Origin of the sequence: Colwellia sp. MB3u-45, from assembly GCF_014077005.1 — a bacterium.
Classification (GTDB): domain Bacteria; phylum Pseudomonadota; class Gammaproteobacteria; order Enterobacterales; family Alteromonadaceae; genus Cognaticolwellia.
Genome location: NZ_JACGVC010000038.1, coordinates 1 through 115,343, shown reverse-complemented (window position 1 = coordinate 115,343; position 115,343 = coordinate 1). Strand labels below are relative to the sequence as shown.

99 protein-coding genes and 1 pseudogene (1 of these 100 running past the window's edge) are annotated in these 115,343 nt (G+C 39.4%); 58 read left to right on the top strand and 42 right to left on the bottom strand.

The annotated features are described in order from the left end of the window. From H4J41_RS03090 to H4J41_RS03075, 4 genes are all read left to right on the top strand, one after another. A protein-coding gene (locus H4J41_RS03090) for a chemotaxis protein CheW (protein ID WP_259364500.1) crosses the window boundary here: on the top strand, positions 1-204 show its 3' end. 645 nt of this gene lie to the left of the window's left edge; only the last 204 of its 849 coding nucleotides appear in the window; its start codon lies beyond the left edge, outside the window; its stop codon occupies positions 202-204. 86 nt (positions 205-290) lie between these two features. After that, positions 291-785 carry a chemotaxis protein CheW gene (locus H4J41_RS03085; RefSeq protein WP_182134844.1) on the top strand — a complete coding sequence of 165 codons (495 nt, stop codon included), beginning with the start codon at positions 291-293 and terminating at the stop codon, positions 783-785. A gap of 58 nt (positions 786-843) precedes the next feature. Next, complete coding sequence (locus H4J41_RS03080; protein WP_182134846.1) at positions 844-1,311, top strand: DUF2802 domain-containing protein; 468 nt, start codon at positions 844-846, stop codon at positions 1,309-1,311. Between the two features lie 147 nt (positions 1,312-1,458). Continuing rightward, positions 1,459-2,265 (top strand): VacJ family lipoprotein, encoded by an 807-nt coding sequence (locus H4J41_RS03075; protein WP_310649777.1) that lies wholly within the window; start codon positions 1,459-1,461, stop codon positions 2,263-2,265. Between the two features lie 54 nt (positions 2,266-2,319). Here the strand turns inward: H4J41_RS03075 and H4J41_RS03070 are convergent, their stop codons facing one another. Further along, positions 2,320-2,628 carry a DUF6170 family protein gene (locus H4J41_RS03070; protein ID WP_182134848.1) on the bottom strand — a complete coding sequence of 103 codons (309 nt, stop codon included), beginning with the start codon at positions 2,626-2,628 and terminating at the stop codon, positions 2,320-2,322. Positions 2,629-3,170: 542 nt separating this feature from the next. Here H4J41_RS03070 and ribE point away from each other — a divergent pair. From ribE to H4J41_RS03050, 4 genes are read left to right on the top strand one after another with little or no spacing between them, the layout of a single operon-like run. Then, entirely contained in the window at positions 3,171-3,635 is a 465-nt protein-coding gene (gene ribE, locus H4J41_RS03065; RefSeq protein WP_182134850.1) for a 6,7-dimethyl-8-ribityllumazine synthase, read from the top strand. Between the two features lie 12 nt (positions 3,636-3,647). Continuing rightward, on the top strand, positions 3,648-4,064 hold the full coding sequence (gene nusB / locus H4J41_RS03060) for a transcription antitermination factor NusB (protein WP_182134852.1): 417 nt from the start codon (positions 3,648-3,650) through the stop codon (positions 4,062-4,064). A gap of 18 nt (positions 4,065-4,082) precedes the next feature. Next, on the top strand, positions 4,083-5,054 hold the full coding sequence (thiL, locus tag H4J41_RS03055) for a thiamine-phosphate kinase (protein ID WP_182134854.1): 972 nt from the start codon (positions 4,083-4,085) through the stop codon (positions 5,052-5,054). Between the two features lie 2 nt (positions 5,055-5,056). Then, complete coding sequence (locus H4J41_RS03050; RefSeq protein WP_182134856.1) at positions 5,057-5,527, top strand: phosphatidylglycerophosphatase A; 471 nt, start codon at positions 5,057-5,059, stop codon at positions 5,525-5,527. A 26-nt stretch (positions 5,528-5,553) separates the two neighbouring features. On the opposite strand, the gene H4J41_RS03045 is transcribed toward H4J41_RS03050, so the two are convergent. Further along, complete coding sequence (locus tag H4J41_RS03045; RefSeq protein WP_182134858.1) at positions 5,554-5,775, bottom strand: hypothetical protein; 222 nt, start codon at positions 5,773-5,775, stop codon at positions 5,554-5,556. Between the two features lie 82 nt (positions 5,776-5,857). Here H4J41_RS03045 and ung point away from each other — a divergent pair, with 82 nt between their 5' ends. Both ung and H4J41_RS03035 read left to right on the top strand, forming a co-directional pair. Continuing rightward, positions 5,858-6,550: a uracil-DNA glycosylase gene (gene ung, locus H4J41_RS03040; RefSeq protein ID WP_182134860.1), complete on the top strand. Its 693-nt coding sequence runs from the start codon at positions 5,858-5,860 to the stop codon at positions 6,548-6,550. Between the two features lie 227 nt (positions 6,551-6,777). Further along, entirely contained in the window at positions 6,778-8,310 is a 1,533-nt protein-coding gene (locus H4J41_RS03035) for an aminotransferase class V-fold PLP-dependent enzyme (protein WP_182134862.1), read from the top strand. Between the two features lie 66 nt (positions 8,311-8,376). Here H4J41_RS03035 and H4J41_RS03030 read toward each other — a convergent pair whose 3' ends face one another. Beyond that, entirely contained in the window at positions 8,377-8,946 is a 570-nt protein-coding gene (locus H4J41_RS03030) for a GNAT family N-acetyltransferase (RefSeq protein WP_182134864.1), read from the bottom strand. Positions 8,947-9,072: 126 nt separating this feature from the next. Here H4J41_RS03030 and H4J41_RS03025 point away from each other — a divergent pair, with 126 nt between their 5' ends. After that, positions 9,073-10,410 (top strand): FAD-binding oxidoreductase, encoded by a 1,338-nt coding sequence (locus H4J41_RS03025; protein ID WP_182134866.1) that lies wholly within the window; start codon positions 9,073-9,075, stop codon positions 10,408-10,410. A 72-nt stretch (positions 10,411-10,482) separates the two neighbouring features. Here the strand turns inward: H4J41_RS03025 and H4J41_RS03020 are convergent, their stop codons facing one another. The 3 genes from H4J41_RS03020 to H4J41_RS03010 form a co-directional block, all read right to left on the bottom strand. Beyond that, entirely contained in the window at positions 10,483-11,436 is a 954-nt protein-coding gene (locus H4J41_RS03020; protein WP_182134868.1) for a D-2-hydroxyacid dehydrogenase, read from the bottom strand. 166 nt (positions 11,437-11,602) lie between these two features. After that, positions 11,603-12,838, bottom strand: coding sequence for an NnrS family protein (locus H4J41_RS03015; protein ID WP_182134870.1), 1,236 nt, complete (start codon positions 12,836-12,838; stop codon positions 11,603-11,605). Between the two features lie 106 nt (positions 12,839-12,944). Continuing rightward, positions 12,945-13,211 (bottom strand): DUF2164 domain-containing protein, encoded by a 267-nt coding sequence (locus tag H4J41_RS03010; RefSeq protein WP_259364499.1) that lies wholly within the window; start codon positions 13,209-13,211, stop codon positions 12,945-12,947. A gap of 525 nt (positions 13,212-13,736) precedes the next feature. On the opposite strand from H4J41_RS03010, the gene iscX reads away from it, so the two are divergent. The 12 genes from iscX (at position 13,737) to H4J41_RS02950 (ending at position 27,452) form a co-directional block, all read left to right on the top strand. Next, positions 13,737-13,937, top strand: coding sequence for a Fe-S cluster assembly protein IscX (gene iscX / locus H4J41_RS03005; protein ID WP_146879432.1), 201 nt, complete (start codon positions 13,737-13,739; stop codon positions 13,935-13,937). Between the two features lie 194 nt (positions 13,938-14,131). Next, a complete protein-coding gene (locus H4J41_RS03000) occupies positions 14,132-15,838 on the top strand; it encodes an NAD-dependent malic enzyme (protein ID WP_182134872.1) in 1,707 nt (568 codons plus the stop codon). Positions 15,839-16,272: 434 nt separating this feature from the next. Beyond that, positions 16,273-16,704, top strand: a complete 432-nt coding sequence (ndk, locus tag H4J41_RS02995) for a nucleoside-diphosphate kinase (RefSeq protein ID WP_182134874.1) — start codon at positions 16,273-16,275, stop codon at positions 16,702-16,704. Positions 16,705-16,982: 278 nt separating this feature from the next. Further along, a complete protein-coding gene (locus H4J41_RS02990; RefSeq protein WP_182134877.1) occupies positions 16,983-18,128 on the top strand; it encodes a bifunctional tRNA (adenosine(37)-C2)-methyltransferase TrmG/ribosomal RNA large subunit methyltransferase RlmN in 1,146 nt (381 codons plus the stop codon). Between the two features lie 39 nt (positions 18,129-18,167). After that, entirely contained in the window at positions 18,168-19,511 is a 1,344-nt protein-coding gene (pilW, locus tag H4J41_RS02985) for a type IV pilus biogenesis/stability protein PilW (RefSeq protein ID WP_182134879.1), read from the top strand. A gap of 12 nt (positions 19,512-19,523) precedes the next feature. After that, positions 19,524-20,519, top strand: coding sequence for a RodZ domain-containing protein (locus H4J41_RS02980; protein ID WP_182134881.1), 996 nt, complete (start codon positions 19,524-19,526; stop codon positions 20,517-20,519). A 45-nt stretch (positions 20,520-20,564) separates the two neighbouring features. Further along, the gene (gene ispG / locus H4J41_RS02975; protein WP_182134883.1) at positions 20,565-21,683 is read left to right on the top strand and encodes a flavodoxin-dependent (E)-4-hydroxy-3-methylbut-2-enyl-diphosphate synthase; all 1,119 of its coding nucleotides are present in this window, start codon (positions 20,565-20,567) and stop codon (positions 21,681-21,683) included. Between the two features lie 136 nt (positions 21,684-21,819). Beyond that, a complete protein-coding gene (gene hisS, locus H4J41_RS02970; protein WP_182134885.1) occupies positions 21,820-23,094 on the top strand; it encodes a histidine--tRNA ligase in 1,275 nt (424 codons plus the stop codon). 9 nt (positions 23,095-23,103) lie between these two features. Beyond that, positions 23,104-23,742 (top strand): tetratricopeptide repeat protein, encoded by a 639-nt coding sequence (locus H4J41_RS02965; RefSeq protein WP_182134887.1) that lies wholly within the window; start codon positions 23,104-23,106, stop codon positions 23,740-23,742. Between the two features lie 14 nt (positions 23,743-23,756). Next, entirely contained in the window at positions 23,757-24,965 is a 1,209-nt protein-coding gene (gene bamB, locus H4J41_RS02960; protein ID WP_182134889.1) for an outer membrane protein assembly factor BamB, read from the top strand. A 152-nt stretch (positions 24,966-25,117) separates the two neighbouring features. Next, positions 25,118-26,593, top strand: a complete 1,476-nt coding sequence (gene der, locus H4J41_RS02955; protein WP_182134891.1) for a ribosome biogenesis GTPase Der — start codon at positions 25,118-25,120, stop codon at positions 26,591-26,593. Between the two features lie 175 nt (positions 26,594-26,768). Continuing rightward, the gene (locus H4J41_RS02950) at positions 26,769-27,452 is read left to right on the top strand and encodes a PilZ domain-containing protein (RefSeq protein ID WP_182134893.1); all 684 of its coding nucleotides are present in this window, start codon (positions 26,769-26,771) and stop codon (positions 27,450-27,452) included. Positions 27,453-27,461: 9 nt separating this feature from the next. On the opposite strand, the gene xseA is transcribed toward H4J41_RS02950, so the two are convergent. Further along, a complete protein-coding gene (xseA, locus tag H4J41_RS02945) occupies positions 27,462-28,799 on the bottom strand; it encodes an exodeoxyribonuclease VII large subunit (protein ID WP_182134895.1) in 1,338 nt (445 codons plus the stop codon). A gap of 190 nt (positions 28,800-28,989) precedes the next feature. Here xseA and guaB point away from each other — a divergent pair, with 190 nt between their 5' ends. The 4 genes from guaB (at position 28,990) to H4J41_RS02925 (ending at position 34,863) form a co-directional block, all read left to right on the top strand. Beyond that, entirely contained in the window at positions 28,990-30,462 is a 1,473-nt protein-coding gene (guaB, locus tag H4J41_RS02940) for an IMP dehydrogenase (protein ID WP_182134897.1), read from the top strand. Between the two features lie 242 nt (positions 30,463-30,704). After that, positions 30,705-32,282, top strand: a complete 1,578-nt coding sequence (gene guaA, locus H4J41_RS02935; protein WP_182134899.1) for a glutamine-hydrolyzing GMP synthase — start codon at positions 30,705-30,707, stop codon at positions 32,280-32,282. Between the two features lie 246 nt (positions 32,283-32,528). Continuing rightward, positions 32,529-32,879 (top strand): RidA family protein, encoded by a 351-nt coding sequence (locus tag H4J41_RS02930; RefSeq protein ID WP_182134901.1) that lies wholly within the window; start codon positions 32,529-32,531, stop codon positions 32,877-32,879. Between the two features lie 37 nt (positions 32,880-32,916). Next, positions 32,917-34,863 carry an ATP-dependent DNA helicase RecQ gene (locus H4J41_RS02925; RefSeq protein WP_182134903.1) on the top strand — a complete coding sequence of 649 codons (1,947 nt, stop codon included), beginning with the start codon at positions 32,917-32,919 and terminating at the stop codon, positions 34,861-34,863. Positions 34,864-35,127: 264 nt separating this feature from the next. Here the strand turns inward: H4J41_RS02925 and H4J41_RS02920 are convergent, their stop codons facing one another. Continuing rightward, positions 35,128-35,622 carry a peptidylprolyl isomerase gene (locus tag H4J41_RS02920; protein ID WP_182134905.1) on the bottom strand — a complete coding sequence of 165 codons (495 nt, stop codon included), beginning with the start codon at positions 35,620-35,622 and terminating at the stop codon, positions 35,128-35,130. Between the two features lie 8 nt (positions 35,623-35,630). Further along, positions 35,631-36,596, bottom strand: a complete 966-nt coding sequence (gene ygfZ / locus H4J41_RS02915) for a tRNA-modifying protein YgfZ (RefSeq protein ID WP_259363322.1) — start codon at positions 36,594-36,596, stop codon at positions 35,631-35,633. 197 nt (positions 36,597-36,793) lie between these two features. On the opposite strand from ygfZ, the gene H4J41_RS02910 reads away from it, so the two are divergent. Beyond that, a complete protein-coding gene (locus tag H4J41_RS02910; protein ID WP_182134909.1) occupies positions 36,794-37,045 on the top strand; it encodes a succinate dehydrogenase assembly factor 2 in 252 nt (83 codons plus the stop codon). After that, positions 36,987-37,484 carry a protein YgfX gene (locus tag H4J41_RS02905; protein ID WP_310649778.1) on the top strand — a complete coding sequence of 166 codons (498 nt, stop codon included), beginning with the start codon at positions 36,987-36,989 and terminating at the stop codon, positions 37,482-37,484. Before H4J41_RS02910 ends, H4J41_RS02905 begins: the two co-directional genes overlap by 59 nt. Positions 37,485-37,522: 38 nt before the next feature. Here the strand turns inward: H4J41_RS02905 and nadB are convergent, their stop codons facing one another. Continuing rightward, positions 37,523-39,124 (bottom strand): L-aspartate oxidase, encoded by a 1,602-nt coding sequence (gene nadB / locus H4J41_RS02900; RefSeq protein ID WP_182134913.1) that lies wholly within the window; start codon positions 39,122-39,124, stop codon positions 37,523-37,525. A gap of 238 nt (positions 39,125-39,362) precedes the next feature. Here nadB and rpoE point away from each other — a divergent pair, with 238 nt between their 5' ends. The 12 genes from rpoE to H4J41_RS02840 all read left to right on the top strand — a co-directional run bounded on the left by rpoE (position 39,363) and on the right by H4J41_RS02840 (position 49,211). Next, on the top strand, positions 39,363-39,941 hold the full coding sequence (gene rpoE / locus H4J41_RS02895; protein WP_182134915.1) for an RNA polymerase sigma factor RpoE: 579 nt from the start codon (positions 39,363-39,365) through the stop codon (positions 39,939-39,941). A gap of 151 nt (positions 39,942-40,092) precedes the next feature. Next, positions 40,093-40,686 carry a sigma-E factor negative regulatory protein gene (locus H4J41_RS02890; protein ID WP_182134917.1) on the top strand — a complete coding sequence of 198 codons (594 nt, stop codon included), beginning with the start codon at positions 40,093-40,095 and terminating at the stop codon, positions 40,684-40,686. Further along, positions 40,683-41,705: a MucB/RseB C-terminal domain-containing protein gene (locus H4J41_RS02885; protein ID WP_182134919.1), complete on the top strand. Its 1,023-nt coding sequence runs from the start codon at positions 40,683-40,685 to the stop codon at positions 41,703-41,705. Before H4J41_RS02890 ends, H4J41_RS02885 begins: the two co-directional genes overlap by 4 nt. Continuing rightward, complete coding sequence (locus H4J41_RS02880; RefSeq protein ID WP_182134921.1) at positions 41,702-42,178, top strand: SoxR reducing system RseC family protein; 477 nt, start codon at positions 41,702-41,704, stop codon at positions 42,176-42,178. The genes H4J41_RS02885 and H4J41_RS02880 overlap by 4 nt, the downstream gene beginning before the upstream one ends. 88 nt (positions 42,179-42,266) lie before the next feature. After that, positions 42,267-44,057 carry a translation elongation factor 4 gene (gene lepA / locus H4J41_RS02875; RefSeq protein ID WP_182134923.1) on the top strand — a complete coding sequence of 597 codons (1,791 nt, stop codon included), beginning with the start codon at positions 42,267-42,269 and terminating at the stop codon, positions 44,055-44,057. Between the two features lie 95 nt (positions 44,058-44,152). Next, positions 44,153-45,073 carry a signal peptidase I gene (lepB, locus tag H4J41_RS02870; protein WP_182134925.1) on the top strand — a complete coding sequence of 307 codons (921 nt, stop codon included), beginning with the start codon at positions 44,153-44,155 and terminating at the stop codon, positions 45,071-45,073. A gap of 2 nt (positions 45,074-45,075) precedes the next feature. After that, the gene (gene rnc, locus H4J41_RS02865) at positions 45,076-45,762 is read left to right on the top strand and encodes a ribonuclease III (protein WP_310649779.1); all 687 of its coding nucleotides are present in this window, start codon (positions 45,076-45,078) and stop codon (positions 45,760-45,762) included. Between the two features lie 34 nt (positions 45,763-45,796). Next, positions 45,797-46,708, top strand: a complete 912-nt coding sequence (gene era, locus H4J41_RS02860) for a GTPase Era (protein WP_182134927.1) — start codon at positions 45,797-45,799, stop codon at positions 46,706-46,708. 169 nt (positions 46,709-46,877) lie between these two features. Next, complete coding sequence (recO, locus tag H4J41_RS02855; protein WP_182134929.1) at positions 46,878-47,564, top strand: DNA repair protein RecO; 687 nt, start codon at positions 46,878-46,880, stop codon at positions 47,562-47,564. 122 nt (positions 47,565-47,686) lie between these two features. Continuing rightward, positions 47,687-48,424, top strand: coding sequence for a pyridoxine 5'-phosphate synthase (pdxJ, locus tag H4J41_RS02850; protein WP_182134931.1), 738 nt, complete (start codon positions 47,687-47,689; stop codon positions 48,422-48,424). Between the two features lie 24 nt (positions 48,425-48,448). Then, on the top strand, positions 48,449-48,829 hold the full coding sequence (gene acpS / locus H4J41_RS02845) for a holo-ACP synthase (RefSeq protein WP_182134933.1): 381 nt from the start codon (positions 48,449-48,451) through the stop codon (positions 48,827-48,829). Positions 48,830-48,965: 136 nt separating this feature from the next. Next, the gene (locus H4J41_RS02840; protein WP_182134935.1) at positions 48,966-49,211 is read left to right on the top strand and encodes a hypothetical protein; all 246 of its coding nucleotides are present in this window, start codon (positions 48,966-48,968) and stop codon (positions 49,209-49,211) included. Positions 49,212-49,251: 40 nt separating this feature from the next. On the opposite strand, the gene barA is transcribed toward H4J41_RS02840, so the two are convergent. Beyond that, positions 49,252-52,038 (bottom strand): two-component sensor histidine kinase BarA, encoded by a 2,787-nt coding sequence (gene barA, locus H4J41_RS02835; protein ID WP_182134937.1) that lies wholly within the window; start codon positions 52,036-52,038, stop codon positions 49,252-49,254. A gap of 140 nt (positions 52,039-52,178) precedes the next feature. On the opposite strand from barA, the gene rlmD reads away from it, so the two are divergent. Together rlmD and relA are read left to right on the top strand one after the other, a co-directional pair. Then, a complete protein-coding gene (gene rlmD / locus H4J41_RS02830; RefSeq protein WP_182134939.1) occupies positions 52,179-53,495 on the top strand; it encodes a 23S rRNA (uracil(1939)-C(5))-methyltransferase RlmD in 1,317 nt (438 codons plus the stop codon). Positions 53,496-53,531: 36 nt separating this feature from the next. Continuing rightward, the gene (gene relA / locus H4J41_RS02825; RefSeq protein ID WP_182134941.1) at positions 53,532-55,733 is read left to right on the top strand and encodes a GTP diphosphokinase; all 2,202 of its coding nucleotides are present in this window, start codon (positions 53,532-53,534) and stop codon (positions 55,731-55,733) included. A gap of 168 nt (positions 55,734-55,901) precedes the next feature. On the opposite strand, the gene H4J41_RS02820 is transcribed toward relA, so the two are convergent. Next, positions 55,902-56,342 carry a hypothetical protein gene (locus H4J41_RS02820; protein ID WP_182134943.1) on the bottom strand — a complete coding sequence of 147 codons (441 nt, stop codon included), beginning with the start codon at positions 56,340-56,342 and terminating at the stop codon, positions 55,902-55,904. Between the two features lie 210 nt (positions 56,343-56,552). Here H4J41_RS02820 and mazG point away from each other — a divergent pair, with 210 nt between their 5' ends. Together mazG and H4J41_RS02810 are read left to right on the top strand one after the other, a co-directional pair. Beyond that, positions 56,553-57,353 (top strand): nucleoside triphosphate pyrophosphohydrolase, encoded by an 801-nt coding sequence (gene mazG, locus H4J41_RS02815; RefSeq protein ID WP_182134945.1) that lies wholly within the window; start codon positions 56,553-56,555, stop codon positions 57,351-57,353. A 68-nt stretch (positions 57,354-57,421) separates the two neighbouring features. Continuing rightward, positions 57,422-58,222, top strand: a complete 801-nt coding sequence (locus tag H4J41_RS02810) for an enoyl-CoA hydratase-related protein (protein ID WP_182134947.1) — start codon at positions 57,422-57,424, stop codon at positions 58,220-58,222. Positions 58,223-58,363: 141 nt separating this feature from the next. Here the strand turns inward: H4J41_RS02810 and ltaE are convergent, their stop codons facing one another. Together ltaE and H4J41_RS02800 are read right to left on the bottom strand one after the other, a co-directional pair. Then, the gene (gene ltaE / locus H4J41_RS02805; RefSeq protein WP_182134949.1) at positions 58,364-59,401 is read right to left on the bottom strand and encodes a low-specificity L-threonine aldolase; all 1,038 of its coding nucleotides are present in this window, start codon (positions 59,399-59,401) and stop codon (positions 58,364-58,366) included. Between the two features lie 111 nt (positions 59,402-59,512). Then, on the bottom strand, positions 59,513-60,241 hold the full coding sequence (locus H4J41_RS02800) for a YebC/PmpR family DNA-binding transcriptional regulator (protein WP_182134951.1): 729 nt from the start codon (positions 60,239-60,241) through the stop codon (positions 59,513-59,515). Positions 60,242-60,449: 208 nt separating this feature from the next. Between H4J41_RS02800 and H4J41_RS02795 the strand changes: the two genes are divergently transcribed. Further along, a complete protein-coding gene (locus tag H4J41_RS02795) occupies positions 60,450-61,091 on the top strand; it encodes a hypothetical protein (RefSeq protein WP_182134953.1) in 642 nt (213 codons plus the stop codon). A 9-nt stretch (positions 61,092-61,100) separates the two neighbouring features. On the opposite strand, the gene glsB is transcribed toward H4J41_RS02795, so the two are convergent. The 8 genes from glsB to H4J41_RS02755 form a co-directional block, all read right to left on the bottom strand. Beyond that, complete coding sequence (gene glsB / locus H4J41_RS02790) at positions 61,101-62,033, bottom strand: glutaminase B (protein ID WP_182134955.1); 933 nt, start codon at positions 62,031-62,033, stop codon at positions 61,101-61,103. Between the two features lie 433 nt (positions 62,034-62,466). Continuing rightward, positions 62,467-62,976 carry a tetratricopeptide repeat protein gene (locus H4J41_RS02785; protein ID WP_182134957.1) on the bottom strand — a complete coding sequence of 170 codons (510 nt, stop codon included), beginning with the start codon at positions 62,974-62,976 and terminating at the stop codon, positions 62,467-62,469. A gap of 197 nt (positions 62,977-63,173) precedes the next feature. Next, positions 63,174-64,046 carry a LysR family transcriptional regulator gene (locus H4J41_RS02780; RefSeq protein WP_182135037.1) on the bottom strand — a complete coding sequence of 291 codons (873 nt, stop codon included), beginning with the start codon at positions 64,044-64,046 and terminating at the stop codon, positions 63,174-63,176. A 367-nt stretch (positions 64,047-64,413) separates the two neighbouring features. Continuing rightward, on the bottom strand, positions 64,414-66,048 hold the full coding sequence (locus tag H4J41_RS02775; protein WP_182134959.1) for an AMP-binding protein: 1,635 nt from the start codon (positions 66,046-66,048) through the stop codon (positions 64,414-64,416). A 300-nt stretch (positions 66,049-66,348) separates the two neighbouring features. Beyond that, a complete protein-coding gene (locus tag H4J41_RS02770; protein WP_182134961.1) occupies positions 66,349-67,764 on the bottom strand; it encodes a coniferyl aldehyde dehydrogenase in 1,416 nt (471 codons plus the stop codon). Beyond that, positions 67,764-70,112: an RND family transporter gene (locus H4J41_RS02765; RefSeq protein WP_182134963.1), complete on the bottom strand. Its 2,349-nt coding sequence runs from the start codon at positions 70,110-70,112 to the stop codon at positions 67,764-67,766. The genes H4J41_RS02770 and H4J41_RS02765 overlap by 1 nt, the downstream gene beginning before the upstream one ends. Positions 70,113-70,122: 10 nt before the next feature. Next, positions 70,123-71,256, bottom strand: a complete 1,134-nt coding sequence (locus H4J41_RS02760; RefSeq protein ID WP_182134965.1) for a YCF48-related protein — start codon at positions 71,254-71,256, stop codon at positions 70,123-70,125. A 263-nt stretch (positions 71,257-71,519) separates the two neighbouring features. Beyond that, positions 71,520-72,545 carry an AraC family transcriptional regulator gene (locus H4J41_RS02755; RefSeq protein ID WP_182134967.1) on the bottom strand — a complete coding sequence of 342 codons (1,026 nt, stop codon included), beginning with the start codon at positions 72,543-72,545 and terminating at the stop codon, positions 71,520-71,522. Between the two features lie 207 nt (positions 72,546-72,752). Between H4J41_RS02755 and H4J41_RS02750 the strand changes: the two genes are divergently transcribed. The 5 genes from H4J41_RS02750 (at position 72,753) to H4J41_RS02730 (ending at position 80,038) form a co-directional block, all read left to right on the top strand. Then, positions 72,753-74,594 (top strand): DUF1302 domain-containing protein, encoded by a 1,842-nt coding sequence (locus tag H4J41_RS02750; RefSeq protein ID WP_182134969.1) that lies wholly within the window; start codon positions 72,753-72,755, stop codon positions 74,592-74,594. A gap of 30 nt (positions 74,595-74,624) precedes the next feature. After that, positions 74,625-75,986: a DUF1329 domain-containing protein gene (locus H4J41_RS02745; RefSeq protein ID WP_182135039.1), complete on the top strand. Its 1,362-nt coding sequence runs from the start codon at positions 74,625-74,627 to the stop codon at positions 75,984-75,986. A 99-nt stretch (positions 75,987-76,085) separates the two neighbouring features. Continuing rightward, entirely contained in the window at positions 76,086-78,050 is a 1,965-nt protein-coding gene (locus H4J41_RS02740; protein WP_182134971.1) for an alkyl/aryl-sulfatase, read from the top strand. 74 nt (positions 78,051-78,124) lie between these two features. Beyond that, positions 78,125-79,750: a GMC family oxidoreductase gene (locus H4J41_RS02735; RefSeq protein ID WP_182134973.1), complete on the top strand. Its 1,626-nt coding sequence runs from the start codon at positions 78,125-78,127 to the stop codon at positions 79,748-79,750. 15 nt (positions 79,751-79,765) lie between these two features. Continuing rightward, on the top strand, positions 79,766-80,038 hold the full coding sequence (locus H4J41_RS02730; RefSeq protein ID WP_182134975.1) for a DUF1145 domain-containing protein: 273 nt from the start codon (positions 79,766-79,768) through the stop codon (positions 80,036-80,038). 264 nt (positions 80,039-80,302) lie between these two features. On the opposite strand, the gene H4J41_RS02725 is transcribed toward H4J41_RS02730, so the two are convergent. The 4 genes and pseudogenes from H4J41_RS02725 to H4J41_RS02710 form a co-directional block, all read right to left on the bottom strand. Further along, a complete protein-coding gene (locus tag H4J41_RS02725; RefSeq protein WP_182134977.1) occupies positions 80,303-81,004 on the bottom strand; it encodes a VC0807 family protein in 702 nt (233 codons plus the stop codon). A 336-nt stretch (positions 81,005-81,340) separates the two neighbouring features. Next, positions 81,341-84,040: a nitrate reductase gene (locus tag H4J41_RS02720; RefSeq protein ID WP_182134979.1), complete on the bottom strand. Its 2,700-nt coding sequence runs from the start codon at positions 84,038-84,040 to the stop codon at positions 81,341-81,343. Between the two features lie 105 nt (positions 84,041-84,145). Beyond that, positions 84,146-85,600, bottom strand: a pseudogene (gene nirB, locus H4J41_RS02715) (nitrite reductase large subunit NirB); the annotation flags it as partial. A 116-nt stretch (positions 85,601-85,716) separates the two neighbouring features. Next, on the bottom strand, positions 85,717-86,919 hold the full coding sequence (locus tag H4J41_RS02710) for an alginate export family protein (RefSeq protein WP_182134981.1): 1,203 nt from the start codon (positions 86,917-86,919) through the stop codon (positions 85,717-85,719). A gap of 296 nt (positions 86,920-87,215) precedes the next feature. On the opposite strand from H4J41_RS02710, the gene H4J41_RS02705 reads away from it, so the two are divergent. Continuing rightward, the gene (locus H4J41_RS02705; protein ID WP_182134983.1) at positions 87,216-87,368 is read left to right on the top strand and encodes a hypothetical protein; all 153 of its coding nucleotides are present in this window, start codon (positions 87,216-87,218) and stop codon (positions 87,366-87,368) included. A gap of 91 nt (positions 87,369-87,459) precedes the next feature. Here the strand turns inward: H4J41_RS02705 and nirD are convergent, their stop codons facing one another. The 4 genes from nirD to H4J41_RS02685 form a co-directional block, all read right to left on the bottom strand. After that, complete coding sequence (gene nirD / locus H4J41_RS02700; protein WP_182134985.1) at positions 87,460-87,795, bottom strand: nitrite reductase small subunit NirD; 336 nt, start codon at positions 87,793-87,795, stop codon at positions 87,460-87,462. Between the two features lie 29 nt (positions 87,796-87,824). Beyond that, positions 87,825-90,368, bottom strand: coding sequence for a nitrite reductase large subunit NirB (gene nirB, locus H4J41_RS02695; protein WP_182134987.1), 2,544 nt, complete (start codon positions 90,366-90,368; stop codon positions 87,825-87,827). A 437-nt stretch (positions 90,369-90,805) separates the two neighbouring features. Beyond that, complete coding sequence (locus tag H4J41_RS02690) at positions 90,806-92,578, bottom strand: bifunctional protein-serine/threonine kinase/phosphatase (protein ID WP_182134989.1); 1,773 nt, start codon at positions 92,576-92,578, stop codon at positions 90,806-90,808. Between the two features lie 6 nt (positions 92,579-92,584). After that, complete coding sequence (locus H4J41_RS02685) at positions 92,585-94,057, bottom strand: NarK family nitrate/nitrite MFS transporter (RefSeq protein WP_182134991.1); 1,473 nt, start codon at positions 94,055-94,057, stop codon at positions 92,585-92,587. An 823-nt stretch (positions 94,058-94,880) separates the two neighbouring features. Between H4J41_RS02685 and H4J41_RS02680 the strand changes: the two genes are divergently transcribed. Then, positions 94,881-95,396, top strand: coding sequence for a hypothetical protein (locus H4J41_RS02680; RefSeq protein ID WP_182134993.1), 516 nt, complete (start codon positions 94,881-94,883; stop codon positions 95,394-95,396). Positions 95,397-95,681: 285 nt separating this feature from the next. Here the strand turns inward: H4J41_RS02680 and H4J41_RS02675 are convergent, their stop codons facing one another. The 3 genes from H4J41_RS02675 to H4J41_RS17790 all read right to left on the bottom strand — a co-directional run bounded on the left by H4J41_RS02675 (position 95,682) and on the right by H4J41_RS17790 (position 97,635). Then, positions 95,682-96,818 carry a flavohemoglobin expression-modulating QEGLA motif protein gene (locus H4J41_RS02675; protein ID WP_182134995.1) on the bottom strand — a complete coding sequence of 379 codons (1,137 nt, stop codon included), beginning with the start codon at positions 96,816-96,818 and terminating at the stop codon, positions 95,682-95,684. 266 nt (positions 96,819-97,084) lie between these two features. Then, a complete protein-coding gene (locus H4J41_RS02670; protein WP_182134997.1) occupies positions 97,085-97,297 on the bottom strand; it encodes a hypothetical protein in 213 nt (70 codons plus the stop codon). Between the two features lie 134 nt (positions 97,298-97,431). Further along, positions 97,432-97,635 carry a peptidase C39 family protein gene (locus H4J41_RS17790; protein WP_182135043.1) on the bottom strand — a complete coding sequence of 68 codons (204 nt, stop codon included), beginning with the start codon at positions 97,633-97,635 and terminating at the stop codon, positions 97,432-97,434. Between the two features lie 614 nt (positions 97,636-98,249). Here H4J41_RS17790 and H4J41_RS02660 point away from each other — a divergent pair. Continuing rightward, complete coding sequence (locus H4J41_RS02660) at positions 98,250-98,708, top strand: nuclear transport factor 2 family protein (protein ID WP_182134999.1); 459 nt, start codon at positions 98,250-98,252, stop codon at positions 98,706-98,708. A gap of 97 nt (positions 98,709-98,805) precedes the next feature. Here the strand turns inward: H4J41_RS02660 and H4J41_RS02655 are convergent, their stop codons facing one another. The 4 genes from H4J41_RS02655 to speA form a co-directional block, all read right to left on the bottom strand. After that, a complete protein-coding gene (locus H4J41_RS02655) occupies positions 98,806-99,099 on the bottom strand; it encodes a type II toxin-antitoxin system RelE/ParE family toxin (protein ID WP_182135001.1) in 294 nt (97 codons plus the stop codon). Beyond that, positions 99,099-99,338 (bottom strand): type II toxin-antitoxin system ParD family antitoxin, encoded by a 240-nt coding sequence (locus H4J41_RS02650; RefSeq protein WP_182135003.1) that lies wholly within the window; start codon positions 99,336-99,338, stop codon positions 99,099-99,101. Before H4J41_RS02650 ends, H4J41_RS02655 begins: the two co-directional genes overlap by 1 nt. A gap of 142 nt (positions 99,339-99,480) precedes the next feature. Further along, positions 99,481-100,407 (bottom strand): agmatinase, encoded by a 927-nt coding sequence (gene speB, locus H4J41_RS02645; RefSeq protein ID WP_182135005.1) that lies wholly within the window; start codon positions 100,405-100,407, stop codon positions 99,481-99,483. 12 nt (positions 100,408-100,419) lie between these two features. Beyond that, positions 100,420-102,330 carry a biosynthetic arginine decarboxylase gene (gene speA / locus H4J41_RS02640; RefSeq protein ID WP_182135007.1) on the bottom strand — a complete coding sequence of 637 codons (1,911 nt, stop codon included), beginning with the start codon at positions 102,328-102,330 and terminating at the stop codon, positions 100,420-100,422. A 373-nt stretch (positions 102,331-102,703) separates the two neighbouring features. On the opposite strand from speA, the gene H4J41_RS02635 reads away from it, so the two are divergent. Together H4J41_RS02635 and astB are read left to right on the top strand one after the other, a co-directional pair. Next, positions 102,704-103,216: a fasciclin domain-containing protein gene (locus tag H4J41_RS02635; RefSeq protein WP_182135009.1), complete on the top strand. Its 513-nt coding sequence runs from the start codon at positions 102,704-102,706 to the stop codon at positions 103,214-103,216. A gap of 473 nt (positions 103,217-103,689) precedes the next feature. Beyond that, positions 103,690-105,027, top strand: a complete 1,338-nt coding sequence (gene astB / locus H4J41_RS02630) for an N-succinylarginine dihydrolase (protein ID WP_182135011.1) — start codon at positions 103,690-103,692, stop codon at positions 105,025-105,027. A gap of 432 nt (positions 105,028-105,459) precedes the next feature. On the opposite strand, the gene H4J41_RS02625 is transcribed toward astB, so the two are convergent. The 4 genes from H4J41_RS02625 to H4J41_RS02610 form a co-directional block, all read right to left on the bottom strand. Further along, positions 105,460-105,756 (bottom strand): hypothetical protein, encoded by a 297-nt coding sequence (locus H4J41_RS02625; RefSeq protein ID WP_182135013.1) that lies wholly within the window; start codon positions 105,754-105,756, stop codon positions 105,460-105,462. Between the two features lie 49 nt (positions 105,757-105,805). After that, positions 105,806-106,531 (bottom strand): hypothetical protein, encoded by a 726-nt coding sequence (locus H4J41_RS02620; RefSeq protein ID WP_182135015.1) that lies wholly within the window; start codon positions 106,529-106,531, stop codon positions 105,806-105,808. A gap of 1,387 nt (positions 106,532-107,918) precedes the next feature. After that, positions 107,919-108,374 (bottom strand): hypothetical protein, encoded by a 456-nt coding sequence (locus tag H4J41_RS02615; RefSeq protein ID WP_182135017.1) that lies wholly within the window; start codon positions 108,372-108,374, stop codon positions 107,919-107,921. Positions 108,375-109,122: 748 nt separating this feature from the next. Further along, the gene (locus tag H4J41_RS02610) at positions 109,123-109,632 is read right to left on the bottom strand and encodes a peptide-methionine (S)-S-oxide reductase (protein ID WP_182135045.1); all 510 of its coding nucleotides are present in this window, start codon (positions 109,630-109,632) and stop codon (positions 109,123-109,125) included. Positions 109,633-110,037: 405 nt separating this feature from the next. Between H4J41_RS02610 and H4J41_RS02605 the strand changes: the two genes are divergently transcribed. Further along, a complete protein-coding gene (locus H4J41_RS02605) occupies positions 110,038-111,945 on the top strand; it encodes a TonB-dependent siderophore receptor (RefSeq protein WP_182135019.1) in 1,908 nt (635 codons plus the stop codon). 129 nt (positions 111,946-112,074) lie between these two features. After that, positions 112,075-112,935, top strand: coding sequence for an EamA family transporter (locus tag H4J41_RS02600; RefSeq protein ID WP_182135021.1), 861 nt, complete (start codon positions 112,075-112,077; stop codon positions 112,933-112,935). 375 nt (positions 112,936-113,310) lie between these two features. On the opposite strand, the gene H4J41_RS02595 is transcribed toward H4J41_RS02600, so the two are convergent. Further along, the gene (locus H4J41_RS02595) at positions 113,311-114,837 is read right to left on the bottom strand and encodes a carbon-nitrogen hydrolase family protein (protein ID WP_182135023.1); all 1,527 of its coding nucleotides are present in this window, start codon (positions 114,835-114,837) and stop codon (positions 113,311-113,313) included. Positions 114,838-115,343: the final 506 nt, after the last annotated feature.

Here is a 115,343-nt window from a genome sequence, read left to right as displayed (position 1 = left end):
ATGTTAAATGATTCATCTTGGGGCTTGTCGGCTGAGAAGTTGGTTGATACGGTAACGCTCAAGCAAGAAGATGTTAAATGGTTAGATACCCAAAACAAGCGTCCTTGGCTAGCAGGGTTAGTAAAAAACCGGATGTGCGTACTGTTAGACGTTGAATCTTTAATTAAGTTATTGGAAAAAGGTGTAAATATAAGCCAAGAATAATTGATGAATGTAAACTTGCCAGTATACTGAGAGCCTAAGTGTTCTGGTCATTAGAATAACAACTAAAATTTAAAGAGGTCAGCAGTATGTCTGATGAAAGACGCAATGCAAGTGAACGTGTAAACATCAATGATGAAATACTACAATGGGTAACGTTTAAGCTAGATCGAGAAACCTACGGTGTCAACGTTATGCAAGTGCAAGAAGTGTTACGTTACACTGAAGTAGCACCTGTACCGGGTTCGCCAATGTATGTTATGGGTATCATTAATCTGCGTGGTAATGTTGTTACCGTTATTGATACTCGTATAAGGTTTGGGCTTGAGTCTGCTGAAATAAACGACAATGCTCGCATCGTGATCATTGAAGCTGAAACACAAGTTATTGGCATTTTAGTTGATAGCGTTGCGGAAGTTGTTTATTTAAAATCATCAGAGATTGATGTAGCACCCAATGTAGGCAATGACGAAAGCGCCAAGTTTATTCAAGGCGTGTCTAACCGAGATGGTGAATTACTGATTTTGGTTGATCTCAATCAATTACTCTCTGACGAAGAGTGGGATGAACTAAAGGAATTCTAATTTTAGCTAATAAGCCTGCTTAAGTAGACTTTTATTGCCAGCGAAGCCAATTAAACTTATGGAAAATATATCTGCTAACCTGATCAGCTTAATTGGCTTCGTCATTGTGATACTCGTTGTGCTGTTATTAGTGGTGCGAAAAAATCGTTTTGCCCAACAAATAGATGAATTACAACAACAAGTAAATAGCCAAGAAATACAACTGTTAGAATTACAAGATTTACTTGCCAGACAGCAATCGCAGTTAGAAATCAATCAACAACACTGCACTGAGTCGCAAATAGAAAACGAACAAGTTAGCAAGCAATTAGAACACCGCATTAAAGTGACTCAGGAACAGTTCAATAACCAATTTCAAAGTATCGAACAACTGTTACATCAGCCACCTGAAGATAAGTTATACACTCGAGCCCAAAAATTGGTTGAGCTAGGTGCAGGCCTTGCTGAAATAATGCGAGAGTGTGATATTCCTAGAGCTGAGGCTGAAATGTTGCTTTCTATTCATCAAAGAAAAGCTGTAAAGTAGTACCATTACTATAAAATACCGTATTTAAACGTTACATTTTTACGTAAAATCTTAAACGCTCTCGTGATAAACTGCACAGTAGAGAAATTTTATTTTTAGCTTTATAACCTATATATTACTTAATGGTTATAAGACAAGGATCCTGTAGTGAATAGAATAAAAAAAGTTGCCTTGAAAACCCGGTCAATACTGAGCTTAAAACTCTTGCTAACCCTAATGTTTTCGTTTTTTTTAACGGCTTGTTCGACAACGCCTTCGTCAGAGCAAACGCTATCTGATCCAAAAGATCCGCTAGAAGTGATTAACCGACCTTTTTGGACTTTTACCTGGGATTATGCAGACAAATACGTCTTCAAACCGGCATCGCAAGGCTATGTTGAATATATGCCGACAGACTTGCGCAAAGGTGTTCATAATATGGCACTGAATCTTAATGAACCTTCAACAATCATTAATGATTTATTACAAGCAAAGTTTACTGATGCAGCAAAGTCCACCGGACGCTTTGTTTTGAATTCGACCATCGGCTTATTAGGCTTTTTTGACCCAGCCAGTGATTTTGGTTGGAACCGAAAACAAGAAGAATTTGGCGAGGTACTTGGCAGTTATGGTGTGGGTGACGGCCCTTACTTGGTTGTTCCCGCGCTTGGCCCTTCATCGGTACGTGAAGAGGTAGGTGATTTTGTTGATAGCTATTACTGGCCACTTGCCGTTATCGATTTTTGGCCTAATATATTACGAGCTGGCGTTTTAGGCTTGGAAGCCCGCGCGTCGCTTGCTGATCAAGAAGCTATTTTAAATGATGCCATCGACCCTTATGAGTTTGTTAAAAATGCCTACTTTCAAAATATGCAGTTTAAAGTTTATGATGGCAACCCACCCATTGAAGTTAACCAAGCAGAAGAGGCCAATATTGACGCTTATCTAGAAGAGCTTGAAAATATGCAGCCTTAATATTTTTAATCAAGACTGATGCTAGGAATCAACTGAAAAATAATAAAAAGCGAACTAAAGTTCGCTTTTTTGGTATTGAGCAACGGCGTTATCTAGGTGCTTTTGTGTAAAAAATAACATAATAGGTCTTAACAGCAAAAAATAGGCAATCAGCACCATCACAACGGATGCTGCCAAGGCAAACCCTTGCAGATTTGCGATAAAGAAAAATGGTGGTATCAGCAATGATAACTTAATCATATTCAAAATAAACTTTTCAGGCGGAGACAGTTTTGCTTGCGCTAAGGCTAGAATAGCTTGTCGTTGATGTAAGCTAAATACCTGCAAGGCTGGTATTTTATTGGAAGAAAAATAAATAGTCATAAAATTTCAAGTAAATATGTGCTCAAACTATAGGTAGCGCTATCATACAAAAATGATACTAAATGTGCCATGGGCAAATACGAAAGCGAGTGATTTATTAACATAGTTGCTGTTTATTGTAATCCAAAGTTAACAGTACAAAGCTAACGGTACAAAGATAGCGGTAAGTTTTAATTTAGACGCGAGCAGTACAAAATAGCGCTGAGCTATCAATAAAGAACACGAAACATGGTTACAACAGAACCCGTCATTATGAGCACTAAAATTTGACTAAAACCTGAGCGCTAATCCCTTAAAACTTCCCTCGACACTATTTGTAAACCAAGATTTATGTCATTAAGTGAGCGGATAAATTAGCCGACAAGTGCCTTTAGAAATACTAAATAAAAATGATGGTCTTGAGCCTAAGCTACATCCGTGGTTAAGAAAGGTAAAATATCGACTTTAGATGCAAAGTTTCTGATAAATTTGTCAAAACGAGTTCCTCAGTCGCGTGCAATTTGCTAGAATTGCGACAATTTTTATCAGTAGGTGATTTTTAAATGAATATCATAGAAGCTAACTTTGATGCAACCGGTAAGAAATTCGCGATTGTCGTCTCTCGTTTTAATAGTTTTGTTGTTGAAAACTTACTTGAAGGCGCCGTAGATACACTTAAACGCCATGGTAATGTTGCTGATAGCGACATTACCATCATCCGTGTTCCTGGTGCCTATGAGTTGCCAGTAGCGGCTAAAAAAGTTGCTGCGAAAGGTGGATACGATGGCATTATTGCTATTGGTGCCGTTATTCGTGGCGGTACGCCGCATTTTGATTTTGTTGCTGGCGAATGTAATAAAGGCCTAGCACAAGTGGCTATGGAATATACTCTGCCAGTGGCATTTGGTGTTATTACCACCGATTCTATTGAACAAGCTATTGACCGTGCCGGCCTTAAAGTAGGCAATAAAGGCGCTGAAGCAGCATTAAGTGCTTTAGAAATGGTTAACGTGCTCGATAAGTTATAACAGGATATTTTTGTGAAACCATCACCTAGAAGAAAAGCCAGAGAATTGGCAGTACAAGCCGTGTATTCTTGGCAACTAAGTAACAACAACGTTGCTGAAATTGAATTGAATTTTTTGACTGAAAATAGTGCTCGTCGTTTTGACATTCCTTATTTTCAACAATTGTTCCGCGGAATTTCAGCACAAATTAGCAGCATTGATGAAAAAATATCTCCTCATGTTGACCGTCCACTAAAGGATGTTGACCCGGTTGAAAAAGCGATCTTACGCGTCGCGGTGTTTGAATTATCTGAATGTCTAGATGTGCCTTATCGTGTCATCATCAATGAAGCCATTGAGTTAGCAAAATCATTTGGTGCAGATGATAGTCATAAGTTTGTCAACGGCGTTTTAGACAAAGTTGTTAAGCTTGTTCGTCCGAACGAATAGTCATAATTTGGTTGTAATATGAAAGAGTTTGAATTGATCAAGCACTTCTTTAGTGAGCAAGTGATCAAACGCAAGGATGTGGTACTCGGTATCGGTGATGACTGCGCTATAGTCAGCCCTGCTGAGCGTCAAAATATTGCAATAACCACAGATACCTTAGTCGCTGGAGTTCATTTTCCTCATGAAACCAGCGCTCGCGCTATTGGTCATAAATCAATAGCCGTGAATCTATCAGACCTAGCGGCAATGGGCGCTGAACCTAGTTGGATTTCTTTGGCGATCACCATGCCAGAAGTCGATCTAAAATGGATTGAAGAGTTCTGTCTTGGTGTCTTTGAACTGTGCGAATATTATAATGTGCAACTCATTGGTGGCGATACTACGCAAGGGCCTTTGAGTATTACTGTTACCGCGCAAGGTTTAGTACCAATAAATAAGCATTTGACTCGTTCAGGCGCCAAAGCCGGTGATTGGATTTATGTTACTGGTGAAGTTGGTGATGCGGCATTAGCCCTAAAGCATATTTTACATGAGGTAAATGTTGCACCTGAATATCGAGAAAGTGTGCAGCACAGTTTAGATTTTCCAACACCGAGGATTTTGGCTGGACAGGCACTTCGTGGTTATGCCAGTGCGGCGATAGATTTATCTGATGGTATTATTTCAGACTTAGGTCATCTTTGTACCGCTTCTAAGGTAGGTGCTAATATTGTATTAGATCACTTGCCAATTTCTCAGGCATTACAAGCTACGGTTGGTATGGAAAAAGCCTTTGAAATGGCACTTACGGGTGGTGATGATTATGAATTGTTATTTACGGTATCTGAAGACAACAAAGTGGGTATTGAAACTGCTTTAGCAAATACCAGTAATACGATAACCTGCATTGGTCAGATTAATCGTAGTGAAAAAATAACCACAACTTTAAACCGTAAAGCTGTCGCTATTAAGACTAAAAGCTTCGAGCACTTTTCTAGCAGTAAAGAGTGATGATGAAAAATTCTACGGCAAACTTTAAACTATCAAATCCAATCCATTTTTTGGCTCTAGGTTTTGGTAGTGGTTTAGCACCTAAAGCACCGGGTACTTTTGGTACCTTAGCCGCAATTCCACTATTTTTGCTGTTTGCACCGCTTAACAATACGCTTTATTTAACCTTGTTAGTGGTGATGAGTGTTGCAGGTATTTATATTTGTGGCAAAGCGGCAACTGATGCAGGAGTTCCTGATCATGGCGCGATAGTGTGGGATGAATTTGTTGGATTTTTGATCACCATGTTCTTGATGCCATTAACCTGGCAGACAATACTGGTGGGTTTTATCTTATTTCGCTTTTTCGATATTCTCAAGCCTTGGCCGATTTCCTATATTGACAAAAATTGCCATGGTGGATTAGGTATTATGCTTGACGATATAGTCGCGGGTATTGCGGCTTGGGCTTGTATGATGCTAATTTTTTATTAAGCTAATAACCAGTCAATAACCTATCACTAGAAAAGCCAAAGAATACATTCTTTGGCTTTTTCATTTTGTAGACAAACAGGCTTTAGTGCCCAAAGGCAGCTAAGCAAAATAAAGCCAATTGATGTTAAGGTAGCTGATTGTAGCTCGCTATCTATGCCGGTAGTTATGCAGGTAACCATGCCGGTAGTGATGTCGTTAGTGATGCAGCTAGTCATACCGCTCAATAGGCTATAAAACAATGATTGCATTATTCACTGCCATACGCGGCGTTACGATATGAGTGCTTGTTTGCAGGTCATTTAAAAGATTCGCTACTTAAAGAGTAATAATATGACTCAGTTAAAACCGCAATGGCAAAAAATAATAGCTCATGAGCAACAACAAGCTTATTTTCAACAATTATCGCAAGAAATTGCTCAGCAAAGAGCGAACGGTGAGGTAGTACTGCCAGCTGAAGAGGATGTTTTTAATGCTTTTTCTACCCTTGATTTAGCCAATGTGAAAGTGGTTATTCTAGGCCAAGACCCTTATCATGGCATAGGTAAAAGTGGTGAGTCACAAGCACATGGTTTAGCTTTTTCGGTGCGCAAAGGCATTAAAGTGCCACCTTCTTTAGTTAATATTTACAAGGAGCTTAAGCAAGATATTACTGACTTTAGCACACCTCATCATGGTTATTTGAATGAGTGGGCACAACAAGGTGTTTTACTGCTCAACACTGTGCTGACCGTTAAGCAGGGACAAGCACACTCTCACGCTAAATTGGGTTGGGAAGAGTTTACCAATAAAATTATTGCTGAAATTAATCAGCATAATGCCGGCTGTGTATTTTTACTCTGGGGCAGTCATGCGCAGAAAAAAGGTAAAAATATTGATCAGCAAAAACATTTAGTATTAAACGGGCCGCACCCATCGCCACTTTCGGCTTATCGAGGCTTCTTCGGTTGCCAACATTTTTCTAAAGCTAACTTATGGTTAAAAGCACACAATAAAACCGCCATCAATTGGCAAATTAGCGATTAAAAAGTCGTTATTATTGCTCGCTTTTAAGAAAATAATTTCACTTTATAGCGATTACTAACATTTATTTTCAGCTGAGGCTTAAAATCAATCATTAAAAGTAAATTTTTTCATTAATATGTTTATTTGTAAATTTAATTTGCTATTAACCTTATTTTATTGGTTTTTTGTTTTACAAAGTAGCAATAATGCTAGTATGTTTTCATTATAGAAAGTGAAGAGCATACAGCATGTCATTTGAAAATTATTTTTTACCCTTTCGCCAGCATATTATCGGGCAAGATTTACAACATCAAATTAATGGTCAACAGCTTGATATTATTTATGCCGATTGGACGGCAAGTGGTAGGTTATACCAACCCATTGAAGACTATTTGACCCAAGAGTTAGGCCCTTATGTCGCTAATACGCATACTGAGACTAATCTAACTGGCAGTGCCATGACCCATGCTTATCATGACGCCCAACATATTATTAAACGCCATGTAAATGCTTGCGACAATGATGTGTTGATCACAGCTGGCGCGGGTATGACGGCTGTTATTAATAAATTTCAACGGATTTTAGGTTTACGAATTCCTGAGCGTATGCAAACGCAAGTGGCGTTTGCAGAAAATGACAGACCTGTGGTGTTTATTACCCATATGGAGCATCATTCTAATCAAACCTCTTGGTATGAATGCGATGTCACCTTGGAAATTGTTGAGCCTGATAGTCAGGGGCTACCTTCTTTAACGCACCTAGAGTTATTGTTAGAAAAATACCAAAACCGTAAGGTGAAAATAGGCTCTTTTTCTGCTTGTTCAAATGTTACCGGTATTAAAACCCCGTATTATCAGCTTGCAGAAATTATGCATCAACATGGCGGTTTGTGTTTTGTTGATTTTGCCGCTTCTGCACCCTATGTAGATATTGATATGCATCCGAGTAATCCTAAGCAAGCGTTAGATGCGATTTACTTTTCGCCACATAAATTTTTAGGTGGCCCTGGCAGCTCTGGGGTGTTGGTTTTTAACAAAGTACTTTATAAAAACAAAGTGCCAGATCACCCAGGTGGCGGCACAGTAACTTGGACAAATCCTTGGGGAAAACACAGTTTCTTTAATAATATAGAGCTGCGGGAAGATGGCGGCACCCCCGGCTTTTTACAATGCATTAAAACCGCGCTAGCGATCAAATTAAAAGATGCCATGGGCGTTGAAAACATTCAGCAACGTGAAGCTCAAATCAGCCAATATGTTATGGATAACTTAGCTAAGAATGAACATGTGGTGATGCTCGAGCCTAATATACGTCAGCGTTTAGCGATTATTTCGTTTTATGTGCCGGGCGCTCATTATAATTTAGTCGTGCGGTTACTCAATGATAAATTTGGTGTACAAACACGTGGCGGCTGTTCATGCGCTGGTACTTATGGTCATATTTTATTAAAGGTGGACCAAGATACCTCCTCAAAAATAACCCAGCAAATAGACTCAGGTGACTTTGCCGAAAAGCCCGGTTGGATCCGAGCTTCATTTCATCCTACTACCTCAGATAAAGAAGTTGCCTTTGTGGTTGAAGCTATCAATCAGGTGACTGAACATATAGCGCTATGGAGCAAAGAGTACCGTTTTAATCCAGCGTCTGGCGACTACGAACATGGTAAACCAGAGGTTGATTTTCCGAGTTTATCTGACTTTAATGCCTTACCAAAAACTGGCTCAGAAGTTAGCAATAAAGTGCGAGAATCACCATCCATATTACGGAAAATATTTGGCTAGAGGATTAAAGGTTGCTGGGTGATTAATAAAAATAATCACCCAGCAGAAAGTTTTTTGGGCATAGTATTATTGATCAAAAACAACCATCATTTCAGCGGCTTCGCAATGACAGTCATGATGACATATCGTACATTCATAGCCGGCTAAGCTTAATTCATGCCAACGGTCTGGGTGGTCTTTAATTAATATACCACCCGATTTAGTAAAATATTTTACCGCACTATTGCCTGGGCTTTGTTTCCATAAGTGGCTAACACCGGCAATGGCACCTTGTTGCTTAACGGCTGCAATTGAGCGCTTTAATAGCTCACCACCAATACCATGGCCACGGTAATGCTCATCAACCGTATTGCACTTAAAATAGCAAACTTGTTCGGCAGGCACTGGCCAGAGTTCAGTAGAACACCATTTGTCTATCTGCCATTGCTGTGAGGCATAAGTAATTCTAAAGCCAACCAATTTTTTATCATGATAAACTACAAAACCCGCGTTAATACCATTTTTAAGTCCTTTATCGTACCAAACTTGCATGCTAGTTTGATCAAGATAACCGGCACCGTGAACCTCGGTAGCTAATTGAATAACTTTATCAAAGTCAGCAGGGGTTAATGCTTGATAGTTGAGGGTGATGGTCATAAAATTATTTTTATTGAGTGAGTTATTACAGCATTGTACTGTTTTTTTTGAGATACTTTAAGCGCACTAGTGTTTAAAACACTATAAAAAATTAATATAAAAATCTATCAGATTTTGGAAGTGAAAATGTACGATCCTTTACACGATTTATCACCCGGCTGTAATCAAGCCTACCCCGAGAGTTATTGGGCTAATGTCTCAGGCATAGCACCGGAACACGATGGCGCTGTTATCGCTGATCTTGATGTCGACGTGGCTATTATTGGTGCAGGATATACCGGTTTATCTTGCGCGCTACATTTGGCTCGTGAGCATGGTATTAAAGCTCATGTGTTAGAAGCTAACCAAACCGCTTGGGGTTGCAGCGGTCGTAATGCCGGTTTTATTTTGAAATCTTCAGGTCGCAAGTCTTATGGTCAAATGGCTAAGCAATGGGGCGAAGAGGTTATGCGCGGCATTTATCAAGAAATGGCCGCGGGTGTTGAAACAGTCAATTCACTGATTAATGAAGGCATTGACTGCGATAAGCAAAGTGCGGGTTATATTAAAGTTGCTCATAAACCTAATAAACTCAAAGAATTAGTTGAGCTAGCAAAACTTCAGCAGAAAATGTTTGGTTATGATGTTGAAATTCTGTCGCAAAATGAAGTGCGTCAGCAATACATGGACGATCGTAATGCTTACGGGGCTATTCGTTATCAAGACGGTTTTGGTTTAAATCCGTTAAAACTTGCTTGGGGCTACCAAAAATTGGCGCGACAAGCAGGCGCTAAAGTGCATTGTGCGACACCGGTTAACCACTGGCAATCACAAGGCAATAAACAACAACTTCATACCCCTAATGGTATTGTTAGTGCGCAAAAAGTGGTGATAGCCACCAATGGTTATACTCCAAAAAACTTTCATCCCTTAACAACCGATAGAACATTGCCGGTACTTTCACAAATTATCGTTACCGAGCCGTTGAGTGCAGCGCAAATAGCCGCGTGTAATTTCTTAACCTCGAATGTGGTGATGGACACGCGAGCATTAAAATATTATTACCGTAAGTTACCTGACAATAGAATATTATTTGGTGGCCGCGGCGCTATAACCGGTAAAGGGGCCGACGACCCTTATTATGCACAACGTTTACTGGCGGTATTAAAAACCAGTTTTCCAGCGCTAGCCAATATCACTTATAGTTACGCTTGGTCGGGCTGGATTTGTATGGCGTTGGACGATTTGCCACACATTCATCAAAATGATCAACAATCAGTATTTTATAGCATGGGTTATTGTGGCAGTGGCGTGTCGTTCTCGGTACAAGCAGGCAAACGTTTAGCTGAAAAAGTGGCTGAAAAGCCAGTGCCTAATTTACCTTTGTATAATAAAGCACTGCCTAAATTTCCATTTGCTCCATTACGACGAGCAGGGCAATGGGGCTATTTTCATTACGGTAAAATAAAAGATCAGTGGTTTTAGGTGCTCATTGAGCGGGAATCAAAGACCCTTGGTTTTAGCGTGGTAACTGTAAAGTAAATTTTTACCTCAGGTTTAATCGATGCGGTTAGTGCGCTCGTCTTGTTTAAATGCCGTTATATTCGCGGCGACTAAATTAAGTAAGGCTTGCTGTGCTTGTTGGCTTGCCCAAGCGATGTGCGCGGTTATTTTCAATTTAGTTGACTGTGCCGCTAATAGCATATGATCTTTTGGTGGCGGCTCTTGCTCTAATACATCTAAAATTGCACCAGCCAATTGGTTATTATTTAATGCCGCTAATAAGTCATGATTATTAATTAAAGCGCCTCTGGCGGTGTTAATCAGTATGGCGCTATCTTTCATGCTGTTGAATATTTTTTTATCAAACAAGCCTTCAGTTTCAGCTGTTTGTGGACAATGTAAACTAATGATGTCAGCCTGAGAAATTACCTGTTCAAAGGCCACTCGGTCGATACGTATTGCTAATGCCTTAGGTCTTTCAGCAATGAGTACACGCATATCAAAGGCGCGAGCGATTGTCGCTACTTTGCTACCTAATGCGCCGTAGCCAATAATTCCCATGGTTTTACCCGCTAATTCATCACTGCCTTTGCCGTGCATGCAAAATGTATCACTAGCCTGCCATTGGCCAGCACGGGTATTGTTATTGTGATCTTCTATTTGGCTGTAATAGGCCAGTAGTTGAGCAAATACATATTGAGCGACTGAGTTTTTTGCATAACCACTGACATTAGTTACCGCAATGCCAAGCTCGCGCGCGGCATCAATATCAACATTATTAATGCCTGTGGCTGTGATACAAATAAGTTTTAAATGGGGTAACTGGCTTAATATTGCACGGTTAAGTATGACTTTATTACTTAAAATAATTTCAGCGTCGATGCTACGTAGCAACACCTGTGCTGGTGTTGTGACTGGGTATAAATCTAACTTACTCACCGTCTGGCGAAGCACAGATAAGTCAAGTGAAGGGCTAAAGGCTTGATAGTCTAAAAATACCGCGCGCATGTTATTTACTCAAGATGAAAATTTAGCTCAGTTTATATCACTTCTAATGAGCGACTCAATCAATGCTTATTTTATTGCATTAAAGCTTAACGCCTGACTATCAATAGAAAGTTATGAAAACAGCAAGTTAAGGCGTTTAATCCCATCGAACAACCGCTTACAACCGCTAACCAGGGCGGCCATCAGCGCGTGCTTTTAGTAGCATAGGTCCATAACATATAACAAACAGCATAAAACTGACCATCCAAAGTAAGCCGCTGATATCAATAAATATCATGGTTTTTTCTGGCAATATCCAAGGGCCAAAACTTCGTACTAAGCTTGCTAATATTAGCGCTGCAAAAGCCAACGACATCAGCTTAGGCGCTTGTAATTTTCTGCCGGTATGTCCCAAAGATACCCGTGAAATCATAGCAAGAATAACACCACCGAGCCCGCCCACGGTGATTAAATGCCAAATATGGCTACTGGGAATTTCAGGGATTAAATAACTCAGGCCAAGCAATATCAAACCAAAGGCCAAGGCTTTGATTGCCAAGTGTAATGACCAAAGTAATGGCACGCCTAAGGTGATCCAAGGGCGCCATCTAAACCATCGCACGGCTTGAAAAATGCCAGCAAAAACTAATAGGCCACCGAGATAAAAATGGTTTAAGCCAATAGCTGGCTGCAGTAGCAGCAGTATAGTGATCAGGGCGAGTGAGCCATTAGTGAGTTTATCAAGCCAAGGTAGCGCGGTTGCTTTGGGTGTTTGAGTACCATTTGCGGTAAACATGGGCACTACGCGACCGGCCATCACTGAAATCAGTAAAGTCATTAACATCACACCGGCATAACCTGCGTATTGAATAGAGACCGATTTTGGGTAGTATAGGCTGGCGTGCATTTGGACATTAGCGATAGTGAAAATGGTTAATAAAGGCACGAAGAATAAGTTGCGATACTGTTTAACCGCCAATATCGGCTTGGCTAAAACAAAAGCGATACAAGGCAAAAAGGCCAAATCTACTATTGTGGTTAATCTTGTACCCAGTAAATCAGGAAAAATTAAGCAAACTCGGCCGAGTAACCACAAAGAAAATAAAGCGGCGAGCATTTTGCCTTGCACACCGGGCAACCCAGTCCAATTTTGTACTGCGGTTAATAGAAAACCGGCAATGATGGCACAGCCAAAACCAAAAATCATTTCGTGAATATGCCACCAGTAACCACCACCGAAAGGCTGAAAATTTAGCTCAGCTCGGTAGAGCATTAGCCACAAGAGCATGGCGATAATACTAAATATCGTGCCAGCGAAAAAGAAAGGACGAAAGCCGAGCCTAAATAAGGGGATTATTTGCTGTTCTTTTGCTAAATCAGTTTTTTTGTCTAAATCAGCTTTTTCTAAATCAGAACGTTGCATTACAGGTGCAATCCTAAATTTTTACTTTGTGATTATCATAAAGCAATTAATCAGCATTACTTTGGGGCAAATCAAGTAATGGGTGGTTATTTAAAATTTTTAACGGTTATTTGGATACGGGTAATTCTAATTCAACAATTTGCTCGGCAATTAATTCCAGTTTTTCTGCCATCAATGCTTGGGCATCATACAAACCGCGATTGTAATATACCGCCCCTAATTCTTCAGTAAAAAAGTCGAGTAAAAAATCAGCATCAAACTGCTCTAAATCTTGCTCTAATTCCTTAGTAAAGTAGCCTTGTAGCTTGTCGATTAATAGCGACTTTTCGGTGCGAGTAAATTTTATTGGCGACATAAATACGTTTTCCTGCATGACAAATAACCTAATGAATTGGCATTATACTCAAGTCACTTCAAGATGCATGTTTATGGCTTTTATAAGGACCTAACTTTAATAACTTCAAGGACTAGCGTTGTAGAAATGTTTATTCTCGCTAACTGCTCTTGCGTTACTCCACTTCACTACGTCGATGTTGATTTTTTGATTAGAGAATGACAATCCCGCAAAAAAATGCCTGGTTTAAATCGTGTTTAACTACCACTGAAGTGAATATATTGCCGTGATTTGGGTATATACTCACCAGATGAAAACTAATTTAAGTATGACATGGTGAATAAATCGTCGTTTAAGCAATGGTGGCAAACAGACTGTCAGTTTTGCCGTAAATCAAGAATGATTATTTTATGGTTGGCGTTGATGTTAATTGCTGATAGTTTGTGGTTTGGTTTAATACCCATTTGACTCATCAAGTGATCTGCTCATTTTAACCATCTAAAATGAGCAGTTAATCAATCAACTTGGTTTAATTATTCACTAACAAAATAAAGAGGTAATACTATGACTTATCGTTGGACCGACTCACTTGAGATAGCACTTGATTTGATCGAAGCACATCCTGATGTAGACCCAATGAAATTACATTTCCCCGAATTAATGCAATGGGTGTTAGCGTTAGAAAATTTTGAGGATGACCCTAAACATTGCGGCGAACGCATACTTGAAGCTATTCAGTTAGCCTGGATTTCAGAAGCTGATTAACTACAGGTTTAACTACAGGTTTAACTACAGGTTTAAATATAGGCTTAACTATTTAGCAGCCATAATAGGTAATTAAAACTGAATGATTAAGCTTTATCACTATTCAAGAGGTGATATTTGGCTATAATGTGCCCATCATTATTCTTATGATGAATCTTCGTCATTCACTCAGTATATAAAGAAAGCATGCAACTATGACATCTGAAAAGACATCTGAAAAAAATAAACGGCCATTATATATCCCCTACGCAGGTTCTAGTTTACTAGAAACACCTTTACTGAATAAAGGTAGCGCATTTAGCGAAGAAGAGCGTTCACACTTTAACTTAACTGGGTTATTACCCCCACGTTTTGAAACTATCGATGAGCAAGTTGAACGTGCCTACATGCAATATCGTAGTTTTGAAACTAACTTAAATAAACATATTTACCTACGCGCCATTCATGACAACAATGAAACCCTGTTTTTTAAGTTAGTGCAAGCGAATTTGGCTGAGATGATGCCAATTATTTATACCCCAACTGTGGGTGATGCTTGTGAGCAGTTTTCAGATATTTATCGCAGTTCTCGGGGCTTGTTTGTTTCATATGACCAACGTCATCAGCTTGACGATATCTTGCGTAATGCGACAAAAAACAAAGTTAAAGTTATTGTGGTAACTGACGGCGAACGTATTTTGGGTTTAGGTGACCAAGGTATTGGTGGCATGGGTATACCCATAGGTAAACTGTCGCTTTACACGGCTTGTGGTGGTATTAGCCCAGCTTATACCTTGCCTGTGATGCTTGATGTTGGTACCAATAATGAAAAGTTATTAACTGATCCTATGTATATGGGCTGGCGTCATCGTCGTATTGAACAAGATAAATACGACGAATTTTTAGCTATGTTTATTGATGCGGTTAAACGTCGTTGGCCAGATGTTTTATTACAGTTTGAAGATTTTGCTCAACCCAATGCCACTCCCTTGTTAAAGCGTTATCGCGATGAACTTTGTTGTTTCAACGATGATATTCAAGGTACAGCGTCGGTGACTGTCGGTACCTTATTAGCGGCTTGTCGTACCAAAAAATCAGCCTTATCAGAGCAACGTGTAGTTTTTGTTGGTGCCGGCTCTGCGGGTTGTGGTATTGCGGAGCAAATTATCTCACAAATGGTCAGTGAAGGGATTGGTGAGCAACAAGCGCGTAGCCAAATATTTATGGTCGACCGTTTCGGTTTATTAACTGAAGGTATGCTGGGTTTACGTGACTTTCAAGAAAAACTGGTCCAGCAACAATCAGCAATAGCACCATGGAATGTCCAAGGTGACTACGCTTCTTTACTGGACGTTATGCATGGCGCTGAACCAACGATTTTAATTGGCGTTTCTGGTGTGCCGGGTTTGTTCACTGAAGCCGTGATTAAAGCCATGAAAGCACATTGTAATATGCCAATCATCTTCCCACTGAGTAACCCAAGTCGTCAGGTAGAAGCTACACCTGAACAAGTGATCAACTGGACCGAAGGTGAAGTGATTATTGCCACAGGTAGCCCGTTTGAGCCCGTTGAATATAAAGGTCAGATGTTTCCTATCGCCCAATGTAACAACAGTTACGTCTTTCCAGGTATAGGTTTAGGTGTGGTGTCAGCAAAGATCAATCGCATTAGCGATGAAATGTTAATGGCAGCAAGCGCCATGTTAGCGCAAGCCTCGCCGTTAGCTAATACTGGTACGGGTGAGTTGTTACCCCCTTTAGTAGAAATTGCGGCGTTAAGTAAAAAAATAGCCTTTGCTGTTGGTAAAGTCGCTTTTGAGCAAAATCTAGCCTTGCCACTATCGGATGAACAACTGATGGAAAATATTGAGCGTAATTTTTGGACACCTCAATATCGTCAATATCGTCGAGTCAGTATTTAAACCGCGATAAAGTTTGATTTAAACACATTATATTGAATAAAAAAATAATGAATAAAAAACGCTCACATAGATGAGCGTTTTTCTGTTTAATTCCAGTGGTAATTTTTTTAGTATAAATAAAAATAACTACCAAGCTCCATCTAGGCACAAGTTATAAACTTTAGCTCTAAGCCCAGTAGTCGCCTGCCGATAAAAATCTACCTCAAGGCGAACAAGCAGGCTTGCAGTGGTTTAACTTCTCTGCAAAAGCGCTACCTTGCAGGTTAGGCGTGCAGGTGTATGTCATTTCACTGATTTATACCTGCTTATAGTAAAAAAATTAGCGTAGTTTACGCCAGCTAAAAGTGATAACCCTAGGCATTTGCTTTTAATTCGTCTATAATCGCGCCAAAATTTATACCGTATTTTAATTCTAATTTATTGAGAGGGCTATCATGGCTATCGAACGTACTTTTTCTATCGTAAAACCTGATGCAGTTGCTAAAAACTTTATTGGTCAAATCTACAACCGTTTTGAAACTGCTGGTTTAAAAATCGTTGCGGCTAAAATGATTCATTTATCAAAAGAAAAAGCAGAAGGCTTTTACGCTGAGCACAGCGAACGTCCTTTCTTTGGTGCTTTAGTTGAATTCATGACTTCTGGCCCAGTAATGGTACAAGTTTTAGAAGGCGAAAACGCTGTTCTTAAAAACCGTGAAATCATGGGTGCTACTAACCCAGCTGAAGCGCTTGCTGGTACTATTCGTGCTGATCTTGCTGATTCAATCGATGAAAATGCAGCTCACGGTAGCGATGCATTAGAATCTGCTGCTCGTGAAATTGCTTACTTCTTCGCTGATGAAGAAATTTGCCCACGTACGCGTTAATTTAAAATATTACATAATAAGCTAGCGCTTTAGTCGTTAGCTTAATGTAGTTTAAAAATTAATTTGAAGGATTTTACTGATTAATCGGTAAAATCCTTTTGTCTATTTTAAGACCGTATAAAATTGAGTGTTTTTGCCAGTAAGCATGCTACTGAGAACATTGACTTTTATTGATATAGTGCGAATAAATATCTAATATCGATCCACTAAATTGTTTGTTTTGTCCAGAAAGCGTACAATTTATTCTGTAATTTTTGTAGTATTGAGAAGTTTTTATTATGAGTGATGTAACCGAAGTAGTAACCCCAGTGAAGAAAAAAATTAACTTACTAAACCTTGACCATCAAGGGATGCGAGAATATTTTTCTTCAATCGGCGAGAAGCCATTTCGTGCTGACCAAATTATGAAATGGATCTACCATTTTGGTTATGATGATTTTGAGTTGATGACCAATATAAATAAAAAATTACGTGAAAAATTACAACGTGATACTGAAATTAAAGCGCCCGAGATATCTGAAAAATTGGTATCAAACGACGGCACAATTAAGTACGCGTTAAGTCTTGAAGGCGGTCAAGAAATTGAGACGGTTTGGATCCCTGAAAATGGCCGAGCAACACTTTGTGTTTCATCACAAGTGGGTTGTGCTTTGGAATGTACCTTTTGCGCGACCGCGCAGCAAGGTTTCAACCGTAATCTCACTATGGCTGAAATTATCGGTCAAGTTTGGCGAGTAGCAAATGATATTGGCGCAACGCGCATTGCTGGCACACGCCCGATTACCAACATTGTTATGATGGGCATGGGTGAGCCATTGCTTAACATGAAAAACTTGATCCCGGCATTAGACACCATGTTAAATGATTTAGGCTATGGCTTATCGAAACGTCGTGTCACTGTCAGTACATCAGGCGTGGTACCTGCCTTAGATATGTTAAAAGAGAAAATAGATTGCGCATTGGCGATATCTATTCATGCGGGTAACAATGCCTTACGTGACGTACTAGTACCGATTAACAAAAAGTATCCACTAGAAGAGTTTTTAGCGGCAGCGGGTCGTTATATCGACGGCTCAAAAGCCAATAAGCAGGCGACCATAGAATACGTGATGCTTGATCATGTTAACGACAGCACGGAACAAGCACATGAATTAGCGCTTGCTTTGAAAGATTTACCCAGTAAAATCAATCTTATTCCATTTAATCCTTACCCAGGTTCACCCTATAAACGCTCGAGTAATTCTCGTATTGATCGCTTCGATAAAGTACTACAAAGCTATGGCTTAACCGTGATCACGCGTCGAACTCGTGGAGACGATATTGACGCAGCATGTGGTCAATTAGCCGGTGAAGTATTAGATAGAACTAAGCGGACAGGAAAAAATGAGGTGAAAGCTGATTCAATTTCAGTAAAGATGGTCTAATTGCTCTTAAACTGATATTTACTAAGTGACTGTGCCTTTATGATGAAAAAATTATTACCATTGTTTATTGCGTTACTAACGACAAGTACATTAACGGCTTGTGTGACGCAAAATTATGGCAATGATAAAAATACGCCGATAATTGAAAATGAAGCCAGTAATAATGAAATAGCCATGACCCGTATATCACTCGGGTTAGGTTATTTAAAAATGGGCAATACCCAACAAGCTAAGCTTAATCTAGAAAAAGCCAAACGTTTTTCACCTAATTTAGTGCAAGTATACACAGCTTTTGCCCATTATTATGACACGGTAGATGAAGCTGAATTAGCGACCCAAGCTTATGAACATGCGCTAAGCATTGATAATCAAGATGCTGATACGCTTAATAATTATGGCGTTTTTTTGTGTCGACACAAAAAGTACGCCGCCGCTGAAAAAATGATGCTAAAAGCGATAGCCATTCCTAGCTATATTTTAGTGGCGCAAAGCTACGAAAACTTAGCCTTATGCCAACTCAAAGCAAAGCAGTTCGATAAAGCCCAAACATACCTTGAAAAAGCGATTGCTCACAGCCCCAATAGAGCGAGTTCTCTGCTGCAAATGATGCGCTTGCAATATGCAAAAAGTGATTACAAGTCAGCGCAAACTTACCTTTACCGCTATGAAAAATCAACGCGTCGTTTTAATGCTGAGGCATTAGCTTTAGCCTTTAAAATATTTGCCAAGCAAGGCAATAAAGCTATTGCTAAAAATTATGGCAATATGCTGGTTAAAATGTTTCCCCGTTCTTTTGAAGCTAAACAATATATTTTAAATGAACTTTATCAGATTGATGCAGACCAACTAGCTGAAGACTACCGATTTTTTTTGTCGGGAGGTAACAGTAAAAAAACTAAAAAGCGTGTGGTGATATTGTCGCCACAAACGACAGCAAGTGTTACAAACTCTAGCTTAAGTCGTGATGGTTTAAAGCCTATTATGGCCAATTCAGTTATGCCAACGATAGAGCAAGCAACTGAGTTAAAAGCAAAGTCAGCGGACAAAAATCTTGAAAGTAATACGCGTTTACAAAATATTCAGCCAGTTAAGATGAAAGAAGCGCCGTCAAAAAAACAGACGAGTCAAAAACAAAGTAATGAAAAAAGACCACTTGAAATAATGGCTGGCGAAGCACAAATTAAACAAGAAAAAAACAGTACACTTATGGTGTCTTTACCGATTCATGTTGTTATACAAAGTGATAGTTTGTTTACTATTTCTAAGCACTACAATATTGTGATGGAAAGTTTAGCGCGTTGGAATAAATTACGCCGCCCTTATCTTTTAAAAATTGGTGATGTTCTCTATCTCTCGGATCCAAAATCAGCGATTAAACGCTAAGAGAAATACTTGATGAATCAAGAGCTTGAAGTATTGAAGAATGAAAATGATGATCTGGCAGAAACCACTGACGATATCGAGGTAGTGGGTCCTGGTTCTATGCTCAAAGCAGCACGAGAAATGCGAGGATTAAGCCAACAGCAAGTGGCTAATAAACTCAACTTTAGAATTCACTTAGTAGAAAATATCGAAGTAGATAAATTTGACTGTAGCTTACCTGAGGCTTTTAATCGTGGTTATCTTAAAAATTATGCTCAGTTGGTTAATATTGCTCAGGAAGACGTGTTAAAAAGCTATGAAAAATTAGCAATAACACAAAACCATTGTACAGGCATGCAAAGCTTTTCTAAAGGCACAGAGAAACAAGCAGAACACAATATGTTGATGTGGATCACTTATCTCATTTTAGCCATATTAGTGACAGCAACTGTAGTTTGGTGGTTTCAAGCGCCTTCTGAACAACCTGCGCCGATAGCGGTAAGTACGGTTGAAACCTTAGTTGGAGACAATACGGCGACTAAGCAAGCCAGTCTATCGAACGAAAATAACGAAAAAAACTCAAACCGTATGCTAAATGACGAGTCAGTCGTTAGTGTAACTAACGTGGTTAACACTGAGGCGAATGTTAATAGCGCTGCAGAAAACCTTGATATAGCTGCGCCGCTTGATGTTGAACCAGTGTTATCAACGCCAGATTTAACCGAGGCTCAAGTCGATTTAAATAATAACAAAGCGGTTGGTGAAAATGCATTATCTGCCATAATCAACCAGGTTGTTTTCACTTTCGCGGGTGACTGTTGGGTTAATATATTTGATGCTACTGGCGAGCGAATTGCTTGGGGTGTGAAAAAATCAGGTTATATCATGCAAATTTCTGGTCAAGCACCTTTTTCTATCACCTTAGGTAAACCTGAATTGGTACAAATAGATTACAATGACGTTCCGGTTGATATGGCTGTATTTAATGCCGGTAATATTGCCAAATTTTCATTACCGCTAGCGCCTTAATACGGTAATTTTTTTTACTTAACGCAACACTATTGAAGTTTTATTATGTTTAAAGAATCTCCTATTATTCGTCGAAAGTCCCGCCAGATAATGGTTGGCAATGTTCCTGTTGGCGGCGATGCCCCGATTACAGTGCAGTCAATGACCAATACTCTGACCACTGATGTCGCGGCAACGGTGGCACAAATTAATGCACTTGAGGCCGTTGGAGCCGACATTGTTCGCGTGAGTGTGCCAACGATGGACGCGGCGGAAGCATTTCGTGAAATAAAGCGGCAAACTAATATTCCATTAGTGGCTGATATTCATTTTGATTATCGTATTGCGTTAAAAGTAGCGGAATACGGCGTTGATTGCCTGCGCATTAACCCAGGTAATATCGGTCGAGAAGACCGGGTGCGCTCTGTCGTTGAGTGTGCTCGGGATAATAATATTCCTATTAGAATTGGCGTCAACGGTGGTTCGTTAGAGAAAGATATTCAAGAAAAGTATAGAGAACCAACGGCTGAAGCTTTGTTAGAATCAGCCATGCGTCACGTTGATATTCTTGATCGCTTAAATTTCAATCAATTTAAAGTCAGCGTCAAAGCCTCGGATGTTTTTCTTGCCGTGGGGGCTTATCGCTTGTTAGCGAAACAAATTGATAACCCTTTGCATTTAGGGATTACCGAAGCTGGCGGTTTACGCTCAGGCTCTGTTAAATCATCAGTAGGATTAGGGCTATTGCTTGCTGAAGGTATTGGCGATACGTTAAGAGTTTCATTAGCAGCTGATCCTATCGAAGAAATTAAAGTTGGCTTTGATATTTTAAAATCACTGAAGCTTCGTAGCCGCGGCATCAACTTCATTGCTTGCCCAAGTTGTTCGCGCCAAGAGTTCGATGTTATTTCAACGGTCAATGCTTTAGAGCAACGTGTTGAAGATATAACCACGCCAATGGATGTGTCAATTATTGGCTGTATCGTTAACGGACCCGGTGAAGCCTTAATTTCTGACTTAGGCTTAACAGGCAGCAGTAAAAAAAGTGGTTACTATCTTGATGGTGTTCGTCAAAAAGAGCGCTTTGATAATAACAATCTTGTTGACCAACTAGAGCAACGAATCCGCGCGAAGGCTAAAATGCTTGATGCGAGTTATAAAATAGCCATACAAGAAATCGATTAATAATGGCTAATTATTGCCACAATTGCGCTGTTATTTACGTTTGATAGTAAACTGCCTATAATGCCCGCGATAAAAAATATTCTTTGTATAAGCAAACGAATAATTAAACAGACAAACACTAGCGAGAAAATAATACGTGAGTAAAGCACTTCAAGCAATTAGAGGTATGAACGACTGTTTGCCTGCACAAACCGGCATTTGGCAAATGGTAGAAACAGTACTGCGCCGCGTTGCCAGTAATTATGGTTTTGCTGAAATACGTATGCCGATTGTCGAGTCAACGGCGCTATTTAAACGCTCTATTGGTGAAGTAACCGATATTGTTGAAAAGGAAATGTATACCTTTGAGGATCGTAATGGCGATAGCTTAACATTACGCCCAGAAGGCACAGCAAGTTGTGTTCGTGCTGGTAATCAACACGGATTACTGTATAACCAAGAGCAGCGCTTGTGGTATATGGGCCCCATGTTTCGTCATGAACGTCCACAAAAGGGTCGTTATCGTCAATTTCACCAATTCGGCTTAGAAGCCTTTGGTATAGCAACACCTGATATTGACGCTGAAATTATTATGCTAACGGCTCGACTTTGGCGGGAACTTGGCATCAACGAATTTGTCACACTAGAGCTAAACTCATTGGGTTCGAACGAAGAGCGCGGCAATTATCGTGACGCGTTAGTGGTGTTTTTAACTGAAAAAGAACATCTTTTAGATGAAGATAGCAAGCGCCGCATGCACACTAATCCATTGCGCGTACTGGACAGTAAAAATCCAGAGGTACAAGCTGCATTGGTTGGCGCACCTAAACTAGCTGATTATTTTGCTGAAGAGTCAAGCGCACACTTTGCATCGGTTTGTCAGCGCTTAGACGCTGCGGGTATCAAGTATGTGATTAATGAGCGTTTAGTACGTGGTTTAGATTATTATAACCGTACCGTTTTTGAATGGGTTACCTCGAGCTTAGGTGCTCAAGGCACTATTTGTGCTGGCGGGCGCTATGATGGTTTAGTAGAGCAACTGGGTGGTAAATCAACACCAGGGTTTGGTTTTGCCTTAGGCATTGAACGTTTAGTGTTGATGATGACCAGCTTAGAAAAAGCCAATAACATTAGAGCGCAAGTCGATGCTTACGTTATTATGTTAGGCGATGACGTTGAAATAACCGCTAACGGCTTAGCGGAGCAATGGCGTGATCAAGTGCCAGATATTCGCTTACAATGTCACTGTGGTGGTGGCAATATGAAAAAACAAATGAAGCGTGCAGATAAATCAGGTGCCCAAATAGCATTGATTCTTGGTGAAGATGAAATAGCTCAACAGACGGTAACCGTAAAATATTTGCGCGGACAACAAGAACAACAAAGTTTGCCACTTGAGCAAGTGCCAAGTCTTTTAACAAATTTACTTTAAGGGTCAGTTTTGGATATAAATCAAACAGAAGAACAACAAGTCGAATCAATCAAAAAGTTTTGGAGTGATAATGGTAATGCGATTATTGCTGGTTTAGCTATTGGTTTTGCAGGGTTTATTGGTCTTAACTATTATAATGATCATAAATTGCAACAAGAGCTAAATACCTCAGAAGCTTATCAAACGATGATCGAGGAGGCGGCTGAAGATAGCACTACTTTTGAAGCTGCGGGCAACGCCTTTATTGCTGAAAATAGTGCCTCTAGTTATACCATGTTAACCGCTATTGCTTTAGCTAAAGAAGCGGCTGAAAAGCAAGACTGGGTAAAAGCTGAAACATATTTAAACACGGCAATTGAAAAGTCAGTGGATGATGGTATTAAAGCGATTGCTACTGAGCGCTTAGCGCGAGTGCAATTACAATTAGAGAAATATGAACAAGCTCTAGTGACATTAACAGCAAAATTACCCGCTTCATTTGACGCTAGCGTTGAAGAAATTAAAGGTGATATTTACTTTAAACAAGGTAAAAAATCACTAGCTCGTAATGCTTATCAAGCCGCAATTGATTTTGCAACTGAAGGCACTAACCCAGCATTGCAAATGAAATTAGATGATTTAGCGCAAGTCATTAACTTAAGCAAATAGAGAGTGATATAAGCATGTTTATCAGTAAACGCTTTAACAAAAGCCTCCTTGCTATCTGTTTGCTAGCGGTAGGGATTTCTGCATGTTCATCAACCGATGATGAAGATGATGAACTAAAAGTCGCGCCATTAAGCGAAATAAAAGCATTATTTGAACCTGTTGTAAAATGGGATGCCACTGTTGGTGACGGCGTTGGAGATTACTTTTCCCGCATTCAGCCAGTGGTTGCCTACGGCAAAGTATTTAGTGCTAGTCGAGACGGAGATGCCTACGCATTTGATGAGAATAGCGGTGAACAAGTTTGGCATGCTAATTTAAGTGACATCGATAATAAGCGCGGTTTTTTTGATAAGAAAGAACCCGCCTTAATTAGTGGTGGCGCTGTCGTTGGCATCAATAAAGTATTTTTCGGTAGCGAGAATGGCGATGTTATTGCCCTTGATGCAGAAAGTGGCGCGTTATCATGGCAAGGAAAAGTTAAAGGTGAAGTTATTGCTGCACCGGCATTCGATTCCGGAAAACTTGTGGTCAATACTGCATCTGGCGTTATGAAAGCGTTTAATGCTTCAAATGGCCAAGACGACTGGCAAATCGAACAAGACGTTCCGCCGCTTACTTTGCGTGGTATTAGTGCGCCTGTCATTGCCGGTGGTGGTGTTATTGTTGGCTCAGCTGACGGTTCTTTATCAGTTTATTTACTAGAACAAGGTCGTCAAGGCTGGACTGTAGATATTGGTGAAGCGGCAGGTTCAACAGAACTAGAACGCGTGATTGATGTTGACTCAACGCCATTGATCTTCGGCGACAATATTTATACTGTATCTTCGCGTGGTAATTTAAGTGCGGTTGAACTACGTTCGGGCCGTGTCTTGTGGCAGCGCCAATACTCGTCTTACCGTGAATTAACCATTAGTGGTAATAGCTTGTTTTTAACTGATGTTAAAGGCCACGTATATGCCATTGATCGTAATAATGGCTTAGAGCTTTGGAGCCAATTATCACTGACTAACCGTGGCTTAACCGGACCAGCTCCTATCGGTAGCTATGTTGTGGTTGGCGATTTTGAAGGCTATCTGCATTGGTTAGATCAGGCAACAGGTGAAATTGTAGCTCGTCATCACCTTGATAGCAGTGGTATTCATGCTACACCAACGGTTGAAAATGGCGTTTTGTATAGTCAAGCCCGCAACGGCGACTTAGAAGCGATCACCATTGCTAAATAAGTTATTCAACTAATTAATAGTTATTAACTAGTTGAATAAAAAACTAAAATTATAAACGGCTCCAATGCAAACAGCACTGGAGCCGTTGTTTATTAATAATACTGATATAATGATTGAGTTATATTGAGTTTAAAGAGAGATTTGAGGTGAACATGCTTCCTGTAGTAGCACTTGTTGGCCGACCTAATGTCGGTAAATCAACATTATTTAATAGATTAACGCGCAGTCGAGACGCTTTAGTTGCCGACTATCCAGGGTTAACCCGTGATCGTCAATACGGAAAAGCGGAAGTTGAAGAGCACCCTTTTATTGTTATTGATACCGGTGGTATTGAAGGTAACGAAAAAGGTATTGATGCCTTAATGGCCGAGCAGTCGCTGATTGCCATTGACGAAGCAGATGCCGTGCTATTTATGGTTGATGCAAGAGTAGGTTTAACGTCTGCTGATCAAGGCATTGCTAGCCATTTACGTAAGCAAGATAAAAAAGTATTTTTAGTTGCCAACAAAGTTGATGGTATAGATGCCGACTCTGCTGTGGCCGACTTTTATTCTCTTGGCTTGGGTGGTGTAGTACATCAAATTGCCGCCGCACATGGTCGTGGTGTGACGCAACTATTAACCTTAGCGCTAACGCCTCATATTGCCGAACTTGGTAAACCCAAAGTACTAGAAAATGATGAATTTGACGGTGACTTTGATGAAAACATAGATCATGAAGCGCTAGATAAAAAAAATATTGACGAAGCACCAGAAGAAACTGACACCATCAAGTTAGCGATTATTGGTAAGCCTAACGTCGGTAAATCGACGTTAACGAACCGCATTTTAGGTGAAGACAGGGTGGTGGTATTTGATATGCCAGGTACCACACGTGATAGCGTTTATATTCCAATGGAACATAATGGTCGCCCTTACACCTTAATCGATACGGCAGGTATTCGTCGCCGTAAAAATGTTACTGATATCGTAGAGAAGTTTTCTGTGATTAAAACTCTGCGTGCAATAGAAGATGCTAACGTATGTTTATTAATCATTGATGCTCAAGAAGGCATCAGCGATCAAGATTTAAGCTTACTGGGCTTTATTTTAGAAGCGGGTCGCTCTTTAGTCTTAGCGGTAAATAAATGGGATGGTTTAGATGATCATGTTAAAGATCGTATTAAATCTGAATTAGATCGTCGTTTAGGTTTTATCGATTTCGCTCGTATTCATTTTATATCAGCCTTGCACGGCACAGGTGTGGGTCATTTATACGAGTCGGTAGAAGAAGCTTTTGTTTCAGCGACTAAGCGTATTTCTACTTCTATGGTCACCAAAATTTTAGACATGGCGGTGTTTGATCATCAGCCACCTATGCATCAAGGTCGTCGTATAAAACTAAAATATGCTCATGCCGGTGGTTACAATCCACCTATTATCGTTATTCATGGCAATCTAGCGAAAAATCTACCACTTTCTTACAAGCGTTATTTAATGAATTATTACCGTAAATCATTAAAAATTATGGGTACGCCAATAAGAATTGAGTTTAGAGAAACCTCTAACCCGTTTGCTGGTAAGAAAAAGCTCAACTACACCGAGCAAAAGAAAATGGCACGTCTAACTCAAGGTTATAAGAAAGACTAAGTGGCTATTTTGATAAAAAAGCTGATGATAACATCAGCTTTTTTATGACAAAATATAGTTAAAATAGCTAAAAACCATATTGATTTCATGATGATATTCCGCTACTGTGAAATTGTCGACTAACTTGTTTTATTATTTTTTTTGTCTCATTTAAATTAAATGTTGTTGGAAATTTATGCCTGATAATCCTATAAAAGTACCAGTGATTGGGCGATTAAGTCGCAATTTAGCCTTGTTAAATCCAGGCGCGATTGTCACATTAGATATGACAACTCCATCCGGTCAACGTGGTAAGTTTCGTTCAGTTTTTATTGGCTACATGCCAAAAAAATACGTTTTAGTACAATACCCTGACAGTTCAAAGTTGGGCAGTTTTGCACAATACGTAACCCAAGGTATAGGCGTAACCGTGCGCGGGTTAATTGAAGGTCATGAAGGTGCTGTAGTTGCCTTTATTTCTAATATTAGGCAAACGATTCAAATTCCATCACGTATTATTGTGCTTGATTTTCCACGTGAAGTCCTCTTACAAAACCTACGCTCATCAATGCGTATTGAGACTTATATCAAAGCGAAAGTTAAGGTGAAAGGTGACTATTGGGCCTCAGTAATATCTGATATTTCAGTGTCTGGCTGTCAGATTATGATTACTAATGGCGAGAAACTTATCTTAACTGAAGATAAACCCGTGGAAATCATTATTGAAGCTTTCCAAGACTTAAAAAACTTGAAACTAAATGCTGAGATTTGTAACACCAAAACCCAAGTTGATGGTGTCATGCTTGGGGTTAAATTTGATGATTCAAGTAAAGTTGAAGTGAACAAACTGCTACAACAGGCAGTTATTTTACCGCATTAATTTACTGTATTAATTGACTTGCACCGCTATCACCTTAGCGTCTATTACACCATCTGAAATTTCTACTTTAATGGTATCAGCGATATTTATATCTTTGGTACTCTTAATCATTTGTCCCTGTTCATCACGAGTTATACTGTAACCACGAGCAATTGTTGCTAATGGACTTACCATATGAAGTTGTTCGCATTGATGGGCAAAACTTGCTCGCTTGGCTATTAATAAGCGCTGCTGTGCGCCAATAAGTTTTGTGTTGAGTTGAGCCGCCTGTTGCCGATTTTGTTTTATGTGGGTTAATGGTGAGGCATTGAGTAGTCGTTGTTCAAGGTATTGAGGCTTATGCTTAAGTTGGTTTATTGCTCGGGTAATTAGCCCTTGCAAACGCATACTCAGTTCATCTGACTTTTGCTGTTTATTTTGTAGTTGTTGCTCGGGATGCACTTGGGCTAACCTATGATTTAAATTGGTTAGCGAATGACTTGAGCGTTTGAGTTGTTGCTTAAGCGCTAGCTGTGCACGACTGAGTAATTCAGCCACTTTATTAATACGCTCGTCAACATCAGCAGACACTATTTCCGCTGCTGCAGACGGTGTTGGGGCTCTTAGGTCGGCAACATAGTCAGCTAAGCTTGTATCAATTTCATGTCCAACAGCACTGATGGTTGGCAAGCTTGACTGGAAAATGGCGCGAGCGACTATTTCTTCATTAAAGGCCCATAAATCTTCCAGCGAACCACCGCCACGACCAATTAATAAAACGTCAACTTCATTACGCTCGTTAGCCAAGTTAATCGCTTGGGCAATCTCATATTTAGCCTGCTGACCTTGTACTAACACTGGGTAAATAATCACCTTTATTAATGGATTTCTGCGCTTTAATACTGTGATGATATCTTTGACCGCAGCACCTGTAGGAGAGGTGACAATACCAACCGTTTGAATTGACTTAGGGATGGCTTGTTTGTGGTGCAGTTCGAATAAACCTTCACCGTGCAGTTTGTCTTTTAATAATTGATATTGCTGTCTTAACAGTCCATCACCCGCTGACTCCATTTGTTCAATAATCAACTGGAAATCGCCTCGTGGTTCATACAAGGAAACTTTAGCGCGTACTAATACTTGTTGACCATTTTGTGGCTGTATTCTCACCCGACGATTATTGCCTTTGAACATGGCACAGCGAACTTGCGATTTTTGATCTTTTAAGGATAAATACCAATGGCCAGAGCTTGCGGCAATAAAATTCGATATTTCGCCACATAACCAGACGGTATTTAACTCACTTTCTAAGATAAAACGTACTTTTTTGGTGAGTTCACTTACTTGTAGAATGTGCTGTTGAGCCATAAATACTTTACTTTTTCTGTTGTTAAGAGGTAATAATTGGGTAATTGCCCAGTATTATATATTTGTTTAGACCAGCATCGGCAGTTTATTTTCGATTAATTGCAATTTTAAGTTTACCTTAGTAGGGAAAGCGGTTAAAATTCTGCCGCAATATTTCCTCCCTAACCACTCACTTTAGAGAGATGTTGCGATGCTAAGAATTGCTCAAGAAGCGTTAACCTTTGACGATGTTTTACTGGTACCTGCCCATTCTACGGTACTGCCCCATACTGCCGATTTAAAAACTAAATTAACTCGAAAGATAAATTTAAATGTACCTATGATCTCTGCGTCGATGGACACAGTGACCGAAGCGCGTTTAGCCATTACCTTAGCACAAGAAGGTGGCATCGGGTTTATCCATAAAAATATGACCATAGCTGAACAGGCCAAAAATGTTTCTCAAGTTAAGAAATATGAAAGTGGTATTGTTTCAGATCCCGTCACAGTCAACCCAAGTGCAAGTATCGAAGACACTATGCGCCTAGCTGATGAACTTGGTTTTTCTGGTTTTCCTGTTGTTGATGAAAAAAATAAGTTGATTGGTATTATTACCGGTCGCGACTTACGTTTTGAAACAGACTTAACAAAACCGGTTTCAGCATTGATGACTAAAAAAGACAAATTAGTGACCGTCAAAGAAGGTGCGTCACGTGAAGTCATTTTAAGTTTAATGCACGAACATCGCATCGAAAAAATCCTTATGGTTGATGACGCCTTCACACTAAAAGGTTTGATCACAGTTAAAGATTACCAAAAAGCTGAAAATAAGCCTAACGCTTGTAAAGATGAATTAGGCCGCTTACGCGTTGGTGCTGCTGTTGGTGTTGGTGCGGGTACCGATGAGCGTATAGATGCGCTTGTTGCTGCTGGAGTCGATGTATTATTGATTGATACCTCTCACGGTCACTCACAAGGTGTGCTTGACCGTGTTGCTGAAACACGTGGCAGATATCCTGATTTACAAATTATTGCCGGAAATGTTGCTACTGGCGCTGGCGCTAGAGCATTAGCTGATGTTGGAGTGGATGCGGTAAAAGTTGGCATAGGCCCAGGTTCTATTTGTACTACCCGTATCGTTACCGGTGTTGGTGTACCACAATTGACCGCTATTTCTAATGCGGTTGAAGCCTTAAAAGGTACGGGTATTCCCGTTATCGCCGATGGGGGAATTCGTTTTTCTGGTGATATTGCTAAGGCACTAGTGGCCGGCGCGCATTGTGTGATGGTCGGCAGCATGTTGGCAGGCACAGAAGAAGCGCCAGGTGAAGTAGAGCTTTATCAAGGACGTTACTACAAGTCATATCGCGGCATGGGCTCTTTAGGCGCCATGAGCCAAAAAGAAGGCTCAAGTGACCGTTATTTCCAAAAATCTGACGGTGAAGCCGACAAACTCGTACCAGAAGGAATTGAAGGCCGTGTTGCTTATAAAGGTCCTGTTGCCGCTATTATTCACCAACAAATGGGCGGTTTACGTTCATCAATGGGCTTAACTGGCTCAGCGACAATTGAAATAATGCGCACTAAGCCTGAATTTATGAAGATTACTTCTGCTGGTATGGGCGAGTCGCATGTGCATGATGTAGCTATCACGAAAGAAGCACCAAACTACCGTATGGGTTAGCGCTATTGAATTATTGTCGGCCAACCTCGGCGTTGTAAGTGCTCACTTAGGAAACTAGGCTCCGCGCTAGCACCTTGAACTGGACGGCAATTTTATCAATTGAATAGCGATAGAAAGTAGAAAAACTGATGCAGGCGAATACCTCATCGACAACAATTCAAATAGGCTGAGCAGTAACTCAAATAGAGCGAACGCTCAGCCTGTTCATTTTATACATTTAAAAATAAAAGTAGGAAAACAACATGAGTAAAGACATTCATGATCACCGCATACTCATATTAGACTTCGGTTCACAGTACACCCAACTCATCGCTCGTCGTGTGCGTGAAATTGGGGTTTATTGTGAATTATGGGCTTGGGATGTTACAGAAGAACAACTTAAAGCTTTTAATCCAACCGGTATTATTTTAGCTGGTGGACCTGAGTCAGTCACTGAGCATAATTCACCACGTGCGCCAGAGTATGTGTTTAATGCCGGTGTACCTGTTTTAGGTATTTGCTATGGTATGCAAACCATGGCTGAGCAATTAGGCGGCAGCGTTGAAAGCTCTGAGCAGAAAGAATTCGGTTATGCCGCGGTTGAAGTTATTACTAAATCTGCACTCTTTAATGCCATTGAAGACCATGTCAGTGAAAACGGTAATGCCTTGTTAGATGTCTGGATGAGCCATGGTGATAAAGTATCAGCTATTCCTGCCGGCTTCGTTACGGTTGCACAAACCCCTAGCTGTAAATATGCAGGTATGGTCAATGAAGAGAAGCAATTTTACGGGGTGCAATTTCACCCTGAAGTGACTCATACCAAGCAAGGTTTACGTATTCTTGAGCATTTCGTTGTTGATATTTGTCAATGTGAAAAGCTTTGGACATCAGCGTCAATTATTGAAGACGCGATTGCCAAAATGAAAGCGCAAGTCGGTGATGATGAAGTCGTACTTGGCTTATCGGGTGGTGTTGACTCATCAGTTGTTGCCATGCTGTTACATCAGGCAATTGGCGATAAGTTAACTTGTGTTTTTGTTGATAACGGTTTACTGCGTTTAAACGAAGGCCAACAAGTCATGGATATGTTCGGCGACCATTTTGGTTTGAATATCATTCATGTTAATGCCGAAAACCGCTTCTTAGACCGTTTGGCTGACGAGAGTGATCCTGAGAAAAAACGTAAAATTATTGGTAATGTTTTTGTTGAAATTTTTGATGAAGAAGCCAATAAACTCAGTAATGCTAAATGGTTAGCACAAGGTACTATCTACCCTGATGTTATTGAGTCAGCCGCGTCAGCAACCGGTAAAGCACATGTGATTAAGTCGCACCATAATGTGGGTGGCTTACCTGAACATATGAAACTTGGCTTAGTTGAGCCATTACGTGAATTATTCAAAGATGAAGTGCGTAAAATAGGCCTTGAGCTAGGACTACCTTACGACATGCTTTATCGTCATCCATTTCCTGGACCTGGTTTAGGTGTGCGAATTTTAGGTGAAGTGAAAAAAGAATATGCTGACTTATTACGTCGTGCTGATCACATTTTCATTGAAGAATTACACAAGCATGACTTGTATAAAAAAGTCAGCCAAGCTTTCACGGTATTTTTACCGGTACGTTCAGTTGGCGTGATGGGCGATGCACGTAAATATGATTGGGTAGTTAGCCTACGTTGTGTAGAAACTATCGATTTTATGACCGCACGTTGGTCACATCTACCCTACGAGTTCTTAGGCCTAGTGTCTAACCGTATTATCAACGAAGTGGATGGTATTTCTCGCGTAGTTTACGATATATCGGGTAAACCACCCGCGACTATTGAATGGGAGTAACTGAGCCTTAAGCGGGTGAGAACATTCAACTCTGCGTTAGCAGTACTCAGCGATTAAACTAGGCTTGGTGCTTTCGCCTTGAATTTGAATCTTCTTCCTGTGTTGATGACCTCAGTTATTTTTTCATTAATATTATAAAACCCTAAGGTGTAAACCTTGGGGTTTTTTATGTACTAGATGTTAGGGTATGCTGCGATTACATGGATATGAAGGCGCAGCGATTTTAACTATATCAAGGCGAGAATAATGACAATTGAAAGACTAGAGACTAAAGCGCGCATGAGCCGCATAGTGAAACACAATGGCACAGTTTATTTATGTGGTCAGGTTTGCGCTGACGCTACGCAAAGTATAACCGAGCAAACACAAACTATGCTAGATAAGGTTGAGACTTTATTAGTAGAAGCAGGGAGTTCAAAGCAGCATATGTTATCAGCCACAATATACCTAAAAACGATGACTGATTTTGCTGCTATGAACACAGTATGGGATGCTTGGGTGCCAGTAGGTTTTGCACCCGCTCGTGCTTGCGTGCAAGCGGCGATGGCAAGAGATGTGCTTTTGGTCGAAATAAGTGTTGTTGCTGCTTTAATATAATAGACTAGACAATAGATATTTAAGCAGTAGGGAAATTATGTTACAGCAATCATTAAAAACTACCTTTGGGTTTGATGAGTTTAGAACCGGGCAAGAGCAAACGATAACGCAGTTACTTAATGGTGACTCTTCCTTAGCCATTTTCCCTACCGGTGCTGGTAAGAGTTTATGCTATCAATTAGCGGCAATAAATTTACCGCATTTAACCTTGGTGGTATCGCCCTTATTGGCCTTGATGAAAGACCAACTCGCATTTTTGCATACAAAAGGTATTGCCGCGGCCAGTATCGATTCAACATTATCATTTGAAGAGAGTCAGCAAATTACCCGTGACGTTCGCTCGGGTAAAATAAAAATTTTGATGGTATCAGTTGAGCGTTTTAAAAATGAGCGCTTTCGTCAGTTTATTGAAGCTATTGCTATTTCTATGTTGGTGGTAGACGAAGCACATTGTATTTCAGAATGGGGTCATAATTTTCGACCTGATTATTTAAAATTGCCACGTTATCGACAAGAGCTCAATATTCCCCTAGTGCTTTTACTTACGGCCACAGCCACTAAACAAGTTAAGCAGGATATGGCTAATAAATTTGCTATTACTGATGAGCATATAGTGCAAACAGGTTTTTATCGCAGCAACTTAGATCTATCTGTTTTACCGGTCGCAGAAAGAGAGAAAAACCAAACACTGGTTGATTTAATTCGCCAGCACCAAGGCTGCGGTATTATTTATGTTACTTTGCAACATAGTGCTGAAAAAGTGGCTGACTTTCTGCAACAACAAGGTATAGCGGCAAAGGCTTACCATGCCGGTTTTAAAGATGATGTGCGCAAGCAAATTCAGCAAGACTTTATGCAAGGAAAAACCCCGATTATCGTCGCAACTATCGCCTTTGGTATGGGGATAGATAAAGCCAATATCCGTTTTGTTATTCATTATGATTTACCCAAATCTATTGAAAACTATAGTCAAGAAATTGGCCGGGCAGGTCGAGACAAAGCGAATGCCGCCTGTTTTACTCTGGCCAATCTTGATGGTATTCATACCGTAGAAAACTTTGTTTATGCTGACACGCCTGAGCGCTCAAGCATCGACTATGTGTTGCAAAACATACGTAACGAAATGCAAGATGGCCAATGGGAACTGCAAGTGCTGAGCTTGTCAAATGCCAGTAATATTAAACAGCTGCCATTAAAAACCTTATTGGTTCAGTTAGAATTACTTGGGGTTATTGACGCTAAATTTAGCTATTTTGCTGATTTTAAATTTAAATTTGTTACGCCAAAAACGCAAATCATCAGCGCATTTAATGCCGAGCGTAACGAATTTTTAGCACAAGTTTTTAATTGCGCAAAAATGAAGAAAATTTGGGGTGAGCCCGACTTTGATCTTATGTATGCGCGTCATCAAGCGCCGAGAAAACGTATTGTTGCAGCGCTTGAGTATTTAGCAGAGCAGCAACATATTGTGTTGGAAACGAAAAAGGCAACAGAAGTTTTTAGTGTCAACATGGCGGCGTTAGAAAATAATGCTTTGGTCGATACGCTTTTTCATTACTTTTCTGACAAAGAGCAAGCCGAAATCGAGCGTATCACTAAGCTGGTCGCGTTTTTTCAAAGTGAACATTGTTTAACTCAACAGCTCTCGCAATACTTTGATGATCAACGTGCACCAAAAAACTGTGGGCATTGTTCCGTTTGTCGTGGGCAGGTGGCAATATTACCTTATTCAAGCAATCATCAAACAGTGAGTGTTGACACTATTGCTCTCGGTATTAAGCAGTTGCAACAGCATTTTTCAACGTTAAAGTCTCCTGTCGGTGAATCAGCGAATATCTTGTCTACTGATACTATTTGTCGATTTTTGTCTGGCATGAGTGTGCCGTTATTTACCCGCGCTAAAGTGCGGCAATTAAGTTACTTTGGCGTTTGTCAGTATATGCGCTACAGCGAAATTAAAGCACAAGTCATACCTTTGGTATAATACCATATCACTAATTATCTGATCATTTTTACTGGTTAAAACAATCAACTACTGCGTTATTTATTTAATTATTAGAACAACTAGTTATTAAAATAAATGCCTTATATTTGGCCATTTTTCCTGCGTATAAAGTAGACCACCTAATTAATGAAATTGGTATAACTTGTGGTAGCGAGATATCAGACCGATCAAAAAAGGCACTTTATCAGTGCCTTTTTTAATATCAGCTTAGGCTAATCTAGCCTTGGCTTGGATTCATAAATGTTAGTGATCGTGGCCACAACCTTCTTCACCTTCAACATGAACATGGCCATGCGCTAACTCTTCTTCAGTAGCATCACGTACTTCTATAATTTCAACATCAAACTTTAAGTCCATGCCGGCCAACGGATGATTACCATCAACGGTAATCTCGTTTTCTTGTGCGTCAATGACGATAACGGTTTGTTCGCCTTCATCAGTCGTGGCGCGCAGCTGACTACCTACGTCTAAATCTTCAATGCCAGCAAACATTTCTTTTGGTACGGTTTGTACAAAGCCGTCTTCACGTTGTCCATAAGCATCGTCTGCACTGACTTCAACTTCAAATTTATCACCGGCTTTGTGATCAACTAAGGCTGCTTCCAAGCCAGGGATCAGATAGTTAGAACCTTGAATTACCGCTAGTGGGCTGTGATCATAAGAACTATCAATTAAGGTGTCTTCGTTATCAGATACTGCGTAATGCAGTACAACAACTTTGTTGTCGGTAATTTTCATATTATGTCCTATTCAGTGGTTGTGCTTAATTTGTAAGGTAAGGGTATTATGGTTAGGGCTGAGTCTTGGGTTTTAATTCTTAGCGCTGTGCTATTATCAACATCGTTAGCTAAAACGCCTTGTATGTAGGTCTGCATATTACTGGCTTGATAAACCGCTAATACATCACCGGCTTTACGCCAATTTTCACCAAGCTTTTTCTCGATGATATCACCGACGTTAGCCTCCATATCTTTGCCTGTTAGGGCAAAAAGCGCGCGTTTGTTTTTACCTAAATATTGCATACGAGCAACAGTTTCTTGGCCTAAATAACAACCTTTAGTAAAGCTAATGCCATTGATTGCTTGCAGGTTTAGCATTTGCGGTACATATTCTGCGACATACTGTTGAGAGAGCATGGGAAACCCAGCGGAAATCTCGAGTAAGTTCCAAAGCGCACCGTCATAGACTGGAAAATCAAAGGTTGCAGAAATATCAGCTAATTTATCAACGTTATCAATAATGATATAGCGGCTAATGTTGCCAGCAAGGTAAACCAAGGTGGTATTATTTTCGTGCACTACGGGTGTAAGTGTGTCAGGCACTTGTTGAAATAATGTCGCCATTTTAGCTGATGCTTGCTCGCCTGCAATGGCTAGATAAGCCAGTTCAGTGTCTTGGCTTATCTCAACTTTAGCAAAGACGGCAAATTTCTTTAGTTCTGCTAAAGACTGTTCAATCGAACTTGTTGGTTGGAGTAGGAAAAATTTTTCTTCACGCTCCAGTAAACGAAAAGCAGAAAATACTTTACCTTTGGCGTTACAGTGCGCGCCAATAAGGAGCTTTTCCTGCGCCAAGGTGTCAACGTCACAGGTAACTTGCCCTTGTAGGTATTTGATTTGTTCTTGACCCGTTAAGGTAATGGCGCCAATACTATCAAGGTTGATTGCAAATACTTCTGGTAATTCGTTATAACTAGGTAAGTTATTATTCATTATGTTCATCATCCGGCGATATTGCTAAAAAAAGGCTATTAACATCATAGGTGAGGACATTTATTCAGATTACAAGCATATAGCCGATTTTTCTGCTATTTTACTATTAAAAGTTTACTAATTTAATGATCAATTCGTGGCTATTTTAACTTTGGATTTGTTAGAATGTGGCGAGATTTTACTAATTAGAGTGATGTATGACATTAAAAGATAATAAACCTCGACTTCGCTGGGCTTGTCGACGCGGTATGCTAGAGTTAGATATACTTTTTATGCCATTTGTTGAAGAGGCTTACGATGAGTTATCTACTGAACATAAAGCTACTTTTGAGCGTCTATTAGAGTGTCAAGATCCTGAGCTATTCGCATGGTTTATGGGGCACGAAACTTGTGAAGACAAAGAGCTTAACGCCATGGTGCAGATTATATTACAGCGAGTTAAACTATAATATTAAGGTATCGCCTTCTAGGCATAGGGCGATATTTAACTTATTATTTTATTTCGGTTTTACTTATCTTACCTTAACCGTTCTTTTCGGCATTAGCTTTTGGCTGGGATTTTTTATGGCTGCTTTATTGGGCTTTATAATTTTTCTGTATCGCCAAGCCCCTGCGCCGCTAGCAAGTCAGTGGCTGATGTTATTTACCTCAAGCAAAGATAAAACTAAAGCGAATTTTGTTTTATCAGATACGGGTGAATGCCAATTTAACCATCAAAAAGCTTTGCAAATATCGGCTAACTCACAAATTAATTTGTGGGGCTATTGGTTGGTTTTTAGCAGCAGAGACGCCGTAACTACTCAACACTTTATTTTCAAAGATAGCTTATCTAGCAAAGATCAGGCGCGTTTGGCTCGCACTATCTTGCGGGTAAAAAGTTACGGATGAAAAGCGGTGACTGAAAAGTTACGGGTAAAAATACCTTATTACTCCACTGGTTTAAGTATAGTAATTTTTGCTTCTGTCAATAAATCAGGGAAGTCCAAGGTATAATGCAAACCTCGACTTTCTTTACGATCTAATGCTGATCTAATAATTAATTCGGCCACTTGGACTAAGTTTCGTAACTCCAATAAATTATTACTGACTCTGAAATGTCGGTAGTATTCTTCGATTTCACTTTGTAAAAGTTCGACTCGGTGCAATGCCCGCTCTAAGCGTTTTGTTGTGCGTACAATACCGACATAGTCCCACATAAATAACCGCAGTTCGTGCCAGTTATGTTGAATAACAACTTCTTCATCTGAGTCGGTAACTCGGCTTTCATCCCAGGCAGGTAGTGTTATGCAAGGTTTTGATATATCGATTTTTTGTTCAATATCAATGGCGGCGGCTCGCGCAAATACTAGGCACTCTAGTAGCGAGTTACTTGCCATACGATTAGCGCCATGTAGTCCGGTATAAGCGACTTCGCCTATCGCATATAGATTTTCAATATCGGTTTGGCCCTGTTGATTAATCATAACACCACCACAGGTGTAATGAGCAGCAGGTACCACTGGCATAGGTTGTTTTGTTATGTCGATGCCAAGGGCCAGTGTGCGTTCGTAAATGGTTGGGAAATGCTGCTTAATAAAATCACTGGATTTGTGGCTAATATCTAAATACATGCAATCGGCGCCAAGTCGTTTCATTTCAAAATCGATCGCGCGGGCCACAATGTCACGTGGCGCTAATTCAGCTCGTTCATCAAAGCTAGGCATAAATCGGCTACCATCAGGGCGAAGTAGCAGTGCGCCTTCGCCTCTTAGTGCTTCAGTCAATAAAAAGGTACCTGCCTCAGGATGGAATAAACAAGTAGGATGAAATTGATTAAACTCCATATTTGCAACGCGACAACCAGCGCGCCATGCCATAGCTATACCATCGCCACTGGCAACATCAGGATTTGAGGTATATTGATAAACTTTACTCGCGCCACCCGTGGCTAAAATAGTTTTATGGGCAAAAATGCGCTCAACGTGTTCATCATTTCGATTCCATACATAGGCACCAATACATTCACGTTCAGCATTGACTTTATTTTTTTGATAAACCAGATCAATAGCGTTATAGCGTTCAAAAATACGAATGCGAGGGTGATTTTTTACCTGTGATGCCAAGGTTGTTTGAATGGCTTGACCTGTGGCATCAGCTGAATGCAGAATTCTTCGGTGACTATGTCCGCCTTCTCGCGTTAAATGATAGCGAATATCTCCATTAGCAGCCGGTACATCTTGATCAAAATCAACGCCTTTATCAATCAACCATTCTAAGCAGTTTTTGGCATTTTCAGCGGTATGTTGCACTATGGCTTCGTCGCATAATCCGGCTCCAGCGATTAAGGTATCAGCGACATGTGAGGCAATACTGTCATTTTCATCGAAGACTGCTGCAATACCCCCTTGGGCATAAAATGTTGAGCCTTCGTTAATTTGGTCTTTGCTTAAAATAAGCACGTCGGCATTTTTGGCTAGGTGCAGAGCAAGCGATAATCCTGCTGCGCCACTGCCGATAATTAAAACGTCACAGTTGTGTTGTTGATTCATATATTCTTAAAATTAAGGTACAATAATCTATGACCCAATATAGCTTTTATTGCTGTTACAGAACAGCAGAAAACTATTTTTATAAACAAAATTTAATTTTTTTCAATATTTATCGAACTTTTTAACATAAGGCTAGTCCTACTTGTTGCGTTTGCCATGAGTTGTTGCGTTTGCTATGAGCCAGATGTAAACCAGATGTAGATAAGTGAAATAATGGCGAGTAGGAGATGGAGCTCAAATGAGCGAACAGAACGTTGACCAAAAGTTGGTTGAGCGGGTGCAACGTGGTGATAAAAACGCATTTAACCTGCTAGTAATTAAATATCAACATAAAGTAGCAAACTTGGTTTCACGCTATGTTAAAAATCATAGTGATGTGCCTGATATAGTACAAGAAGCATTTATTAAAGCTTATCGAGCTTTACCTAATTTTCGAGGTGATAGTGCTTTTTATACTTGGTTGTATCGCATCGCTGTTAATTGTGCGAAAAACCACTTAGTTGCCGGAGGACGTAAACCCCCTGGCTCAGATATTGAAATTGAAGATGCAGAAATGTATGACTCGGGTGAAGCGTTACGAGAAAATGCCTCACCAGAAAAACTATTACTGACCAATGAAATTAAAAGTGTCATATTTAAGACTATAGAACAATTGCCGGAAGATTTGCGCACTGCGATCAACCTCAGAGAGTTAGAAGGCTTAAGTTACGAAGAAATTGCAACGGTTATGGATTGTCCTGTTGGCACAGTACGTTCAAGAATATTTAGAGCGCGTGATGCAGTCGATAAAAAAATCAGACCATTGTTACAGCAATAGTGTTACAGCAATAGAGAATGCAGTAACATTAAATGCAAAAATAACAAGCTCAACAGCAGTACACGCAAGCATAATAAATATAGTATTAGCTGATAAAAGTGTAGTCTTTTGTTAACTAATGAATGAAGAGTTATTTTTTTAAGGTGTCTTTATGAGTGAAAATAAGTTTGAGGCAGTATCGTCGATTGTAGATAATGATCAACAAAACGATGAACTATTTGATGAAATCCTCAATGACTCACACTTGTCAGCAACCTGGCAACGTTACCATTTAATGGGTGATGTAATGCGCGGTGAAACTTCTGATGTTATTAATTTTGATCTGTCATCACAAATAGCGTCAGCGATTGCTGATGAGCCAACGATTTTAGCGCCTCATACTAGCAATAATCTTGTTGGAAAATTAAAAGCGAAAGTGGTGCAGTTTGCTAAACCCTTTGGTCAAATGGCCATTGCAGCATCTGCAGCCGGTCTTATGGTCATGGGCGTACAACAAAATAGCGCTGATACCGATGCTTTATTGCCGGCTAGTCAAGTGGTTAAAACTATGCCATTTGGTGGTGTTGCAGAACCCGTAAGCTTAAATTTTCAACAAACTAGTCGCAGCAGTGAGAAACAAGCTTTTATTGAACAACAAAGACGTTTCCAAGCGCTATTGTCAGATCATCAACAACAAATTAAATTAAGTTCAGTTGATGTCAATCATACATCACCACAAGATAAGGCTGAAGAATCAGCTAAATGAAACTAATATCAAGTCTGCTGCTATTGATTACCATTAGCACATCAGTAGCAGCCAATGAAAACATTAGCACACCAGTGGAGGCTAATGAAGACATTAGCACACCCATAGCGGCCAATGAAAACGAACAAGCCGAACCTTGGCTTGAGCGCCTAGCAACCTCTTTACAAACGCTTAACTTTAGTACCTCTTTTGTTGTGGTTAAAAACAATCAGGCAGAACCTTATCACTGGTTTCATGGTGTAGATGAAAGTGGTAATGAGCTAGAAATTCTCTCTTTGTTAAACGGCCCGCGCAGGGATGTTTTACGAAAGGACAATATTGTTAGTTATATCGAGCCAGAATTACCTCCATACTCAGTAACATCTCAACAAATAACCGGTCCTATACCTGCTGTTTTGCGCGAAGGTGTCACTGCACTTGGTCAAACCTATGATTTTATCTCTGTTGGGCGAAGTCGAGTGCTAGGGCGACCTGCGCAATTAATTCGTATTGTTTCTAAAGATGTCTATCGTTACGGACACTGGCTATGGTTAGACCAAGAATCTGGTATGCTATTAAAACTCGCTTTGGCAAATCGTACTGGTCAATTATTAGAACAAATACAGTTTACCCATTTAGATATCACTGATGCTTTAGGTGAGAGTTTATTGCAATTACAGCAAACAAGCTTGCCAAAAGTTATTGAAATTCCAGCCGGATATCAAGAGCAAGTACTGCAATGGCAAGTTAAATGGTTACCTGATGGCTTTAAACGATTAAATGCCAATCGTCATCGAATTTCTACCACTAAAAAACCGGTTGAATTTATGCTTTTTAATGATGGTTTAGTCGATGTTTCTGTTTACGTAAATCCCAGTGAAGACAACCAACGTGCGACTGATTATGTTATGGATGGCGCAACCGTGGTATTGAATCAAGTAGTTAACGGCTTTGAAGTCAGTGTTGTGGGTAAAATTCCAGCAAAAACGGCAAAGGCCATTGCTGATTCTGTTGTTTTAAATACTAATTCCACACCATGATAGAAGAACAAGCCACCGTCGTCGCTATTGACCATGACAATGTCACCGTTACCAGTTTGATAAAATCGGCTTGTGGTGGCTGTCAGCAAGTTGACAATTGTGGCAGCGGTCAGGTGGCAAAAGCTTTTCCACAGAAAAAACTTTCGTTGACCTTAACATCTTCACTAGCCTTAGAACTTGGCGATAACGTTGTGTTAGGCTTAAATGAAAGTGCGCTCTTGCAATCGGCTTGGCAAGTTTATTTATGGCCGGTATTAGGCTTGTTATTGGCTTCTTGGTTTGGCCAGTGGTTAGTGATTAACACCATACTGCCTCATGAAATTTTTGCCATTTTATTGGGTGTTATCGGTGGTTTTTGTGGCTTTATGCTAGCTAAAAGGCAACAAATAAAAAGCGCAACCTGTGCAAAACTGGCGCCAAAAATTATCCGTCGAGAAAATCAAAACATCATGATTACAGAAATCACTGATTGAATCGCAACAAAAGATAGCCCCAGCGCGCTAAATTCGCTAAAATCTCACCATTATTGAATTAACTATAAACTTATTTGACTTCCCATTTATGAAACATATTCGAAATTTTTCTATTATCGCCCATATTGATCACGGTAAATCAACGCTTTCAGATCGCCTAATTCAACATTGTGGTGGTCTACAAGAACGTGAAATGGAAGCCCAAGTACTTGATTCTATGGATATTGAGCGCGAACGTGGTATCACCATAAAAGCGCAAAGTGTTACGTTAGACTACAAAGCAAAAAATGGTGAAGTGTACCAACTCAACTTTATCGACACGCCAGGTCACGTCGACTTTTCTTATGAAGTTTCTCGTTCATTAGCGTCATGTGAAGGTGCTTTACTGGTGGTTGACGCTGGTCAAGGTGTTGAAGCTCAAACTGTAGCTAACTGCTACACCGCGCTTGAAATGGAACTGGAAGTCATCCCTATTCTAAATAAAATTGATTTGCCACAAGCCGATCCTGAGCGTGTCAGTGAAGAAATTGAAAATATTATTGGTATTGACGCTACGGGTGCTGTGACCTGTTCGGCTAAAACCGGTTTAGGTATTGAAGACGTACTAGAAACTATTGTTGAGAATATTCCTCCTCCAGAGGGTGATCCTGATGCACCGCTGCAAGCACTTATTATTGATTCGTGGTTTGATAACTACCAAGGCGTAGTATCCTTAGTTCGAATTATGAATGGCCAAATCAAAAAAGGCGATAAAATGGTGGTGATGTCGACAGGACAACACCATATTGTCGACAAGGTGGGTATTTTTACACCAAAACAAAAACCGACCGGTATATTAAAAGCGGGTGAAGTTGGCTTTATCGTTGCGGGTATTAAAGAAATTCACGGTGCACCAGTAGGTGACACAATAACTATCTTTAAAAAAGAAGCGCAAAAGGCCTTACCGGGCTTTAAGAAAGTTCAGCCACAAGTTTACGCCGGTATATTTCCGATCAGTTCAGAAGATTATGAAAACTTCCGTGATGCTTTAAATAAACTCAGCTTGAATGACGCGTCTTTGTTTTTTGAACCTGAAAACTCATCAGCACTAGGTTTTGGTTTCCGTATTGGTTTCTTGGGCATGTTGCACATGGAAATTGTGCAAGAGCGTCTTGCTCGCGAATATGATCTTGATCTGATCACAACAGCGCCAACAGTAAATTATGAAATAGCTTGTACCAATGGTGACGTTATCTCTATTGATAATCCAAGCGATTTACCGGCAACAAATAATATTGAAGAAATTCGTGAGCCAATAGTGCAAGCGAATATTTTGGTACCTCAAGAGCATCTAGGTAATGTTATTACTTTATGTATTGACAAACGTGGTGTGCAAAAAGATATTATTTATCACGGTAATCAAGTTGCGGTAACTTATGAATTACCGATGGCAGAAGTGGTGATGGACTTTTTTGATAAGTTAAAATCCACCAGTCGTGGTTATGCCTCATTAGATTATCATTTCATTCGTTTTGAGCCGGCTGACATGGTTCGTGTTGATGTGATGATTAATAGTGACCGAGTTGATGCGTTAGCTATGATCACTCATCGCGCTAATTCTGTTGCCCGTGGTCGTATGCTAGTTGAAAAGTTAAAAGAGTTAATTCATCGACAAATGTTTGATATCGCTATTCAAGCGGCCATTGGTAACAATGTTATCGCTCGAACTACGGTCAAACAGCTGCGTAAAAACGTTACCGCAAAATGTTATGGTGGTGACATCTCTCGTAAGAAAAAATTATTGCAGAAGCAAAAAGATGGTAAGAAACGTATGAAGCAAGTGGGTAATGTAGAAGTACCACAAGAAGCGTTTTTAGCTGTGCTTAAATTAGATAAATAAGAATACCAAGTTGATTAATGAACTGTTCAATGAAAGAGTAGAACACTTAATTAGTCAACTTTGTATTAGTTTAATTATTAAAAGATAGGAATAATATGGCAGTTTACTTTTCAATATTTTTAGTCATAGTTACCGTAATTACCGGCATTGTTTGGTTAGCTGATAAGTTTTATTTAGCACCACAACGTCAGCTTAAGTTAGCCGATGCGCAAGCTCAATGTGCATCACCTTTAAGCGAAAACATTGTGACTAAATTAATTGAGCCATCAGCATTAGTTGATACCTCAGTACAAATTTTTCCGGTTATTGCTTTTGTGTTGATACTGCGCTCGTTTATCTATGAGCCGTTTCAAATACCTTCTGGTTCTATGATGCCAACGTTACTTGATGGCGATTTTATCTTAGTGAATAAGTTTAACTATGGTTTGCGCGATCCCGTAGTACGTAATAAATTTTTTCAAGTTGGCTTGCCAGATCGTGGTGATGTTGTGGTCTTTAAATACCCACGAGATCCACAAATTGATTACATCAAACGTGTGATAGGTTTACCGGGCGATAGAGTAATATATAAAAATAAAATTTTATATATCAAATCAGCCTGTTTGCCTTCTGATGCAAAATGTCCTGATTTTGAGCAAGTAAAACAAACCTTTAAAAATAAAACCGATTATAACGACGATGGTATGCCATTAACGCGTTACAGCTCAACGATGGCGGATAAAACACATGACTTCTTAGTTAATGAGCAAATTTTACCGCGCACACAGCATTACTTTCAGCAAAGTGGTACACAAGCGAATGAGTTTTTTGTGCCTAAAGGTCATTACTTTGTTATGGGCGATAATCGGGATAATAGCTTAGATGGACGTTTTTGGGGCTTTGTGCCAGAAGAGAATTTAGTCGGCGAAGCGGTTGCTATTTGGATGAGTTTTGATTTTGATCGAACACCAGACAGCTTTTTACCACATTGGATACCAACTAACGTGCGTTTTTCTCGAATCGGTGGAATTGAATAACTGTGTTACATACTCCTGCCGCGATTGCGCGGCTTTATAAAAAAATTGGCTATAGTTTTAAAGAGCCAAAACTATTATTGCAAGCGTTAACACATAGAAGCGCTAAAGGTGCTCATAATGAGCGACTAGAGTTTTTAGGTGATTCGATTTTAGGTTTTGTGATTGCAGAGTCTTTATATCAAAAATTTCCCAAGCAGGCCGAAGGCGATTTAACGCGTATGCGTTCAAGTTTGGTTAAAGGTGTTACTTTAGCTGAGGTGGGTCGAGACTTTGACTTAGGTCAATATTTAATTTTAGGACCTGGCGAATTAAAAAGTGGTGGTCATCGCAGAGATTCGATCCTTGAAGATGCCATTGAAGCCATCATAGGCGCTGTCTATTTAGATGCCGACTTACCCACATGTCAGGCATTAATTCTCAGCTGGTTTGAACAGCGCTTAAGCGATATCAAGCCAGGCAATGAACAAAAAGACCCAAAAACACGTTTACAAGAGTATTTGCAGGGACGAAAAATTCCTTTGCCACAATATGATGTAATTAATACCACGGGGCAATCACACAATCAGCAGTTCACAGTGCGTTGTACAACAAGCGTAGTTGTGAAGGAAGTGATTACTAAGGGCAGTAGCCGACGTAAAGCTGAGCAATCAGCCGCTTTGCAGGTTTTAGAATTAATAGAACAAGCTTAATCGCTTGTTTGACATTTAAGTTGATAACTAGATTATGACAACAGAACAAACCTATTGCGGTCTTATTGCCATTGTTGGCCGTCCAAATGTTGGTAAATCAACATTATTAAACACCTTGCTTGGCCAAAAGGTCAGTATTACCTCACGTAAACCACAAACCACACGTCATCGAATATTAGGTATTTTAACTGAAGGTAATCATCAAGCCGTTTTAGTTGACACCCCTGGCCTGCATTCAGAAGAAAAACGGGCCATTAATCGTTTAATGAACCGTGCGGCTAGCAGTACCTTGGCAGAAGTTGGCACTGTAGTATTTTTAGTTGAAGGTACACATTGGACAAGCGACGATGAAATGGTACTGACCAAAATTAAAAACAGCGGTGCTCCTTGTGTATTAGTGGTTAATAAAATTGATAATATACCCGACAGAGACACCTTGTTACCGCATTTACAGAAGTTAGGTGCTATGCATGATTTTGCTGATATTGTACCGATTTCAGCCAGTAAAGGTGATAACGTTGAGGCGATTAAAAAAATCTGCCTTAACACCTTACCCGAAGCAGAGTTTTGGTTTCCTGAAGATTATATTACCGATCGTTCAAGTCGATTTATGGCCTCTGAAATTGTGCGTGAAAAGCTAATTCGTTTTACTGGCGATGAATTACCTTACTCAACAACGGTTGAAATTGAACAATTTAAGATTGATGAAAAAGGCATCTTGCATATTAACGCGCTGATCTTAGTCGAAAGAACGACCCAAAAGCGTATGGTTATTGGCAATAAGGGTGAAAAGCTGAAAGTTATTGGCCAAGAAGCAAGACGTGATATGGAAAATCTATTTGAACGTAAAGTATTTTTAGAGACTTGGGTGAAAGTTAAATCAGGCTGGGCAGATGACGAACGCGCCTTAAGAAGCTTAGGCTATGGCGACGATTACTCAGGTTAGTTTGATATATTCGGGTTTAATTTACTATTCACAAAGTAGTTGATTAAGCCTCGCCTACATAGCGTTAGGTACTTAGGTTTAGTTTGTAATTGTTACCTGAGCCAATAAAAATTTTATTTTTCGCTTTCTGAACAGTGCTTAAATGCCACTGGGCTAACTTGGAATTTAGATGCTAGAAACTACGCAGTCAGCTTTTGTGCTCCATAGTCGACCTTATCGAGAGAATCAGCTGCTAATTGATTTGTTAACTGAGCATGACGGCAAACTGGCGGCGTTAAGTTATGTCGGTCATTCAACAAAGTCGAGTCGTAAAGCACTACTACAACCTTTTCTACCGATTAAAGTCACCTTGAAAGGGCAATACAACTTAAAGAGCTTAATTCGAGTTGAGCCGATTGGCAAATCTTTCCTTTTAAAGAAAAACGCCTTGTTCAGTGCTTTTTATATTAATGAATTATTGGTTAGGCTGCTTGGCGACAATATTGCTTGCGAGGCGCTTTTTCAGCAATATAAAATGAGTTTAGAAGCTTTAGCACAAGCGAGCAATATTGAGATTTGTTTGCGAGAATTTGAATTGATGCTGATGGATGAACTGGGCCTTTCTTTTGATTTTTCATTAGTATTTGAGCATAGTGCAGAGGGCTTCTATTACTTACCAGACGAAGGCTTTATCCCAGCTTATACAAAATTAAAGCAGCCTTGTTATAATCGTTGGCATTTACAAGCGATTGCCGAACGCGATTTATCGACACCAGAAGTACTCAATACCTTTAAAGCTTTGATGAGACAAGTGATTAATCATTTACTTGATGGTGTACCGTTAAATAGCCGAAAACTCTTTAGTAAGAAAGCCTAGCAAAGTCATGATTAAATTTCTAAGTTAAAGCGTTAAACTTAGCTATGTAAGGTGTTAAAATTAATCCAGTAAACATTTAATCCAGTAAACATTTAATCCAGTAAACATAATAGAGATTGTATATGAAAGATATTTTATTAGGTGTAAACGTAGACCATATTGCGACATTAAGACAAGCACGTGGCACTAATTATCCTGACCCTGTCTATGCGGCTTCTGTAGCCGAGCATGCTGGTGCTGATGGTATCACAGTGCATTTACGTGAAGACCGTCGCCATATCCAAGATAGAGATATTTATGTACTAAAACAAACCTTACATACGCGGATGAATTTTGAAATGGCTGTTACCGACGAAATGTTGGATATTGCCTGTGAAGTTAAGCCCGTATTTTGTTGTTTAGTGCCGGAAAAACGTGAAGAGTTAACCACGGAAGGTGGATTAGATGTTGCTGGGCAACAAGATAAAATTAACGCCGCTGTAGCTCGATTGGCTAATTCGGGTGTACAAACCAGTTTATTTATTGATGCTGATAAAAAACAAATTGATGCAGCCCTACTCAGTAAAGCGACTTATATCGAAATTCATACCGGCCAATATGCTGATGCAGCAAGCGAAGAAGAGCAACAACAAGAGCTTGCGCGCTTGGTTGAAGGCATTGAGTACGCTGATAGCTTAGGCTTAAAAGTGAACGCAGGTCACGGGCTTAATTACTTCAATGTTAAGCCAATTGCGGCGATACCTGAAATAATTGAACTCAATATTGGCCACGCTATTATCGCCCGTGCGGTGATTGACGGTTTAGACAAAGCGGTTCGAGATATGAAGCGTATAATGCTAGAAGCACGTACTTTAGGATAACTTAGTACTTCGGAGGGTTAAAGTTTGTCAGTTGTTGGTATTGGTACTGATATAGTTGATATTCGGCGCATTGCAAAAATGTCTGAAAATGCGCAGCAACGCTTAGCCAAGCGAATTTTAACGTCTGGTGAATATCAGCACTATCTTACGTTAAAACAACCCGAGCGTTTTTTGGCTAAACGCTGGGCTGGCAAAGAAGCAGCAGCTAAAGCGCTTGGCACCGGTATTGCTAACGGAGTCTCGTTTCAACATTTTGATATTGTGTCATTAGCTTCGGGTCAACCCACACTTGAGCTTAGTTTGCAGGCGTTAATGCTAGCTGAAAATCTAGGTGCTACTACATGGCATATATCACTTTCTGATGAAGTGAAATATGCCACAGCTTTTGTTGTATTATCAACCTAGTTAATGACAGCAAGTTGAGTATGTAACGGCATGTGACAAAGCTACGAATAAACTATGACTTGGCCATTATATATACCCTATACTTTTACTTAAGTGAATGAATTCTTTATCAGTAGATGTGGATTGGGGAGTTGATATGCCGTCGCAAAAAAATCCTATTCTTGATAGGCGAAAACAAGTACCTGAGCAATCAACATGGTGGTTTAAACTCTCACTGGCACAAAAGTTTTCTGCTAGTAGTTTAGGGAAGTTTGGTTATGAACTCAGTTTTATTCGCAATGATGAAGGACATAGCTTAGCCGTATTAAGGTGTGATTCAGGCATTGCGGTGGTTACTGAAGATGGCGACATTAACACCTCACCAAATATAAAAATGCGTTAACTATTTACCCTGTTTTCTTTAGTCCAATCTAGTTATATTTTCAATGCTTGCTTTCAATATTGTTGATAAAAGCTTCCGCTTCTTCTAATACCAAATCTATTTGTTCAAAAAATTCGAAAAATTCTGGTTGTAAATCATCTAGGCCAATATCTCGTTTTAATTCTGTTTCAAGTTCATGAGTCACCTTGCCTAAACTGGGTACACCAGAGTAACAACAAGCGCCATTAAGCTTGTGTATTAACACTTTTAACTGCTCAATATCTTGAGAGATAAGCGCTTCAGAAATGTTGGCTTTGCTTTCTGGCAAACTGTTGACCAAGCCAATAAACATATCTTTGGCTAACATTTTTTTTTGTCCTGCTCTTTGTAATGCCAGCTTCCAATCAATAATCTTTGGCCTAGAATCGTTAATAGGTCTAGGTGTTGGAGCAACAAGCTTAGGGTGATAAGCGAGTAATGTTGAATCACAATACTCATAAATACTATGATGCAGCATGGCTTCATCAATAGGCTTTGTAATAAAGGAGTTAAAGCCATTGTCGAGTAATTTATCTTTCTCTTCGCCAAAGACATGTGCGGTCACCGCGATTATTGGGGTATGCTCATTAAGTGTTTGTTGACGAATAATTGCCAAAGCAGAAATGCCATCGAGTACAGGCATTTGTATATCCATAAATATTAAAGCAAACTTCTCGTGTCGGCATAAGGCTACGGCTTGAGCGCCGTCGGTAGCTGTGATGACATCTGTGACTTGTTCAAGCAACAGCGCATTGATCAATTTTAAATTGGCTTCATTATCATCAACTGCCAGTACTTTAATCGGCACTTTTTTTTCTGACACTGAAATTAAGCTATTGATTTCTCGAATGGTTGTTGGAGAAAGTGTTTTACTCAAGCGCTGCACCGTTATGGGTTTACTGAGACAAGTTTTAGCACCACTTGAAATTAACGCCTCATGTAAACTAGGTGAATTACTATTAATGGCTAAATGTATGGACGGAATAATATCTTTCAGGATAAAGATAAACTTTTTCACGTCATTAAGCGCTGATGGCGTAACGTCATGGCCGATTAAAGCAAAGTCGAATGACGAGAGCAATTTTTTATTGGCCAGTATTTCGTCCATATCACTGCGTTGGCTAATACAAGTTGTTTTCATTTGCCAACTTGCCAATATTTCACTGGTTGCTAAACGACTTGCGGCATGACGCTCATAATACAATATTGCCTTACCAATCAGACCTTCTGGGGCAGATAACTGCAAAGTGGGTATGGTGTTTATTTCACACTGGAAGGTAAACCAAAAAGTTGAACCTTCATTTTCTATACTGTCGAAACCAATGCTACCGTGCATTTCTGAGACTAAACGTTGAGAGATAACCAGTCCTAAACCAGTGCCGCCATAAATCCGAGTCACACTTTTATCACCCTGGCCAAAGGCTTGGAAAATTGAATTTTTTTGCTGATTTGATATGCCAATACCCGTGTCTTGAACTGTTACCCTAATTTTATAGCGATTTTTGCCAATAACATGGCCTTCAAGCTTGATATCCACCGAGCCTTTATCAGTAAATTTAATCGCATTACTGGCTAAGTTAACCATCACTTGTTTGATACGCATTGCGTCACCAATCAGTGAGTCAGGTAATTGAGGGCTAACGCGTAATGATAATTCAATATTCTTTTTATGGGCACTGGGTGCCAGTAATGTCAGGGTTTCTTCAATGGATTCACGAATGGAAAACGGAATGTTTTCAATGATCATTTTACCCGCGTCAAGTTTAGAGAAGTCTAAAATATCATTAATAATCGATAGCAGGCTGGCCGCTGAGCGTTCGATAGTTTGTAAGTGATCGCGCTGAGTATCGCTTAAGGGCGTTTTTAACACTTGCCGGGTAAAACCGATAACACCATTAAGAGGCGTACGTAACTCATGGCTCATATTGGCCAAAAACTCAGACTTTACCTTGTTAGCATCTTGCGCTTTACGTTTTGCAATATCTAACTCGACGTTTTGAATTTCAAATTGCTCTAAACTTTCACGTAAATCTATCGTGGCTTGATCAATACTACGTTGCATTTCATCTTGATAAGTGCCTAAAGATTGCGCCATGGTATTGATGCCATTTTTTAAAAAGTTTAGCTCACCAACAAGCTGTCCACTGATACGACTATCAATTTTTCCTTCTCTAATACGGTCTATTGCTAATACCATTGATGATATCGGGCGGGTAACGCTATTAATGAGTTTATAGGCAAACAATGCACTGATGATAAAGCCAGCGAGTAAGATGAAAAATACTGTGATCAACAACTGTTGTTGAGCATATCTAATCGTACTCTTGTCAATGTGTATGGCGATATAGCCAATAATACTACTGCCTAAAGTGCCGTCACTGGTTTGTGTGGTAAATTCGTCAATAATGGGCGCGCGATAAATGAGGTAATCACCGAAGTCTTCATACTGAATGCGTTTAGGCAAACTTTCTCCGGTTTTAAGGCGCATGGCAAGGGTGTCACCGTGATAAGCACTGGTGACGAACACTTGGTTGTTGACAGTGAATATGGCGATGCTTTTTATAATGTCAGATTGACTGCGGTGGCTAAAGCCGATCAGCGTTCTTAAGCTATCTCTTTTTTTCGCTAATAATGGCTCAGCACTGCTAATGGCAAGAGGAGAAATGATGCTATTGGCACGTTGATAAATAAACTGATCGAGTTCGCTATAGCGACTATAGGATAAGTAGCCAGCAACAACTAAACTGATTAGGGTCGTAGGAACGACCGTAAGTAAAATTACCCAATCTTTCAGGCTTATTTTATGCATTTTTTGTTGAGCTTTAGTGTAAAATCATTGGGTTAATAACACTATAATGGCACAGTTAAGACTAATACCAAATAGTAATCGTTCACTATGGCAGCTAATAGATAATTTATGCTGCTCCTTGATGGCAAACTAAGATAGCTATGGCAAATTTTTTTAAAGCAAGCCCGAAAAAAGCACCGATACAGCAACACATAACCGTTAATGTTAGCCACCTTGATCAGCAAGGCTGCGGCGTTGCCTTTCAGGGTAAAAACCCAATTTTTATTGAAGGTGCACTGCCCAATGAAACGGTTGAAGTTAATGTGTATGAGCAAAAAAGTAAGTTTGCAAAAGCAAAATTATTGCGTGTTATTAGCGCCAGTGCAGCGCGAGTAGAAGTTAAGTGTCGTCATTACTTTCAGTGTGGTGGTTGTAATTTACAGCATATGGACTACTCGCAGCAGTTAGCTTATAAGCAAGATAAAATAACGCAATTATTTGCTCGCCAAGCACTCAATGAAAGTCTGCCATGGCAGAGTCACCTTATTAATGAACCATGGCATTATCGCCGCAAAGCAAGAATTGGTGTGCAATATAATAAACGTGGTGCGCCGATTATTGGCTTTCGTCAACGCGAGAGCAGCCACTTAACTGAAATTAAGTCTTGCCCAGTAATCGTCGAAGCATTTGGTCATGTTTTTGCTGAGCTAAAAGAACTTCTGCCCAGGTTGTCAGGTAAAAATGCCATCGGTCATGTTGAAATTATTGCGGCTAATGAGCAGGTGGTTGTGGTGCGACAATTAGTGAAAGCAACGGCGCAAGACAAAAAGCTTTGGCAACTTTTTGCTGATAAAAATCAATGGCTAGTTTACTTTGATGACGGTAATGAGGTCACGCCACTGACCGAAGATAAAACTTTGTTTTATTCCTTAACGGATGCAATAAAAATTGAGTTTTCGGTGAATAACTTTATCCAGGTCAATCATCTGGTTAATAAGCAAATGGTGGAGCAGGCGCTGATTTGGTTAGCGCTTAATGATAACGATATTGTGCTCGACCTGTTTTGTGGTTTAGGTAATTTTAGTTTACCTATTGCTGAAAAGGTCAGTCGTGTTGTCGGTATTGAGGGCATCTCAGTAATGGTAGAGAAGGCTCAAGAAAATGCGCTGAAAAATGATATTCACAATTGCCAATTTTATCAAGCTGATTTGAACAGTGATTGGCAAGACCAGCCTTGGGCAAAACAAAAGTATACTAAGGTTTTACTTGACCCTGCTCGTGCCGGAGCTTATCAAGCGTTAACACAATTACTGACCTTTAATGTTAATCAGATACTTTATGTCAGTTGTGATCCGGCGTCATTAGCCCGTGATGCAAAATTACTTATCGATCACGGTTATAAAATTGAAAAAATAGCCTTAATGGACATGTTTGCACAAACAAAGCATGTTGAAACTATGCTAATGTTTAGCTTATAGCGTTGTCGAAAAATTGAATCACAGGTAGGGAGTTCCATGGTTTCTGTGCGTAAGTCACATCAAATGTCACAAGCAAGCTTTGAGCAATGGTTAGCGGCGCTTGAATTAGACAATGACAAAAAAGCAGCGTTAGAAAAGTTGTATCAAAAAGTAAATTATTTATTTGATGATAGCACCCCCTGCCAAACTAAATCTTTAGAAATGGTGGAAATTCTATCGGGTTTAAATCTTGATACCGACTCATTATGTGCGGCTTTTATCTGTCCTTTGTATGAGTATAAGTGTATTAGCCTTGAATATATTAAAGAGAATTTCTCTAAACAAATATATTTACTGTGCAAAGGTTTTAGCCAAATGGAAGCGATTAAGGCTTTACAGCAATCACAATCTAGCCTAGTCAATACCAATCAAATTGACAATATTCGCCGTATGCTCTTGGCGATGGTTGAAGATGTTCGCGCCGTTGTTATTAAGCTTGCAGAACGCTTATGCCACCTACGTTTGGTAAAAGACAGTGATGAAGAAACCCGAGTGTTAGCGGCTAAAGAAACTAGCAATATATACGCACCATTGGCCAATCGTTTAGGTATTGGGCAGTTAAAGTGGGAATTAGAAGATCTCTCCTTTCGTTACTTGCACCCTGAGGTTTACAAAGAAATTGCCAAGCAACTGGATGAAAAACGTCTCGACAGAGAACGCTATATGGCTGAATTTGTTGATAACATATCTAAGCAATTAAAATCGTCTGACATTAAAGGTGTTGTTTGTGGACGCCCTAAACACATTTATAGCATTTGGAAAAAAATGCAACAAAAGTCGTTAGACTTTGAACAGCTATTTGATGTGCGTGCAGTACGGGTTATTGTTGATGAGTTACAAGGTTGCTATGGCGCATTAGGCCTAGTGCACACCAGTTGGAAGCATTTGTCTAAAGAATTTGATGACTATGTTGCAACGCCAAAAAGCAACGGCTATCAATCTATTCATACCGTAGTTATCGGCCCCGAAGATAAAACAATAGAGATTCAAATTAGAACACAACAAATGCATGACGATGCAGAATTGGGTGTTGCAGCGCATTGGCGTTATAAAGAAGGTAATGCCAGTGGTAAAACCTCAGGTTTTGATGAAAAAGTCAGTTGGTTAAGAAAAATTCTACAATGGCAAGAAGACGTGTCAGAAAGTGGCGAATTACTTGATGAACTGCGTAGTCAAGTATTTGAAGACCGTATTTATGTTTTTACCCCAGGTGGTGATGTGGTTGATTTACCCAGTGGTGCAACCCCTTTAGATTTTGCTTACTACATCCACTCCAATGTCGGTCACAGTTGTATTGGCGCAAAAGTATTTGGTCGAATAGTTCCTTTTACCTATCTTTTGCAAACCGGCGATCAAGTTGAAGTCTTGCGCAGCAAAACACTCAATCCGAGTAGAGATTGGTTAAACCCCAGTTTAAATTATCTTCATACACCGCGTGCTCGTGCCAAGGTACAACATTTTTTTCGGTTACTTGACCGAGATAAAAACCTTGCTGCCGGTAAAGAAATGTTAGACACCGCATTGGGTAAGTTACAGTTATCTTTGGCTAAAGTTGATTTTTCTGCGGCGATAGAGCGTTTTAATTTTACGACAAAAGATGACTTATTTGCTGCGGTAGGCTCAGGCAGTACGCGCTTGTTACAGGTTGTTCATTGTTTACAACAGCAAGACGAAAAGTTAAAACCTGAAGTAGATATTGATCCGCAAAGCTTAATTCGTCAGCCGCAACAAGCTGACACAGAAGCTGCTGATAATAATGGTATTACCGTTTCAGGTGTTGGTAACTTGTTGACTCACATGGCGAAATGTTGTCATCCTGTGCCAGGCGATGAAATCGCTGGCTTTATTACTCAAGGACGTGGAATTTCAGTGCATCGGGTTGACTGTGAGCAGCTCGCCAACGCACTGAATCAGCAACCAGAGCGTGAAGTAGAAGTACAGTGGGGCATAAATAACAAAAAAAGTTATCAAGTGAGTATCAACATTATTGGCGGTGATCGCCAAGGCTTACTCAGAGATATCTCGACGATTATTTCCAATGAAAGAGTCAGTATTATTGGCATTGAAAGTCATACCGATAATGCTAAACAAAGTATGAGCATGACCATAAAAGTGGAAATAGCCAATAACGAAGCGTTAACGCGCTTATTAGCTAAATTAAAGCAGTTAGATGACGTTGCAGAAGTTAAACGATTATAACCAGTAATTAAGTTATTTTAACGCCAAACGCTTAAGAGAAAACTGAGCGTGTGAGATGTGAATTAGGCAACCTTTCAGCCGGTTGCCTTTATTAAAGCAAGAAATTTTTTTGTTGATATTAGCCCTCAAATTTTTATAAAAAAATGGCATCACATTAGAGTTGTTTCATTATTTAATATTAATAGGATGATAGCCAATGACGTGATTACTCCTTTGAATTAAACTATTAAATTCATCTCTAAGTTCTTTCGATTTTTCTATACCCTCTTGTTTGTTGAATGCTTCCATCCACTTTATTCCTTCAGCAGATACGTCCCATTCCATGGATGAATAACCATCTTTTAAAGTCCATGCTGTAGCCATATCCCATTCACCACTTTGCAGCCTTATAATATAAGGTACTTGAGTTCCCGCTGTTTTAGATGCTGGGAAATAATGATCTGTGATTATTTCCATAGCTCTATCCGCTTTTCCGGGTTTAAAGTCGGTATAGGTAATTGACATGTACTCAACGTCGGCGAACTTTTTAGGCTTTTGTTCTTCTGCATCAATCGTAAACGGCATGACAGTTAACAAAAAAGATAAACTAACAATGATAGCCTTTCTCATAATTATTTTCCTTTTGTAAAGTATATTTTTACTGCATTTTTTATTCACTTTAAAAGTTTAGTACAAAAAATACACAATAACGAATTGCCAATATCTTAATATTAAGGAATGTAATATATTGGCTTAATATGATGAATTAGGATGCTAGGTTAGCTATACAAAGTAGTAGGTGCTGCATAGCGCCAAGATAAATAGGCAGGATATTTAAAAATGTTGAACGACAAACCCTCAATAGAAAAACTTCGCTGGATCATGTCCGAGTTACGTAACCCTGAAACGGGTTGTCCTTGGGATCTAAAACAAACCTTTGCCTCTATTATCCCCCATACCCTTGAAGAAGCTTACGAGGTAGCTGACGCGATTGAGCAAGAAGACTTTACTGAGCTGGAAAAAGAGCTAGGCGATTTATTGTTTCAAGTAGTGTTTTATAGCCAACTTGGTGAGGAAGAAAAGCGTTTTGACTTTGACACTGTACTAAGTGCTATTTGTGAAAAATTGATCCGCCGTCATCCCCATGTTTTTGCGAGTAGTGACTTTGAATCTGAGGCGCAAGTCAAAGCCAACTGGGAAAATGAGAAGGTTAAAGAGCGTCAGCAAAAAAATGACGATAAAAACTTAAGTATTTTAGCCGATATTCCGCGTAATCTGCCGGCGTTATCACAGGCAGCAAAAATTCAAAAACGCTGTGCCCATGTTGGCTTTGATTGGCATAATATTGATGACGTTTTCGCTAAAGTTGAAGAAGAAGTGTTAGAGGTAAAAGCGGAATTACATCGAGACGATACCGCTTTAGCTGAAGAATTGGGGGATTTAATGTTTGCGGTAGTCAATTTATGTCGACATGCTAAACAAGACCCAGAAGCTTTACTGCGCCAAGCAAATAACAAGTTTACTCGGCGCTTTTATGGTGTTGAAGCGCAAGTTAATAACGCGGATAAAAGTTTTGAACAACATTCGTTAGACGAGCTTGAAGCCTTTTGGCAACAAGTGAAAATTGCTGAAAAATCTTAAGCCCTAATTAACCTTAACCTTAACTTTAGGTAAGGTTAAGGTTAATTAATAAAATTATTGAGGTAAAAATGAGTTCACTACCCATATTAGTCGACAGTAAAATAACGCTAAATAATAAAGTGCTTACTTTAACATTCAATCGCCACGATGTGCGTAACGCCTTAACAGGTACTGCCATTGCTGACGATATTGTCAATACCGTTGAATGGATTAATCGTACACCTGAAATCGCTGTGCTGATTATTACCGGTGACGGCTCTGCGTTTTCTTCTGGTGGAAATATAAAAGATATGGCTGAGCGCACAGGAGATTTTGCCGGCGATGTACAAGCACTAGAAAGACGTTACCGAGAAGGTATTCAACGTATTCCACTAGCTTTACACAAATTAGAAGTACCGGTTATTGCGGCGGTTAATGGCCCGGCAATAGGGGCGGGTTTTGATATTGCCAATATGTGCGATATGAGAATAGCATCAACAAAAGCTAAATTTGGCGAAACTTTCGTTAACTTAGGTATTATTCCAGGTGATGGCGGCGCTTGGTTTATGCAACGCTTAATTGGTTATCAAAAAGCCGCTGAGTTAACCTTTACTGGCCGCGTTATCGATGCGCTAGAGGCAAAAGAAATAGGGGTGGTATTAGATGTGGTTGAGCCAGAATATTTACTTGAAAGAGTACAAAAACTAGCAAACGAAATAGCGGCTAAACCTGTGGCATCGTTGCGGTTAACAAAACGTTTGATGAAGCTAGCACAACGCACAGAGTTGCCCGATTTTCTTGATATTTGTGCCGTGTTTCAAGGCATGTGTCATAACAACCCTGAGCATTTGAGCGCGGTAAATACCATGATTGAAAAATTGGCAAAATAACAGCGGCTTCGAAAGGGTTAACTAGCGCGTTAACCCGAGCAAGTATCCGTTGTCACTCTCAATTCACTTTCAATTCACTCTCAGTTCGATTTCAGCTGCCATTTAGCTTTCACACTCAGCCTCTAAACTATAAAACAGTTATTAGCTTACTTTAACGCTAGTAGATGTTTGGCTTAAAGCGTGGCTTAATTTTTTAATAAAGTTATCTATAGCCGTTTTATCAATATCTAAATGCGTGACTAGTCGCATAGGGTTGCTCGCAGATAATAGTATGTTATCTGCCTTTAACTTGTCGACCAAATTAGCCATATCAACAGCTTCAGAGAACTTTGCGAATACCATATTGGTTTCAACTTGCTCCAGATTGACGGAAATATCAGTAAACTGGTTTAAGGCATGCGCTAAATATTTCGCATTAATGTGATCTTGTGCTAATTTTTCTGGATTTTGCGCTAGTGCTATTTTGGCTGCTGCAGCGATAATACCGGCTTGACGCATGCCGCCACCCACCACTTTTCGCCAGCGCTTGGCACTTTTTATCAAGGCTTGTGAGCCAAGCAATAACGAACCTATTGGCGCGCCAAGGCCTTTTGATAAACAAATAGACACTGAGTCTACGTGTTGGCAAATTTCAGTAATATCGACATTTAATGCGCTGGCCGCATTGTAAACTCGCGCACCGTCTAAATGCAGAGCTAAATTGTTTTGCTGAGTAAATTCACGCGCTTTTGCCATATAAGTTAACGGCAGAACTTTACCGTTAATGGTATTTTCAATACTGAGTAAAGTCGTACGAGCAAAGTGAGAGTCGTCAGGTTTTATTGCCGCCGCAAGCTTTTTAAAGCATAAAGAGCCGTCTTGCTCATTGGCTATCGGTTGTGGCTGAATTGAGCCTAATATAGCCGCGCCACCGCCTTCAAACTTATAGTTATGCGCTTGTTGACCACAAAGGTACTCATCACCTCGTTGGCAATGTGCCATTAGCGCTAATAAGTTAGCTTGTGTGCCTGAGCTACAAAACATGGCACTGGCAAAACCGTGTCGTTCTGCTGCCCAAGACTCAAGTTCATTCACCGTAGGGTCGTCGCCATAAACGTCGTCACCCACTTCAGCGTTTGCCATCGCCGTACGCATTGCTTTACTGGGGCGTGTTACTGTGTCAGAGCGAAAATCAATCATGTGGCACCTTAGGTTTTTAGGGCAAGATAGTGGCGATTAAAAAAAGCATCTTAATCCATTTATGAGTCAAATGGATTAAGACGCCTTTAATCAAGCAGTGTTGCTTGAGCGTTATTCTTCAGCGAGTTCAGCATTGTGATAAATATTTTGTACGTCATCACAGTCTTCTAGCATGTTGATGAATTTTTCAAAATTAGCTAAGTCGTCTTCACCTGAAATTTCAGTATAGGTTTGTGGTACCCAAGTAATTTCTTCTACTTCGAGTTCAACTTCCGTCATGCTGTTGGCAAATTCTGTTTTAATTTTGAAAAACTCAGTATGTGGTGCGTAAACGGTAATAATACCGTCTTCAAGCTCAACATCAGTCACATCGATGTCAGCCATCATTAAGTTCTCTAAAACACTTTCATCGTCTTCACCTTTAAAAGCAAATAGCGCTTGATGATCAAACATGTGTGAAACAGTACCTGATGAACCAATTTTTGAGTAAGTTTTAGTAAAACATTGACGCACATCTTTAATGGTGCGATTGCCGTTATCGGTTAAACAATCAATAATGACCATACAGTTGCCTGGGCCAAAGCCTTCGTAGCGTGATTCTACATAATCTTCGCCGCCAGCACCTATCGCTTTTTCTAATGCTTTTTCAATAACATGTGTAGGAACTTGATCTTTCTTTGCTTTTTCAATCGTCCGACGCAAAGCCAGGTTACCATCAGGGTCTACACCGCCATTTTTAGCTAGTACATAAATTTCTTTGCCGTACTTTGAATAAACTTTAGTTTTTTGACCCGCAGTTTTGGCCATGGATAATTTACGGTTTTGGTATGCTCTGCCCATCTGAATATGTCTCGTTGCTGATAATTAGAATTGCTATAGCTTAGATTCTAACGGGTAGTGTCGGCTATTTCTAGTGCTTAGCCCATTTGAGCTTTCAAATTTTAAAATACTAGGTAAAATTTACCCCCTAATTAAGGTCAATGATTTGCTCGTGTTCTCTGTTAACGTAGCTGTACTTGACGAACTAGTTACTTATTGGAGGGCTTGGTTGAATATAATTTTTGTCGCTGATATTTTTGGTTTAACCGATGAGTTTAAGCACTTATGTCAGCAAGTTACTGCTAACCTTGAACAAGGTCTTGGCGTGGAAAAAGGCTATGGCGTTAAATGCCATATGGTTGGCCCTTATCAACAACAACCGAAAGGTCTCACCTGTGAGCGTGACGCTTATCAGTACTTTACTGAAAACGTTAGTTTAGAGGGTTACGTTAACAAACTTGAGCAAAAGCTGTTGGCAATATCAGGCAGTAAATTGTTGGTGGGTTTTAGTGTTGGCGGCAGTGCTATTTGGCAGTTATACGCCCAAGGCGCGGTTAAGCAAAGTTTAGGGGCTATTTGTTTTTATAGTAGCCAAATTAGACACTTAACTCGGTTAACACCCAATATTGCGACTAGGTTAATTTTACCTAGCACAGAGCCACATTTTTCAGTGGCTGCATTGCGCACTGTTTTACAAGATAAATCCACGGTCACACTTGAGCAAAGTGAATACTTACATGGTTTTATGAATCCATTATCAGCGAACTATGATGGTGACGCCTATTTATATTACCTTAAAAGGCTGGCTGATTTATTATCAAGACAATACTCGCCGCATATTTTGGAAGAAAAAATCTTGAGCGAGTATTAGATGATAGTGTTAATGGTAAATAGACAAGCCTAACTCTTGGGCTAAACTCGCCACTAAATTTGTGCCAATCACTGAGTTACCAAAGCTATTTAACGGCGGACTCCAGGTACAAATAACACCATAGTTAGGCACTATCGCAATAACACCACCGCCTACGCCACTTTTTGCCGGTAAGCCAATAGAGAAAGCAAATTCGCCAGACTGATCATACATACCACTGGTGGATAATATCGCATTCACTCGATGGGCATCTCTTGGCGTGCAAATAGCTTCTTTAGAAACGGGGTCAATACCTTTATTTGCTAAAAATAGTAGGCTATTTGCCAGTTGTTCACAACTCATGGCGACTGAACATTGAGTAAAGTAATGACTTAATACCTCAGGTATTTCCGATTCTATATTGCCAAAACTTTTCATTAAATAGCTTAATGCGGCGTTTCGGCTACCATGGGCTAATTCTGATTGGTAAACATAGTTGTCGACATAAATACTGTCATCATGAGCTATCGAGCGCATAAAACTTAAAAAGGCTAACTTACTAGAAGAAAAGTGGCTAGTGAGCACATCAGCAACTAATAAGGCGCCAGCATTTATCACTGGATTTCGGGGAATACCTTTTTCCCATTCTAATTGAATAATGGAGTTAAAGGGTTGCCCAGATGGCTCCATATTAACCCGTTGCCACAAGTCATCGCCGATGCGGTTCATTGCCATAACCAAACCAAACACTTTTGAAATACTTTGAATCGAAAAGGGCTCTTGATAGTCGCCAGCGCCAACAGTTTTACCGTCAATAGTGGAAACACAAACGCCCATTTTTTCTGGACTGACTTCAGCCAAGGCTGGAATGTAATCGGCTACTTTACCTTGAGTATAAAATTCTTGCTGTGCTGCGAGTAAGGTTTGTAATTTGACCTGCAAGTTGGAAATGTCTTTTATCATATAACGGACTTGTTTATCTTTTGAATAGATTGCAATAATGCATGAGGGATCTTCATTATGCACAAAAAATGATACATGCCTAGCGCTTTGTTAGCCTTGCTATGTTTAAGCTAATAAATGACTAATAAGGTGATTTAATTTGTTGCGCTTATCATATGAAAAATCTATTTATTGTAGACAGTGGCAATCTTGGTTCAATCATTTAAATGCGTTGTTTTACTATTATTGAGTGCTGTTATGGTGGTTTTGACATTATTCATTACCTTAGCTACCAGCTTATAAACTTTGGTAATGAATAATGCCGTCTTTTTACTCAACATCCCACTGGCTAATCGAGATATGCTTAATTTCAGTCATCAAGCTAATGGTTGAGCTGATTGTGTGAAGTATATTATTGATCATTTGTCTGCTCCTAATTGGAAAAATATCAGTGTTAATCAGATAACGCCGCTATTTTTTCTACTTTGTTTACTGGTAAAAGTTGTTTTATTTTTTGTAAATTACCCGCTGTAATGGGGTTATTGTCAATGGTAACGGCAAATTCAAAGTCTTTTAATGCCGCGGTTAATTGATTTTGTTTATACCTAGCAACACCACGGTTACTGTAATTAAGTGAAGTTAAATAGCGAACTTTGCTACTTTGACGTTTGATAGACTCTATGCTGTCGATCGCTTCTGTACAGGCTGACTCTGATTTATTGCTCTGTGCAGATTTCAAATAAGCAACGCACAAATTCATTTTACGGTCATAAAAATCTTTGCTACTTTCACTAGCGGTTAATTTTTTTATGCCCAACTCTACTTCACCTTTAGTTATGTCTGCAGTACCGATACTACCTTTTACGACAGCCACTTGGAATATCCCTTCATTGGCTAAAGTTGCAGGCGTAGTACTTAATAATAAAGTGGCGAATAGTGTGTTTTTTAACATGGTTTTGTTCATGTTGTTTTCTCCATATCTGTTGTGCATCAAATTGATACAACAACAATATAAAGATAAGACCAATAACTGACAAACGATTAGAATACACCTATCAAGTGAATAAAATTCAACTGTATGTCAGTAGCTTAACTCTGTTGTTAGCGGACAATTGACTCAAGGTCGAACATCAGCATTTTACGCTTATAAGCGTAAGCGGGTTAAATGGTGAAGGTTTCTTTTACCCATTGAGCAAAGAGCTTCAGCTTTGTATTATTATCCATATTTTCATGCTGAATAAGATAATATTTATCATTGGTATTTAATTCCTCGTCAAATAGCTTTACCAGCAGTTGCTCACTGAACCAGGCTTTACTCATTGGCAATGGCACTAATGCTATACCCATGCCTTGTTGTGCCGCTCGAACTACAGCATACATACTGTCAAATTGGATGATTTGTTTAGGGTCAAAATCGTCAACATTATTTTTATCAGCCCATTGATGCCAAGACCATGGGCGTGATCTATGTAAAAGTAACGGTGTGGTTTTTAAGGCAGAAAAACCAGTGTTTTTTAGCTTTTTATAAAGTTTTTTGTTACACGCCGGGGCATAACGAATAGGAAATAACTCTTGAACTATTTTTGCATTAGGCTTGCCATTGGCAAGTACAATAGATAAATCTGCAGACCGTGATGGTTCGCTGCCAGACTTAACTGTTTCTAGCTGTAGGTTAATGGTTGGGTTATTTTGCGACCACTCGGATAAACGAGGGATAAATAATTCACTGGCAAAAAATTCTGGCAAACTGATGACAATAGTTTGATTTTGTTGTTTTTGCGTAAATTCGTCTATGGTTGATTCTAATTGATTAATTAACGGTTGAATCGATTGGTAAAACTGTTTTCCGGCACTGGTAAGTTCAATGGTTCTGGTGCCACGATTGAATAAAACGATACCTAATTGTGTTTCAAGTTGTTTTATTTGATGGCTAACGGCAGAGGGAGTTAAAAATAATTGTGCTGCAGCATGCTTAAAGCTTAAACATTTCGACGCTACGCAAAATGAGCGTAGGCCACGTATAGGTGTTTGAATTGGCATAGTTAACATATTTTAATAAAGACAAATGTCTTATAGCAAAACTTAAGCCGTAATTTAACCTATTGATTTAATATGTTTTATTTTATTTTTTACGCTTTGAAATACCGGATAGTGCACCATTATAGTGTGCTTGCACCAAAATAATGTTGTGGATAAAAAATAATGAAAAAAAAAGGACATCTATTGATGTCCTTAAAATGAAACAAATTAACTATGTAAAAACGTTTTTTGAACCGGGGGAGATCCTAAAACAAGATCATCTTAAGGCTATTATCTGTTGGCAGCAAACGAGAAGAATTCATTCAACGGTTGAATTATTTTCACTCATTGCCCCTATAACCGCTGCAGCTGACCGTAAATACTATCTTAACTCTCTGCGTAATAATTTACCGACGCTTGATTTAGGAATTTCATCGATAAAGACCACATGTTTAGGGACCTTATAGGCCGTTAATCCTTGGCGACAAAATTTGATAACATCTTGTTCGGTAATACTTTTATCTGCTTTAACGATGAAGAGTTTAACGGCTTCGCCGGTTTTTTCATCAGTTACGCCGATGCAAGCTGATTCTAATATGCCAGTCATTCTAGCCACTTCAGCTTCAATTTCGTTAGGATAAACATTAAAACCAGAAACATTAATCATATCTTTCTTACGATCAACAATGTGGAAGAAGCCTTGCTCGTCCAGCATGCCGACATCGCCGGTTTTAAAGTAGCCATCAGGAGTCATACATTCATGGGTGGCGGCAATATTGTTCCAGTAACCTTGCATAACTTGTGGACCTTTAGCACACAACTCACCAGATTCGCCTTGTGCGACTTCATTGCCAGCATCGTCACGAATAGAAAGATCAGTACTGGGCACGGGTACACCAATACCGGGTATATAAACGGCTTTGCCGTTAATGGTAGTGCCAAAATTTAATGACACAACCGGTGCAGTTTCAGATAAACCATAACCTTCGTTTAGCCTAACGCCGGTCACTTGTTGCCATTTGTCTGCGACCGCTTGCTGTACTGCTGCGCCGCCGCCCAGAGAAATTTTTAATGATGAAAAATCAACTTGATCAAAGCCCGGCGTGTGTAATAAACCATTAAATAAAGTGTTTACCCCAGTGAAAACAGTGGCGGGCGTGTTTTTCCATATGTCGACAAAGCTCGCCATATCACGAGGATTCGTCACTAAAACATTTTTAGCGCCAAAATAGAAATAGCTTAGCGTATTCGCCATCAAAGCAAAGATGTGGTACATGGGGATAGCGGTAATAACAACGTCATTGCCGTAATTTATCTTATTTTTAGCAAACTCTTGGTATTGCATAATATTGGCAATTAGGTTGCCATGACTCAGCATAGCGCCCTTAGATAGCCCGGTAGTACCACCAGTATATTGCAAAAACAATAAATCAGTTTGGCAGAGGGTCGGCTCAGTCAGGGTTAAGCTTTCTCCTTGCGTTAAGGCATCAGTAAAACTTATGGTTTGGCTCAAACGCGAGTCAACAGGATCGCAAGGTAAACCTTTATTGACTAAATCGTCTAAGTTAACCGTAATAACATTTTTAATATCAGTTTTTTCAATAACATCAGCAAGCATTTTTGTTGAGGGTGAAAATATGATGATGGTTTCGACTTGAGCATCATTAAGCTGATGCGCAAGCTCTCGTGGTGTGTACATAGGATTAACATTTACTTGCACGCCGCCAACACGAATAATGCCCCACATAGCCACTGGAAAACATAAGGTATTCGGACACATCAAGGCGACACGTTCACCTGAAACAATCTTGAGTTCATTTTGTAGATAAGCCGCAAAGGATCGTGATAGTACATCTACTTGCTTGAACGTCAACTCAGCGCCAAAATTACTATAGGCGGTTTGTTGATCATATTTAGCGGTGGTTTGATGAAATAAAGCTAATAAAGAGTCATAACGATTTAAATCCACTTCATGAGCCACGTTTTCTGGATAATTTTTAATCCAAGGTTTAGTCATGTTATTTCCTTTAGCAACTAGATGCGTTGGTGCTTGAAACAAATAGAGTAGAACAAGCAAAGTAATATGAAATTGTAAATTAATAATAATTTCATTAAGTTATTGATCAGTCGTAGCGGTTAAAATACATCACGGCAGCGGTGCTATCAATCACAATATTCAAGTATTGCTGCTAAAGGGCTGCAGGTACTTATGTTTAGTCTGCAACCATAAACATCGGGCTGATTTATTTTCTTTGCGAAAAAAAGATCAAAAACTTAATAAAAGTGTCATGAGTAAATTATTTACTCATGAGGTTAATTAACGAATAAATAATTTAAACAAAATTTGATGAATTTTATTACCGAACGGGGGAAATAATAATGTCCCTAGGCTTATTTTTCCTCGTGAAAGTACCGATTTACCGTGCGAGAAAGTTTTAAAACCTTCACTACCATGATATTGCCCCATGCCAGAGGCACCAATACCACCAAAAGGTAAATCATCAATAGCGACATGAAAAGCGGCATCATTAATACAGACACCACCGGCATGAGTATTTAATAACACCTGTTGTTGAAATGCCTTGTTAAAACTGCAAATGTACAAGGCCAGTGGACGCGGTTTACTATTGATATAAGTAATGGCTTCGTCAATATTGTTATAGCCAATAATAGGTAATAAGGGGCCAAAAATTTCTTGCTGCATCACGCTCATGTCATCATTAACATCGGTGAGCAGTGTTAAAGGCATTTTTCTTGACGCGCTATCACTGCTGGTTGGGCTCAAGGGTATTATGGTCGCCCCTTGGGCTTTAGCGTCAGTTAATAAACCATCAATTCGGGCTTTTTGTCCATCATTTATGATACAAGTGCAGTCGTCATTTTCTAGCGTATTAGGGTACATACTTTGATAAGCGCTTTGAAAAGCTTGAGTTAACTCTGATACTTTACTTTGTGGGCAAAAAATATAATCTGGCGCCACACAAGTTTGGCCAGAATTAAGCGTTTTACCTAAAATTAATCGACTGACTGCGGTTTTTATATCGATGTCTTCATCAATAATGGTCGGTGATTTACCGCCTAATTCCAAGGTCACAGGGACTAGATTTTCAGCGGCAGCTTTCATCACTAATTTACCGACACCGGTTGAGCCAGTGAAAAATAAGTGATCGAAACTTAAAGCTGAAAATGCCGCCGCCATGTCAGCTTCACCACACACTATCGCCACTTGATTACTCGGGAACACCTTAGCCACTAACTTGGCTAATAAGCTGTTGGTGATAGCTGTGTATTCACTCATTTTTATCATCGCAGTATTACCTGCGGCTAATGCTGTTGTTAACGGCCCTAAGGTCAGAAATACCGGATAATTCCATGGCGCGATAATACCAACAACACCTTTAGGTTGATAAATAACCTGACCTTTTGCCGGTTGAAATAAAATCCCGATATGTCTTTTTTCAGGCTTCATCCAGTTTTTTAATTTTTTTATTGCATAGTTAATACCCATGACGGTGGTGAGAATATCACCTATTCTTGAATCATCAGCACTACGATGGCCAAAATCTTCGCTCATGGCGGCAATAAAAGCGTCTTGGTTATCAACAATAAGCGCTTTTAACTTGATTAAGTCGCTAATGCGCTCTTGATAGCTAGGATAAGTATGCTGAGCAAAAAATGCTTTTTGTTGTAAAAAAGTCTCATTTAAGGCTGTTTGTGTGATTATTTCAGTCATTATTTCTTATCCTTGTTAGAGCCTATCTTCAGTAACCATGCAAGAGCTGGAATCAGTGTTAGTGCTCCTAACATGTTAAAAATAAACATGAAAGTTAGTAATATACCCATGTCGGCTTGGAATTTTATCGGTGAAAATACCCAAGTAGCTACACCAATCGCTAAGGTTATACCGGTAAAAGCAACGGCTTTACCTGTTTGGTTTAAAGCGTAGCGATAAGTCATGTATAACGATTTACCTTGGCCGAGTGCTTCTTTAACTTTACTGAAAATATAAATACCGTAATCAACACCAATACCCACACCTAAGGCAATGACAGGTAAGGTGGCAACTTTTACGCCAATACCTAAAACGCCCATTAAACCTTGGCTCATGATACTGGTTAAAATTAATGGCGTGATAATACAAACCACGATGCGACCACTTCTAAAGGTGATTAAGCAAATAATAATAACAATGGCATATACCCAAACTAGCATTTCAGTTTGTGCATCTTCAATCACCATATTAGTGGCAGACTCTATACCGGCATTACCGGCAGCCATCAGAAATTCGACCCCATCAACTTGGTTTTCAGCTTTAAATACTTCTACCGCTTTAACCACATTGTCTAGGGTTTGTGCTTTATGATCATTAAGGAAGACCAGCACGGGCACCATAGAGCAATCTTTGTTCATCAAACCTTGTGGTGTTTTAGACAAGGAAGCGTTGGTCATTAACTGGTTGCGATTTAAGCCGTACCATTTTAATGAGCCTTCGTTCATACCAAACAGACCAAATTTTGACACATCGGCAACAGATTTTACCGCTTGTACACCAGGCACATTGCGTAAATGCCATTGAAATTGATCGACCCACACTAGGTTTTGATATTGAGCACATTGCTCAACTTCAGTTTTAACCATAATGACAAATAGGTCGGTACTGGTACTGTAATTTTCAACAATATAAGCATTGTCTAAGTTGTAGCGGGAATCAGGTCTTAGCTCGGGTGCTCCGGCGTCTAAATCACCAATTTGCATAGCTTGTGAGAAATAAAGCCCTAAAGCAAAAAGAATAATGCCAACAGCTATCGCTACTTTTGCAAGTGGCGGTTTAGCAAAGTTTTTAAACAAACGCTCAACAATACCGGTTTTATGAGCTGATTTTTGGGCGTATTTTAAACCAGCGGGAGAAACACCGATGTAACTCATTAAAATAGGTAGTGCAACTAAGTTGGTGACAATAATAATCGCGACACCAATACTGGCGGCTATGGCGAGTTCTCGGATCACTTCAATATCAATCACCATTAAGGTGGTAAAACCGATAGCATCACTGACTAAAGCGGTAATGCCCGCAATATAGAGTGAGCGAAAAGCAAGTTTGGCCGCATCAATTTTATTAGCGCCAGTGACGCTATGGTGAATAATTGAATTGATAATTTGTACGCCGTGGCTAACACCAATAGCAAAAACTAAAAAGGGCACCAACATTGAATAAGGGTTAATACCAAAACCGAGTAAATTCAGAATACCCAGTTGACAACATACGGCAAAAATAGAGAAGACTAATACCGACACTGTGCTGCGTATACAGCGCGAATAAAACCATAATAATACAAAGGTAATAAGCACGGCTAAAACGAAAAAGGCGACAACCTGTAAAGCGCCATCGATTAAATCACCGACCACTTTTGCAAAGCCAACAATACGAATAGTGATATTGTCGCTACTGTATTTGTCACGTATCTTTTCTTCTAAAATCTTTGACAGCTCTCGGTAATCAAGCGGCAAACCTGTTTCAGGGTTGATGTCTTGCAAGGGTGCTAAAATAATGGCTGATTGGAAATTATTAGCCACTAACACGCCTATTTGTCCTGATTTAAAGATATTCGCTTTAACGCGCTCTATCATTTCAGCCGAACCGTCATAACCATCGGGGATTACGGCGCCACCAACAAAACCTTCTTCGGTGACTTCTTGCCAGCGAACATTAGGTGTCCACAATGATTTAAGACCATCACGACTTACGCCTGGAATATAGAAAACTTCGTCAGTAACTTGCTTTAAGGTTTGTTGAAAATCAGCATTGAAAATGTCACCTTGATTATTTTCTACCACAATGCGAACCACATTACCTAAATCAGCCAGTTCTTTTCGATAGGTTAAAAAATTATTTACAAAAGGATGATCACCGGGGATCATTTTAGTAAAGCTAGCTTCGGGCTTAACGTTAACCGCTTGAATGGTCAGTAAAGCGATACAAACGGCAATAATGGTCATCACTATCGCGCGATGACCAAAGACGAATTTCTCTATAAGTTGCTCTAACTTGCTAGCCGAATGAACGGGTTTATTCTCTGACATAAGTTTGCCCTTACTGCTTAAGTAACCAGGTTAAAATACCGAATTGTCCGGCGAGAACTAATGAATTTTCTTGCACTAAAACACTTGAAAGTGCTGCACCTGAAGGATGTTTATTAATCGTCAATGTGCTGAGGTCTTCAGGGAGTAAATCGACAATTAAGCCCCCGTGTCCCACTAAGTAAGCTTTACCTTGTTTAGAGAAGGTGCCGCCGAGTAAGCTAGCGCTAGTGGGTAGCTTTTTATGTTGCCAATGCGCGCCACCGTCAAGCGATACCATCAGATTACCTTGTAAGCCAAAAGCCACCAGTTGAGCAGAGTTTGTCGGATTGGCGATAATGCCAAATAGGCTGCCAGAGTAGGGTAAAGCCATTGACGACCAAGTTTCACCTTGATTGTCAGAGTGAAAGCCCATGCCATTTTCGCCAACAATATATAACTGATCATCAGGGGTGGTAATTACAGAATTCAGATGAAAGCTGTCAGGGTTATCAAGGCGCTTACTGATTAATGACCAAGTTTCTCCTTGGTCATTGCTGGTCAAAAATGAGCCGTAAGCACCAGTAGCAAATAGGGTGTCGTTAGCGGTACTTGTAACAGATAAAAGCGGTTTGTTGGGGCCAGAGATTAATTCTAATTGGTTATCTTCAATGGCAAAGGCTAAGTCTTCAAGTTGGTAGGTTAGCTCATCAAGTTCGTCTTCATCTTGCGTATTCGTTATCACTAACTGCAGGGCTTTATGTTGTGCTTTTACCTGGGCTATTTTAAGCTTAGTCAGCTCAGCGCCAGTAAATACTTTATGCCAAGTGTTACTTTCAGGGGCACTTTTTAGAATGACACCATCATGCCCCACGGCTATTTTGCTGCCGTTAGACAATACCCTGATATTGGTTATAGATACACTCACCGGGGACTGTTGTTGCTGCCAATCTGACTGGCTTTTCCAGTTAATAATATGGCCACGTTCACCTACCGCTAGAATAGCGTTATTATTAGGCGTCATTGCCATCAGTACACTTTTACTGGCTAAAGCGCTTTGCTTAGCGGGTAACTCAAGTAAATCTAAGCTAGTTTTCGCTTCAGCTAAATTAAGCTGTGCGAGAAAAAATAAGTTTATCACGCTAAGAGCAATATAAGATGGGCGCATAAAAGTCCTAATAAGTTATATAAATCTACTGACTAGTATTGATGATAACAATTTAATTTAGAGGTGTTAAACGTGCCAAATGATTATCTTTGCAACACAGTTAATTTTTGATGGGATTTTTGCCGCTGAATTTGGACTATGTGATATCGCTAGCATCAATTTAACTTTATTATCTTCAAAGCTTTAAACTGATGATAGCCCTTATACACACGCCAGCCAAACTGCAGATGTATGCAGTTTTAGAAAAATTGAGCGCTAATTTTCTATGTTTTACGACCTTGTCGATAATCACCAGGGGTTTGATTGGTCCAGCGTTTAAAAGCGCGATTAAAATTACCGACACTGGAAAAACCCACTAAATAGCCAATTTCACTTAAGCTTAAATGTTTTTGAGTAATGTAATTCATCGCTAATTTTTTGCGCGTGCTTTCTAATATTTCTTTATAACTTGTCCCTTGGTCATTTAATTTGCGTTGCAAATTACGCAAACTCATCCCAAGAAATTCAGCTATTTCAGTTTGTGATGGTGCGCCAAGTGGTAATAGTTCAAAAATTTTGTTTTTGATGATATGTGTTAAATCATTTTTATCAACTCTAGCCATAAATTCGTCAAGCATTTTTTCATGGCTATGAGTGATTAAGGGATTACCACAAAGTAATTTTTCTTTCGTTTGCTTTAGATCAAAGATAATCGCGGTTTGGTTGCTATCAAACTCTACTTCACAGTTAAAAAAATTGTTTAAATAAGACACATCATATCGGGGAGTAGGGTAAGCAAAACAAACTTTTACCGGCGCAAAGTCTAAGGTAACAAGCTCGCGGGAAAAGCGGATAATGGTCGCTAGAAAAGTTTCGACAATTTCTTGTGATAGTACGGGTCTGTTAGTTGATTCATAGGTAAAAATGTTCATTTCAAAGACTAAGTGTTCATTGCGTTCATGATTAACTAATTGGCAAGTGTTTGACACCACACGTTTGTAATGAGCAATACGCTCCAGTGCATCATACAAGGTATTTGAAGACATCATGGCATAACCTAATGCATGAAACATACCTGGGTGAAATTGCTCTGCTACTAGTACAGAAAAATCATGACGATCTAATTTTTTATTACAATATTCAAGTAAATGGGCAAACTTTTCGGCAGCAATACTAGACTCTTGATCCTGCATGACATCGAGAGAGATATCACATTCTTTTAGCGCTTTTGCAGCGTCAATGCTATTTGCTTGCATAGCCCTTGAAATAGGGATCATCCAGCCTGTTAATGTTGAATAATAATCTTGCACTGCATTACCTATATTTTGATTTTTTTCTATTTTACGACTATTGCACGAAATGACAATAGGTTGGCGCATTTAGCGAAATATTAATTAAAACATTGGCGTAATGTTAATGCGGAAGAAATATTACATTACCTATTACAATTACATTAAAAAAACATTACATTATCTATTACAACTGACCTATTACAACTATAATAACAGGCGAATAAAATGCTAACTAATAACTGTAAAATCAAACCATTAGCTCTGGTTGTTGCTATGGCACTGGGTACATCCTCAGCGCAGGCCGTAGACTTTAACTTTGGTGAAGACAATGACATTCTACTGCAAATCAACTCACAATTAGATATTGGCGCAAGTTGGAGACTGGGTGATGCTGACCCTCGTTTTATTGGTAAAACCAATGGTGGAACAGGTTTTACATCAACTACAGATGATGGCAACTTAAACTATGCCAAGCATGATGCCTATTCGAAAATAATAAAAGGTGTGCATGATCTGCAGTTGAGTAAAGGTAATTTTGGTGCTTTTGTTCGTGTTAAATATTGGTACGACTATGCGCTTAAAGATAGTGATGTGCTTCATGGTAATTCTAACAATGGCTACACGCCAAATACCCCATTAAGTGATGATGGCTTTGAAGATAATACTAAATTCTCAGGTGTAACATTACTTGATGCTTATGTTTATGGCGCATTCGATATAGGTACCTCTCCTCTGGATGTACGTTTAGGCCGCCAAGTGGTGAGCTGGGGTGAAAGCACCTTTATTCAAGGCGGTATGAACTCATCTAACCCATTTGATGTCGCCGCATTACGTCGCCCAGGCGCGACATTAAAAGAAGGTATTTTACCGGTTGGCATGCTCTACGCTAACTTAGGTTTAACCAGTGAATTAAGTATTGAAGCTTTTTATCAATATGAGTGGGAAAAAACTCAAATTGATGGTTGTGGTACTTATTTCTCAGGAGCAGATTTTGCCGCCTCTGGTTGTAACTTTGTTTCGGTAGGACCTTTTGGCGATCAAGCCGGTTTAGCCGGAGGTTTTGCTGCTGAAAGACAAGCAGATGTTGAACCAGATGACGGTGGTCAATACGGTATAGCGGCACGTTATTATGCTGAAGAACTCAATGATACTGAGTTTGGTTTGTACTACATGAATATTCACTCTCGTGTGCCACTAATTAATGCTGTTCGTACCAGTGTTCCTTTAGCAACAGGAAGCCCTACACCGGTTTTTGTTCCTAAGATGGTCGACCCAACAGGCGGCGCTTTAGCGGCACTAAATCCTGGTTATAATATTGAATTTCCTGAAGACTTAAAATACTTTGGTGCTAGTTTTGCCACCAATGTTGCCGGTGTGGCTTTATCAGGTGAGGTTTCTTACAAGCCAGATACGCCTATTCAAATTAGTGGTCCGGAAATATTAAATGGTGCTTTGTCTGAATCACCGGTATTACGTTTCAGCCCAAGAGTTACCGCTGTTGGCTATGGCCAAGAAGTTCAAGGTTGGGATGAATTTGATGTGACCCAATTACAAGTCACCGCGATTAAATTCTTTGAAAACAGGTTAGGAGCTTCTCGCATAACCGTTATTGGTGAAGTCGGTGTTATTTTAACTGATGGTGTTGAAGACTCTGATCAACATTATGGTCGTAATTCTGTCTTTGGTTTAGGTGACTTTGATGCCGGTGGTGGTTTTAACTGTACCAATTTGGTTGCCGCAGGTGCTTTATCAGGTGATTGTCGTGCCGATGGTTTTGTGAGCGATAATGCTTGGGGCTATCGCATGAAAGCTATTTTTACTTATAGCGATGTCTATGCAGGCATATCATTAGAGCCAAGTATTTTTTGGGGCCATGATGTGAGTGGCTATTCGCCAGATCCAGGTCAGCAATTTCATGAAGGTCGCAAAAATCTAGGGGTTTCTGTGCAAGCTTCATATCAACAAAAATACTCTATGACGCTAGGCTACAACAACTACTCAGGTGGTAGTCACAGCAATTTAGAAGATAAAGATTTAGTTTCGCTGTCATTTGGCATTTCATATTAGTTATATTGCAAAAAACATAAGAGAATTATGATGAAAAAAAATATTACAACAGCAAGTTTACTAATGCTATCACTCGTTAGTAGTTATACCTTCGCCAAAGTGACTGCAGAGCAAGCTGAGCAATTAGGCAAAACGCTAACGCCATTAGGTGCTGAAATGGCGGCTAATGCCTCGGGTACTATTCCGGCATGGACAGGTGGGCTAACCAGTAAAAATACGACAGCAAGTGCAGACTCAGGGCGTCCCGCAAACATTTTTGCAGAAGATAAGGTTTTGTTTTCAATTACTAACGCTAATTTTGGTGATTACAAAGCTAATTTAAGTGCTGGTCAAATTGCTATGTTTGAAAAGTATGCAGACTATACAATGCCTATTTATCAAACCAGAAGAACAGCCGCTTACTCAAATGATCTTTATGATGTTGTGAAGAAAAATGCGACCACAGCTGAATTGGTGCAATCGGGTAATGGTATCGCTAATTTTGATACCACTATCCCTTTTCCAATCGCGCAAAATGGCTCAGAAGTTATTTGGAATCACATCACGCGTTATCGTGGTGGTACGGCTAAACGTTTTTTGACCACGATTCCTGTACAAGCCAATGGTTCATTTGTACCCGTAAAAATGAATGACCAATTAGTTTGGCCTGAGTTTTTAAAAGGCGGCCGTGATGCTGAAGAAGATGCCAATATATTGTTCTATTATCTTCAGGAAATTACTGCGCCATCACGCTTAACAGGTACTGCGCTATTAGTTCATGAAACTATAGATCAAGTGAAAGAAGCACGTAAAGCTTGGGTCTACAATGCAGGCCAACGTCGTGTTCGTCGTGCACCTAATGTGGCTTATGACGGCCCAGGCGCAGGTACTGATGGTTTAAGAGCGACTGACAACTATGATATGTACAATGGTGCTCCTGATCGTTATGACTGGAAGTTAGTCGGTAAAAAAGAGCTTTATATCCCATATAACTCATATAACTTACTCGATACCACAGTAAAATATGAAGACTTAATACAAGAAGGTCATCTAAATGCTGAGCATTTAAGATATGAGTTACACCGTGTTTGGCAAGTTGAGGCAACATTAAAAGAAGGCGCTAGACATATTTATGCTAAACGTACTTTCTTTATTGATGAAGATACTTGGGGCGCCTCTGTTATCGATCAATATGACGGTCGTGGTGAATTGTGGAAATTATCAGAAGCCCACAACATCCAATTCTATGATGTTGATACCCCTTGGATGGTTGCTGAAACCTTACACGACTTAAATTCTGGTCGCTACTTGGTGACTGGTTTAAGTAATGAAGAGCCGACCTTTATGATTTGGGGCGAAAAAGTCAGTAGACAAGACTTTTCAACTTCAGCGCTTAGACGTTTAGGTCGTTAATTAAAGTAAAGTGAAGTAGAACCGAGCTGATTAATAGGGTTGAATGTATTTTCAACCGCATTAATCAGCTTTTTTTATCGCTTATTTAAGAGAAATGATATGTGCAAACGTACTTTTTTATTTTTATATTGTGCTTTATTCGTCACCATGGGTGCTGCTCATGCTAATACCGAGCTAAAACCCGCCAGTAAATATACCCTTGCTCATCAAGCGCAATTACTGAAAAACTTACCTTTTAGCGATAAACTTGATTTCTCTTTGGCGGAAAAAGGCCTGATCAAACGGCCTGAAAAACTCATCATTAAAGACACCTCAGGTAATGTGGTTTGGGAACTCGGTAATTATCAATTTTTACTTAATAACCCTAATATAGACACGGTTAACCCCAGTTTACTCCGTCAAGCTAAGTTAAATATGGCTTATGGCTTGTATCAAGTAACCGAACGCATTTATCAGGTCAGAGGCTACGATTTAGCCAATATTACTTTTATTAAAGGTGATAGTGGCTGGATTATTTTTGATCCCCTATTAACGGCGGCGACCTCTAGAGCGGCATTAGCCCTTGTGACCGAAGAACTAGGTCAATTCCCGGTAAAAGCCGTAGTGTATAGTCACGCTCATGCTGACCATTTTGGTGGTATAAAAGGCGTGGTTAGCCAAGCCCAAGTTGATTCTGGTGCCGTAGAAATTATTGCCCCGCGTGGTTTTATGGCACACGCGATTAAAGAAAATGTCTTAGCCGGCAATGCGATGACGCGTCGTGCCACCTACCAATATGGTAACGCGCTGGCAAAAGGTCCTAAAGGCCAAGTTGACGCCGCTATTGGTAAAGGCTTATCTACCGGCTACATCGATTTGATTGCACCGACGAGAGAAATTTTGGCCGATGAAGAAACCATTATTGTTGATGGTATTGAAATGGTCATGCAAAACACCCCAGGGACAGAATCACCCGCTGAAATGAACACCTATTTCCCCCAATTTAAAACCCTTTGGTTGGCTGAAAATGTTACTGGCACACTGCACAATATTTATACCCTACGTGGCGCTGAAGTACGCGACTCACAAGCGTGGAGTAAGTTTATAAATAAAGTTATCTATCGTTTTGCTCAGGATAGCGACATCATGTTTGCTTCGCACTCTTGGCCAAGATGGGGCAAAGAATACATTATAGAAGTGTTAGAGAAACAGCGTGATATGTATGGTTATCTACATGATAAAACGCTAAATCTTGCCAACAAAGGCGTCACCATTAATGAAATACACAACCAATTAGCGGTACCTGACGTGTTAGCGCACCAGTGGTATAACCGTGGTTACCATGGCTCTTATTCTCATAATGTTAGAGGTATTATCAATAAATACTTAGGTTTTTATGACGCTAATCCGGCAACGCTTAATAAGTTGAGTCCGGCGCAATCATCGGTTAAATATATTGACTTGATGGGCGGCGCAGAAAAGGTACTGGCTCAGGCGCAAAAAGCTTTTGATCAAGGCGAATATCGCTGGGTAGCTGAGTTACTCAATCACTTAGTTTTTGCTCAGCCAGAAAATCAGCAAGCAAAAAACCTGCAAGCAGACACCTTAGAACAATTGGGTTACCAAGCTGAAAATGCCGGCTGGCGTAATAGTTATCTAGCGGCCGCTTTTGAATTGCGCCACGGCATACCTACCCAGGCTAAAGCCACTAAAGCTGGACCAGATATCATCAAAGCTATGAGTAGTGAATTGATTTTTGATTTTCTGGGCGTGCGGTTAAATACCGACAAAGCCTTGGCGCATCAGTTTAAAATTAATTTTGTTTTCCCCGACCGTAATGAAAAATTCCTAGTCGAGTTAAGTAATGCCCATTTAAATAACATTGAAAATATTCAAGACAAAGCCGCAGACTTAACGGTCACTATCGACCGTAAAGATTTAAACCTTTTACTGTTAAAGCAACAGTCTTTTGGGCAATTGGTTAAATCTGGAAAAATGCAGCTCGATGGCAATGGCAAAGTCTTTGGTCAGCTATTGATGATGATGGATGAATTTCCATTCTGGTTCAATATTGTGACGCCCTAGTATAAGTATAAAAATAAATATAAATATAAATATAAAAACGAATTAACCCAATTTGAACAAGTGAGGTTTTTGTGATGAACACTCAAAAAAAATCAGCCAACGAGTTTGATTATATTATCGTTGGTGGCGGTTCAGCAGGTTGTGTTTTAGCCAATCGATTAACCGAGAATGGTAAATTTACGGTTTGTTTATTAGAAGCCGGTGGTGACAACAAGAGTATGTTAGTTAATACCCCAGGCGCTTTTTCAGCCTTTATGTTTTTGAAAAAGTTCAATTGGAGTTTTAATGCTAAGCCTAAAAGTGATATTCGTCACGGTGCTGCCTTGTTTGTGCCCCGTGGTAGAGGTTTAGGCGGTAGTTCTGCTACCAATGCCATGCTGTATCTTCGTGGTCAAAAACAAGACTATGACCACTGGGCTGCTTTAGGCAATGAAGGTTGGGCATTTGACGATATGTTACCTTACTTTAAAAAATCAGAAACTAACCAGCGCGGGTCAAGTGAATGGCACGGTGATAGTGGGCCTTTACAGGTCACTGACCGGCCGGTTTTTTATGAAATCAGTAAACGTTATATTGAGGCGGGCAAACAAGCGGGCTTTAAATTTACCGATGATTTTAATGGCAGTGATCAAGAAGGCGTTGGCTATTACCAGTGCACCATAAAAGATGGTAAGCGTTGCTCGGCGGCGCATGCCTATTTATTACCGATACTTGCTAGAGAAAATTTGACTGTATTAACCGATGCACAAGTCAGTAAGGTACTGATAAAAGACCAACAAGCCTATGGCGTTGATGTGGTTATTAAAGGTGAAAAGAGCAGCATAACGGCTAAAAAAGAAGTGATCTTAAGTGGTGGAACTATCGCTTCACCGCAGTTATTAATGCTCTCGGGTATTGGTGATAAAAATGAACTTAACGAGCAGGGTATTGATTGTGTTCATGAACTTAAAGGTGTGGGTAAAAACCTACAAGAACATGTTGATGCTTGTATCTTAGTCAAAAGTAAAAAAACAGATGGCTTTACTGTGTCAGTCAGCGGGTTACTGAAAATGCTACCCGATACGGTGAAATATATCATGGGTAAAAAAGGTAAGCTGGCCAATAGTATTTTAGAGGCAGGTGGCTTTCTTAAATCAAGTGAGCAGGTGCAAAGGCCAGATATTCAATTACATATGTTGCCATTGTTATATGACGATAATGGTCGCGATCTGAAACTTTTATCACAGCATGGTTTTTCATGTCATATTTGTGTTTTACGGCCAGAAAGCACTGGCACGGTATCGCTAAAATCTGCTAATTATCAAGACGCACCAGAGATTGATTTTAACTTTTTTTCTGATCAAGCAGGCAAAGACAAAGCGGTGATGATTGATGGTATGCGACAGTTGCGTAAAATATTAACCGCGCCGGCATTAGCCGAACATTATGATAATGAAGTGCATCCAGGCAAGGATTTTGAAACCGATGAACAAATTTTTGCTAAGGTAAAAGAGCGCCTAGGCATAGTGTATCACCCTGTTGGTACCTGCAAAATGGGCCATGATGATATGGCGGTGGTTGATCATCAGTTAAAAGTTCATGGCATTAAAAACCTGCGAGTAGTTGACGCTTCAATTATGCCAACGCTGATCAGTGGTAACACAAACGCGCCAACAATGGCGATTGCCGAAAAAGTGTCAGCGATGATCTTGGCAAATTAATTGAGGAATATGCAGATGTTAAATGTCGTTATATATAGTCTTAAAGCTTTACTGACCGGTTTATGGGTTTTGGCAATATTAGGTTTATTATCGCTATCACCACTACCAGCAGACTATCAACTTTATGCTTTTACATTAGCGGGTGTGGCGCTTTTAGTACACTTTATTGAGTTTTTTTCGATGAAAGCTAAGTTTAAAAAACAAAGTGGTTTAGCCATGAACTTTCTGCAAACCATGCTTTGGGGCTTTGGTTATTGGCTGCCGATTTTAAAGCGGTCTAAAAAGTAAGTTGATTAAGATGAAAATATTTATTTAACAATATGTTAGGGTAAATAAAAACCACATCCAGGCAACTGGCTGTGGTTTTTTTATGGGATTTTAACGCGAGTTAAATCTATACTTAAGTCTACAAAGAGCATAATAGCCAGATAAAAAAAGAGCTTACACAACTAATGTAAGCTCTTCTGGTAAGGATTTTTTATACCTAGCTAAGCATACCCTTAAAACCGATAGTAACTAAGTGTTACAGGGGTAAAGGTAAACTAAATAGCGTTATTTTTCACTGTTCAATATGTTATCCAACTTTAAATCCGTTAACTTCATGGTACTTCTGACAACATAAAACATAATCGCAATTAGCATGATCATCGAAGGTATCGCAATCACTGGATAACTTAATAGAGTCATCTCACCCAATTGCTCGTTAAACTCCGTCGTACCTGCAGGACTAACGACAATCCATTTCGCTAATAAGTAATTCATGGCAGCAGAAAAAACAAAGGTGGTGGATAAAAAGTGATTTGCCCGCTGAATTTTGGCTTTAAACTCATCGGTTTTATTTTTATTTTCGAGGGTTTGATAGATTAACTCTAAGTTAAACACCAACGGATTTAATAATATTTTGGCAATTAAGGGTTTGCCCCAAAAGCCAGAAATGAGTACCACTAAACCAATTGCCGAGGGAATGGCGGCTTCTTTAATGGCTAGCCATTGCACATCTAACTCAAATAAACCAATACCCCCGGTTAATAAGGTGCTTATAAAGCCAAGTAAGGCAATGAAGTTCATGGACTTGTTTTTAATAAAATCATACAAGCCATAACCGAGTGGAAATAATAACGCCAATATTAAGGCATATACAGTGCCTAAATATTCATCCCCCGATAGTTTCATTAAAATAACCGACGGAATAGCAATATTAAAAATAATCTCTAAAAAGGTATTAGGACGTTTAGCGGGTGTTTGAGTTGACATTATATTTCATTTTAAGGTGCAACTGACCATAGCCAGTTTATTTAAGTCTAGCGGTATTTTAGCTAAAAATAGCTAAAATGTCATGCGATACCAATCTCACTAATTATCTGATCATTTTTACTGGTTAAAATCACCCACTACTGCGTTATTTATTTAATAATTAGAACAACTAGTTATTAAAATAAATTCCTTATATTTGGCCATTTTTCCTGCGTATAAAGTAGACCACCTAATTAATGAAATTGGTATTATACCCATGCAGTGATTTTGAAGGTAAGATTTACTCGCGAGAGCCATCATCATTTCAATGCTGACATTAAAATGATGATGGGCAAATTATGCGAGCTCTGCTATAAAAGTGGAATTAATTATTTCTGTGGTATTTATGCCGTATTCATCAAGTAAAACACTGAGCTCTGGTTTACATGAACCACAATTAGTGCCACATTTTAAGTTATCACCTAGTTGTTCAACTGAACTACAGCCCGATTTAATGGCACTAATGATGTCTTTTTCACCGACATTAAAACAACTACAAATTTGTTTGCCTTGAGCGAATTCATCACTGGAAGTGCCCGATAATAGAGACTGAATATCCTGCTCTAGCAAGCTTGCTTGATTAAAAACATGCTGAAGCCAAGCGTTTTCGATGCTCAGATTAGTTGCCGAGCTATAACATAAAAAGGCTAATTTTCCTGCTTGTAAACAAACAACGTACTGGGTATCTCCTTGACTAAATTGTCGCCATTCGCCCGATATTTGACTGCTTGTTTGACACCAATGCAAAATATCTGTTTCAGGCTGCGTATTAGCAAATTGAAAACTCATGCCATAACTTGTGCGAGCCTTGGTCCAAAATTCGTTAGTTATTTCAGTTTGAGCAATAAAATCTTCGCTAATATGCAGTTGTCCAAATTGCTGGAATGCTGTCTTGCTTAAAGCGATAGCCCCGTGTTTAAGTTCAGGTTGACCAGAAAGTGGGTCGGCAATGCTCGCATACAAGTTGCTGACATTGGCGCTAGACGCAAACTGCTTATTCCAATGAATAGGCATGAAGCATTCATTAGGACGTTGATTTTTATCTAATTTTGCATGCACACTCGCTTGCCCTGTATCAGATGAGATATTGACTATTTCATCATCAACTATCTTTAACTGTGCGGCATCGACAGGATTGATATAGAGATAACATTTATCGGTATGTGCGGTAAGCTGCGACGCTTTACCTGTGCGGCTCATGGTGTGCCATTGATCTCTTAACCGACCACTGTTTAATCGAAAGGGAAATTTTTCCGAGGTTTTTTGTCTTGGCTGGCGCGGCGTAATCGGAAAAAATAGTGCTTTACCTAAAGCTGTAGAAAATTTTCCATCTTCAAAGACACGTTTTTTACCTTCAGGGTAGGTGCTATTAACGGGCCATTGTACCGGTTTTAAACGGTCATATTGTCGTGGCGTAATGGTTGAAAATGCAGAAATATCAAAGACACGTGCACCATTATTTTCAAAACCTGACAATTGAGCAAACTCTCTAAAAACCTCACTAGCATGCGAATAATCAAAGCCTGAAAAACCCATGGCGGTGGCAACTTCTGCAATAATTTTCCAGTCATGCTTAGCTTGACCATTAGGGGCTATCGCATTAGTTTGACGTGAGATACGGCGCTCTGAGTTGGTTACTGTGCCGTTCTTTTCTAACCATGGCGTTGCGGGTAGTTTTACATCAGCAAAGTCTAAGGTATCATTATTTTCAGCACAGTCAGAGACCACGACAAACTCACACTTATTTAAGGCCCGGGCGACTTTTTTACCATCAGGTAAACTTACCATGGGATTAGTCGCCATTATCCAGACCGCTTTAATTTTACCTTCATCCATAGCGTCAAACAGATCAATAGCTTTATAGCCGGCTTTATCAGCGATAGTGGGTGATTGCCAAAAGCGCTGTACTGTTGAGCGGTGCTCAGGGTTTTCAATATCCATATGAGCGGCTAATTGATTAGACAAACCGCCGACTTCTCTACCGCCCATAGCGTTGGGTTGACCTGTGATAGAGAAAGGCCCACAACCGTCTTTGGCTATTTTTCCGGTAGCTAAGTGACAATTAATAATGCTTTGACACTTATCCGTGCCTGAGTTTGACTGGTTGATGCCCATTGAATAAAAGCTGAGTACTTTTTCAGTGTCGGCAAATAATTGATAGACACTGGCAAGGGGTTGTTGGTCAAGATCGCAATAGGCTGATACTTCAGCGAGTGACCATTTCTTTGCTGCTAATAAGGCTTGTTCGAAACCTTGGGTATGTTGCTCAATATAGTCATTATTTAAGCCATTGTTAGCGCTTAAGTAATTTAACAGACCGTTAAAAAATGCGGCGTCAGTGCCTGGCTTTATCGGTAAAAAATAATCAGCTATTTGACAGGTTGCGGTTTTACGTGGGTCAATAACCACGACTTTCATGGCTGGATTACGTTTTTTAGCGCGTTCAATACGCTGATATAATACGGGATGGGTCCAAGCGGCATTAGAGCCGGTAATTAATAATAGCTCAGTACTGTCTAAATCTTCATAGCTGCAAGGCACAACATCTTCACCAAAACTGCGCTTATAAGCTGCAACAGCTGACGACATACAAAGACGTGAGTTGGTATCAATGTTGGCTGAGCCTATATAGCCTTTCATTAATTTATTCGCCAGATAATAATCTTCAGTCAGTATTTGTCCTGAGACATAAAAAGCGACCGCATCAGGGCCATGCTCTTTAATAATTTGTGCAAATTTATCTGCCACATGGCTCGTCGCCGTTGACCAATCAACCGTTTGGTTATTTATTTGTGGTTCAAGCAGGCGGTTGGTTAAATCTGTGGTGGCTAATAAATTGCTGCCTTTTACGCACAGTTGTCCAAAATTGGCGGGGTGCTCTATTGTGCCCTCTAATCCAGAGGCCTTGCCATTTTTAACTGTGATATCAATACCGCAGCCGACACCACAGTATGCGCAAGTTGATTGAACAATATGTGACGATTGAGAACAACTCATAAAATTTACCTTTACAACAGAGAATGATATACAGCCCGCTTTATATGGGATGTTTTGTTTATTTGTTTATTTGTTTATGTTCGAATTTTATTCGATGACACTCAGACAAATATCTTGTTTAATTTTCACAGCACGGCTTTCAAATTCTGCCTCAGCCAGACTTTTCAATAAAGCGCTACAACCACCACATCCGCTACTGGCTTTAGTACAGGTTTTAATATCACCCACGCTGCAAGCCCCTTGAGCGATTGAGCTGATAATATAGCCTTTTGTGACCTGATGACATGAACAAATAATGGCGGTATCAGGTAATGCTGTAACATCTAATGTCGGTTTTTCTCCTGATGAAGGCAGTATCAGTGCTTCCGGTGATGCAGGTAAATCTATGGCATTAAGTAGGTATTGTAATAACGAGTCGTATTCACTGGTATCACCAATTAACACCGCGCCGAGCATTTTGCTTTTGTCACTCGAGAGCACTATTTTCTTGTATACACCGGCCGGTTGATTTTGATAGGTATAGGTTATTGCCCCCGGGGTTTTTGCGTGTGCATCCCCTATTGAGCCTACTTCAACCCCCATGAGCTTTAATTTAGTACTCATATCGGCACCGGTAAACAAGGCTTGTTCACCCATAATATGTTTTGCAGCCACTTTAGCCATCTGGTAACCCGGCGCCACTAAACCAAAAATAAAGTTGTTCCAGAGGGCACATTCACCAATGGCATAGATATTTTCATCTGAGGTTTGGCATTGGTTATTAATTACTATACCGCCTCGTTCACCCATTTTAAGCGCGAATGATTTGGCTAGATTGTCATAAGGGCGAATACCTGCGGAGAATAATATCAGGTCGGTTTCTAGTACGGTGTCATCACTAAAACACAGTTTATAACGACAGCTTTCGCCGTCTTCAATCACGCTAGTGGCTTTTGATGTATGTACCTCAACACCCAAAGCTTCAATTTTTTCTTTTAATAAGCGACCGCCACCGGCATCAATTTGCACGCCCATTAATTGTGGCCCAAACTCAACCACATGGGTTTTTAAACCTAAGTGGCTTAGGGCATTTGCGGCTTCAAGGCCGAGTAAACCACCGCCGATAACCACCCCCACTTTACTGACATTGGCACTAGCTTGAATAGCGTCTAAGTCATCTAGGGTGCGATAAACCAAACAATGCTCGCGGTCTTTTCCTGGAATAGGAGGTACAAAAGGATAAGAGCCAGTGGCTAAAATAAGTTTGTCATAAGCGATAACTTGGCCGTTTTGCGTGACAACATTTTTATTACTGCGATCGATATCAACAACTTTGGCATTTGTTTGAAAATTTACCGCCCAACCTTGGTAGGTTTTTTCGTCAGCCATGGCCAGATCCGCCGCTGTTTTACCGCTAAAGTATGTTGAAAGGTGAACACGGTCATAAGCAAGGCGAGGCTCTGCTGACAAAACAGTTATCTCAATGGCTTGATCGGCTGTGTTCAATTGAGCCAATTGCTCAACAAAATGGTGACCCACCATGCCGTTACCGACCACGACAACTTTTTGTTTCTCTATGATTTGTTGGTTACTTGAGCTAATTTTATTTACCTGCTGCAATAGTGATATGGGTTTACAATTTGTGATAACGCTTAACAAACCTGTTGAGCGTTATCATTATAAGTGTGTTTGGTGAGCTAAAATTTTGCACTTACCCAAAGCCAGATTTTATCCGTATCCACTTTACCTGCAGTAGCATCGCCTGCTGAGTAAGCCGCATACTTTAAGCCTGCTTTATAATTCTTAGCGAATTTTTTCGCGTAAACGGCATTAATTTCACTGCCTAAATCATCAACCGTATCGGTTGCTTCATCAGCAGAATAATCATGAATTGTCACTGTCCAACCGCCGCCGAATGCTTTACCTGACACTGAGGCATAAAGATCAATCAAGCCTTCTTTTGGTGTGCCTAAAAACTGATCTGCCCAACCATTGAATTTATGCAGTGTTGCCAGTGGTGTTGAAAACCCATACATTGAATCATCACTGCCCAAAACTTCTGCACCTAATTTAAGAGTTACAGCATCAAAGCTATAGCCGCCTTCTATGGCCATATAGCTTGCAGAGTAGTGAGTTGCGCCGCTTTCTGAATCTTGAGTAGCAAATTCGGCTGAATATGAAAACTTGTCTTTTTTACCGTTAAAACTCACCCCGAAAGTATCTAAGCTATTAGCGCTTCCTTCATCAACTTCTAAGAGGTAGCTGTAAGCGGTTAGTTTGCCGTAACTCGTTTTGTAGGCGAGGTTAAGTAAATGGTCTTTTGCATCAAAATCTTTTTCATTTGAAAAAATACGATTACGTTTATTAATGTAGCTATAGCTGATTTTTACATGGTCTAAGGCTGCATAAGTTACAGTCGCTGCATCAAATGTTTGTCTATCTTGACGCCATCCCACATGCCCAACATAACGATGATTATCTAAGGTCAGTACTTGGCGACCGACTTTTGCGGTGACGCCATCTTTTTTGTATTGCACATAAGCTTGGTCTAATTCAGTGGTTTCTGGATCGGCAATAACAGAATATTTTGTATTATTACCCACAGCATCGTTATAGTTGTTAACTCCTGCTACTTGGCGTGAGTCTTCAAATTCAATAACAGCGGTAAAATCATGGTAGCTAGCACTGGTGTAATTTAATCGGGTACTTAAGGTTAATGCGGAGGCATCTTTTAAACTGTTGTCTTGAGCAACTGTTTCGTATCGCAAGTTCAAATTGACACTAGTTTTAGCTTGGGTCTCACTCTTACTCCCACTCTCACTATTTGCACTAGCTGAAGCACTTGAACCTGCTAATAAAATTAATGTAGTCAGTGTGGAAAGTTGACGAACTGGTTGCATACTGCATTCCTTGAGTTTTTTAAAATCGGCGTTAAATCTGTTCAGTAAAGATAAGGTGTTTTTTGTCAATTTAAGTAAAGTAGAAAAAATAAGAGGTTATATTATTAAGTAATACAGCAGGTTTTATGCCAGTAAAATAAATTCTTTAATATCAATTGGTTAGTTTTTTAATGGTTTTTTTTATCTGCATTTTGTTAGTTTCTGATGCAAGCCTGCACCAAAATAAATAAAGCGTATCAGGATGAACAGAGTCATAACCTTTGGCCTGCCAATATTGAGCAAAGTCATTTTTCTGCTTGGGCGCTAGTCACTCTGACCCTGTTACTGAAGATGTGATTGAGCTAGAACTAGCTGATGATGCAAGTAATTACCTGGGTGGCATGTACTTATCTCATAGCGAATCGTCTACTTGTTACGCTATTAGCGTTAATGATTTTCCGGCTAATTAGTTAATACACTTATCATGCAATCACTAAAAGTGAAAATCCCAGCTTAATCACTTAAGCTGGGATTTTTTCAAGCAAGAATAAAATTAACGGCTTAACCAAATATTTCTAATTGGCCATCGGTAACCCGTGTTTCATAGGTTTTAATTGCCAAGGTGTCATCATCTAAACAGGCACCAGAATTTAAAACAAAACGCTGTTTTAATAAGGGTGAAGCAACGTAAACCTCGCCCTTAGTTTCGCCAATTAAACCGCGATATAAAACGTTGGCTTTACCAAAGGGGTCAAAGTTAGAAACCGCATAAATTTTGTCGTTACCTACTTGGAATAAAGCCACTTGCTCTTCGTTTGCTAATAAGGCACAAACACCTGAATTTTTAATTAAATCACTGGTGGGGCAGATGGTTTGCCAGCTATTTTCTGTTATCATTTTTTTCTTTCCTTATTCGTAAAGCTTGTTTATGCAGGTGTTAAATCAACGGCTTGAATTTGAACGCCATATTTTTTCTCATCACCTTGAGCGGGGCGAATTTGATCACGCTCAGTAACGAATTCTATGTTGTTATCGACGGTGTCAGAGTTAACAAACTGACGGAAACGTTTTAATTGTTCTTCACTTTCAATCGTTGTTTTCCACTCACATTGGTAGGTATCAACGACATTTTGCATTTGTTTTTCTAATTCAGCATTAATTCCTAAGTGATCGTCTTTAACTATTTTTTCCATGTAGGCTAAACCGCCTTCTAGGTTCTCTAACCAGACAGAAGTACGGGTTAAACGATCCGCGGTACGGACATAAAACATTAAGTATCGATCAATATATTTCACTAAGGTTTCATCATCTAAATCAATGGCGAATAAGTCGCCATGGCGAGGCTTCATGCCGCCATTACCACTGACGTATAAGTTCCAGCCGTTTTCCGTGGCGATAATACCAATGTCTTTACTTTGTGCTTCTGCACACTCGCGTGTACAGCCTGAGACCGCAAACTTAATTTTATGAGGAGAACGTAAACCTTTATAGCGATCTTCTAAGAAAATGGCCATTGCCATGCTGTCTTGTTGGCCGTAACGACACCAAGTGCTGCCGACACAAGATTTAACTGTGCGTAACGATTTACCGTAGGCGTGACCTGTTTCCATACCCGCATCAATTAAGCGTTTCCATATCGCCGGTAATTGGTCAACACGTGCGCCGAATAAATCGATACGTTGGCCGCCAGTTACTTTGGTATAGAGGTTATATTCTTTAGCGACTTCACCAATAACAATTAATTTATCTGGGGTTACTTCACCGCCTGGCATACGGGGAACGACAGAATAAGTACCATCTTTTTGCATATTACCTAGAAAGACATCGTTGGTGTCTTGCAGTGATACATGGTCGGGTTTTAATATGTAATCGTTCCACACCGAAGCGAGAATAGACGCGGCTGCTGGCTTACAAATTTCACAGCCTAAACCTGAACCGTGTTTTTCTATTAACAGGTCAAAGGTTTTAATTTGTTCTGCTTGCACAATGTGAAATAACTCAACACGGCTGTAAGCAAAGTGTTCACAAAGGTCAGTGCTAATTTCAACACCGCGTTTTTCTAATTCGTGATCTGTTACTTTTTTCAATAATGCCGCACAACCGCCACAACCGCTGCCGGCTTTTGTTGAAGACTTAACTTCACCAACATCAATTGCACCACAATCAAGAGCGGCAATAATGTCGCCTTTAGTGACATTCAAACATGAACATATGGTGGCTGTATCGGGTAGGGCATCAACGCCTAAGGTGGGTTTTTCGCCTGAGCTGGGTAAAATTAAACCGTCGGGGTTTTCAGGTAACTCAATACCATTGAGTGCGTATTGCAATAATGCATCGTATTCGCTGGTATCACCGACTAACACCGCGCCTAATAATTCTTTACCATCGGCACTGACGACTATTTTTTTATAAATTTGGTCAGGTTGGTTTGAATAAACATAGCTTTTACAACCTTCAGTACGCGCATGGGCATCGCCAATTGACCCTACGTCCATGCCCATTAACTTCAACTTAGTGCTCATGTCAGCACCAGTAAATTGTTGCTCACCGCCAATAATGTTATCGGCAGTCACCTTAGCCATGGTGTAACCCGGCGCGACTAAACCGAAGATAAAGTTATTCCACAAAGCACACTCACCAATAGCGTAAATGCTTTCGTCAGAGGTTCTACAGTAGTTATCAACCACAATACCGCCACGTTCGCCAAGCGCTAAATCAAATTCACGGGCTAAGTTATCATAGGGGCGAATACCCGCTGAGAATAAGATAACGTCAGTTTCTAAATGCGAGCCGTCAGCAAAATTCATCCGGTGAACGCATTCTTCGCCGTCAACAATTTCGCTAGTGGCTTTTTGGGTATGTACTTGTACGCCAATGCCTTCGATCATTGAACGCAGTAAAGCGCCGCCGTCTTTGTCTAATTGCACACCCATCAATTGTGGCGCAAATTCAACCACGTGTGTTTCTAAGCCTAACTCTTTAAGGGCGTTAGCGGCCTCTAACCCTAATAAACCACCACCGACCACAACCCCAACTTTACCGGTTTTAGCTGACGCTTGAATGTCTTCTAAATCTTGAATAGTACGGTAAACCAGACAATGGTCGCGCTCTTTACCTGGAATAGGGGGAACAAAAGGGTATGAGCCCGTTGCCATGACTAACTTGTCGTAAGCGTAAGTTTCGCCCGCTTCAGTGGTTACCACTTTCGCGGCTTTATCAATGTGAGTGACTTTCGCGTTGGTGAAAAAGTTAACACCGATTTCGTTGTAGTATGCTGGCGTTGTCATGGCTAAGTCATCAGCGGTTTTTCCAGAAAAATACTCCGATAAGTGAACACGGTCATAAGCTAAACGGTCTTCAGCTGATAATACGGTAATTTCATAGCCGGCATGTTTCGCCATTTCATCAACAAAGTGATGGCCAACCATGCCATTGCCAACGACGACGATTTTTTGAGCTTGTGTGTTCATTTATTACAATCCTACTTCTTTAAATTACCGCTGCACTAGCGGAACTAGATAATGGTTTGTTATCTGCAATAAATGAACCAGTTGATTTATATTAGTAAATTCAAGTGGATAGGGTTTTGTTGTTGGCTCGAGATAGCGTTTTTGCACTATGGTGAAGAGGTTAGCGCACCAATGGTGTGCGGTAATAGTGTGCGCGTTCATGATGTGCAGCAAGTTGGCGTGCAAGATAAGTGACTGTGTACTAGCGCGGATCACTGAAAATGGCACAGGCTTAGGTGTCGCGCTGATATAATACTAAGCTAAAAGAGACGGTTTACACTTTAGGAAATTTTTTTAGCCAGCCTTAGCGATTATATTAAGACATTATATTAGCCATTATAAATCAAAGCGATTTATCGGGTCTGTGAAAGCTTAATTAATCTAGGTCCATCGGTTAATTAATTAAGCAAAGATACCACCAAGCCAATAAATAATAAGGCGGATACTGATTGCCAAAATAATAAAGGATTGCGCGCTAGCAAAGGTTGTTTTTTGTATGCTTCAACAGCAGATGAACTGGGTTTACTTAAATCAGTAAAGAATTCTGAAAAGGCTTGATAGCGCAGTCTCGGATCAGCCGCTGTTGCTTTTTGTAAGCTGAGATCTAACCACAAGGGTAGTTCAGGTCGAAACTGTTTAATGCTGCGATATTGCATATCGCTATAAGCCTTAATGGTGACTTCAGCACGTTGCATGGGTTTGTAAGGCAGTTCGCCTGACAGCATTTCATAACAAATAACCCCCAGTGAAAATAGATCACTTTGATTATCTGCTTGCATGTGTAATAAGGTTTCAGGCGCAATATAATTTAAAGAGCCTTGCGGTACTTCTTCTTTGATGGTTTCTTGGTTTTCATCAAGTGAAGCGACAAATACGGTGCCGTAATCAATTAATTTAATCTGACCATATTCATCGATCATTATGTTGTCGGGTTTTAAGTCGCGATGTACAAGATCTAAACGTTGAAACGATCGTAATGCGCTGATCACTTGTTTCATTACATCACGAACTTGTGCAATGTTAGGTTTAGGATTGTCATGTAACCACTCACTTAAAGTTTGCCCTTTAATATATTCACAGACATGGTACAAAAAAGGACTGTCTTGATTACCTTGTATCACCCGCATAACGTTAGCGTGCTTAATGCGTTCACCAACCCAAGCTTCACGCATAAAGCCTTGCAAATAAAGCGCGTCGTCTGAAAAATTAGCTGATGGTGCTTTTAACACATAAGGTTTATCTGTTTTAATATCGATGACTAAATACAAATGTGAGCGAATGCTGGCGTGGATCACTTTTTTAACCAGGTAGCCATCAAGTTTCTGGCCAACCTTTAATGCTGGTGGGATGGTTTTTGAGCTCAAGTCACGTTCAATTTCCGCCAGTTTACGATTGGGTACGGCGTCAATATAGACCAGTAAACAAGTGACATTGTCATCACTACCACGCTCAAGTGCGGTTGCAACAATTTTTGTTGCCAGCGCTTCTAAGTCTGACTTTTCTGGTGCTAACGGCAATGAATCAAACAGGGTTTTAAAAACAGCTTTGGACATATAATCATGAATGCCATCGCAACTTAGCATGTATAAATCACGCGGCTGTAAATCTATTTGGTGTACATCAACCTCTAAACGATTATCGCCACCTAATGCGCGTGTTAATAAATCCTGTTGGCCAATTTGCTTGCGATTATGATCACGGGTAATAACTTCTAATTGTTGATGACGATATTTTGTTATGCGGGTATCGCCAACATGAAAGATATAACCTGTGGTTGATTTAGCAATAAGGGCTGAAAAAGTGGTTAGCCACTGTGGAGCGTTTGGATCGGCTAAATCATCAATAAAGCCACTTTGTGAATACAACCAGTTATTTAAGCTAGTTAATACCTTAGCCGCAGACTTTTCTGTTGACCATGTTTGCGGGGTTGCAAGATACTCTGTAATAAATTGAGTCACGGCAAGTTGTGAGGCATCAGCGGCTTTACTGGCGCTTGATACCCCATCAGCAATGGCAGCAACCGCGCCTTTAGCGCGTAATTCAAGTTTTTTAGGCACAATGGCCGCGAAAGCATCTTGGTTTTCCGCTTTCAAACCTTTAGCAGAAAAACCGCCGAAGCACAGCTGTAAATCAGCCACCGTACTTTGGCGAGTTTTTTTTTCACTGTTCATGTTTTGTTAGTGACCAACTTTAATTAATTCTACCGTGCCATCTGCACGTACTTCGGTAATAGTACCCTTAGGCTCTTGCATAAAGAATAAGGTAACAAAGCCGACCACAGCAGTCGCTGCTATCACCAAAAAGAAGGTTGAATAATCAACCATGGTTAATACCGTTAAATAAACCACTGCACCCACGTTACCATAAGCGCCGGTCATACCAGCAATTTGTCCGGTTAAACGACGTTTAATTAAAGGCACGGCAGCAAATACAGCACCTTCACCTGCTTGCACGAAGAATGAACAAGCCATCGCGGTTGCTACGGCTAAGGCTAAAGGCCATTCACTGGTAATTTCCGACATGCCTAAATAACCCAGTGCTAGACCAGCGGTTAAAATTAATAAGGTTTTTTTACGACCAAATCGGTCTGATAACCAACCGCCACCAGGGCGAGACATTAAGTTCATAAAGGCATAAGTAGAGGCTAACATGGCTGCGTAAACCATACTTAATTCGAAGGTTTCAGCGAAAAATAACGGTAACATAGAGACAACCGCTAATTCTGAACCAAAAGTAGCAAAGTATAGAATGTTTAATACGGCCACTTGTTTGAACTTATAACGGTGAATTTCTTCAACGGGCTTTGAAAATAAATGGCCGTTAACTTTAATGGTTTGTTTTACTTCAAAGGCAAATAAAACCACTAAACTAATGTAGGCAATAAGTGCACTTTGTGCTGACAATAAACTTACACCAGCAGGAGATAATTTCCATGTCAGTAGGGCTAAAGCACCGTACATAGGAATTTTCATTAATAATAATAAGAAGAAGTCACCGGTTGAGGTTACTTCCATCGCACCTGTGTGTTTAGGTTTAAAGTAGGTTGAACCTTTAGGCGTGTCAGTGACGTTTTGATACCAGATAAAACTGAAAATTAAGCTTAATGCACCGGTAAAGGCAACCGCGTATCTCCAACCGTCTTCACCACCAAATGCCAAGGCAAGTGTCGGTAGTGACATGGCTGCAGCCGCTGAACCAAAGTTACCCCAGCCACCATAAATACCTTCAGCCGTGCCAAGCTCATTAGCTGGGAACCATTCAGACACCATACGAATACCGATAACAAAACCGGCACCAATAAAACCTAATAAAAAGCGAGATAAAGCCGCTTGCTCAAAGGTACTTGAAAAAGCAAACATAAAACAAGGAAGGCTACATACCGCAAGTAATACGGCAAAGGTTAAGCGAGGGCCATATTTGTCGGTAAGCATGCCAATGACAACGCGCGCTGGAATGGTTAAGGCTACGTTTAATAGCATTAAGGTTTTTATTTCAGCTTTCGTTAAACCTAATGAGTCTGCAATTACCGATACTAAGGGGGCAAAGTTAAACCAAACAGCAAACGTAATGAAAAACGCTATCCAACTCATATGTAAGGCTTTCATCTTACCTTTGAAAGAAAAAATATTGAGACTACCTTGACCACTCATACCGCAACTCCTAAAAATTAACATTTGTGTTTATATTAATGAAAGACGCCATTGCCCGGTTAATCATAAAATGGTTTGGTTATTAACTCAGCTGGCGGGCTTACACAATACGAAGAACATTCTTCAACTGTAAATGTAATAGCAAATGTAATGCCATCAATGATATTTTAATTATCCTGTTGTTTTTGTTGGCTTTAATTTATTTTTTGTAGAGGAGGGGGTCTATGATTTAGGTTTGCATGCACAACACAATAGCTATGACGCACAGATAGGGTGCACAACAAAAGTATAAATAATCACTGTAATTGTCAGGCGAACTTAATTTAGGCGAGTCTTATCAATACCAATATCAATACCACACAAAGACCAATACAAAGACCAATACAAAGAACTATGTCATTCAGTTAATAGCCAAAAAATAACCATAGATAACTTATAAGGAAGCTATGGCGTGATAAATGAAAAACATTACAGCTATTTAATCTATATAAAGTTATCTGCTAGCTTTTATAAAAAAGTAACTGATACAAAGGCTCTATTTTTTAGTATGTAATAGGCAAGTTGACCGATGAGGTCACTTATAATGATCTGATTTACTAATCCTTACCTTATTTTGGTCTTTTTATCTCTACACATCCAGTAAACATTTTAAAAACATATCGTAAACATCTTATATACATAATCTGTGATTTTCATTGTATATTCTGAGAAATGTAGGGCATTTTCAGCTATTAGGCAGCGATCATGAAGAAAGTTGTATTTAATAAAATCAATATAAATTATGATAAGAGTTATCTTTAGATGAATAATAAAAGGCAGGAGAATGATAAAAAAAAATTCGGCTACACTTGATAGTTTAGGCTTTCAATCCTATCCGAAAAAAGAACTTAATAATTTATTTTTAGCGTTCAGAAACACTGAGCCTGATGTTTTTGTCATCACAGATATGACTAAACTTACTGAAGATCCTGGTGTGACATTTAGGATACAGTTACCAGAAAAAAATAAAGTGCTTTTCAAAAAAAGTATATTATCTAAAACCCAATCATTTTCAGCAATTAAAGCCTGTTTTGATGGCTGTTATCACAATGGTGACGGCGAAATGGTGGCGTATTTTAAACTCAATAAAATACTTTCTATTTCAGAAAGTGAGAACAATGCACTACTAAAAAATCCTAAATTTAATTACCAAAGAATAATAGTTCCTGCTTACATTAGATTGGAAGACGGCAAGGTTTATTTATTAATTGATAGCGATTATGACTTTGAAGCATTAGATGCTGATAAAGATTTTGGTTGTTTTTCAAGGGTAAGAAAACCAAGTTGGAGTAACTTTTAAGTCTTATTACCCTTAATTTTTATAAAAGGGAGTGTGATCTTGATGCCCAGTCATGAACATACATCAAATAAGAATAAACGCCATACCATAAAGAAATTGCTTAGTTCATCCTAACTCGATCTGTTTTTTGAAGCCTGTTTGAGCGCTAACTTTATTACCCATTAGAGCGTTTTTCAGACGACTGAGTTGCTAGTGTTGCGTTAAATTTACTTGCTTTAGGTAGCATTGAAAGCTAAATCAGCCTTAGCCAATTTTTCAACTGTTCAGGTTTAATCTGACTATCTGCTAACGTATTGCTTGAGTAATAAAAGTACTAACAGCGTCATTAGTAATCGGGTTTCTAAATGCAGGCGTAATAAAGTGAGGTGCGATGAGCAGCTCTTTATCAATTAAACGTGTTATCAAGGGTAAAAACTCTAGTGAGGTTTTACCTGCCAGTAGATGCGTAAAATTCTTCTCATGCTGGTAAGCATTCAATATTAAGCTAAAGCCTTTTAAGTAAAGGTGGTCTTTGGTATAGCCACCACCTCGATAAACCCGAGCAGTGATGGTATAGGCTTGATCGTCAGTAACCTGATAGGTTTCTTTAAGAATTAAAAAAGTGGTACGAAAATCTTTATCTTTAATCATAGATTTAACAGCGATAACACGTAACGCTAAAGTTTTAAGGCGCTGTAAGGTTAGATTGCCAGAAAGATACTCGCTCAGAATCGCTAAACCTTCTTGAGTCATGGTATTCAAAGGACAGCCTAATGACAATATCCGCAAGGGCTGCTTATTGGCATTTAAAGAGGTTGCTAGATGCACGCCTAATTCATGATGAGCTAAAGCCCGAGCGTCAGTTTCATATAATTTTGCATTGCTATTAATTCGAACGTTTGTACCTGAGACTAATGCATTGGCGACCATAGTTTCATCAAGTTTCATATCCCAAGTATAATTTTCTTCATCAACCATTTTCGCTAAAATATCGACAATACCCTGCGCATCAATAATATTATCGGCTGTGTCTTTAGGGTTAACCGGTAAGTGCAAAATAAATTGCGCATTATGAATATCTTTTTCACTAGGCTCGCCATAATATCTTAATGAGTCATACAAAAAGCTATTACTGCCAATAGACTTATATTGATCTATTTTATCGACATAAGAATCAACCACGGCCAAATAGAGTGTATAAAGGTCTTCATCTTGAATGTTTTCTAAGGGTAAGTTGTACAGTTTTCGCTTTAAGGCAAACGGGTCAATATCTGAAGTTTTATAATGATATGAAGGCTCAGTAGAAAAATTTTTACTAAAAAAAGTTTCTTTTTCTTGCAGATAATTAAGCGGTTTAACAGCACTTAGAATATCAATTGTACTAACTAAAGCATGAAGTTGTGAATCTATAGTTTTTATTAACGGTTGAATATTGTGTTTCATACCTGATGTCTCATCTAGCAATAAATTATGCTTTACGTGCAGAGTAGGGGGAGAATTAAGGATAGATACTGATGAATGTAGTCAAGCCATAAAAAAGTTAACATGCAATCAATGGATATTTTAACGCCTAAATCAAGTGGGCTTCACCGATCTTACCGTAAGATATACTGTCATTGAACAATGTCAGGTGATGAAATACCCTAGCGAGGCGCTTTTTTATCTTGATGTTATCGCTGCAAGTTTACTCTCAACTTCACTCTTCAATTTCACTCTTCAATTTCATAGTCATCATCATCAAAAACATCACGTAACTTTTTATGCACTTTTTTACTTGCTTGCTTCTGATGGCCAGATGCATTTGTTCTGTCTCTAAAATGTTTTGAATTAGCAAATTGACTTTGATGAGATAAATCAAACTCAGTTAATTCGTTATTCAATGTGTTTTTATTACTCGATGCTGAAGTTGAGTAATTATTCATGGTGTTCTCTTTTGTGGTTAATAAATACTATTGTTGGAATACTCGCTATTTTTATTAATAATTGATAGTTAAATATTTTTGTCAGTCTGATTACATAATTTTGTTAACCTACATAAACTTCATTAATTATTGATTTATATAGAAGTTATTATTCCTCCTCTTGCAGAAAATACTGACATTGGTTCAAAGTTATCAAATAGAATCGGCATATATTGGCAATCATTATGATCTTGAAACTTTTCATCTGGATCAGGATCATCTAGATAAAAGTACTGCTTATCATAACCACTGATCACCACCGAATGAGGGTTTTTTCTATCTAATCGATATGTGCTAATAAGTACTCATGATATTTAACCGTTCGTTGTTACTGATTGCAGAAGAATATTGGTAGACAGAGTTTGATTGGCGTATCGGTGTTGTAAATGGCAAAGCAATATTTACTTGTCGTTATTATAGGGTTAATAACCATTGGCAAATATATCAGCATAATAAAAATAAAGTCGCTTCAGGCCGTGTTGAAACCTTACCTACTGCAAATATGTATTAGCTCAAACTATCACTATCACTATCACTATCACTATCACTTTGGCTTTATAGGTTTTTATCAAGACTGACAGCTGTAAAGCTAGCAAAGCGGTCGTGCATCATAAAACGGCTAATGCTAACTTTGTGTGCATTCCTGACATTCCAGCTAAAAATTTTGCGATATATTATAATAAACACTAAATAAATATACTTAACCACATGAATTTAATGTATTTTATTTTTTGTGTTCAGGGTGTATTACTGAGAGGTGTTAGTAACACGCCCTAATATACATGTTAGTTAGCATTACTAGTTTCTAATATTTTGAAAGTATGGGATATTAATGTAAATTAAATGTTAATTTTGGTGCGTGTGTTACTGATACGTATACATAATAGGTTGTTAGCTTACTAAAGGAAGTCCAATGCTTCGAGTTATAGTTTTAACCTTATCTGTTCTTTTCTCTTGTGCTGTAATAGCTGATACGGATATTGATAATCAAAAAGTAAAAAGAGCAGTGCTCGATTATATAGAGTCACAACACAAAGTCGAACCGGATTTAATGAAAAGAGGCCTAGATAAAAAGTTAGCTAAAAGAACTTACTGGAAGGCTAAAGATGGTACAGAGTTTATCATGGAGACCGATTTTGAAACGATGGTTTGGGTGGCTGAAAACTACAACAAAGATGGTAATAAATTTCCATCACCTCCCAAAATTGATATCAATATACTTGATATTGATAACCGAGTTGCATCGGTAAAATTAACAGCTGATGATTGGATTGATTACATGCACTTATATAAAAATGAAAATAACGAGTGGAAAATAATTAACGTTTTGTGGCAATACCACGATACGAAAAAGCATTCGAGTAAACCGTAAGCTAATAATGAGGAAGGAGGGGCAAGTTGAGCAATGTAAACAAGGAAATCAAACGGAAAAGCTAGCACTTCGTGGGAGTCATTATGTCTATATTTTTCTAGAGTGCGGAGTTCACATCCATACTTTTATGTAATATACGCACTATAAATATTTGGCTTTTTTTATACTCTTTGTAATAAATTACATGGCTAGCTTGTGGGTATTTGCTGTAACCCGCCCTAATGTAATCGCAATTGAGTCCTAGTTCTGGCTCATGAGCTAACAGCTGAAATGTACTATCTAATATTTTTAGGTAGTCGTTCCGTTGAGGTATGCCCCAAGTTAATTGGGAATATTTAGCTATTTTAATTAAATCTGATTTGGCTTTCGAAGATAGCAAAAAATCATTCATTAATGGTTATCTTTATCTAGCTCAGTCAACAAACTTTCAAAGCTGTAATCGGCAATACCGCTTTGTTCGCCTTGAATTAGCATATTGCGTAAGTTTAAAAGTTTAGTTTCTTGATCTTCTAATGCTCTTAATCCTGCTCTAACAATTTCACTTGCTGAGCCATAACGACCAGTTTTCAGTTGTTGGTTTATAAACTGATCAAAATGATCGCCCAATGTCACGCTTGTATTTTTAGCCATGATATAAAATCCGATAAATACCAATATATAATATATTATGGTATAAAAAATATTACAAGTCACTCAAAAGGACAAATAACAGTTGGTTTTTGCTCCATCGTCGCTTATTTTAACCAACCATTATTTGCCTCTTAATAATCTATTATCTCAGCTTATGTTTAGTCGTCCAAATATGGGCTAACTCTAGAGCTATTGTTGCCGCGGCTAATGCGGTAACTTCACTGTTATCATAGGCAGGTGCTACTTCAACCACATCCATACCAACCAGGTTAATACCCACTAAAGCGCGCAAAATTCTTAATACTTTATCTGTAGTTAAACCGCCACATACGGGTGTACCTGTACCTGGGGCAAAGGCGGGATCTAAGCAGTCAATATCAAAGGTTAGGTAAACAGGGGTATTGCCCACCCTAGCTTTAATTAATGCGGTGATCTCCTCTACACTCATATCATTGGCCTGCATGGCATTAATCACAGAAAAACCATGGTCTTTCTCTTGGTAATTAGTGCGAATACCCACTTGAATAGATTTAGCTTTATCTATCAGTTTTTCTTTCGGCGCATGATAAAACATAGTGCCGTGATCATAACAGCTGCCATTGTTATAGGTATCGGTATGGGCATCAAAATGAATCAGTGCCATAGTGCCAAATTTTTTCGCATAAGCGCGTAGTATGGGCAAAGTAACAAAGTGATCTCCTCCTAACGATAAAACCGTTTTACCCGAGTCAAGTAACTGGCCTATAGCGGTTTCAACTTGCGCACAGAAGTGCGCAGAGTCTCCAGGAGAGAACACCAAGTCGCCAGCATCCACTATGTTACAGTGTTTTAATAAGCGAAAAGACCAAGGAAATCGCTGACCTTCCCAAGCCAAATTAACCGACGCTTGTCTAATGGCAGTAGGGCCCATTCGAGCGCCTGAACGCCCAGTGGTGGCCATGTCATATGGTAAGCCTAAAACCACAATATCCGCAGCTGACTCCACTGGATTTTGCACTAAAGGCTGACGTAAAAATGTCATTGCATTTGAATAAATAGACTCATCTACTTGATTGAAAATATTTTTCATTACACTTACTCTCTACAAATCTTCAAGATAGGTATAACCCTTTAAGCCGGCTTCTAATTCATTAAAAATTTGTTCACCTTCAGTTTTTGATAATCTTGCATCGATAAGCTCAGAATAAGTTCGTTTAAATAATTCTGGGTCTAAATGTACATAACGCAACATATCTTCAACCGTATCACCTTCATTAATTTCAGTGATTTCTGCTGCACCGTCGTCATTAATGAACACAACAGCACTGTGTGTGTCACCAAATAGATTATGCATATCACCTAAAATTTCTTGATAAGCACCGACTAAGAAGAAACCCAGCAAATAAGGTTCATCTTCTGTCCATGCAGGTACAGGTAATGTGCTTTCAATGCCTTGGCCGTCAACATAATGGTCAATAGCGCCATCTGAATCACAAGTAATGTCTAATAACACCGCTCTTTTTTCATGTGATTTTTCTAAATTATTTAACGGTAAAACAGGAAAAACCTGATCTATGCCCCACGCATCGGGTAATGATTGAAATAAAGAAAAGTTAACAAAAAATTTATCTGCAAGCTTTTCAGTTAAGCCATCAATTATCGGGCGATGGAAACGGTTTTTAGTATCCATTAATTTATTTAATTCATAACAAACACGCAAGTTAATTTGTTCTGCCCAAGCTCGCTGGGTTAAGTTTAATAATCCCATAGAAAATTGGCTGTGTACTTCAGCTAAATCACTTTGCGTGTCGTGATAAATTTCAATAAGAGCGCGATCATCATTACGGTCATTTAATTGCTTTAACGAACGCCACATATTATTTAACAAGACAGACTCGTCAAGCATGGGCGCTTTTATCTCTTCTGGTTCATAAGATTCTGCGCCAATAACATTAGAAATTAATACCGCATGATGCGCGGTTAATGCTCTGCCTGATTCTGAAATAATCATCGGCATGGGTTGCTGATAACTCTTACAAATATCGCCAATAGTATGGACAATATTATTAGCATATTCCGCAACACTATAGTTCATTGAGTTATGTGATTGGCTGCGTGTACCATCATAGTCAATGGCCAAACCACCACCCACATCCATACATAAAAGCCCGGCACCAAGATGGCGAAGCTCACAATAAAAACGCGCCGCTTCACTAACACCTAATCTAACATCTCTTATATTGGCTATTTGCGAGCCTAAGTGAAAGTGCACCAGTTTTAACGCATCAAGCATGTTTTCTGCTTTAAGTATTTTAACCACGTTAAGAACTTGTGAAGCTGACAAACCAAACTTTGATTTTTCACCGCCACTGGCTTGCCATTTACCTTTACCTTGAGACGCTAAGCGAACGCGTATGCCTAATCTAGGTTCTACATTCAGTTTTTTCGCTTCAGCTAAAATCATCTCCAGTTCAGACATTTTCTCTAAAACAATATGAACTTGATGGCCTAACTTTTCGCCGATTAATGCCAAACGCACATACTCTCGGTCTTTGTAACCATTACAAACAATAACCGAAGAAACTTTTTGAGCCATGGCCAAAACAGCCAACAATTCTGCTTTACTACCTGCTTCAAGTCCTAATTGTGTGAATTCTTTGTTATTTTGGCTAGCCAAAATCTCATCAACAACTTCACGCTGTTGATTAACTTTAATAGGATAAACTAATAAATATTTTTGCTGATAATCATAGTCTTCTATTGCTTTATTAAAGGCTTCACACAAGCTGTGAATACGATGATGGATTATTTGTGGAAATCGCACTAAAGCAGGTAGCGTTAAGCCCTTACTTTCAATCATCTTAGCAATAGTACTTAATTCTACCGTATGGTCTTGATGGTCAACTTTAGGTGCAACATATACATTTCCCGCATCATTTATACCGAAATAGCCCTGACTCCAATGACGTACGTTATAGTGTGCACGTGCGTGATCAAGATTATCTTTATTCATTCGTTTTCCTTTAGCCATTTTATTTAATAATAAAATGATAATTCATCATAAGTAATTGGCGCGAATTAGAGTTTATGAGCAGTTTAATGTCCAACAAAAAAAATCGTTACAAATGTAAAATATTATTGATTAGTGATTGTGAACTAGGTTTTCAAGGCTATTCGAAGCGTTAGCGCTATAAAGTTAAGCTATTATTTAGTCGATTTAAACCCAGTTTTTTAGTATGCGTAGCCAATAGTCTAGCGATATTAAGTGTAGCTTCTAATATTTTGTTGCCTATAATTTAATCAAAATGATCTTATCCTATTAACCATACGTAACCTTAATGTAACAAACGCGTAGTCAAACCAGTAATCACTAAATAGGAAATATCATGTTAAATAAATTTATTGCAGTATTATCACTTATGGTTGCCAGCTTAGCTTTTATGCCTGCCGCTTTTGCAGGTCATCATAATGAAGGTGATCACGGTATGAAAAAAGACATTGTCGATGTGGCCGCTGAAAATGGTTCTTTCAACACCCTGGTTGCAGCAATTAAAGCGGCGGGGTTAGTTGACACGCTTAAAGGTGAAGGGCCTTTTACAGTATTTGCACCAACAGATGAAGCTTTTGCAAAGTTACCTGAAGGTACCGTTGAAATGCTGCTAGAACCAGAAAACAAAGATAAACTTGCTTCAATTTTAACCTATCACGTAGTTTCTGGAAAAGTGATGTCAACAGATGTTGTGAAAATAGACAGTGCAACTAGTGTTCAAGGTGAAATGTTGATGGTTGAAGTTGTTGATGGAAATGTAATGATAAACAACGCAAAAGTTATCATGGCAGATGTAAAAGCAAGTAATGGCGTGATACACGTTATTGACACAGTACTAATGCCTAAGTAAGCATAACCCTGCAGGGTATCAGTTAACTTTTATATCTTAATACTCTGCGACCTTACATAATTTTTAGCTATGATCACTTTAACTTTTTAAGGTGATCATAATACAAAACCTTGAGAACAATCGCTGACAGAGCTTAAAAATCAATATTACACTAAACATTCACTAACCAGTGACTTATCAGTTAAAGCCCGATGTTTTGAGTCGGCTTTTTAATCGCCCTTTTTTATAAACACAACCTGTGATTGAGCAATAACTGACCCCCTTGGTATCAGAGTATTAAAGCGCTAGGGTGCCTTGTATTCGTGCGTTGATATAGTCATGTCTGTGTTACTCTGCCCTACTGTGTTGCAAAGTTTAATGTAAGCAAATACCTAAGTTCACAAGTTATTGATAACTAAGGTTAGTCTTTTAGTGGTACATACTTTGCTCTGTTCTAATATGTTTTAATAAATAATGGTATTCGAGACAAAATAATGAAAAGTATTGAAGTGAATTTTGATGGCTTAGTTGGCCCTACGCACAATTATGCTGGTTTATCTGAGGGCAATGTAGCTTCTTTATCGAATGCTACTGAGAGTTCAAATCCTAAAAGTGCCGCATTACAGGGTTTGAAAAAGATGAAAGCCTTGCATGATATGGGACTACATCAAGGCGTATTTGCCCCGCAAGAACGCCCTGATATTTATACCTTAAAAAGATTAGGTTTTCAGGGCACAGACGCCCAAATATTGGCAGCAGCATACAAGGCATCACCCACGCTTCTCGCTGCTTGTTGCTCAGCATCAAGCATGTGGACGGCGAATGCGGCAACCGTATCTCCTTCAGCAGATACCTTGGATCAAAAATTACATTTTACCGCCGCTAATTTAGCCAATAAATTTCATCGCTCGTTAGAGCCCGAAACAACCAGTAATATCCTCAAAGCCATGTTCGTTGATGATAAGTACTTTCAGCATCACCAACACCTAAATGACAATGAACATTTTGGTGATGAAGGCGCCGCTAATCATACGCGTTTATGCCAGGGCTATGGTGAACAAGGCGTCGAGATATTTACCTATGGCCGTTCAGCCTTTAATCGTAACAAACCGGCACCTACAAAATTTCCTGCACGGCAAACGTTAGAAGCTAGTCAGGCAATAGCCAGATTACATGGCTTGTCGGCTGAGAATACCGTTTTTGTGCAGCAAAATCCTGAGGTAATCGATCAGGGCGTATTTCATAATGATGTAATTGCAGTAGGTAATCAAAATGTTTTTCTTTACCACGAGCAAGCCTACCTCAATGCCGCGTTATTTAAAGAAGAGCTTATGGGTAAATTTGGCGGTGACAAGCTGCATTTCTTGGAAGTTTCGACAGAACAAGTTTCGATTAAAGATGCGGTAAATAGCTATCTTTTTAATACGCAAATAGTGACCTTAAAAGATAATTCAATGGCTATTATTGCGCCAACACATTGCCGTGATAATGCCAGTGTTTATGATTATTTACAGTCTTTAACTACCGGTGATAATCCGGTTAACCATGTTGAGTTTTTTGACGTTAATGAAAGTATGAAAAATGGCGGAGGCCCAGCATGTTTACGGTTGAGAGTTGCCATGACAGAGCAAGAACTAGGTGCGGTTAACCCTGATTGTTTGTTAACTAATGCCTTGTATACGAAGCTAGTTGCTTGGGTCAATACTCATTATCGCGATAAATTGCTGATAGATGATTTAAGAGACCCACAATTGCTTATTGAGTCACGAACAGCATTAGACGAGCTTTCTCAGATATTATCGCTAGGATCAGTTTATCGTTTTCAGCAATAAATAATGCCTGACAAAGTAAAGGTGAGAAAGCTAGAAGGGCTATTCACTTAGCCCGACTAACCACTAAATGTTGTGGTTCTTTTCTTTTGTCATTTAGGCCTTGTTGGTGCGCTAAGCGGAAGTTAGCCCAAAATTTTTTGCCATATATTTTCTAATGAATCACTTTTGTCATATTACTGAGAAGTCTCCATAATAGGCGTTGAACTAAACCGCTTCGCGGAGAACTTACCCCCTCCGATCATCTTCTATCCTACAGCTCATTACACCTGTTAAAGGGGAACTGTTGTTGGCTAAAATGTGAAACGGAATAGTCAACAGCATATCTACGGTATAGCTGAAGAAGTAAGGGTCACAGCCACTAATACGAATAAAAAGGATTTCCTATTAGCGCCCTTTAAATCAATATCCACCAAAACTGCTCTAAGTTTTAATTTAGGGAATAAGTTCCGAAACCTTTCTAGCAAACTCATATGTGTTAGTCCCTAAGGCTCTAACATTCGTAATCAATTGAGCTTGCGATAAATTTTGTTTTTGAGCATTTTTTAACTCATCAATCACGTCATTCAATTGGGTTGTATTTCCACCTAATTCAGCAAGAAGTTCATTATCAAAGCCTTCTAAATCTCTTAACTCATCACTATAATGCTCAGATAAGTCTTCATCTAAGCGATTTAAAAAATTCTCCTTTTTCTGTCTCATTCTATTTCGATCAAATGTAGGTAAATTCATCTGAAAATTCCTTATCAAATTATGTTTGAACACTTATTACACTATGTAATTACTTAAATATTTTCTCACTAAAACTCTTCAATTTTTCATCAAGCTCATCAAACTGGTAGTTTTTATCACTAACATCCTTTCCAAAGTCTTCCAGCTTATCGGATATATCAGCGAGGGAACCTCCTAGGTTTTGTCTTAAGTCAGGGTCTATATCTAACTTCATCAATACTTCTTCTTGAGAATTATGTACTTCTACAACGCTTAAAAGTAACCCACTTATAGAAGCATTTTTTCTTATAATATTTTGATAGTTTGCTTGTAATGCTTCTTGGAGTGAATGCCTTTTTGCTTGGGTTCCGACTAATAAACTAGTTCGCTTATCTTCAATTTGCTCATATATCGTAGTGTGAAATACTTCCATAGCTCCTAGAGCTGCAGCTTGAGCATCATCAACTTCTTTTTTAGTAAGTCCATCTGTATTTAAATAAGCCGTTTGAATCCAAAATAAAGCTGAATCTCCTTGTGAATTTTTATCTTTTGCATCCTTAAGATCTTTTTGTATAGATTTAGAGATAACAGCAGGTGTGTATATATCATCAATAAACTTATTTCTTTTTCTCTCTAATTCATCAAAATAGGCATCGACAAAGCGAGTGTGTGCTATATACATCGACTGTATATCTTTTCCGATAGATTGAGATAGCGTTACGCTAGATTCAGGGACTTGAGCACAGCTTGAAAGGAATAAGAGAAAACAAAGCCCCTTTAGTTGTCTGCTAATCATTACATACATCCTTGTTACTAATTGTTTAGTAATTTGAGTAAAGCAGTTAGCCTAGACATACGCAAGTTTAATGAATTATTGAGTTGAAAATGACATTTTTTGGGGGCATTAAGACGCTTTGATCCTGTAACGAATTTTCTGTAAGAACCTTTTCATTTAATATGCCAATAAGAATACAAGGATGTTATTTAAATATATTGTATTACTAATGGATTGAATAATTGCGTTAGTTAATATTGTTTTTGCGTCTATCACGTCTGTTTATAGATCATCTGTGAAGGTATAGATTTGATCACTTTTATGGCCACATTGAGCCTGCAGGCGACATCGAACGTCTAATTTCAATAGGTTTTCTTCAACTGGCGAGTTAGCCACTATTGCAGACGCTTTACTATCTTTTACTAATTTTTTTAGTAAAAGATAGTAATAGGCTATATTGAAGCATGCACCTTCGAGGTCATGAGTACGTGCAAAAATTGCACATACTCAGAGTCTACATTACTTTATTTAATCTAACCGGACCGTCGTAACAAATCACCATTGCCGCTAGTCAGTTTTGAATTATTAATGATCACTTTGTGCGCAATGTTGACGTAAAAATCTGAAAAGGTTAATGTCTTTTTAGAGCGATAACCGGACGTTCAGCCCCAGTTATTCTAACCATTGAATATCCATTTGTGATCTAAAAGATACTCAGTCACCTGAATACAATAAATGACGAAGTCGTCGAAATATTGCCCCCACAAAGTAGAGCACCGCCTCAGATAAGTCTGTTTGAATAAAAGCAATATTCAGAGCTGGTTTGCACAGCAGGGGGGAAGCACTTGTTCTAAATTCTGAATTATGTGAAAACAGTTGATTAATACACGATAGTTTGCCAACTTACAGTCCCTCAAAGATTTAAAAGAGAGGCGTGCGCCGTTTGCACACGTCTGATGCGACGACTTGTTTAAACTCATATTTGGATTACAAGAGTCTAAATCAGTTTGAGTGGGACATAGTAGAGTTAAGAAAAGCTGCTTAACTGGTGTGTCTGGAAAACCTTGACCACGTCATAGGCATAAGCAAATGAGGTGAAGTCCTGTGTAGGAAGTTCACCACTAAATTACGATTGAATTATTAAATTCTAACTAGTAGCGGATGGCAAAGGTAAGCTATACCCGACCGGGCTTTGGGATTGGTGGAGCTGAGATTGTCGTAACCGGGATTGGGTCAATTGGAGCTCACCTGCCAGTTTGTTCTAAACATCTTTGGAGAATGCCCTGTGCGGAGCCGTATGGAGAGTATTGTGGGGCCGGAGATTAGACACCTTCGGCTACCCGATTAGAAGTGTGTTGCACACAACCTTTTGGTTTTTGCTCGTGTGCGCCTTCACAGTGCACTTGATCTATAGTGTGTGGAAATTACGTTTCTTTTGTACGATAAGATAATTACTGACCAGCATAATCAGCAAACCCAACAAGAGTAAGTAGTCAGAGCTTGGTTCTGGAATTGGAATATTTACGTTATTTACCTTAACCCATTCAAAATCACCCCTGTCTATGAATCTTGTCTCCTTAAATATTCGTTCGCCGTTTATAATTTCGAATACATTCTCAGTATAAGTAATCTTTCCAAGAGTAGTATCAAGCGACAACACAAGAATACTACTAAGGTAATCCTCATCAGAAATATGCCACCAGTTTTCTCTAGTTAGCTCTATACTCTCGAGAGAACCACGTATGTTAACTTCAAAAGAAGTAATGAGACTTAAATCAGCTTGATTATAATTAATTATTGTTGCATTTGCTGTTTGGCATGCTGCAAAAATATAAAACAGTAAATGAACTATAGTTCTCTTCATATCATTACCCTCATTTATAACGCTTTTTTAGCAGACGCGCGTGTTTTACTAAACTAGTTACTTGATAAGTGGTTATTAAAGCTAAGGAAATTAAGGACTAATGAGGATAAACTCTCCATACACTAAATCCCTGCATTTACCAGTTTAAAGATAGTCCATTTACTAATTTTGTCTAATTTTCAGGTGAAAAATTTAAACTTAAATTAATGACGTGGCAAATCCAAATCAATGCGTTCAAGAGGCGTTGATTTGGATTTATCGCTAAATTTCCATAGGTCATTATCCTAAAAATCTGCTAGTTCACTAGACGCATTTAGCAGGTGTACAGTAACCACTTTTAGATAATCATTACACAGTCGCATCAAAAACTTCAATGACTGCAAATGGCACAAAGCAGTCTAAATAGGGCTGCTTTTTTGTATCTGATTTAGGTCAGCAGTGTGGCATAAGTGATCGAAGAGGTTAAATCTAGTAAACACAACATTTAGTGGTCGGTTGGGCTAAGTGGATAGCCCTTAATGCCAGCCGCTTTTTTTCGGATATATTGTCGGGTTTATGAGTCGACTATCGAATGAACTTGATGTTGCATTCTTTGGCTAGTGATAATTTTAAATTTTTCACTAGCGCAGGCTAAATCTGTGAACCTTGAAATAAATGCCATCATTTTTTAGGTTTATACATGATGTTTTAAATTAATGTATCACTTTGTCTAGATAGCTAAATATTGGCATAAGGTCGTTTTTTAACGCTACTTGTATTTATGTAATATCTGCTTAGGAATATGACAATAATCATCGGGAAAGCGAGTTAATCTTTCTTGGTGTTCTTCATCGCTTTTCACATAATTGAGCAGCGGCAAAACTTCAACCACCATCCTATCGCCATCGTCGTGGCGGGCAATATACTCGATAGCCGTTTTGAGGTGACTAGTGTGTTGACTGTATATGCCTGTGCGGTATTTTTTACCAATATCTTCGCCTTGCTTATTGACGCTGTAAGGGTCAATAATTTCAAAAAAGTAACCTATTAACTCATCAAGATTAACAGCGCTTGGGTAGAAGGTTACTTTCACACACTCTGCATAGCCATCATAACTAGTGTTGGTGCAATCGGTTAAGCCATTAGCTCGACCTGCTTCTGTGGTAAAAATGCCAGGTAAGTGCTTCATAAATTCTTGCACACCCCAAAGGCAACCGCCGGCGAAATAAATAATTTCTTGCGTCCTGGTAGCCTGCTTATTATGTTGTTGTGTTTTTATCAATTGCTAGCCTTTATAAGAGGTGAATTAAGTTTTATGCGTTATGTTATTGATTATGGCAATAGCGAGTAACTGTTATTACTTTGTTCTTACTGCGCTGTTTTTTCTAGGTGTGTTTGTTATATATCCAGTTGTAAACCGTTGTCAGTTGAGCATGGTTACCATGTGTAATATTTTACCCGCTAAGATATAATACTGATTCACGTAACGATTACTACCTTTCAAATAAACCTCAACTTTATCTTACGATATTTTCGTTTGGTTGTTCCCATATGTTTATCCTATTGTTAGCACAAAGATGAGCAATAGCTCTTTCTGCTACTGGGTTATATAGTTGGGTGAGTTAGGGAATACATAAAATCGTTTTTACTTAAAGATCAAGCAGTGTAAATAGAGAAGATTAACATGATTCGAGTTGTACCAATTGCTTTGCCCGTTTTATTATTTAGCCTATCAAGCTTTTCATCGGCAGCCGAGGATACTCATGATGTAAGTAATGATTTAACTCATGATGTAAGTAAGGATGTAAGTAAAAAAGTCAGTAATAATATTGAGCGAATTACGATTGAGGCTTCAACCACGGCTAATACTAAACCTGTGGGCACCTTTGGTTCGCCAGTTTCAAACCTAGAATATGATCCGCGCGTTGACCTACAGTCGCGCAATATGGCAGAAGCTCAAGCCGATGTAACTATTCGTGGTGGTATTTTCGAAAATACTGGCTTTAGGGTGGGTAGCGCGACCTTACTTGATCCGCAAACCGGACATTACTTTGCTGAAATTCCTATTGCTCAGGAAATGTTATCTAACGCTAATATACTGACCGGTGCAGACAATGCTCTACTCGGTGTTAACAGCTCGGTAGGCACAGTTTCTCGCGACTGGACAGCCATAAAAACCGCAGGTAGTGCTTCAATTGGCGCAGGTAACAATAACTTTAATCTACAACGCGTACACAGTGGCGTTAGTATGGCATTGGCTGATTATACCGATTGGACTATCGGTGTTGAAGCTGAATATTCTCGCTCTGAAAGTGACGGTACAATAGAGAATGGCGACCATGACTTTCAACGTGCTTCTGGTCGTATTCAGTTAGTTGGGCCATCATCACAAACTGATCTGTTTTTTGGCTCTCAAGAAAAGTTTTTTGGCTGGCCAAATATGTACACGCCATTTAATGTTAATGAAACTGAAGACATTAAAACGCGATTATTAATACTCAATCATCAACAGCAGTATGCACAAGACAGCAGCTTTGAAATTTCCACGTATTTTCGTCGTAACAATGACCATTATGTTTTTTCGCGTGAAAACCCTGATGTATTTCAAGCCTTTCATGAAACTGAGGTTAAATCGATAGCAGTTTCTGGTCGCCATGCACAAACAGCATCATTTGCCCTGAATTACTCAAGTCAGTTTATAGCAGACAAGATTGAATCAACTACGCTTGAAAATAACTTTACCTCACGCCATTATTACAAACTCAGTGTTTTGCCTGAATATCGAATGGATCTACAAGAGGATCAACAGTTAACTGTTCGTCTTGGTGCTGCTTTTGACGACACTAACCGCGACGACTCACAAGTATCACTAATTGGTGATATAACGTGGAATATCATCAATGCTGATGACAGCTCACAAACACTTTATTTCTCTTATGCAGAAGCGAGTCAAGTGGCAGGTTATACTGCTATAGGGGGCAGTAATAAAGGTGGATTATTTAGAAGTAACTATGATCTTGAGCGAGAAACCACTAAAAACATTGAATTAGGCTTGGCATTAGATCGAGAAACTTGGCGTCTTGATGCGGCTATTTTTTATCGACAAGATGATGATTTAACCGATTGGACTTATAGCTTGAGTTCAACCTCTGCGCGTTCTGCAAATCCGGTCGATATCGATACGCTAGGTTTAGAGTTATTGGCGGTAAAGCGTTTTGAGCATGCAGAAATTATCACTAGCTATACCTTCTTTGACAAGTCTGAAAATTATGGTGCTGCGGATATCGATGCTAGCTTTTATGCCTTGAACTACCCAGATCACCGCGTAACCTTAGGGCTTATTTGGCACCCAACCGACATTGTTGAAGTCCGTGTTGATAACGAGTGGCGCAAACAAGAAGAAAATATCCTTAGAAACGGTGATGACGACGCTTTATTTACCCACCTTACGGTAAAGATTTCTCCTACGCAGTTTGACGGTTTAGATATTGTGCTTGCAGCAGATAATCTTTGGGATGAATCTTTTGAAGAAGTACCAGGTACGCCTGGACGCGGAGAGCAATACACGCTTAGTGCTACCTACCACTGGTAACATGGTTAAAAGCATTTGCATCGACCCCAGCTTATTGGCTGGGGTCGAATTATTATTCAGTAGCATTTGAAATAGTTAACTATTTCAAATGCTACTGAATAAACTAACCTTAATTATTAGAGACCTTGAATGATTTATCTCGTGATACCTACGCTAATTTGGGCTTTTTCTTTTGGTCTTATAGGCAACACGCTCAAAGGTCTAGACCCACTTCAAATAGCCGATACCCGACTATTATTTGCGCTGATTGCTTTTCTGCCCTTTATAAAACTGGCGAACACCAACCGGCAGGAAAAATGGCAACTGATACTGCTTGGCGCATTGCAATACGGTGTCATGTATACCTGTTATCTTTCCGCTTTTCGTTATATACCATCTCATTTAGTGGCGCTATTTAGCGTGTTTACGCCACTTTATATCGTTATTATCAACGATCTTCGACAGCGTTTTTTTACGCCTTGGTATTTAGTGGCGACACTACTGTCTGTTTTTGGCGCTGCGGTTATAAAAATGGACGATATAGACTCAAGCGAAATTTGGTTAGGGTTTTGCCTGATGCAAATAGCCAATATGGCTTTTGCTTTTGGCCAAGTTTATTATCGCGATTGGAAACAAGACAGACCAAATATTAGTGATAGCTCTGTATTTGGTTTTTTATACCTAGGTGCGGCGATTTTTACTAGCATAGCGACACTGTTAATTTCTTCGCAGCCTCCTATTCCTTTAGACGCAACACCAACGCAGTGGTTGGTTTTAGTTTATATGGGCTTCATTGCCTCAGGGCTTGGTTTCTTCTTTTGGAATAAAGGCGCAACCCAAACCAGTGTCGGGGTATTAGCCACGTTTAACAATGCGGTTGTGCCACTGGCTATGTTTGCCTCCTTATTTATTTTTGGTGAAGCTAAGGGCGGATCACCAGAAGAACTGCTCAGGCTTGCTATAGGATCACTGTTAATTGTGGCAGCACTCTTGATCGCAAAACGAAAATAAACTCTAAACTCTAAACTCTAGGTACTAGGTATTTGTGGGATATTTATAGCTAAGCTGCTTGAATATCCCTGCATCCTTCTATTATTGGGGGGTAAGTGATATGAGTCGTGCGAAAATAAGCATGAAATTAAGCCAACACTCACTGATAAAAACAGCTAGGTTGTTAACGCAAATTTAGGGTCAGTGTCAGAGTAAACTTTCAAATATCGCCCATCTAGGCGTCAGACCAAATTCGGCTATTTTGTCGAAAACTTTGCCCACAAAATAGTCGCTATATTTCAAATCAGCACCTGAAGCGTTAGATTCGATTTCAGGTGCTTTGAACCGACAGATTTTCCAGTGGTTAATGTATGCTATCGATAACCTACTGACCAACTAAGCTTTGTCATGCTCGGTAATGCTATACAAATCATGACGTCTATCTCGCATGGTATGTACAGAGCCATGATTATGTAACTGCTTTAATAAATCTAAATTTACGTCGACGATAACGGTCATTTCTGAATTGGGTGTTGCTTCTGCTTTAATCCCTGTAGTGGGGAAAGCAAAGTCAGACGGCGTAAAGACGGCAGATTGCGCATATTGAATATCCATATTATTCACTTTTGGCAAATTACCTACTGCGCCAGCAATGGCGACATAGCACTCATTTTCAATCGCTCTTGCCATCGCACAGTGACGTACTCGTGTGTAACCATTTTGGGTGTCGGTTAAGAAGGGCACAAACAAAATATTCATCCCTTGATCGGCCAGTATTCTCGAGTACTCTGGAAATTCGACATCATAACAAATCATGATACCAATTTTGCCACAGTCAGTATCAAACACCTTGAGATTTTTACCACCCACCATAGACCAGCTACGCACTTCTGCTGGCGTTAAATGAATTTTATCATAACGCTCCCATGAACCATCACGACGACACAAAAAACCCGAGTTATAAAGATTGCCATCAACAAAAAACGGCATACTACCGGTAATAATATTAATATTGTAACTAATGGCAAATTCGATAAATTTATCGCGAATTTGTTCAGTATATTCCGCTAACCGGCGAATACTTTCAGTTAAACGTAAGTGATTAAATTCGGCCATCAATGGGGCATTAAACAATTCAGGAAACAAGACAAAGTCACTTTTGTAATCTGAGACGGCATCGACATAAAATTCCATTTGTTCAAATAAATCATCAATGCTTTTCATTGAACGCATTTGCCATTGCACTAAACCTAAACGCACTTCTGAGCGTGGGGCATTGATCAGTTTTACCGATTTAGTATAAAAAATATTTGGCCATTCCAGTAACGTGGCATATTCCATTGATTCCTTATCACCCGATAAGTAACCGGTCAGTAACTTGCGGACATAAAAATCATTGGCAAGCTGAAAACTTAATACCGGATCATATAATTCTTTAATTTTAACTTTTTCAATGTACTGCTTTGCACTCATTTTGTCAGCATGCTGTGCATAGTTAGGCATACGTCCACCCGCTACAATAGCGCGCAAATTCAAGTTTTCGCAAAGTTCTTTACGCGCATCGTACAAACGTCTAGCCAAACGTAAACCACGATAATTAGGATGGATAAAAACCTCAATACCATACAAAGAATCACCTTTGGGATCATGATTATCAAATGTCATGTCGCTCGTGATTTCAGCATAAGTATGTTCATCACCAAAATCAGCATATTCGATGATTAATGAAAAGGCACAGCCGACTACAACGCCATCAACCACCACACAGATTTGCCCATCTGGAAATTTAGTTAATAAAGCTTTTACCGTAGATTCATTCCACGTGGCTAATTCTTTATTAAGGTAAACTGATTCACTCGCCTGTCGAAGCTCTGTCATATCTTGTAAAGTTAAATGACGGACGGTAACGCTATTTGCTTCCATTTATATTCCTAATCGATATTGGTCATAATCATTCCTTTCTCTCATCGTAGAGTGCAAAAAGACGATTGTTGTGATTTTTATACCAAAAAATCAACTTATACAAGCATATTATAAAAAATATAGCACAGCGAAACATCAGCCCAGATAGCACTTAGGAACTTATCAGAGAAACTTATCAGGGCAACCATAATAACTTGTGCCTATTTCCCGCAATAAACTCAACTAAAATTCAACGGCTTGGCAAGTAGGGTGGAAAACCTCTAGCTAGGATCACTTTATTAATAAAGGGTTATTTTAATAAATCAGCAAGACACCAACTAGCAGGTTCTTACTGCTAAATTTAAATGACAACCTTAGTCAGGGGACATGCTAAAAGATGTGTATTATACCATTTTGATTAAATTTGTGATCTAATTGGTTTCATTTTTCATACATTGATATCAGTCGTTATGATCACACTTGAATCCATTGATTTTAAATCTCTTATAGCAAAAGAAACTAATGGG

Excerpts from the sequence above, each read along its gene's own strand:
- H4J41_RS03085 (WP_182134844.1), top strand. The coding sequence starts at position 291 with ATGTCTGATGAAAGACGCAATGCAAGTGAACGTGTAAACATCAATGAT.
- H4J41_RS03080 (WP_182134846.1), top strand. The coding sequence starts at position 844 with ATGGAAAATATATCTGCTAACCTGATCAGCTTAATTGGCTTCGTCATT.
- H4J41_RS03070 (WP_182134848.1), bottom strand. The coding sequence starts at position 2,628 with ATGACTATTTATTTTTCTTCCAATAAAATACCAGCCTTGCAGGTATTT.
- ribE (WP_182134850.1), top strand. The coding sequence starts at position 3,171 with ATGAATATCATAGAAGCTAACTTTGATGCAACCGGTAAGAAATTCGCG.
- thiL (WP_182134854.1), top strand. The coding sequence starts at position 4,083 with ATGAAAGAGTTTGAATTGATCAAGCACTTCTTTAGTGAGCAAGTGATC.
- H4J41_RS03050 (WP_182134856.1), top strand. The coding sequence starts at position 5,057 with ATGAAAAATTCTACGGCAAACTTTAAACTATCAAATCCAATCCATTTT.
- H4J41_RS03045 (WP_182134858.1), bottom strand. The coding sequence starts at position 5,775 with ATGCAATCATTGTTTTATAGCCTATTGAGCGGTATGACTAGCTGCATC.
- ung (WP_182134860.1), top strand. The coding sequence starts at position 5,858 with ATGACTCAGTTAAAACCGCAATGGCAAAAAATAATAGCTCATGAGCAA.
- H4J41_RS03035 (WP_182134862.1), top strand. The coding sequence starts at position 6,778 with ATGTCATTTGAAAATTATTTTTTACCCTTTCGCCAGCATATTATCGGG.
- H4J41_RS03030 (WP_182134864.1), bottom strand. The coding sequence starts at position 8,946 with ATGACCATCACCCTCAACTATCAAGCATTAACCCCTGCTGACTTTGAT.
- H4J41_RS03025 (WP_182134866.1), top strand. The coding sequence starts at position 9,073 with ATGTACGATCCTTTACACGATTTATCACCCGGCTGTAATCAAGCCTAC.
- H4J41_RS03020 (WP_182134868.1), bottom strand. The coding sequence starts at position 11,436 with ATGCGCGCGGTATTTTTAGACTATCAAGCCTTTAGCCCTTCACTTGAC.
- H4J41_RS03015 (WP_182134870.1), bottom strand. The coding sequence starts at position 12,838 with ATGCAACGTTCTGATTTAGAAAAAGCTGATTTAGACAAAAAAACTGAT.
- H4J41_RS03010 (WP_259364499.1), bottom strand. The coding sequence starts at position 13,211 with ATGCAGGAAAACGTATTTATGTCGCCAATAAAATTTACTCGCACCGAA.
- iscX (WP_146879432.1), top strand. The coding sequence starts at position 13,737 with ATGACTTATCGTTGGACCGACTCACTTGAGATAGCACTTGATTTGATC.
- H4J41_RS03000 (WP_182134872.1), top strand. The coding sequence starts at position 14,132 with ATGACATCTGAAAAGACATCTGAAAAAAATAAACGGCCATTATATATC.
- ndk (WP_182134874.1), top strand. The coding sequence starts at position 16,273 with ATGGCTATCGAACGTACTTTTTCTATCGTAAAACCTGATGCAGTTGCT.
- H4J41_RS02990 (WP_182134877.1), top strand. The coding sequence starts at position 16,983 with ATGAGTGATGTAACCGAAGTAGTAACCCCAGTGAAGAAAAAAATTAAC.
- pilW (WP_182134879.1), top strand. The coding sequence starts at position 18,168 with ATGATGAAAAAATTATTACCATTGTTTATTGCGTTACTAACGACAAGT.
- H4J41_RS02980 (WP_182134881.1), top strand. The coding sequence starts at position 19,524 with ATGAATCAAGAGCTTGAAGTATTGAAGAATGAAAATGATGATCTGGCA.
- ispG (WP_182134883.1), top strand. The coding sequence starts at position 20,565 with ATGTTTAAAGAATCTCCTATTATTCGTCGAAAGTCCCGCCAGATAATG.
- bamB (WP_182134889.1), top strand. The coding sequence starts at position 23,757 with ATGTTTATCAGTAAACGCTTTAACAAAAGCCTCCTTGCTATCTGTTTG.
- der (WP_182134891.1), top strand. The coding sequence starts at position 25,118 with ATGCTTCCTGTAGTAGCACTTGTTGGCCGACCTAATGTCGGTAAATCA.
- H4J41_RS02950 (WP_182134893.1), top strand. The coding sequence starts at position 26,769 with ATGCCTGATAATCCTATAAAAGTACCAGTGATTGGGCGATTAAGTCGC.
- xseA (WP_182134895.1), bottom strand. The coding sequence starts at position 28,799 with ATGGCTCAACAGCACATTCTACAAGTAAGTGAACTCACCAAAAAAGTA.
- guaB (WP_182134897.1), top strand. The coding sequence starts at position 28,990 with ATGCTAAGAATTGCTCAAGAAGCGTTAACCTTTGACGATGTTTTACTG.
- guaA (WP_182134899.1), top strand. The coding sequence starts at position 30,705 with ATGAGTAAAGACATTCATGATCACCGCATACTCATATTAGACTTCGGT.
- H4J41_RS02930 (WP_182134901.1), top strand. The coding sequence starts at position 32,529 with ATGACAATTGAAAGACTAGAGACTAAAGCGCGCATGAGCCGCATAGTG.
- H4J41_RS02925 (WP_182134903.1), top strand. The coding sequence starts at position 32,917 with ATGTTACAGCAATCATTAAAAACTACCTTTGGGTTTGATGAGTTTAGA.
- H4J41_RS02920 (WP_182134905.1), bottom strand. The coding sequence starts at position 35,622 with ATGAAAATTACCGACAACAAAGTTGTTGTACTGCATTACGCAGTATCT.
- ygfZ (WP_259363322.1), bottom strand. The coding sequence starts at position 36,596 with ATGAATAATAACTTACCTAGTTATAACGAATTACCAGAAGTATTTGCA.
- H4J41_RS02910 (WP_182134909.1), top strand. The coding sequence starts at position 36,794 with ATGACATTAAAAGATAATAAACCTCGACTTCGCTGGGCTTGTCGACGC.
- nadB (WP_182134913.1), bottom strand. The coding sequence starts at position 39,124 with ATGAATCAACAACACAACTGTGACGTTTTAATTATCGGCAGTGGCGCA.
- rpoE (WP_182134915.1), top strand. The coding sequence starts at position 39,363 with ATGAGCGAACAGAACGTTGACCAAAAGTTGGTTGAGCGGGTGCAACGT.
- H4J41_RS02890 (WP_182134917.1), top strand. The coding sequence starts at position 40,093 with ATGAGTGAAAATAAGTTTGAGGCAGTATCGTCGATTGTAGATAATGAT.
- H4J41_RS02885 (WP_182134919.1), top strand. The coding sequence starts at position 40,683 with ATGAAACTAATATCAAGTCTGCTGCTATTGATTACCATTAGCACATCA.
- H4J41_RS02880 (WP_182134921.1), top strand. The coding sequence starts at position 41,702 with ATGATAGAAGAACAAGCCACCGTCGTCGCTATTGACCATGACAATGTC.
- lepA (WP_182134923.1), top strand. The coding sequence starts at position 42,267 with ATGAAACATATTCGAAATTTTTCTATTATCGCCCATATTGATCACGGT.
- lepB (WP_182134925.1), top strand. The coding sequence starts at position 44,153 with ATGGCAGTTTACTTTTCAATATTTTTAGTCATAGTTACCGTAATTACC.
- era (WP_182134927.1), top strand. The coding sequence starts at position 45,797 with ATGACAACAGAACAAACCTATTGCGGTCTTATTGCCATTGTTGGCCGT.
- recO (WP_182134929.1), top strand. The coding sequence starts at position 46,878 with ATGCTAGAAACTACGCAGTCAGCTTTTGTGCTCCATAGTCGACCTTAT.
- pdxJ (WP_182134931.1), top strand. The coding sequence starts at position 47,687 with ATGAAAGATATTTTATTAGGTGTAAACGTAGACCATATTGCGACATTA.
- H4J41_RS02840 (WP_182134935.1), top strand. The coding sequence starts at position 48,966 with ATGCCGTCGCAAAAAAATCCTATTCTTGATAGGCGAAAACAAGTACCT.
- barA (WP_182134937.1), bottom strand. The coding sequence starts at position 52,038 with ATGCATAAAATAAGCCTGAAAGATTGGGTAATTTTACTTACGGTCGTT.
- rlmD (WP_182134939.1), top strand. The coding sequence starts at position 52,179 with ATGGCAAATTTTTTTAAAGCAAGCCCGAAAAAAGCACCGATACAGCAA.
- relA (WP_182134941.1), top strand. The coding sequence starts at position 53,532 with ATGGTTTCTGTGCGTAAGTCACATCAAATGTCACAAGCAAGCTTTGAG.
- H4J41_RS02820 (WP_182134943.1), bottom strand. The coding sequence starts at position 56,342 with ATGAGAAAGGCTATCATTGTTAGTTTATCTTTTTTGTTAACTGTCATG.
- mazG (WP_182134945.1), top strand. The coding sequence starts at position 56,553 with ATGTTGAACGACAAACCCTCAATAGAAAAACTTCGCTGGATCATGTCC.
- H4J41_RS02810 (WP_182134947.1), top strand. The coding sequence starts at position 57,422 with ATGAGTTCACTACCCATATTAGTCGACAGTAAAATAACGCTAAATAAT.
- ltaE (WP_182134949.1), bottom strand. The coding sequence starts at position 59,401 with ATGATTGATTTTCGCTCTGACACAGTAACACGCCCCAGTAAAGCAATG.
- H4J41_RS02800 (WP_182134951.1), bottom strand. The coding sequence starts at position 60,241 with ATGGGCAGAGCATACCAAAACCGTAAATTATCCATGGCCAAAACTGCG.
- glsB (WP_182134955.1), bottom strand. The coding sequence starts at position 62,033 with ATGATAAAAGACATTTCCAACTTGCAGGTCAAATTACAAACCTTACTC.
- H4J41_RS02785 (WP_182134957.1), bottom strand. The coding sequence starts at position 62,976 with ATGAACAAAACCATGTTAAAAAACACACTATTCGCCACTTTATTATTA.
- H4J41_RS02775 (WP_182134959.1), bottom strand. The coding sequence starts at position 66,048 with ATGACTAAACCTTGGATTAAAAATTATCCAGAAAACGTGGCTCATGAA.
- H4J41_RS02770 (WP_182134961.1), bottom strand. The coding sequence starts at position 67,764 with ATGACTGAAATAATCACACAAACAGCCTTAAATGAGACTTTTTTACAA.
- H4J41_RS02765 (WP_182134963.1), bottom strand. The coding sequence starts at position 70,112 with ATGTCAGAGAATAAACCCGTTCATTCGGCTAGCAAGTTAGAGCAACTT.
- H4J41_RS02760 (WP_182134965.1), bottom strand. The coding sequence starts at position 71,256 with ATGCGCCCATCTTATATTGCTCTTAGCGTGATAAACTTATTTTTTCTC.
- H4J41_RS02750 (WP_182134969.1), top strand. The coding sequence starts at position 72,753 with ATGCTAACTAATAACTGTAAAATCAAACCATTAGCTCTGGTTGTTGCT.
- H4J41_RS02745 (WP_182135039.1), top strand. The coding sequence starts at position 74,625 with ATGAAAAAAAATATTACAACAGCAAGTTTACTAATGCTATCACTCGTT.
- H4J41_RS02740 (WP_182134971.1), top strand. The coding sequence starts at position 76,086 with ATGTGCAAACGTACTTTTTTATTTTTATATTGTGCTTTATTCGTCACC.
- H4J41_RS02735 (WP_182134973.1), top strand. The coding sequence starts at position 78,125 with ATGAACACTCAAAAAAAATCAGCCAACGAGTTTGATTATATTATCGTT.
- H4J41_RS02730 (WP_182134975.1), top strand. The coding sequence starts at position 79,766 with ATGTTAAATGTCGTTATATATAGTCTTAAAGCTTTACTGACCGGTTTA.
- H4J41_RS02725 (WP_182134977.1), bottom strand. The coding sequence starts at position 81,004 with ATGTCAACTCAAACACCCGCTAAACGTCCTAATACCTTTTTAGAGATT.
- H4J41_RS02720 (WP_182134979.1), bottom strand. The coding sequence starts at position 84,040 with ATGAGTTGTTCTCAATCGTCACATATTGTTCAATCAACTTGCGCATAC.
- H4J41_RS02710 (WP_182134981.1), bottom strand. The coding sequence starts at position 86,919 with ATGCAACCAGTTCGTCAACTTTCCACACTGACTACATTAATTTTATTA.
- nirD (WP_182134985.1), bottom strand. The coding sequence starts at position 87,795 with ATGATAACAGAAAATAGCTGGCAAACCATCTGCCCCACCAGTGATTTA.
- nirB (WP_182134987.1), bottom strand. The coding sequence starts at position 90,368 with ATGAACACACAAGCTCAAAAAATCGTCGTCGTTGGCAATGGCATGGTT.
- H4J41_RS02690 (WP_182134989.1), bottom strand. The coding sequence starts at position 92,578 with ATGAACAGTGAAAAAAAAACTCGCCAAAGTACGGTGGCTGATTTACAG.
- H4J41_RS02685 (WP_182134991.1), bottom strand. The coding sequence starts at position 94,057 with ATGAGTGGTCAAGGTAGTCTCAATATTTTTTCTTTCAAAGGTAAGATG.
- H4J41_RS02680 (WP_182134993.1), top strand. The coding sequence starts at position 94,881 with ATGATAAAAAAAAATTCGGCTACACTTGATAGTTTAGGCTTTCAATCC.
- H4J41_RS02675 (WP_182134995.1), bottom strand. The coding sequence starts at position 96,818 with ATGAAACACAATATTCAACCGTTAATAAAAACTATAGATTCACAACTT.
- H4J41_RS02670 (WP_182134997.1), bottom strand. The coding sequence starts at position 97,297 with ATGAATAATTACTCAACTTCAGCATCGAGTAATAAAAACACATTGAAT.
- H4J41_RS02660 (WP_182134999.1), top strand. The coding sequence starts at position 98,250 with ATGCTTCGAGTTATAGTTTTAACCTTATCTGTTCTTTTCTCTTGTGCT.
- H4J41_RS02655 (WP_182135001.1), bottom strand. The coding sequence starts at position 99,099 with ATGAATGATTTTTTGCTATCTTCGAAAGCCAAATCAGATTTAATTAAA.
- H4J41_RS02650 (WP_182135003.1), bottom strand. The coding sequence starts at position 99,338 with ATGGCTAAAAATACAAGCGTGACATTGGGCGATCATTTTGATCAGTTT.
- speB (WP_182135005.1), bottom strand. The coding sequence starts at position 100,407 with ATGAAAAATATTTTCAATCAAGTAGATGAGTCTATTTATTCAAATGCA.
- speA (WP_182135007.1), bottom strand. The coding sequence starts at position 102,330 with ATGAATAAAGATAATCTTGATCACGCACGTGCACACTATAACGTACGT.
- H4J41_RS02635 (WP_182135009.1), top strand. The coding sequence starts at position 102,704 with ATGTTAAATAAATTTATTGCAGTATTATCACTTATGGTTGCCAGCTTA.
- astB (WP_182135011.1), top strand. The coding sequence starts at position 103,690 with ATGAAAAGTATTGAAGTGAATTTTGATGGCTTAGTTGGCCCTACGCAC.
- H4J41_RS02625 (WP_182135013.1), bottom strand. The coding sequence starts at position 105,756 with ATGAATTTACCTACATTTGATCGAAATAGAATGAGACAGAAAAAGGAG.
- H4J41_RS02620 (WP_182135015.1), bottom strand. The coding sequence starts at position 106,531 with ATGATTAGCAGACAACTAAAGGGGCTTTGTTTTCTCTTATTCCTTTCA.
- H4J41_RS02615 (WP_182135017.1), bottom strand. The coding sequence starts at position 108,374 with ATGAAGAGAACTATAGTTCATTTACTGTTTTATATTTTTGCAGCATGC.
- H4J41_RS02605 (WP_182135019.1), top strand. The coding sequence starts at position 110,038 with ATGATTCGAGTTGTACCAATTGCTTTGCCCGTTTTATTATTTAGCCTA.
- H4J41_RS02600 (WP_182135021.1), top strand. The coding sequence starts at position 112,075 with ATGATTTATCTCGTGATACCTACGCTAATTTGGGCTTTTTCTTTTGGT.
- H4J41_RS02595 (WP_182135023.1), bottom strand. The coding sequence starts at position 114,837 with ATGGAAGCAAATAGCGTTACCGTCCGTCATTTAACTTTACAAGATATG.